This window comes from Amycolatopsis sp. NPDC021455, assembly GCF_040640995.1.
Classification (GTDB): domain Bacteria; phylum Actinomycetota; class Actinomycetes; order Mycobacteriales; family Pseudonocardiaceae; genus Amycolatopsis.
The window spans coordinates 339,450-450,643 of the sequence record NZ_JBFACT010000002.1 but is presented as its reverse complement, the minus strand read 5'-3'; the positions used below and the strand labels follow the sequence as shown (position 1 = coordinate 450,643).

Here is a 111,194-nt window from a genome sequence, read left to right as displayed (position 1 = left end):
GCGCCCGGCTCGACCGGCAGCAGCGAGCCCGAGACGACGCCGGGCGCGATGCGCAGCGGCACGCCGGCGAACGTCGTCGCCGCGCCGGTGTGCACGTGCCCGGCGAGCAGCGCCTTCACCCGCGGATGCCGCCGCAGCACCGACGCCAGCCGGTCCTCGCCGGACTGGCGGATCGCGTCCACCAGCGGGACGCCGACCTCGACCGGCGGGTGGTGGAACGCGACGAACGCCGGGCCGTCGCCGCCGGAAAGCACGCCGTCGAGCCAGTCCAGGGTTTCGTCCGCGAGGAATCCCGCGCCGCGGCCCGGGATCGTCGAGTCGCACAGGGCGAACAGCACGCCGTCGACCTCCTGCGCGAGGTCGATCGGGTCGTCCGAGGCCGGGAGATCGAGCAGTCCCGTTCGGAACTCCGCGCGGACGTCGTGGTTGCCCGGGCACATCAGCACCGGCGCCGGGTGCTTCAGCAGCGCGGCGGCGCGCGCGTACTCCTCGGCCGTTCCGTGGTCGGCGATGTCGCCGGTGACGACGACGGCGTCGACTGGTTCCGCCAGCCCGCCGAGGTACCCCATCACGGCGGCGACGCGTTCTTCCGCCCGCGAGCCGCCGTCGAGGTGCAGGTCGCTCAGGTGCGCGATGATCATTTCCCGTCCTTCCCCAGATACGCCAGTGCCTTGACCCAGTTCGCGACGAGCACCGCGGACGCGGTCGCCAGGTCGCCCTCGCGCAGTGCCGCGGCGATCCGGCGGTGCTCGCCGATGCTCTCCCCGGCGTGGCCGTCCCCGGCGAAGTAGGCCGACTCGTACCGCTTGAGCAGCGGCTTGGTCTGCTCGATCAGCCGCAGCAAGTGCGGGTTCGGGCAGCGGGACAGCAGCAGCGCGTGCCACCGGTCGTCCACTTCGGACAGATCCGCGCCCGTCGCGAGCGCCATTTCGTCGGCGACGGCGTCGAGCGCGTCCGGCAGGCCGGCCAGCTCCACCGGGGACGTCCAGCGCAGGGCGAGGGCCTCGAGCTCGGCCACCAGCGGGTAGAGCCGGCGCACCTCGTCCGGGTCGAACGGCGGCACCAGGAACCCGCGGCCGGGCGCGGAGACCAGCAGGCCGCGGTCGGCGAGCCCGATCAGCGCCTCCCGCAGCGGCGTCCGGCTGACGCCGAGCTCCTTCGCCAGGTGCACCTCGTTGACGCGCGCGCCGGCCGGGAGCCGCCCGTCGAGCACGCGCCCGGTGATCTGCTCCAGGAGGTCGCTGCGCAGCGGGGTCCGGGCCATGTCCGGCAGTATTGCATACAGAAGAGAGCTACTGTATTCAGTTGGTATGAGCTTCGACGTCGACCGCGCGCGCCGCGAGACCCCCGGCTGCGCCGAGGTGGTCCACTTCAACAACGCCGGCGCCGCGCTGCCCCCGGCCGTCGTGACCGACACCGTCGTCTCCTACCTCCGCCACGAGGCGCTGATCGGCGGGTACGAAGCGGCCGCGGAGGCGGCGGACCGCCTGGACGCCGTGTACGCGTCGGTGGCCCGGCTGCTCGGCGCCGGACCGGACGACATCGCGCTCACCGACAACGCCACGCGGTCGTGGCAGGCGGTGTTCTACGCGCTGCCGTTCCGCGCCGGGGACCGGATCCTGACCTCGCGGGCGGAGTACGCCAGCAACGCCATCGCGTTCCTGCAGGTCGCCCGGCGCACCGGCGCGGTCGTCGAGGTGGTCGGCGACGACGAGTCCGGGCAGCTGGACGTCGAAGAGCTGCGACGGCGGATCGACGGCGACGTCAAGCTGATCGCCGTCAGCCACGTCCCCACCCAGGGCGGGCTGGTCAACCCGGCCGAGGAGATCGGCGCGGTCGCCGAAGCGGCGGGCATCCCGTTCCTGCTGGACGCGTGCCAGTCGGCGGGCCAGCTCGACCTCGACGTCACGCGCCTCAAGTGCGACGCGCTGTCCGGCACCGGCCGCAAGTACCTGCGCGGCCCGCGCGGCACCGGGTTCCTCTACGTGCACCCGCGGCTGCGCGAACGGCTGGAGCCGGCGATGCTCGACCTGCACTCGGCGAGCTGGGAAGCGCCGGCGGAGTACGTCGTCGACCCGACCGCGAAGCGCTTCGAAGTGTGGGAGCGCGACTTCGCCGCCGTGCTCGGCCTCGGCGCGGCGATCGACTACGCGCTCGAGTGGGGTTTGCCCGCCATCGAAACGCGCGTGGCGTCCCTGGCCGCGACGCTGCGGAACCGGCTTGCCGAAGCCGGTGCCCGGGTGCACGACGTGGGCGCCCGCAAGTGCGGCATCGTCACCTTCAGCGTCGACGGCACACCGGCCGCGGCGATCAAGGCGCGGCTCGCCGAGGCGAACATCAACACGTCGCTGTCGACTCGCACGTCGGCGCAGTACGACTTCACCGCGCGGGCGTTGCCGGACCTGGTCCGGGCGTCGGTGCACTACTACAACACCGAGGACGAGATCGACCTGCTGGTGCGGCAGGTCGAAAAGCTCACCCCTTGAGCAGCTGCCGCGCGATCACGAGCTTCTGGATCTCGCTGGTGCCCTCGTAAATCCGGAACAGCCGCGCGTCCCGGTAGATCCGCTCGACCGTCACCCCGCGGACGTAGCCCATGCCGCCGTGCACCTGGACCGCGCGGTCGGCGACGCGGCCGAGCATCTCGGTGCAGAACAGCTTCGCCGACGACGGCCCGAGCTTGCGGTCCTCGCCCGAGTCGTACTTCACAGCGGCCTCGTGCACCATCGCGCGACCGGCCGCGAGTTCGGCGTGCGACTCCGCGAGCAGCGCCTGCACCAGCTGGTACTCGCCGATCACCCGGCCGCCCTGGCGCGCGGTCCGCGCGTACTCCACGGCCTCGGCCAGCGCCCGTTCGGCCATCCCGACGCACAACGCCGCGATGTGCAGCCTGCCGCGGGCGAGCGAGGCCATCGCGATGCCGAACCCCTTGCCCTCCTCGCCGACGAGCGCGTCGGCGGACAGCTCGACGTCGTCGAAGACCACCTCCGACGTCCACGCGCCGGCCTGGCCCATCTTGGCGTCGTGCGGGCCGACGGTGACGCCGGCCGCGCCCGCGGGCACCAGGAACGCCGAAATGCCGCGGCTGCCGGTGCTTTCCGGATCGGTGCGCGCGAAGGTGACGAACACTTCGGCGAGCGGCGCGTTGGTGATGAACCGCTTGGTGCCCGAGAGGCGGTAGCGCTCGCCGTCGCGGACCGCGCGGCTGGTCAGCCCGCCCGGGTCGGAGCCGGCTTCGGCTTCGGTGAGGGCGAACGACGCGATCGCCTGCCCCGCGGCCAGCCGCGGCAGCCAGCGGGTGCGCTGGTCCGGCGTCCCGTAGTGCACGATCGCCTGGCCGGCGATGCCGTTGTTGGTGCCGAACAGCGACCGGAACGCGGGCGTGGTGTGGCCCAGCTCGATGGCCAGCCGGACGTCTTCGGCCATGCCGAGGCCGAGCCCGCCGTACTCCTCCGGCAGCGCCCAGCCGAACAACCCGAGCCCGGCGGCCTTTTCCCGGATTTCGGCGGGGATCTCGTCGCGCTCGTCGATCTCCGCCTCGCGCGGCACGACCTCCTTGCGCACGAACTCCCGCACCGCGCCGAGCACCTGCCCGAAAAGCTCCGCGTCCATGGGCGCACGCTACCCGGAACACTGCCCCCAAGGGCATGTCCGGACGCGGTAGCTTGGGCCGATGCGCAAGCCGATCACCGTTGCCCTCGCCGCCCTCGCCGCGGCCCTGGTGCTGCCCTCCACCGCGTCCGCGACGCCCGGCAGCGGCGTCTCAGGCACGATCCTGGCCCAGCGGACGGTCGGGCACACCGACTTGACGCTGCGGGAGATCACCATCCAGCCCGGCGGCTACACCGGCTGGCACTTCCACGACGGCACCCTCTACGCCTACGTGAAGTCCGGCACGCTGACGCACAACGTGGCCGACTGCAGCGTCGACGGCGTCTACCACGCCGGGCGCGCGTTCACCGAGAAACCCGACCAGGTGCACATCGGCCGCAACCTCGGGTCGACGCCGCTGGTGCTCGAAGTCCTGTACGTGCTCCCGGCGGGCAGCCCGCTCTCGGAGGACGCCCCCAACCCCGGCTGCGGTTTCTAGCCCGACAGCCAGCCCGCGGCGTCCAGCCGGTACGCCGCGGGACCGACGACCCTGCGCAGGTCGGCTTCGAGCGCGCTGATCCGCTCGGGGCCGACCACGCGTGCCCACTCCGCGCGCAGGTCGTCGAAGATCTCCGCCGACTTCCTGAGCGCGTCGACGCCGTGCGCGGTGAGCCGCACGATCTTCCGGCGCGCGTCGGCGGGGTCGTCGGCCCGTTCGGCGTACCCGAGCGCCTCGAGCCGTTCGACGGTCTTGCCCGCCGCCTGCTTGGAGACGCCGAGGCGCCGCCCGATCTCCGACGCCGTCGCGCCCTGGACGCCGATGGCCTGCATGGCGAAGCCGTACGACGGCCGGACGTCCGGGTGGCCGCGGCGCGCGAGCTCGGCGTGGAGGCGGTCGATGAGCGTGCGGAAGCCGCCGAAGAGCAGGAAGGGCAGCTCGTAGCCGGGCGTGCTGGTCATGACCCCTTGCCAAACTCGACAACCAGGTTTACTGTTTCGACAACCAAGTTGTCGATTCTACCTCTGGAGACGCTTTGTTCCCCGATCACACCCCGGAGTCTGCACCTTCCGCCGCGCGCCCCGCGATGGCGGCCACCGCGAAGAAGTTCGGCCGCGTCCCGTCGGCGGTCGCCCGCCTGGCGACGTCGCCGGAGCTGCTCAACGGCTTCCTGAAGCTCAGCGCGATCTTCGAGTCCACGACCCTGACGGCGCTGGAACGCGAAGTGCTGATCATGACGGTGGCCGCGCGCAACGGCTGTCACCTCTGCGTGGCGATGCACACGGCCACGCTGACCCACCTGTCCGCCACCCCGGAGCTGGTGGCGGCACTGCGGGCGGAGTCCCCGCTGCCGGAGCCGCGGCTGGAGGCGCTGCGCGTCTTCGTCCACGCGGTCATGGACACCACAGGCGACGTCCCGGACGACGTGCTGGCGGCGTTCACCGGCGCCGGCTACACCGAACGGAACGCCTTGGAGGTGGTGCTGGGAATCGGGACGTACACGCTGTCGACGTTCGCGAACCGGCTCACCCGCGCCCCGCTGGACGAGGCCTTCGCCGAGCACGCCTGGCACCCGGCGCCGGTTTCGGCCTGAAAAACTTCGAGACCCCATGTCCGGTCCTCCCCGACGGCTCCGACCTCCTCGTGAACGAACCCACGATGAAGGAGCCGAAATGGAGAAGCCGGCCGGACGGCGGGAGTGGCTGGGGCTGACGGTGCTCGTGCTGCCCACCCTGCTCGTCGCGATGGACATGACCTCGCTGTTCCTCGCCCTGCCGCAGCTGAGCGCGGATCTCGGGGCGAGCGGCACCGAGCAGCTGTGGATCACCGACAGCTACGGCTTCGTCGTCGCCGGGTTCGTGATCACCATGGGCACGCTCGGCGACCGGATCGGGCGACGGCGGCTGCTGCTCGCCGGCGGGGGCGCCTTCGGGGTTCTCTCCGTGGTGGCCGCGTTCTCGACCAGCCCGGCGATGCTCATCGTCGTCCGCGGGGCGCTCGGGGTCGCGGGGGCGACGCTGATGCCCTCGACGCTCGCCCTGATCACGAACATGTTCCGCGACGCGAAGCAGCGCGGGAAGGCCATCTCGATCTGGGCCACCTGCCAATTCGCGGGCGGCGCGGCCGGCCCGGTGTTCGCCGGCTTCCTGCTGCAGCACTTCCGGTGGGGCTCGGTGTTCCTGGTCGCCGTCCCGGCCGTGGTCGTCCTGCTCGCCGCCGGCCCGTTCCTGCTGCCGGAGTTCCGCGCACCGGCGTCCGGGCGGCTGGACTTCGCCGGCGTCGGGCTGTCGCTGGCCGCCGTGCTGCTGATCGTGTTCGGCCTCAAGCAGCTGACCACCGGCTCGGTGACACTGCCTCTCGCGGCGATCGCCGCCGGCGCCGCGCTCGGCGCGGTCTTCGTCCGCCGCCAGCTGACGACGACGTCGCCGCTGCTGGACCTGCGGCTGTTCCGCAACCGGCCGTTCACCGCCGTGCTGGTGGCGCTGGTGGTCGCCGGCGTGGCGATGGCGGGCGTCGGCCTGCTGGTCACGCAGTACCTGCAGAGCGTCCTCGGCTACTCGCCGCTCGTCTCGGCGGTGCTGTTCGCCCCGATGGGCCTCGGCGTGGCGGTGGGCACGATGACGGCACCGGCGCTGACCCGGTTCGTCACTCCGGCCACGGCGATCGCGGGCGGGCTGGTGCTTTCCGCAGCCGGCAGCCTGCTGCTGGTCTTCGCCGGCGGGCCCGCGCTGGTCATGGTGGCCATCGCGGTGCTGACGCTGGGCACGGGCCCGCTGTTCGCGCTGGGCATCGGCCTGGTGATGGGCTCGGTCCCGCCGGAGCGGGCCGGCTCGGCGGCGTCGATGGCGGACACGGGCAACTACCTCGGCGGCTCCCTGGGCCTGGCCCTGATCGGCCTGACCGCGGCGGCGGTCTACCGAGGCGTGTTCCCGGCGGGCACGACGCTCGCCGTCGACGTCACCCGGCCGGCGGTGGCCGAGCAGGCGAAAGAGGCGTTCACGACGGCGCTGGACGTCACGGGCGTGATCGCCGCGGTGCTGTTCGCGGGGCTGGCCCTGCTGGTGACGACGATGCGCCAGGCTGTCGTCCCCGAACCGGCCATGGCGGCCTGACGATCACGCCTGACCGAGCGCCGGATCCCCTGGGCCGCCGCCGACGGGGACCAGGCGAGCCGGATCGTCCCACAGCAGGACGAGATCACGGGCGAAGGCGGCCTCGGTCCCGTACTCCCGTTGTCTGGCGGACCTGACGTGCCGGGGCAGGTCCGCCAGGCCGTCGGCGTGGGCGAGCGATTCGACGAGTTCCCGTACCGAGTCCGGTGACGCGCTCGGGTGCCAGAGCACGGCCGGCACCCCGGACCGGATCGTCGCCAGCAAGGGGTCCGGCACCTCCGGCCTGCCCGGCGCGGGTGCACCGGGCAGCACGACGGCGCCCCACCGATCATCACTCAGAATCGCTTCGAACCGCTGGGGCGCAGCCATGTCGTCCGGTCCGGCGAAGTAGATCCGGTCGGGTGAAGGGTCCGCGAGCAGCGACTTCCACCGGAGCCACCACCGCCGGTGCCACCGCCGCGCCACCATGCGCTCCAGCGAACGCAGGTGAACCGCGTAGTCGAGGGCCAGTGGCCGGCCCCCGCCCACCTCCGGTTCCTGCCTCCACCGCTGGACGGGCAGGTGCATGAGCGTGCGGGGCAGCAGCACCTCGAGGACCAGAGAGCCGGGCTGCTCGGCCCACGCGGCTTCGGCGGCCGTGGCGAAATCGGCGACGTGCCACTCGATCTCCCCGGCCGGGACCACGCGTGTCTCCCCGCGAGCCGGCCAATCTCCTGGTTCCGCCTCCCGCCAGCGGGAAACCACGACCTGCTCGGGGTCGATCGCGTCGGGCACCACCGCGACGAGGAGGTGCAGCCGGGCGTCCGCCCCACCGGACCCGAACGGCCAGGCCGGCGTGGTGAGCAGGTCGGTGGGGGTGGTGTCGAGCACATGAGCCAGCACCGCGATCTCCTCCGCGGTGACCGCCTTGCGGGCGCCCGACTCGATCTTCGCGATAGTGCCGCGGGAGAGCGCGGGCAAGCCCGCCTCGACGCATGCGTCGGCGAGCTGTTGAGCCGTCCACCCGCGGACCGATCGGGCCCGCTTGATGCGGTCGACCAGCAGCTCGGTGACCGTCTCCTCCGCCGCCATGGGCTCCACCCGATCTCGTGCCGCGGGAGCTCACCGCGGCTCCGTCCACGATAGCGGATGTTCCGATTCAGAACACGGTCTTGCTCTAATACCGAACACCGAGGATCCTGAAGCGGCGGACACCCGACCCGGCGAGGAGGTCCACGGTGGCGCCACTCCTGCTGCCCCGCCTCTCTCGCGGCACCGCGTTGACCCTTAGAGTGATCGTGGTTGCCGTGCCCGCGCTGGTGGCGGTGGCCGTGGCCGCGGTGATCCTGTTTCTCGCCCTCTTCATGAACGAGCGACGGCAGCGCTATGCCCTCCGCGCCGCGAACAGCGTGTTCGCTCTGGCTTCGGGGCTGATGAAGTGGCCGGACGAGGACACTGCCGCCACGGAGACGGAATCGGCACGGCCACGGCCGGGCGAACCGGACTGACACGCCGATGAGCATGCACGGAAACGGTGGGCGCAGCAGGGTTCGAACCTGCGACCGCTCGGGTGTAAACCGAGTGCTCTTCCGCTGAGCTATGCGCCCTCAGGCGGCGGCCCCGGCCGGGGAGCCGCCGCCCGGAAACCTCAGGCCAGTTCGGCCACGGCCTTCTTCCAGCTCTGCTGGTCGCGGGCCTCGCCGGGGGCGTTGACCTCGGCGAACCGGACCACGCCGGACGTGTCGATCAGGAACGTGCCGCGGACCGCCAGGCCCGCGTCCTCGTTGAACACGCCGTACGCACGCGCCACCTCGCCGTGAGGCCAGAAGTCCGACAGCAGCGGGAACTGGTAGCCCTCCTTCTCGGCCCACGCCTTGAGCGAGAACGGCGTGTCGACCGAGACGCCCAGCACCTGGACACCCTTGTTGTCGTAGTCCGCGAACTCGTCCCGGAGCTGGCAGAGCTCGCCGGTGCAGATGCCGCTGAACGCGAACGGGTAGAAGACCAGCAGCACCGGCTTGTCACCCCGGAACGACGACAGCTGGACCGGCTGCTTGTTGTAGTCGTTGAGCGTGAAGTCAGGGGCCTCAGAACCGACCTCGACGGTCATACCGCGTTTCCTCTCCCGTACGGACACGTGCCTGCGAGGACAACCCTATCGTGTCCGCCCGGCGGGGCCGGTCAGCGCTGCTTCGACTTCGACTTCGGCGACACCAGCCGGGTGCCGATCCAGTTCGGGCCGACGCTCATGTTGGCGGTCTGGGCCAGGCCGACGGCGGGTACCGCTTCGGCGATTTCGCTCGGCTCGACGTGCCCGGGCTGTCCCGTCTTGGGGGTGAGCACCCAGATCACGCCGCTCTCCTCCAGGGGGCCCCTGGCGTCGATGAGCGCGTCGCCCAGGTCGCCGTCGTCTTCGCGCCACCAGAGCAGCACCACGTCGATGACCTCGTCGGCGTCCTCGTCGAGGATGTCCCCGCCGATCTGCTCCTCGATCGCCGCACGGAGGTCGTCGTCGACGTCCTCGTCCCAGCCGATCTCCTGGACCACCATCTCGGGCTTGATGCCGAGCCTCTCGGCGACGCTGCTCTGATCAGCGTCTCCCGCGGCGACCACTGCTTTCACTCCTCCAACTACGACGGAGCGTGGCGCCGCCTCCCCTCGGAGAGGGTAGGGCTTCGCCACACTCGGCTACCCGGTTGCCGATAGCGAACACTGGTGCGGCTCCGCGCGCAACCGTCCACACCGGATCTTTGACAAGTCGTGTCGCAGGATACGGCCCGCGAGGGACCCGCCGCGACGGCGTTTCGGGTACCTGCGGGGACCGGTCTGCCACCCCGCCGGGGCCCGTCCCCTAGGGTGGGGGAGAAGAAAACGCGCGCGCGATACACCGCGCGCCGGGAGTGGCTCGACCGGGTCGGCCTATGTTACCGCCAAGTAGCGGTGCGGAAGCCGGGACGGAAGACGACGATGGAGAGTCGTACACCCCCGCGTACGAGCACCACCGGTTACAACTTTTCGCAAGGAGACCCCTTGGCCCCGCAGAACGACGGCGCCTCCGGCAAGGAGACCCCGGCACGCGTACGCGTCATCCGTGACGGACTGGCGGCGCACCTGCCCGACATCGACCCGGAGGAGACCGCCGAGTGGCTGGACTCCTTCGACGAGGCTCTGGCGAGGGGCGGTCAGCAGCGGGCCCGTTACCTGATGCTGCGCATCCTCGAGCGGGCCCGGGAGCGGAACGTCGGCGTCCCGGCCCTGACCTCGACGGACTACGTCAACACGATCCCCACCGAGAACGAGCCCTGGTTCCCCGGCGACGAGGAGATCGAGCGCCGCTACCGCGCCTACATCCGCTGGAACGCGGCGATCATGGTGCACCGGGCGCAGCGCCCGGGCGTCGGCGTCGGCGGGCACATCTCGACCTACGCCTCCTCGGCCGCGCTGTACGAGGTGGGCTTCAACCACTTCTTCCGCGGCAAGGACCACTCCGGCGGCGGCGACCAGATCTACATCCAGGGCCACGCCTCCCCCGGCATCTACGCCCGCGCGTTCCTCGAGGGCCGGCTGTCGGAGTCGCAGCTCGACGGCTTCCGCCAGGAGTACAGCCACGCCGGCGAGGGCGGCGGCCTGCCGTCGTACCCGCACCCGCGGCTGATGCCGGAGTTCTGGGAGAACCCGACGGTGTCCATGGGCCTCGGCCCGATGAACGCGATCTACCAGGCCCGGTTCAACCGCTACCTGCGCGACCGCGGCATCAAGAACACCGACGACCAGCACGTCTGGGCGTTCCTCGGTGACGGCGAGATGGACGAGGCCGAGTCGCGGGGCCTCATCCACGTCGCCGCCGGCGAGGGCCTCGACAACCTGACCTTCGTGATCAACTGCAACCTGCAGCGGCTCGACGGCCCGGTGCGCGGCAACGGCAAGATCATCCAGGAGCTGGAGTCGTACTTCCGCGGCGCCGGCTGGAACGTGATCAAGGTGATCTGGGGCCGCGAGTGGGACTCGCTGCTGCACGCCGACCGCGACGGCGCGCTGGTCAACCTGATGAACGTCACCCCGGACGGTGACTACCAGACGTACAAGGCCAACGACGGCGCCTTCGTCCGCGAGCACTTCTTCGGCCGCGACCCGCGGACGAAAGACCTGGTCAAGGACCTCTCCGACGCCGACATCTGGAACCTCAAGCGCGGCGGCCACGACTACCGCAAGGTGTACGCGGCGTACAAGGCGGCGCTGGAGCACCACGGCCAGCCGACGGTGATCCTGGCCCACACGATCAAGGGCTACGGCCTGGGCCCGGCGTTCGAGGGCCGCAACGCCACGCACCAGATGAAGAAGCTCACCCTCGACGACCTGAAGCTGTTCCGCGACTCGCAGCGGATCCCGATCAGCGACGCCGAGCTCGAGCGCGACCCGAAGCTGCCGCCGTACTACCACCCGGGCGCGAACTCGCCCGAGATCGAGTACATGATCGGCCGCCGCAAGGCGCTCGGCGGCTTCCTGCCGGAACGCCGTCCCAAGGCCGCCAAGGCCCTGGTCCTGCCCGGCGACAAGGTCTACGAGGGCATCCGGAAGGGCTCCGGCAAGCAGGAGGTCGCCACCACGATGGCGTTCGTCCGGCTGGTCCGCGAGCTGGCGAAGGACTCCGAGATCGGCAAGCGCGTCGTCCCGATCATCCCGGACGAGGCCCGCACCTTCGGCCTCGACTCGATGTTCCCGACGGCCAAGATCTACAACCCGCACGGCCAGACGTACACCTCGGTCGACGCGAGCCTGATGCTGGCCTACAAGGAGTCCGAGAAGGGCCAGCTGCTGCACGAGGGCATCAACGAGGCGGGCTCGACCGCGTCGTTCACCGCCGTCGGCACGTCGTACGCGACGCACGGCGAGCCGATGATCCCGATCTACATCTTCTACTCGATGTTCGGGTTCCAGCGGACCGGTGACGGCCTGTACGCCGCCGCCGACCAGATGGCCCGCGGGTTCGTCCTCGGCGCGACCGCCGGCCGCACCACCCTGACGGGTGAGGGCCTGCAGCACGCCGACGGGCACTCGCTGCTGCTGGCGGCGACCAACCCGGCCGCGGTGACCTACGACCCGGCGTGGTCGTTCGAGATCGCGCACATCGTCAAGGACGGCCTCCGCCGGATGTACGGCGAGACCGGCCCGGACGGCAACGGCGAGAACGTCTTCTACTACATGACGATCTACAACGAGCCGTACCAGCAGCCCGCCGAGCCGGAGAACCTCGACGTCGACGGCCTGCTCAAGGGCCTGTACAAGTACGCCGACGCGCCCGCGGGCGACGGCCCGGAGGTGCAGATCCTCGTCTCCGGCGTCACGATGCCGGACGCGCTGAAGGCGCAGAAGATGCTGGCCGGGGAATGGGGCGTGCGGGCCGCGGTGTGGTCGGCGACGTCGTGGACCGAGCTGCGGCGCGAAGCCGTCGAGATCGACCACGACAACCTGCTCTACCCGGGCAGTGAGCCGCGCGTGCCGTACGTCACCGAGGCGCTTTCGGGCACGAACGGGCCGGTCGTGGCGGTGTCGGACTGGATGCGCGCGGTGCCGGACCTGATCCGCCCGTACGTGCCGACCGACATGCTGACGCTGGGCACCGACGGGTTCGGCTTCTCCGACACCCGGCCGGCGGCCCGGCGGAAGTTCCTGGTCGACGCCGAGTCGATCACCGTCGGCGCGCTGTCGATCCTGGCCAAGCGCGGCGAGGTCGACCAGGCGAAGGTCCTCGATGCGGCCACGAAGTACCGGCTCGACGACATCACGGCCGCCGGGCCGCAGACGTCGGATTCCGGTAACGCCTGACCTGGTGCTAGGTTCGGGACCCGGCAGACATCCGATGTCTGCCGGGTCCCGGTGCGTGTAGGGAGTTGATGAAGGTGACGAAGCGCCGACTGCCGAAGCCGGCCGAGCTGAAGCAGATCCTGCGGCCGAAGCCGATCGTGCTGAACCCGACGGACCGGCGGCTCGCGAACGCGCACACCATCGGCGACCTGCGGATGATCGCCCGCAAGCGCACCCCGCGGGCGGCGTTCGACTACACCGACGGCGCGGCCGAGCTCGAAGACAGCCTCCTGCGCGCCCGGCAGGCCTACCGCCGCGTCGAGTTCCACCCGAACGTGCTGCGCGGCGTGTCCGATGTGGACACCACCCGCGAGATCCTCGGCAAGACCTCGGCGCTGCCGTTCGCCTTCGCCCCCACCGGATTCACGCGGATGATGCAGCACGAGGGCGAGCGCGCGGTCGCCCGCGTCGCCGAGCGCAACGGCATCCCGGTCGGGCTCTCGACGATGGCGACGACGTCGATCGAGGACCTGGCGGCGGCCGCGCCGGGCGCCCGCAAGTGGTTCCAGCTCTACGTCTGGCGCGACCACGGCGCCGGCGAAGATCTGATGAATCGGGCATGGGCCGCGGGCTACGACACACTCATGCTGACCGTGGACACGCCCGTCGGCGGCGCGCGGCTGCGGGACGTCCGCAACGGGCTGACGATCCCGCCGGCACTCACGCTGAAGACGTTCCTCGACGGGGCGACGCACCCGGCGTGGTGGTTCAACCTGCTCACCACCGAGCCGCTGCAGTTCGCTTCGCTGAGCCACTTCGACGGCACCGTCGCCGAGCTGCTGAACAAGCTGTTCGACCCGACGCTGAACTACGACGACCTCGACTGGGTGCGCCGCACCTGGCCGGGCAAGCTCGTGGTCAAGGGCGTGCAGAGCGTCGAAGACGCCCGTGACGTCGTCAAGCACGGTGCCGACGCGGTCCTGCTGTCCAACCACGGCGGCCGCCAGCTCGACCGCGCGCCGACTCCCCTGGAACTGCTCCCGGCGGTCCTGGACGAGATCCAGGGCGGCGCGGAGGTCTGGATCGACACGGGCATCCTGTCCGGCGGCGACATCGTGGCGGCGATCGCCCGCGGCGCGAACGCGGTCCTGGTCGGCCGCGCGTTCCTGTACGGCCTGATGGCCGGCGGGGAACGCGGCGTCCAGCGCTGCGTCGACATCCTGCGCACGGAGATGGTCCGCACGATGCAGCTGCTCGGCGTCCGAACCCTCGCCGACCTCAGGCCTTCCCACGCGACCTTGCGCTAGACCTGTGCCGCGCCGCCGTCGACGAAGAACTCGGTGCCGTTGACGAAGCTCGCCTCATCGGAGGCCAGGAACAGCGCGGCGGCCGCGATCTCCGCCGGGTCGCCGAGGCGACCCAGCGGGACCTGCGCCACGAGGCCGTCGACCAGACCCTGCTGTTCGTCGTCGGGCACCAGGCCCAGCATGCCCGGGGTGCGCGTCGGTCCGGGGCTCAGGACGTTGACCCGCGTGCCGGTGCCCTTGAGGTCGAGCGCCCAGCTCCGGGCGAGGTTGCGCACCGCCGCTTTCGTCGCCCCGTAGACGCCGAAGGCCGGGCCGGGGCGCGTCGACGCCGTCGAGCCGGTGAGGATGATCGACGCGTTCGCGTTCAGCAGTGGCAGCGCCTTCTGGACGGCGAAGACGACGCCCTTGACGTTCGTGCCGAACGTGGTGTCGAACTGCTCTTCGGTGATCTCGCCGAGCGGGGCGAAGCTCCCGCCGCCGGAGTTGGCCACCAGCACGTCCAGGCCGCGGCCGCGCTCGGCCACCGCGCGGTAGAGCGCGTCCAGGTCGGCCAGGTTCGCCGAGTCCGCCCGGACCGCCGTCACCCCGCCGCCGATCTCGGCGACCGCGTCGTCGAGAGCTTCCTTGCGGCGGCCGGTGATGAACACGTGCGCGCCTTCGGCCGCGAAGCGCTTGGCGATGGCGAGCCCGATGCCGGTGCTGCCGCCGGTCACGACCGCGGTCTTGTTCTCCAGGTCCACGAAGGTCCTCCAGTTCTTGACTGTCTCGTCCAGAACATACGCCGTTCTGGACGAGGCAGTCAAGAATGGGTAGCCTGACCCCATGGCGAGACCCCGGAGCTTCGACGAGGCGGCAGTCCTGCGCACGGCGAGGGACCAGTTCTGGACGACCGGCTACGCGGGCACGAAGATCGACGACATCGCCGCGGCGACCGGCCTCGGCAAAGGCAGCCTCTACGGCGCCTTCGGCGACAAGCACGCGCTGTTCCTGCGCGTCTACGACCACTACTGCACCGAAGCCACGGACGGCACGCGCCGGCAACTCGAAGGCCCCGACGACACCGCCTACCGGCGACTGCGCGACCACGTGCACGCGATCGCCGAATCGGTCGTCGCCGACCGGGAGCGGCGGGGCTGCCTGATCGCGAAGAGCACGGCCGAGTGCGCCGAGCACGACGAAGCGGTCGCGGCCCGCAGCCGGCGGGTGTTCCGGGACCTGCAGGACCAGTTGACGGCCTGCGTCGCGGGCGCCCAGCGCGCAGGCGACCTCGACCCCGGCCCCGACCCGGCCCACCTGGGCGGGCTCGTCCTGGCCGTCCTGCGCGGCCTCGAAGCACTCGGCAAGGGCGGGGTCGAGCCGGCAGACATCCGCGCGATCGCCGAAACCGCCCTCGCGGTGCTCCCGAGGCGGTGACTCGCGTGATGCCCCGCGGCGCTCAGCTGGAGGCTGGGGTGACCTCTCGGGCCTCGAGGCGGTGAGCCGAGCGGTTCCAGCTCCACCAGCCGTGCACGACGAGGCCGGCGAAGACGATGTAGACCGCGGCGGAGAAGTACAGGCCGGACGAGATCTGCAACGGCACGCCGATCGCGTCGACGACCAGCCAGACCAGCCAGAACTCGACGAGCCCCAGCCCTTGCGCGCCGAAGGCGACCAGGGTCCCGACGAAGATCGCCGCGTCCGGCCAGGGCGCCCAGGACGCGTTCAGGGCGTCGAGGACCAGGGCCATCACAGTGGTGCCGGCGACGAAGGCGCCCAGCATGGCCAGCCGTTCGGCGAGCCGGCCCTGCCGCACCACGACGCCGAACACCGGGTCCTTGCGGCGCGTCCAAGCCCACCAGCCGTAGAGCGAGATGGCGAGGATCGCGACCTGCCGGGCGGCCAGCCCGCCGAGGTGGGCGGAGACGTAGACGGCGAACAGCAGCACCGTGGCCCCGACCTGGACCGGCCACGTCCACAGGGTGCGACGCTGCGCGAGGAACACCACGGCCAGCGCGAACACCTGCCCGGCGAGCTCCGCGATCGAAATCCACTGGCCCAGCACGGTGATCCCGTGCTGCAGGAGGAAGTCCACGGCACGCCCCTTTCGTCCTACGGCTCCCAACATGCTCCGTGACGGACGCATTCCCCAGGGAGTGTGAGCGGCGGAACATCCCGGAGCATGGGACGGGCCCGGCGGCTTCCCCGTCCGCCGGGCCCGTCCTGGACGCCCCGCTCAGATCTGGGGACGCGGCGTCCCGACCGGCGGGGTCGGGGTGCCGTCCGCGCCGACGCTCGCGTGGTGCGCCGCCTGGGCGGTACCCATCTCGCCGGTGCGCTGGGCCGGGGTCTCCAGCTGGTGCTCCATGTTCGCCATCCAGCCGCGCCAGCGGTCCTGGGCCGGCTTGATCAGGCCGCCGCCGAAGCCGACCACGATCACGCCGCCGATCGTCGCCAGGACCGCGATCAGCACCGGGCCGGTGATCGCCGTCGCGATGTTCACCTGGCCGAGCGCCGCGATGATGCCGAACGCCATGATCAGCCAGTAGGCCGCCAGCGAAAGCGGACGCGCCGCCCCGCGGCCGGACAACGCGGACGCGACGACGTCCCGCACCACCTTCGCGATCGCCGCGGCCACCACCACGAGCACCAGCGCCACCACGATCCGCGGCAGGAACGCGATGATGTCGTTGAGCAGCTGGCTCACCGGGTTGGTCGGCCCGAACACGCCGAACGCCAGCTGCAGCGCGATCAGCAGAATGAAGTAGTAGACCAATTTGACGAGGATCCCGGTCGCGTCGATCTTCTGCTGGCCGACCTTTCCGCTCAGCCCGGTCCGCTCGACCAGTTTCCCGAAACCGGCTTTCCCGAGCACGAGCGCCAGCCCTTTCGAGACGGCTTTCGCGATCAACCAGCCGATCAGCAGGATGATCAGGAATCCCACGAGTTTCGGGACGAACGTGGCCACCATCGCCCACGCCTGCCCGAGCCCGTCCTTCAGTTGCTCGCCCATATCGGCTCCCTCCACGGATTTGCCCCGGATCGTCGATCAAGTACCCAGCTGCGGCAACTCGTGCGCCCCACGATCGAGTGAGACGACTGGCGCGCGAAGATCACCCGTGGCCATACTTGTTCTACCGGTGGGGACCGGGGAGACGAGGCCGTCCGGCGCAGCGTAAACCGCAAGCGCCGGGCGGCCTCGAGCATTCTCCCGGCATAGCGGCGGTGGCCCGGCCGGCCACCCCTCACCGCGGATGCCGCGAATGACTCATTCGGGACCTCGGAGGTCCCGAATGAGTCATTCGCGTCCGTCGGGCGGCGGGAAAACGTCAGGCGGCGCGCAGAGCGTCGCGGAGTTTCACCTTCGCGCCGGTGCGCATCACCGCATTCCGGTAGATCCGCGCGGCGAGCCAGATCAGCCCGGGAATCAGCAGCACCACGAGCCCCACCGACACCACCGCTTCCCAAACGGGCACTCCGCCCATCGCCAGCCGCATCGGCATCAGCGTCGGCGAGAACACCGGAATCACCGAAAGCACTTCGACGAACGTGTTGCCCGGATCCGACGGCAGCACGGAAATGCCGATCACGTACCCGGCGATCACGAACATCAGCGCGGGCATCACCGCGCCGCCGACGTCTTCCTGGCGCGAAACCAGCGCGCCGAGCGCGGCGAACACGATCGAGTACATGAAGAACCCGAGCAGGTACCACACGACCAGCCAGACGACGGTGCCCACGGCCGCCGAGACGGAAATGGTCAGCACGTCCGTGGCCAGCCCGGCGACGACCCCGCCGATCCCGATCACGAGCATCTGGATCAGCCCGACCACGCCGATGCCGAGCACCTTCCCGGCCATCAGCTGCCACGGCTTGATCGTCGACAGCAGCAGCTCGACCACCCGCGACGTCTTTTCCTCGACGACGCCCTGCGCCACGCTCTGGCCGTTGAGCAGCAACGACATGTAGATCAGGATGCCGGCGATGATGCCCAGCACGAGCTGCTGGCCGTTGTAGTCGTATGGCTGCTCCAGCGGCGGGTCTTCGACGAACTTCGCGGACGCGATCGCGGCCTGGAACCGGGCCGGGTCCCCGCCCAGCGCCGTGACCTGCTGGTTCACCGCAACCTGCTGGGACAGCAGCTGCAGGACCCGGGCGAGCTTGCCGTCGAGGTCCTTCTTCACCTGGACGTGCACGGTCTTGCCGTCGCCGGTGAGCAGCGCGTCGAGCGAGCCGTCGGCCAGCTTCGCGCGCCCGGCGGCCTCGTCGGCGACCTGCACCGTGTCGATCTTCTCGTCGACGGCCTGGCCGCCGGCCTTCAGCGGCGCGGCGAGCGGCGCGGTCGCCGAGGTGTAACCGACGGTCGAGTCGGGACCACCCCCACCGGTGATCAGCTTGATCACCACGATGCCGGCCACGATCAGCAGCAGCATGACCGCCGTGCCGACGCGGAAGGCCTTCGACTTCACGCGGGTGCTGATCTCGCGGGAGGCGACCAGGCCCACCGCCGCGGCGGGACTCATCCGGACGTCCGGGACCGGGGTACTCATGCGGCGACCTCCTCGGTCACGACGGAACGGAAGAGGTCGGTCAGCGACGGCTGCTCCCGGGCGAACTCGCGGACCGGCCCGGTGGCCAGCGCGGCCTTGAGCACGGCCTGGTCGTCGGCTCCCTCACCCAGCTCGAGCTCGGTCACCGGACCCGTCCGGCCGAGCACCTTCACCCCGGGCAGGCCGTCGGCCCACCCGCCGTCGGCCTCGGGGACGTCGACCCGCAGGCGCACGGCACCACCGGCGCGCAGCTCGCCGACGGTGCCCTTGGCCACCATCTGTCCACTGCGGACGATCCCGACCCGGTCGCAGAGCCGCTCCACCAGGTCGAGCTGGTGGCTGGAGAACACGACCGGCACGCCCTCGGCGGCCTTCTCCTTGAGCACCTGGCTCATCACGTCCACCGCGACCGGGTCGAGGCCGGAGAACGGCTCGTCGAGCACCAGGATCCGCGGCTCGTGCACCAGCGCCGCGGCCAGCTGGACGCGCTGCTGGTTGCCGAGGGACAGCTTCTGCACCTCGTCGTCGCGGCGGCCGGCGACGCCGAGCCGCTCGGTCCACTTGTCCGCCGACGACCGCGCGTCGCCCGCGGACATGCCGTGCAGCCGCGCGAGGTACGTCAGCTGCTCGGCCACCTTCATCTTCGGGTAGAGCCCGCGTTCTTCGGGCATGTACCCGATGTGGCGGCGCGTCTCGTGTGTCACCGGAACGCCGTCGTAACGGACTTCGCCGGCGTCGGCGGAGAGCACGCCGAGCGCGATCCGCATGGTCGTGGTCTTGCCGGCGCCGTTGCTGCCGACGAACCCGAACAACTCCCCCGGCCGGACGTCGAACGTCATTTCGCGCAAGGCGACGACGTCGCCGTAGCGTTTGGAGATCGCGTCGATCTCTAACCCGGTCATCCCCGTCCCCCGTTCTGTGTGGCCCCGATCGTAGGCAGTCCGTACACGCACTGCCTACCACCGCGCGTTGCCGCGAGGGGCTACTTAAGTTGCGGGCACGTAGGATCGCGTCCGCCATGGATGGAACCACCGCCCCGCGCCGGGTGCCGAAGCACCACGGACTGTCCGCGAAGACGCTCCGGCAGCTCGAACGCGCCTCCGGCAGCCTGGCCAGCGCGAGCATCGCGGTGATGGAGCGGCGGCTGCCGTGGTTCGCGCGGCTGCCCGCCGACCAGCGCGCGAGCGTCCTGCTGATCACCCAGGCCGGGGCCGCGGGCTTCGTCGACTGGCTGCGGGACTCGAAGGAGGCCCTGAAGCTGACGACCGAGGCGTTCCGCGACGCGCCGGCCGAGCTGTCCCGGTGGGTCAGCCTGCGCCAGGCGGTCGGCATGGTCCGCCTGGCCATCGAGGTGTTCGAGGAGCAGCTGCCCGAGTTCGCCGCGAACGAGGCGGAACGCGCGGCGCTGATCGAGGGAATCCTGCGCTACGGCCGGGAAATCGCGTTCGCGGCCGCGAACTCGTACGCCGCCGCGGCGGAGGCGCGCGGCGCGTGGGACGCCCGGCTCGAGGCGCTGGTCGTCGACGGCATCGTCCGCGGCGACGCCGAGGAGTCGGTCCTTTCGCGGGCCACGGCGCTGGGCTGGGAGCCCTCCGCGGCCGCCACGGTGCTGGTCGGCAACCCGCCGTCGGAGGACCCGCCGACGATCGTGTTCGAGGTCCGCAGCCGCGCCGCCCGCGTCGGCCGCCCGGTGCTGCTGTCGGTGCAGGGCTCGCGGCTGGTGGTCGTGGTCGGCGGGCCGACCGACGGCGGCGTGAAGGAGCGCGAGATCCTCGCCCGGATGTCGGTGGCCTTCGCCGACGGCCCGGTCGTGGCCGGCCCGACGGTGCCGAGCCTGGCGGAGGCCCACCACAGCGCGACGGAGGCGCTGTCGGGGCTGCGGGCGGTGGTCGGCTGGCCGGGCGCGCCCCGGCCGGTCCGGTCGGTGGACCTGCTGCCCGAGCGCGCGCTGTCCGGGGACGCGGAGGCGGAACGCCTGCTGGTGGACACGATCGCCCGCCCGCTCGAGGAGGCTGGCCCGACCCTGCAGCGCACGGTCGAGGCGTACCTCGAGAGCGGCGGGGTGCTCGAGACGTGCGCGAAGACGCTGTTCGTCCACCCGAACACCGTCCGGTACCGGCTGCGGAAGGCGGCGGAGCTGACGGGCTGCCAGGCGGCCGACCCGCGCGACGCCCTGGTGCTGCGGATCGCGCTGACCGTCGGACGGCTGGCGCGGGCCCGCGGGCTTTGGTGACCCGGGGATGTCGAGAACGCGCCGCCGGCTCCGTCCCCGGGGCAGGAGCGGCCGGCTCCGCTGAAACCCCGTTGAGAAAGGACCCACCATGGCTGTCGCCGACGACCTCGACCGCGCCACCGACACCACCGACTCGGAGTGGGACTGGGTCGCCGAGCAGACCCGCACGTACCTGGCCTCGGGCGGCACCGAGGGACACGAGTCGAACGGGCTGTACACCCTGATCCTCGCCACGACCGGCCGCCGGACCGGCGTGCCCCGGCGCACCTGCCTGATCTACGGCACCTCGGGGGACGACTTCGTCGTCGTCGCGTCCAAGGGCGGCGCCGACAAGGATCCGGAGTGGCTCAAGAACCTCCAGGCGGAACCGAACGTCGGCGTCCAGGTCGGCACCCGCCGGTTCACCGCCCGCGCCCGGGTCGCTTCGCCTGCCGAGCGCGAGTCCCTCTGGCCGAAGATGGTGGGCATCTTCCCGCTCTACGCGGAGTACGCGCGGAAGACGAGCCGCGTCATCCCGGTCGTGCTGCTGACCCCGGTGGGCTGAGCCTTGCCGAGACGGCCGTCACGTGATGGACTTAACAGCGAAAGGTGATTGAACCCGACAAGGCATCCGGGTTACGCGCGAGGTTCTGCGGCGTGCCTTTGGAGGGTTCCGACAAAGACGCCGCACAGACACTGTGAACGTCGGCATCCCGGGAAAGCCCTCTCGCCGTGTTCCCTTGAAGGGTGACAGTCGCAGTCCTCGCTCCCGGTCAGGGGTCCCAGGCCCCCGGTATGTTCACGCCCTGGCTCGACCTCGACGGCGCGCGCGAGCGCGTCGCCCAGTGGTCCGACCGCGCGGGGCTCGACCTGCTCCGCCTCGGCACCGAGGCGGACGCCGACGAGATCCAGGACACCGCGGTCGCCCAGCCGCTGATCGTCGCGCTGTCGCTGCTCACCTTCGAGCACCTCCAGGCCACCGCGCCGGTGCCCGCGGACGCGCCGGTCGCCGGCCACTCCGTCGGCGAGCTCGCCGCGGCCGCGATCGCCGGGGTGCTGAAGCCCGAAGACGCCGTCGCGCTCGCCGCCGTCCGCGGCGCCGAGATGGCGAAGGCGTGCGCGCTGGAACCGACGTCGATGGCCGCGGTCATGCTCGGGGATCCCGAGCAGGTCGTCGCGTGGCTCGAGGACCAGGGCCTGACCGCGGCGAACCGCAACGGAGCGGGGCAGATCGTCGCCTCCGGCGCCGCCGACGCGATCGCGAAGATCGTCGCCGAGCCCCTGGAAGGCACGAAGATCCGCGCCCTCAAGGTCGCCGGTGCGTTCCACACGGGATACATGGCGCCCGCCGAAGAGGCGATGCGCGCCCACGCCGCCGAGCTGACCCCGGCCGACCCGGTCCGCCCGCTGCTGTCCAACGCGGACGGCGCCGTCGTCACCAGCGGGGCCGAGTACCTCCGCCGGCTGGTTTCGCAGGTCACCCGGTCGGTCCGCTGGGACCTGACGATGGACGGCCTGGTCTCCCTCGGCGTCACCCGCACGATCGAACTCGCGCCCGCGGGCACCCTGACCGGCCTGGTCAAGCGGCAGCTCAAGGGCGTCGTCACCACTACCACCGCGCTGAAGACGCCGGCCGAACTGGCGGCGCTGCGCCAGGAGGACGCCTCGTGACCGACCGACCCGCCCTGAGCCTCAACACCGGCTCCCGCGGCAGCCGCGTGCTGGGCATCGGCAGCGCGCAGCCCGAGAAGATCGTCACCAACGACGACCTCTCGAAGATCATGGACACCAACGACGAGTGGATCCGGGCGCGCGTCGGCATCATCGAGCGCCGCTTCGCCGAGAAGGACGAGGAGCTCACCGACTTCGCCGTCGCCGCGGGCAAGGCCGCCCTCGAAGACGCCGGGGTCGAGCCGTCCGAAGTGGACACGGTCATCCTGCCGAACTGCACGATGCGGACGCTCATCCCGAACGCCGCCGCGCAGGTCGCCGCCCGGATCGGGATCCCGAGCCCCGGCGCGTTCGACCTCAACGCCGCCTGCGCCGGCTTCTGCTACGGCCTCGGCGTCGCCTCCGACCTGATCCGCGCCGGTTCGGCGAAGAAGGTCCTGGTCATCGGCGCCGAGAAGCTCACCGACTCGGTCGACCCGGTCGACCGGGCCAACGCGATCATCTTCGCCGACGGCGCGGGCGCCGCGGTCGTCGGCGCGTCCGACGAGCCGGGCATCGGCCCGGTGTCCTGGGGCAGCGCGGGCGACCTGGTCGACCTGATCTACATGCGCGACGAGAAGTACATCTACCAGGAGGGCCAGTCGGTCTTCCGGTGGGCGACGACCCAGATCGCGCCGATCGCGCTGGGCGCGCTGGAGGCGGCCGGGCTGAAGCCGTCCGATGTGGACGTGCTGATCCCGCACCAGGCGAACCTGCGCATCGTCGAGGCGATCGCGAAGAAGCTGCGGGCCAACGGCGCCCGCGACGACATGGTCGTCGCCGACGACATCAAGTACTCCGGCAACACGTCGTCGGCGTCCATCCCCCTCGCGCTGGACCACATGCGCAAGGCCGGGACGGCGAAGTCCGGCGACCTGGTGCTGGCGGTCGGGTTCGGCGCGGGCCTGTCCTACGCCGGGCAGGCGTTCGTCTGCCCCTGATCACCGTTACGCTCCCCGCGGGCACTCGCCCGAGGGAAACAGACCCCCAGATGGACCGAGAAGGGAACTACCCCATGGCTGACAACGCTGAGATCCTCGCCGGCCTCGCCGAGATCGTCGAAGAGGTCGCCGGTGTGGCTCAGGACGACGTCACCGCCGAGAAGTCGTTCGTGGACGACCTGGACATCGACTCGCTGTCGATGGTCGAGATCGCCGTGCAGGCCGAGGACAAGTTCGGCGTCAAGATCCCGGACGACGAGCTCGCCAACCTGAAGACCGTGGGCGACGCGGTGAACTACGTGTCGGCCAACTCGAAGTAAGTCCTCTTCCCTCCTTGAGGAGACTCCCATGAGCAACATCGACGTCGTGATCACCGGTCTCGGCGCCACCACACCGCTCGGCGGGGACGTCACGTCCACCTGGGACGGTCTGCTGGCCGGGGCGAGCGGGGTTCGCGCGATCGAGGCCGACTGGGTCGAGGAGCTGCAGCTGCCGGTCAAGATCGGCGGCCAGCTGGCCGTCGACCCGGCCGACGTCCTGCCCCGGGTCCAGGCCCGCCGGCTGGACCGCTGCGAGCAGGTCGCGCTGATCGCCGCCCGGCAGGCGTGGGCCGACGCCGGCTACACCGAGCCGACCGACGAGCACACCGACGTCGACCCCGACCGCCTCGGCGTGTCGATCGGCACCGGTATCGGCGGCCCGGTCACCCTGCTCACCCAGAACGACCTGTTGCACCAGCAGGGTCTCCGCAAGGTGTCGCCGCTGACCGTGCCGATGCTGATGCCGAACGGCCCGGCCGCGCACGTGGGCATCGACCTCAAGGCGCGGGCCGGGGTGCACTCCCCGGCCTCGGCCTGTGCCTCGGGTGCGGAGGGCATCGCCAACGGCGTGGAGATGATCCGCTCCGGGCGCGCCGACGTCGTGGTCGCCGGGGGCGCCGAGGCGTGCATCCACCCGATCACCCTGGCCGGGTTCGCCCAGGCCCGCACGGTGTCCACGCGCAACGACGACCCGGCGAGCGCGTCGCGGCCGTTCGACTCCAGCCGCGACGGCTTCGTCCTCGGCGAGGGCGCCGGCGTGGTCATCCTGGAGCGCGCGGACCTGGCGAAGGCGCGCGGGGCGCGCGTCTACGCGACGCTCGCGGGGCACGGCATCACCTCGGACGCCTACCACATCACCGGCAACCACCCCGAGGGCATCGGCCAGATCGCGGCGATGCGCGCGGCCATGAAGATGGCCGGGGTGACCGCCGCGGACGTCGGGCACGTGAACGCCCACGCGACGTCCACTGTGGTCGGTGACATCGGCGAGGCGGCGGCGATCCGCAACGCGGTCGGAGACCACGTGGTCGTGACGGCGCCGAAGGGCTCGCTCGGCCACCTCGTCGGCGGGGCCGGCGCGGTCGAGGGGATCATCACGATCCTGTCGCTCTACCACGGCCTCGTGCCGGCCACCCGGAACCTGACCGACCTGGACCCGCGGGTGCAGCTCGACGTCGTCGCGGGCGAACCGCGCAAGGTCGAGCTGACCGCCGCGATCAGCAACTCGTTCGGCTTCGGCGGGCACAACACCGCGCTGCTGTTCACCGCGGCTTGATGTGGGAAAGAAGGGGCCCGGCCGTGCGGCCGGGCCCCTTCTTCGCGTTCAGCACTTCTCGTGTTCGGGCTGCGGGCCCTTGTCGACGGCGTCGATCTTCAAGGAGCCGTCGACGATCATCGGGAGCACGAGCCGCCACTTGATGCACGCCTCCTGGAAGAACGGCGGCGCGTCCTCGGGCTTCTGGCGGCTGGTGAACCCGACGAGGACCCGCAGCGACTGGCCCGAGCCGCGTTCGATCCGGTAGACGAGGGCGTCGGTGTCCTTTGTGGAGTTCACGCCGTCGAGCCATACGGTGGGTGACTGCTCGGCCACGCGTTGCGCGCTGACCACGCTCGTCCACTGCCGGTAGTTCTTCGCGTTGATGGCGTCGAAGTAGGTCTGCAGGACCTTGCGGACGGCGTCGGCCTGCGGATGCGCCTTCGCGTCATCGGTCATCTTGACCTTGTTCGCCGCGCCCGGTTCGCCGCTGCTGGCCGAGGACGGCGTCGACGCGGCCGCGGAGGTGTCGCCGGCGGGCTGGTCCGGACGGCGGTAGAGCTCGCGCGCGAGCAGGCCGCCGCCGACGGTCACGGACAGCACCACGACCACGACGGGCACCAGCCAGCGCTGGCGAGAGCTGGGGGCGGGGGTGGTCACGCCGGAAAGCGTACCGGCCCCCGTCCCGCCGCTAGCCGACCTGGTGCAGCCAGGTCACCGGCGCGCCGTCGCCGGCGTGCCGGAAGGGCTCGAGCGCCTCGTCCCAGCTCGCGGCCAGGAGCTCGTCGAGCTTGTGCGCGAGGGACTCGCCCCCGCGGGTCATGCTGACGAGCGCGCGCAGCTGGTCTTCGCCCACCACGATGTCGCCGTTGGCGCTGGTCCGGCCGTGCCACAGGCCGAGGCCGGGCGCGAAGCAGAACCGCTCGCCGTCGACGCCCGCGCTGGGCTCTTCGGTGACCTCGAACCGAATCATCGGCCACGCCTTGAGCGCGGCCGCCAGTTTGGCGCCGGTGCCCGCGGGCGCGCGCCAGCCGCACTCGGCGCGAAGCTGACCCGGACTGGCCGGCTGCGCCGTCCACTTCAGGTCAACGCGGGCACCCAGGGTGCCCGAAATGGCCCACTCGACGTGCGGACACACCGCAGACGGCGACGAGTGGACGTACACCACACCTCGGGTGCTGCCACGGGTGCTCACTGCTACCTCCGCTTGCTCGACGAGGGACGTCTTCCCCTACGCCCTACTCCGAGCTGCAGCGCGGCCTCAGCGCGGCTCCCGAATGCCGCCTCCGATGCGTTGTAGCACATTCTGCACCCCAACCGTGCCGTTTGGCCACACGAACACCACAAGTCACCCGGTGCCCCACTTTCGGAGGGCACGCGGCCGCGTCGTCCCCGTGTCGCACGGTGGATACGCCCGCGGGCGCTAGCGTGATGACCCGGAACGACGAGCGGAAAGGGGTTTTCGGTGCGACTGGTGCGCCTGGAGCGGCAGCAGTCCCGGGTGGCCGACGACGTCCGGGCGGCACTGGCGTCCCTGGGCCGCGGCAGCACCGTCATCGGCGGCATCGCACTCGTGGGTGTCGGATCGGTGACCGAGCGCCCGATCGAGGCGGTGGTCCTGCTGCCCCACGGCGTGATCATCGTGATCGGCGTCGACCTCCCGGACCCGGCGCTGCGGCTGGAAGCCCCGCTGGGCGCGGAGTGGAAAGCGGACGGCTGGCCCCTGGTCGCGGACGACGACGCGGTCAACCCGGCCACCGAAGCCCTGGACATCTCCCAGGCGTGCGAACGGCGCATCGCGGCCCTGGTCCCGGGGACGGCCCCGGTGGGGACGATCATCGCGGTGGGCCCGTACGTGGAGACGGTGGACCAGCCGGCGGCCGACCTGGCGGGCCCGGTCCGGGTCCTGCACCCGACCCCGACGACGATGCTGGCGGCGACGGTCTCGCTGGCGACGGCCCACCGGCCGCGGTCGGTGGACCAGGTGCGGGCCCTGATCCGGGGGCTGGCGCCCTCGGCGCCGGAGTTCTCGGACGAGGTGCTGCTGGGCGAGGGTTTCAGCCGGTTGACCGACGACTCGCCACCGGAGTCCCTTTGGGACAGTCCACCCGTGGCGCCCTCAGCCCAGCCGGCGGCGCGGGCCGGTTCGGCGGCGGCCGCCTCGGCCGCGAGTGCTCCGGCGGCCGGCTCGGCCGCGGCGGATTCCGGTGGAGCTGCGGCATCCCCGGCTGCGGCGAACGAAACCGACCGGCGGACCGAGACCCCCGACCCCGCCGAGCCCGACACCACCGCGGCCCCGGAGCCCGAAACCACTTCCGCGGCAGCCGACCCGGCCGCCGCGGCTTCTGTCGCCGCGGAGCCGGCCGCGGTGGGCGAAACCGAGACCCCGGTCCCGGCGGACCTGCCGCCTGCCACCGCCCCAACCGTGCCCGCGGAGCCCGCCGCCGAACCGGAACCGGACCTTCCCTCCGCCACCACCCCTCCCCCGGCGGCCGAGGAGGAACCACTCGCCGAAGCTCTCCCCTTTCCTCTGCGGGGCGAGCCGGTCCGCCCCGCCGAAAACCCGGCACCGCCCGTGTTCCCCGGCGCCGAAACCCCGCCACCCCCGCTCCCCGGCTCAGCGCAGCCCGCTGACCGAGACACCGAGCGAACCGAATCCCCCGCCGCACCCAAGCCGCCGCTGCCCCATCCCCAACCGAGCCCCCGACCCAGACCCCAGCCGCAACCCCAGCCGCAACCCGCCGCCGCGACCTCGCGGACCGTGCGCTGGCTGCCGCTCGGGGCGATCGGGTTGCTGGTCGTCCTGGTCGTCGCCGCGATCGCCGTCGCCACCACCGGGGACGGGACCGCCGCCGCTCCGCCGCCCGCTTCGGTCACCGCGCCGCCGTCCACCGCGTCCAGCCGGCCCGCTCCCGTCAAGAGCCTGCAGTTCGCCCTGCGCGCCGCCGACGGGGACCAGCGGTGCGCGTCGCACGCCTTCGGCGATGCCCAAGCCAGCCTTCAGCAGACCAGTTGCTCGGGCGTGCGGCGGGCGAGCTACGCCGCGACCGTCGATGGCCGGCCCGGCGCCGTCACCGTCGGGATCGTCGATTTCCCCGACGCCGGCCACGCCGCCGCCTTCAAGGCCGTCGCCGACACCCCGGGCGGCGGCGGGATCCTCGACCTCGCCACCGAGACCGGCAAGTGGGGCGCCACCGCGCCGCGCTTCGAGAACGCCGCCTACGCCAGCAAGCTCGAAGGCACCGCCGTCCGGCTGGTGCAGGCCGTCTGGGTGCCGGGACCGTCCACTCCGGATGATCCCGGCCTGGTCCGGGCCGCCAAAGCCGCCCTGGACCTGCCCGCGCGGTGACTCAGAGCCCGTAGGCCTCGAGCAGCCGCAACCACACCTCGCTGATCGTCGGGAACGACGGCACCGCGTGCCACAGCCGGTCCAGGGGCACCTCGCCGACGATCGCGATCGTCGCCGAGTGCACCAGCTCCGCGACGTCCTGGCCGGCGAACGTCACGCCGAGCAGCACGTTCCGCTCGGTGTCGACGACCATCCGGGCCTTGCCGGTGTAGCCGTCCGCGTGCAGCGACGAGCCCGCCACCGCGATGTCGATGTCGACGACGCGGTCCGCCGATCCCGGCCGCGCGTCCGCCAGGCCGACCGCCGCGACCTCCGGGTCGGTGAACACCACCTGCGGCACCGCGTGGTGGTCGGCCGTCGCGGTGAAGCGGCTCCACGGCGCCGTCGACACCGGCGTCCCCGCGGCCAGCGCCGCCACCGTGTCGCCCGCCGCGCGGGCACCGTACTTGCCCTGGTGGGTCAGCGGCGCGCGGCCGGTGACGTCGCCGGCCGCGAACAGCCAGCCACCGTCCACTGCGGACACCCGGCCGGTGTCGTCGGTCTCCAGCGGCCGCCCGGGCTCGATGCCGAAACGCTCGAGCCCGGTGGTCGCCGGACGGCGGCCGGTCGCCACCAGGAACTCGTCGACGACGAGCGTCGAGCCGTCCTTCAGCGTCAGCTCGGTCCCGGAAGCCCCCGCGGCGACCTTCGAAACGCCCGACTCCGTGTGCACCTCGACACCGGCGTCACGCAGGCCTTGCAGCACGAGGTCGCCGGCGAACGACGCGTTGCGCGGCAGCGGCCGCGGGCCGGTGATCACCAGGTGGACCTCCGACCCGAGCGAAGCGAACGCTTGCGCCATCTCGACGCCGACCACGCCGCCGCCGAGCACGCCGAGCCGCGCCGGCACCGCCGACGCCGACGTCGCTTCCCGCGAGCCCCACGGCCGGATCGTGTCGAGCCCGGGGATCGACGGCAGGTGGGGCACGCTGCCGGTGCAGACGATCACGGCGTGCCGGGCGGTCAGCACGCGGTCGCCGCCGACGGTCACCTCCCGCTCACCGGTGATTTCCCCGTGCCCGCGAACCGGTTCGATACCCGCGCCGCGGGCCCAGTCGACCTGGCCCGAGTCGTCGCCCTTGCCGGTGAACCAGTCACGCCGCGCGAACACCGCGGCGGGGTCGAGCCGGTCGCCGACCGGCACGCCGGGGACGCGCTTGGCCGCGGCGAGGAGATTTCCCGGCCGCAGCAACGCCTTGCTCGGGATGCAGGCCCAGTAGGAGCACTCGCCGCCGAAGCGTTCGTGCTCGACGAGGGCGACCTTCAGGCCTCCGTGGGCCGCTCGTTCGGCGGCCACCTCCCCCACCGGTCCGGCGCCGATCACCACTACGTCAAAAGTCTGTCCAGACATGGCTTCAGGTCACACCACTACGCGGGATCGCGCAAGCGAACGGCTATCCTCGTCAGGAAGCTGCAAGTTATCTCGGCGGCACCGGGTGCCGTCGGGCCCGGTGCGCGCGAATACCACACGTTCGAGCACGGGAGGTTTGTCGTGGCCAAGAACACGGCTGTGCAGGTGCTGGATGATCTGACCGGCGAGCCCGCGGCGGAGACCGTCGGGTTCGGCCTGGACGGCATCGACTACGACATCGACCTCTCCTTCGCCAACGCCGAGGCGTTGCGCGGATTCCTGGGCCGCTACGCCGACGCCGGCCGCCGCACCGGTGGCCGCAAGAACCGCCCGCGGCTCGTCCCGGGCGCGAAGCTGCCGCGGGCCAAGGCCACGCCGAAACCGGTCGCCGGTCGCCGCGCGGCCGCCAAGAAGGCCGAGCCCGCCAAGACCCCGGCTCCGAAGCCCGCCGCGAAGGCCAAGGCCACCACGGCGAAGGCGGCCCCGGCGAAGACGACCACGGTCAAGGCCACCCGCGCGAAGACCACGGCTAAGGCGGAACCCGCGAAGACCACCAGAGCCCGGAAGGCGGCGGAGCCGAAGAAGTCCACCCCGGCGTCCACGCGCAAGGTACCCACCGTCACGTTCTCGGCGGCCGAATAGTCCACAGTAGGCACGAGGTCCGTGAAGGCCTCCTTCCCGGCCATAAAAGCCGGGAAGGAGGCCTTCACGGCTTTTCAGGCCGCGCGCTGGGCGCCGTCCGCGTGCCAGGACGGGTAGCGGTAGCGGGTGTGCAGCAACGCCCGCTGCCGCGCCAGTTCCGCCGCGGACGGCGGCCGCGGCACGAACGTCCCGAGCAGCTGCGACGCCGCCGCGCGCACCGCCGCCTCGACCGCCGGGAAGCCGGGCCGCAGGCCGTGCTCGGCCAGCGACGCCACCGGGCTGCGGTGGGAGTCGAGCGGACGCGGGTCCGGCGGTGCGCTCGTCAGGTAGCGGCCGACGAGCCCGGCGGACGTCTCGACCAGCAGCGTCGAGTGGGCCAGCAGCCCGGTCTTGGTGCGGAACACGGCGAAGCCGCACAGCTTGGCGTCGCCGACGAACAGGCCGCGGTCGCCGATCCGCGGGACCAGCCCGAGCTGGTCGACGGCGGCGCTCATCACCTGTCCGAGTGCCTCCAGGGGCCGGTCGGCCGGGCCGGGCAGGACCAGCGTCACGTTCAGGTTGCCGGGGTCGTGGAACACCGTGCCGCCGCCGCTGGCCCGGCGCAGCACCGGGACGCCGTCGCGGGCGCACTCGTCGACACGTACTTCGCGCGCGATCCGCTGCCCGCGCCCCACCACCACGCAAACCGGGTTGCGCCAGAGCCACAGCACCGGTGACCCGGGCGCAACCCGGAGGAGCGCTTCGTCGAAAGCGAGATTCTCGGCCGGATCCGTGAACGCCGCACGAACATCCGACCCGGTCGTCATAGCGCCTTGAGTTCCTCCACGATCTCGCCCACCGACGACTTGGCGTCCCCGAAGAGCATGCTGGTCTTCGGATCGTAGAACAGGTCGTTGTCGATGCCGGCGAACCCGGAGCTCATCCCGCGTTTCAAGACGATCACGGACCGGCTTTCGTTGACCTTGAGGATCGGCATCCCGTAGATCGGCGAGCTCGGATCGGTCTGCGCGGCCGGGTTCGTGACGTCGTTCGCGCCGATCACCAGCGCGACGTCGGTCTGGGCGAACTCGGAGTTGATCTCGTCCATCTCCTTGAGCTGCTCGTACGGCACGTCGGCCTCGGCGAGCAGCACGTTCATGTGCCCGGGCATCCGGCCGGCCACCGGGTGGATCGCGTACTCGACCGTGATGCCCTTCTTCTCCAGCAGTTTCGCCATCTCGCGGACGGTGTGCTGGGCCTGGGCGACGGCCATGCCGTACCCCGGAACGACGACGACCTTGCTGGCGTAGGCCATCTGGATCGCGGTGTCGGCCGCGCTCGTCGAGCGCACCGGCCGCGCTTCCTTCGCCCCGCCGCCGGCCGCGATCGCCGGGCCGCCGCCGAAGCCACCCGCGACGATCGCCGGGATGGACCGGTTCATCGCCTTGGCCATCAGGTTCGTCAGGATCGAGCCCGACGCGCCGACGATCATGCCGGCCACGATCAGCGCCGTGTTGTCCAGCGCCAGGCCCATGGCCGCGGCCGACAGCCCGGTGAAGGCGTTGAGCAGCGAGATGACCACCGGCATGTCCGCGCCGCCGATCGGCAGGACCACCGTGAGGCCGAGGACGCCCGCCGCGACGAGCAGCCCGATGATCAGCAGCTCGTTGTCGCCTCCGGCGATGATGATCACCGCGCAGGCGACCGCGACCGCCAGGAGCAGCGCGTTGACCGGCTGCTGCAGCTTGCCGAGGGTGATCGGGCGGCCGCTGATCAGCTCCTGCAGCTTGCCGAACGCGACGTTCGAGCCCCAGAACGAGATCGACCCGATGATCGCGGCGAACAGCGACGCGATCGCGATGTACACCGGCTCGTGCGCGTAGCCGTCGGTGGAGTTGAACTCGACCCAGGCGATGAGCGCGACCGCGCCGCCGCCGACGCCGTTGAACAGCGCCACCATCTGCGGCATCGCGGTCATCTTGACCTTGCGCGCGGACGGGACGCCGACGAGCACGCCGATCGCGACGCCGAGGACGATCAGCAGCCAGTTGCCCATGCCGGGGGTGAGCAGCGTGGCGATGACGGCGATGCCCATGCCGACCGCGGCGATCCAGTTGCCGCGGACCGCGGTGCGCGGGCCGGTCAGGCCCATCAGGCCGTAGATGAACAGGGCGAACGCGATGATGTAGAGGATCGCGATGAAGTCGGTCACTTCTCGTCCTCCTCGGCCGGCGCCTTCTTGGCCTTGAACATCGACAGCATCCGGTCGGTGACGAGGAACCCGCCGACGACGTTGATCGTGCCGAAGGCGATGGCGATCACCAGCAGGATCTTGTTGAAGACGCCGTCAACGCCGAGGCCGAGCACGACGAGCCCGCCGAGCAGCACGATGCCGTGGATGGCGTTCGTGCCGGACATCAGCGGTGTGTGCAGGGTGTTGGGCACCTTCGAGATGACGGCGAAGCCGACGAACCCGGCCAGCACGAGGACCGCCAGGTTCTGCACCAATGGACTCATGCCGGGCTCCCTTCGCGCCCGGCCACGCAGGCACCGGCGACGATCTCGTCCTCGAAGTTCAGCTCCAGCGCGCCTTCCTTCGTCACGAGCAACTCCAGCAGCTCGACGACGTTGCGCGCGTAGAGCTCGCTGGCGTGCGAAGGCATTTCGGCGGGCAGGTTCAGCGGGGACGAGATGGTGACGTCGTGCTCCACGACGTCCTCGCCCGGCTTGGTCAGCTCGCAGTTGCCGCCGGTTTCACCGGCGAGGTCGACGACGACCGAGCCGGCCGGCATGCCCTTGACGGCGTCGGCGGTGACCAGCGTCGGGGCCTTGCGGCCCGGCACCAGCGCGGTCGTGATCACGACGTCGAACTTCGTGATGGCCTCGGTGAGCCGCCGTTGCTGCTCCTCGCGCTCCTCCGGCGTCAGCTCGCGGGCGTACCCGCCTTCGCCGGCCGCCTCGATGCCGAGGTCGAGGAACTGCGCGCCCAGCGACTTGACCTGCTCGCCGACCTCGGGCCGCACGTCGTAGCCCGTGGTCTGCGCGCCGAGCCGTTTCGCCGTGGCGAGCGCCTGCAGGCCGGCGACGCCGGCGCCGAGCACCAGCACCTTGGCGGGCGGGACCGTGCCGGCCGCGGTGGTGAGCATCGGGAAGAACCGCGGGAGTTTCTGCGCTGCGAGCAGCACGGCGCGGTAGCCGCCGATGCTGGCCTGCGACGACAGCGCGTCCATCGCCTGGGCCCGGGAAATCCGCGGGATCGCCTCCATCGCGAAGGCGCGCAGGCCCGCTTCTTCGAGCTTCGCGAGCCCTTCCGGGTTGCCGCGGGGATCGAGGAAACCGACGAGCACGGTGCCCCGGCTCAGCTTCGCGATTTCCCCGGGCGAGGGCGGGTTGACCTTGACGACGATCGGCGCGCCCCACGCGTCGCCGAGTTCGGCGCCGGCCTGGGTGTACGCGTCGTCACTCAGGTGCGCCCCGGCCCCGGCGCCCGGCTCGACGAGGACGCGCAACCCGCGTTGCGCGAGCCTCCCGACGAGCTTGGGCACCATGGCCACCCGGCGCTCCCCGGGGCGTGACTCGGCCACCACACCCACGGTGAGCTGCTGACTCTGTTCGCTGTCCGTCACACGACCTCCTCATCGGCGAGGCACGATCCGAGGGTTGTACCACGCCGGACCGACAGTCCCCAGTGACGTGAGTCGCAAGTCTCCCGTTTGTCACAGAAGTACGGATGGTGTGCGTGAAACGTTCAGGCGCTTTTCCAGTGCGGCACCCCGAGCAGGACCAGACGCAGCCGTTTTTCCGCCGTTCCGGTGATTTTCTCGTCTTCACCTGGGCGGGCTTCCAGCAGTTCGACAATCGTCGTGAGCATCACGGAAACGATCAAGTCGGCCAGCATGTGCAGGTCTTCGGTGCTCCACGACCGCAGCGGCGCGAACCGGGCGAGGTCGATCGCGAGGTCGCCGGAAAACAGGCGGAGTTCGACGCCGATGGCCTTGGCGAGCGGGCCGCCGCCGTAGCGCTCGCGGGTCAGGAACCGGAAATGGTCCTCGTTCGCCCGGACGAACCGGTGCACGGTGACCACCGAGGCGCTGATCATCCCCTGGTAGGTGTCCGGGTCGGTGCGGGCCGAGCGCATCATGCCGCGCAGCGTCCGCGTCGCTTCTTCGACGAGCGCGACGCCCAGTTCCTCCATCGAGGCGAAGTGCCGGTAGAACGCCGTCGGCACGATGCCGGCGCCCTTCGCGACCTCGCGCAGGGAAAGCGTCGCGAACGGGCGGTCGGCCAGCAGGTCCAGCGCGGTGTCCAGCAACGCCTGGCGCGTGCGCAGCTTGCGCTCTTGACGGGTCACCGGCGCCGGCGGGTCTTCGGACACGTCCATCAGCGTACGGCTGTCCACCGCGTTGCTCACGTCACATCCTCGCCTTCCCGCGTTGACAGGGCGTCCACTCCTGCAGTGCACTATTCAGTGCACAGGCGTTCACTGTAACCGAGGAGGACCCGATGACGGCGCTCATCCCCCGGCGGGTGCGCGGTCTCGCCTCGCTGGCCGAGGCGCTGCTGACGCCGCACGGGATGGACCGGTACCTGGAGCTCGTCGACCCGATGCTGGTCCGCCGCGAGATCCGCGGGCTGGTCACGGCGGTGCGCAAGCAGACGCCCGACAGCGTCACGCTGACGGTCGAGCCCAGCCGCGCGTGGCCCGGCTTCACCGCCGGGCAGTACGTCCGCCTGCAGGTGGAGATCGACGGCGTCCGGCGCACGCGCTGCTATTCGCCGTGTGGTTCGCAGTACGACGGCGAGCTGGAGTTCACGGTCAAGGAGCAAGGCCTGGTGTCCGGGCACCTGAACCGCTCGATCGCCGTCGGCTCGGTGGTCGGTCTGTCCACTCCGGACGGCACGTTCACCCTCCCCGCCGTCCGGCCGGACCGCGTCCTGCTGATCGCGGGCGGCAGCGGGATCACGCCGGTGCTGGCCATGGCCCGGACGCTGGTCGACGAAGGGCACCCCGGCGAGATCGTGTTCCTGCAGTACTCGAACGGCCAGGCCGACGCGCTCTACCGCACCGAACTGGCCGATCTCGCCGCCCGGCACCCCGGGCTGCGGGTGGTGCACGCCCACACCCATTCGAAGGGCGGCGACCTGACCGGGTTCTTCTCGGTCGAGCACGTCGAGCCGCGGTTCCGCGACGCGGAGACGTTCGTCTGCGGCCCGAAGGCGCTCATGGACGCCGTGCGCGAGGAGTTGGGTGAACGCGTGCACACCGAGGAGTTCACGCCGCCGGCGTTGACCTTCGACACGGCGGCCGCCGAGGGCCAGGTGCGCTTCAAGCGCAGCGGCCGCGAGTGCGCCAACTCCGGCAAGCCGCTGCTGGAGCAGGCCGAGGACGCCGGGCTTTCGCCGGAGCACGGCTGCCGGATGGGCATCTGCTTCTCCTGCACCCAGCTCAAGACGGCCGGGCGCGTCCGCAACGCCCGCACCGGCGAGATTTCCGGCGAAGAAGACGAAGAAATCCAGCTCTGCATCTCCGTCCCGGTCGGGGACGTCGAGATCGACGCTTAGAGGAGACTGCCATGACCGGTCTGCAGGACCGCCTGACCCCGGAACAGGTCGAGGAGTTCGGCCGCGAGCTCGACGCGCTGCGGCAGCGGATCGTCGACGATCTCGGTCAGGAGGACGTCGACTACATCCACGACATCATCAAGACCCAGCGTGGCCTCGAGGTCGCCGGGCGGGCGCTGCTGTTCGCCGGGTTCTTCCCGCCCGCGTGGCTCGCCGGAGTCGGCGCGCTGTCGGTGGCCAAGATCCTGGACAACATGGAGATCGGCCACAACGTCATGCACGGCCAGTACGACTGGACGCGCGACCCGGCGCTGAGCTCGCAGCGCTTCGAGTGGGACACCGTGGCGCCGGCGGAGAACTGGCGGCATTCGCACAACTACATCCACCACACGTACACGAACATCCTCGACAAGGACCGCGACATCGGTTACGGCATCCTGCGGATGGACGACGCCCAGAAGTGGCACCCGTACTACCTCGGCAACCCGGTGTACGCGACGCTGCTGGCGATCTTCTTCCAATGGGGCGTCATGCTGCACGACCTCGAGATCGAGAACGTCGTCAAGGGCTCGCGGACCTGGGCCGAGAACGTTCCGGTGCTCCGCCGGATCCTGCGGAAGGCTTCGCGGCAGCTCGGCAAGGACTACGTCCTGTTCCCGCTGCTGACCGGCCCCCTCGCCCCGCTGACGTTCCTCGGCAACGCGACGGCGAACCTGACCCGCAACCTGTGGGCGTTCGCGATCATCTTCTGCGGCCACTTCCCGGCCGACGTCGAAAGCTTCACCGAGGACGAGACGGCTTCGGAGACGCGCGGCCAGTGGTACCTGCGGCAGATCCTCGGTTCGGCGAACATCAGCGGCGGCCCGCTGTTCCACATCATGAGCGGGAACCTGTCGCACCAGATCGAGCACCATTTGTTCCCGGACATCCCGGCGCGCCGGTACCCGCAGATCGCCGGCGAGGTGCGGGCGATCTGCGAGAAGTACGGCCTGCCGTACCACACGGGCCCCTTGCACCGGCAGCTCTGGTCGGTGGCGAAGAAGATCGTGAAGCTGGCTCTCCCGTTACCGCGGGCTTCGTCGGTTACCGTGGAACCCGACCGGCAGCTCCGAGCAGCGTGAGGGTGACATGGTGGGTCAGTTCGAGCGGGAAAAGGACACCCTGCAGGTGATCACCGAATCGGCCGCGACGCACGTCGGCAACATCGCGAGCATCATCACCGGGGCGATCCGCGACATCGCCCGCGAGACGGGCGACTGGCTCACGGACGTGATCGAGATGCGCGAGGCGGCGCAGAAGGCCCGGGACGACGACCCGGACACCCCCTGACGCGGCCGAAACTGTCGGTGCCCGCCGGTAAAGTGGAAAACGGGGGGCGCCCCCGCGGCGCACCCCCGTCCGGACGTCACCAGGGAACGACGCCCTCGTCGTCGAAGAAGCCGCCGCGCGGGCCGTCGTCCGGCAGGGTGGCGAGCCGGATCGCGATCGCGGCCCCCTGTTCGGGCGTCCTCGGCGCGTTGAAGCCGGTGAAGTCGGTCGCGACGAAGCCGGGGCAGGCGGCGTTGACGATGACGTTCGTGTCGGCGAGCCGCCGCGCGTACTGCGTCGTGATGCTGTTGAGCATCGACTTCGAGGGCGCGTAGGCGGCCAGGACCGGACCGGGCTGCAGTGCCAGCGAGCCCATGGTGCTGGACATGTTGACGATGCGGGGCGAGTCGGCGCGGCGCAGCAGCGGCAGCATCGCGTTCGTCACCCGGACGACCCCGAACACGTTGGTGTCGAGGACGGTCCGCACGACGTCGAGGTCGAGCGTCGTCGGGTCCTGCGCGTCACCGTCGAGGCGGCCGGCGATGCCGGCGTTGTTGACGAGGACGTCGAGCCGGCCCGCCGTCTGTTCGATGGTCTTCGCGGCAGCAGCGACGCTGTCGTCGGAGGTGACATCGAGGGCGACGCCGAACGCGTCGATACCCTCGGCCCGCAGCTTCTCGACGGCTTCCGCCCGCCGGACGTCGTCGCGCGCGCCCACCGCGACGGTGAAACCGGCCGTTCCGAGGCCCTGCGAGATGGCGAAGCCGATTCCCTTGTTCGCGCCGGTGACCAGCGCGGTCTTCTTGTCGTTCACCAGTCCATGTTCGCGGCGCCGCCCGCTTCGCGTCCAAGATCGTCCCGGTGCGCTGTGATACTCGTGCGGTATCAGGCGGTAGGCTTCACCGGTGCACGACCTCGAGACCCGCGAACTCCGTTACTTCGTCGCCGTCGCCGAGGAACTGCACTTCGGACGCGCCGCCGTCCGGCTGGGGATCGCCCAGCCACCACTCTCCCGCGCGATTCGGCAGCTGGAGAGCAGGCTCGGCGTCCGGCTATTCGATCGGGACCGTCGCGGCGTCGCGCTCACCGACGCCGGACGGGTGTTGCTCCGCGAGGCGGGCACGGCGCTCGACGCGGTCGCGGCGGCGGCCCGCCGGACACGGCGAGCGGGGGACCGGCGGCGCCCGCTGGTCCTCGCGACGAAGGCCGGGGCGGCCCACGACGTGCTGCGACGGCTCCTCGACGCCCAGGCGAGCGAACCCGGCGCGGCACCGATCGAAGTCCTCCTCTGCGAGGTCGGCGAGCAGGCAGGGCTGCTTCGCGACGGGCAGGCCGACGTCGCCCTGATGCTCCGCCCGTTCGACGACCTCGCCGACTTCGACACCGAGGACCTGCACACCGAGGGCCAGGTCGCGATCGTTCCCGCGGGACATCCGCTGGCCTCGCGCGACCACCTCACGCTGGCGGACGTCCGCGACCTGCCGGACCTGCCGATGGCCCGCTGGCCGCGGCCCGACGGGAGCTACCCGGACGGGCCCGGACCGGAGGTGCGCACCCAGGCCCAGCTCGCCCAGCTCGTGGCGCTCGGCAGGACGCTGATCCTCACTCCCGTGTCCAGCCGCGCCTGGCAGTGGCCCGAGCACGTCGCGGTGCCGGTCGTCGACGCCCCGGAGATCACGACGGTGATCGCGTGGCCGCCGAACAGCCGCTCACGGGCGGTCGCCGCCCTCGTCCGCTCGGCGGCCGCGCTGCGTGACGACCCCTCCGGAGGGGCTCTCCCGGACCGTTCGGCACCCGGAACTGTCGGTGCTCCCCGGTAGAGTGGAAGACGGGGGGCGCCCCGCGGGCGGCGGCCGGAAACCGCGTGACGCAGCCGGGACACGGAAGCTTCCCCGAGCCGCAGTAGGGGGAAAACCGGATGGGCGCGCCCGCCGAACCCGGCGAGACTGAACCCGTGACCAGCCTCGACCTGCCGCGACCCCGCCCGCTGCGCCGCGTGTTCGGCCCGCTCGCCTCGCGGGACTTCCTGGCCGAGTACCTCTGGCTTTGGCTCTCCGCGCCGCTGACCGTGTTCGCCCTGGTCAGCTTCCTGGTCGTCCTCGCCGCCGGCGTCTGGCTGACGCCGGTCCTGCTCGGCTTCCTCGTGCTCGGCGGGGCCCTGCGCTACGCCCGCGGCCTCGGCGCCGCGCACCGGACGCTGGCCAAGCGACTGCTCGGCGTCAGCGTGCCCGCCCCGGGCCGTCCCGAGCTCAAGCCGGGGCTGTGGAGCTGGGTCAGAGCCCGCGTCGGCGATCCGGCCGGCTGGCGCGCGGCCGGTTACCTGCTGCTACGCCTCCCCCTCACCTTCGCCGGGCTCTTCACCGTCTTCACCGCGACCCTCTACGGCTTCGCCGCCACCACCTACTCCTTCTTCTGGTTCCCGCTCGGCGAACGGCAGCTGCCCGTCTTCGACATCCGCGCCGAGCACTGGGCCGGCGCGCTGGCCTGGTCCGCGTCCGGCTTGCTGGTCCTCGTCGCCCTCCCGTGGGTGGTCCACGCCTTCACCGCGCTCGACCGGCTGATGGTCGTCGGCCTGCTCGGCGAGCGGGAGCTGTCCGAACGCGTCCGCGACCTCGAGGCGAGCCGCGCGACCGCGGTCGAGGACGCCGCCCTGCGCCTGCGGCGCATCGAACGCGACCTGCACGACGGCGCCCAGGCCCAGCTCGTGGCGCTGGCGATGAAACTCGGGCTGGCCAAGGACGAGCTGGCGGACGTCGACCTCCCCCAGGTCAAACGGCTGGTCACCGACGCGCACGCGAACGCGAAACAGGCACTGACCGAGCTGCGGGACCTCGCCCGCGGCATCCACCCGGCCGCCCTGGACGCCGGTCTCGACGTCGCCCTCGCCACGCTGGTCGCGACGTCGGGGATCGACGCGCGGGTCACCGTCGACCTGCCGCGCCGGCCGCCGCCGTCGCTGGAGACGATCGTCTACTTCAGTGCCGCCGAGCTGCTCACGAACGCGGCGAAGCACGGCGGGACGACGCTGGTCGAAGTCACCGAAGAGCGGGACGTCCTCTGGCTGCGGGTCCGCGACCACGGCCGCGGTGGCGCGCGGATCGTGCCGGGCGGCGGGCTGGCCGGCGTCGCCGACCGGCTGCGGACGGTCGACGGCGAACTGGCTGTCACGAGCCCGCCGGGCGGTCCGACCGAAGTGACCGCGCAGGTGCCGCTGCCCCGCTAGGGTCGCGGGATGCGGATCGTCATCGCGGAGGACTCCACCATCCTGCGGCAGGGCCTCGTCGAGCTGCTGACCTTCCGCGGCCACGAGGTCGTCGCCGCGGTGAAGGACGCCGACGCGCTGCGAGCCGCGGTCACCGGCCACGCCCCCGATGTGTCCATTGTGGACATCCGGATGCCGCCGTCCCACACCGACGAGGGCCTGCGGGCGGCGATCGCGCTGCGCCGCGAGCTGCCTGGTTGCGCGATCCTGCTGTTCTCCCAGTACGTCGAGACGAAGTACGCCGCCCAGCTGCTGGCCGATCGCGCGGGCGGAGTCGGGTACCTCCTGAAGGACCGCGTCGCCGAGGTGTCGGACTTCCTCGACGCGCTGCGCCGGGTCGCGGACGGCGAAACGGTGCTCGACCCCGAGGTCGTCAGCCAGCTGTTCTCGGCCACGCGCCGGACCGACGCCCTCGACGGGCTGACTCCGCGCGAGCGCGAAGTGCTGGGCCTGATGGCGGAAGGCCGGTCCAACTCCGCCATCGCCGCGAAGCTGTTCCTGTCCGCCGGTTCGATCGAGAAGTACGTGTCGTCGATCTTCGGCAAGCTCGCCCTGCCACCGTCCGAAGAGGACAATCGCCGGGTGCTCGCGGTGCTGCGCTACCTCGAGTCCTGAGCCTAGGCTGGGACGCATGTACTCCACCGAGATCGAGGTCCGCACCGGCTCCGACGCCGTCGTCCACGACCTCACCCACGAGGCCGAAGCCTTCCTGCGCGACGCCGACGCGGCCGACGGGCTGCTGCACGTCTGGGTCCCGCACGCCACCGCCGGGCTGGCGATCCTCGAAACCGGCGCCGGCAGCGACGAGGACCTGCTGACCGCGCTCGACGAGCTGCTCCCCCGCGACGGCCGCTGGCGGCACCGGCACGGGAGCCCGGGTCACGGCCGTGACCACGTGCTCCCGGCGCTGGTGCCGCCGTACGCGACGATCCCGGTGCTCGGCGGCGTCCTCGCGCTGGGGACCTGGCAGTCGATCTGCCTAGTGGACACCAACCTCGACAACCCGGTCCGCAAGGTGCGGTTCAGCCTCCTGGCGGGCTGAGGCACCCGGCCACAGCGTCACCAGCAGGCCCGCGGCCAGCAGCGCGCCGAGCACCCAGAGCCCGGTCGTGACGTCGGGCGCGCCCGGCACCCCCTGCAGCAGGCTGCGGAGACCTTCGGTGGAAAAGCGGAACGGCGTCCACGACCACAGCAGCGCGCGGTAGGCCGGGTTCAGCAGCTCCGGCACCTGCCCGGCCACCGCGGGCGCCACCAGGTACAGCGGGCCGAGGACGGCCATCGCGCGCAGGCCGAGCAGGCGCAGCAGCCCGGCCTGCAGGGCCGCGAACGCCGTGGCGGTGAGGAAGACGAACCCGAGGACGCCGGCGTCGAGCGGCAGCGCGGAGTCCCACAGCGCGAAGAAGCCGGCCACCACCGCCGTGACGAGCACGCCGATGCCGACGACCTGCAGGAACCGCTCACCGGCGCCGACCGTGCGGCCGGTGCGCTTCGCGAGCTGCGTCAGCGCCAGGCCCGCGACGAGCGCGCCGATCCAGGCCAGCGCGCTCGCGGCCAGCGGCGCGATCCGGCCGGCGAGGCTCACCGGGTGCAGCACCTCCTGCTTCGGCGCGCCGGCCAGCGCGGTCGCGGCGCCGGTCAGCGCCTGCTGCGCGACCTGGGTGCCCGCCGGGTTGACCGCACCCGACGTCACGACCGTCGCGGACGGCCCGGGCGCGAGTTCGAGCACGCCGTAGACCTTCTTGTCCTCCAGCAGTTTCCGCGCGTCCGCCGGGGTCGTGACGGTCCAGGCGAGCTGGCCGCCGCCGTGCGCGGCGATGCGCTGGGCGATCTCCGGCGGGGCGGCGACGGCGACCGGGACGCCGTCCGGCGCGACGGTGGCCTGCGCGCCGAAGGTGAGGAATCCGAGCACCACCGCCACCAGCGCGCCGGCCACGGCGGCGACCAGGGCGAGCACCCCGGCGGGGCGCCGGGCAGGACTGGTCATGAGAGCCTCCATTTATTCGTCGCTTGTTGAATTCCTGCTCAAGGTACGACCCGGTCCCGCGAAAGTCAACGCTTGTTGAATAATGCCCCCGGTAACCTCGACCCCGTGACGAAGACGCGCCTGGTGCTCTGGGACATCGACCACACGCTGGTGGACTTCACCGAACTCGGCTCCGCGTGGTACTCCGCCGCCTTCACCGCCGCGACCGGGGAGACCCTGCGCGTGCACCCGGTGTTCGGGGGCCGCACGGAGCTCGCCACGACGACCGACCTGCTCACCGCGAACGGCTTGGAGGCCGCGCAGGAGACGATCGACGCGCTGTTCAAGGCCTTGGTGGCGGAGTCGGAACGGGCGGCACACCGTTTCCCCGCCGAGGCCCGCGTGCTGCCCGGCGCGGCCGAAGCGCTGACCGCGTTCGCCGGGCACGGCGGCGTCGTCCAGACGCTCGTCACCGGCAACCTCCCCGAGATCTCGCGGCACAAGCTCGCGGCGTTCGGCCTGCACGAGTACCTGGACCTGGAGATCGGCGGCTACGGGACGCTTTCGGTGCACCGCCCGGACCTGGTCCCCCACGCGATGGAGCTGGCGTCGGCCAAGCACGGCACGGAGTTCGACGCCGGCGCGGTGGTCGTCATCGGCGACACCCCGAACGACGTCAAGGCGGCGCTGGACAACGGCGCGGTCTCCGTCGCGGTGGCCACCGGCCACTTCTCCGCCGACGAGCTGCGCGCGGCGGGGGCGCACGTCGTGCTGCCGGACCTGGCCGACACCGACGCCGTCCGGGCCGCGGTCCTCGGTTGAGCAGCGGCCGGCGACGATGAGCAAGAACAAGAAATACTGGCTGATCGCCGCTGCGGAGACCCTGGTGGGCGTGGCGGGTTTCTCCGCCGTGTTTTCCGATCCGCCGATCTGGTGGGCCGGGATCCTCGCCGCCGCCATCGTGCTCTTCCTGCTCCTGCTGATGCTCTGGATCGCCCTGCGTCCGGAGCGCGCAGAAGCCCGATCGCGCCGGTGAGCTGCGCACATCCTCCTTGGGAGGGGGATTACCCTCGGTCGAAAGGACGAGTCCCTTAGGGGAAATCTCGTTCCCCTGCCCGATGCCGCTCCCGGCGTGAAATCGCAAGACTCTTCCGCATGACCGAAACAGCGCCGGCGGTCGAGCCCGCCGCAGGGGGACGCGTCCGCGGCACCATCGCGGTGCTCAGGCGGCGGCTGCCGTTCACCAGCAGCGTCACGTTCGCCATGCTCGTACTGGCTGTCGCGAGTGGAGCGCTCTGGAACGCGGCCGAAGACCGGGCGGCCTACCCGTTCGTCGCCTACGGGCTGCCGTCGCTGGAGGCCGGCCGGTGGTGGACGATGCTCACCGGACCGTTCTTCGCCGTCATCCCGTGGTACTACCTCCCGATGGTCGGCAGTTTCGCGCTCTGCGCCGGCTTCGCCGAGTGGCAGCTGGGGACGCGGCGCGCGATGGCGGTGACCATCGGCGGCCAGCTCGCCTCGGTGCTCGTCGCGATCCAGTTCCTCGCCCTGTGCCGCGACTCCGGCTGGCTGTGGGCCGAGCGGGTCGCGGGCAGCCTCGACGTCGGGTTCTCCGGCGGCGCGCTCGCCGCGGTGGCGGTCGCCAGCGCGACGCTGCGGCCGCCGTGGGCGCTGCGGCTACGGGCCGGGTTGTGCGTGTACGCCGGAGTCGCGATCGTCTACGTCGGAACGCTGGCCGACCTCGTGCACTTCTTCGCGCTGCTGCTGGCGATCCCGCTCGGGCGGCGCCTGGTGGGCGACCGGCGGGCGGCCGACACCGCGGGCCCGAACCTGCGGGAATGGCGGCTGCTGACCGTCGCCGGCCTGCTGTTGCTCACCATCGCCGAGATCGTGATGTACCTGGTACCCGGCGACGGCCCGTTCGGCTCGACGGAAGGCGTTTCGCTGTCGGGGCCGGAGCTGGCGATCCTCGTCCTGCTGGTGGTCCCGATGCTCAACGGGCTGCGCAAGGGCGGCCGGGTGGCGTGGCGCTGGGCCGTCGCGCTGTCGGCTTTCGTGACGCTGCAAGGGCTCGCCGTCGCCACGGTCATCGGGCTGGCCGACGTCTTCGGCGGGGACTACGACGTCGAGGGCCTCCCGTTGTTCTTCGTGGACAATCTCTTGTGGACGGTCGAGCTGGTCGTCCTGATCGCCGCGCGGCACGCTTTCCGCGTGCCTTCGCGACGCCGGCTGCGGCGCCACGCGCAGGGTCCCGGGCCGGCGCTGGCCCGCACGCTGCTGGACCGCCACGGCGGCAGCACGCTGTCGTGGATGACGACCTGGCCGCGCAACACCTACTTCGTCCGCGAGGACGGCCGTTCGTACCTCGCCTACCGGCGGCACGCGGGGGTCGCGGTCGCACTCGGCGACCCGATCGCGCCGGACGGCACGGCGGCGGCCACCGTCACCGAGTTCACCGCGATGTGCGAGAACTCCGGCCTGGTGCCGTGCGTGTTCTCGGCGACCGAGGCCACCGTCGCGGCGACGCGCGAGCTGGGCTGGCGGCACGTCCAGGTGGCCGAGGACAACGTGCTCGACCTCGACGGCCTGGAGTTCCGCGGCAAGGCGTGGCAGGACGTCCGGTCGGCGCTGAACAAGGCCGCCAAGCAGGAGATCGACTTCCGGCTGGTCCGCTTGGCCGACCAGCCGGAACCCATCCTCGCCCAGGTCCGGGCGCTGTCGGAGGAGTGGATGTCCGGCAAGGCCATGCCCGAGATGGGCTTCACCCTCGGCGGTCTCGACGAGGCGATGGACCCGGCCACCCGGGTCGGCCTGGCGGTCGACGCGGAGGGCACGGTCCACGGCGTGACGTCGTGGCTGCCGGTGTACACCGGCGCGGGCAAGGTCGGCGGCTGGACGCTGGACGTCATGCGCCGCAGCGCGCACGGTTTCCGCCCGGTGATGGAGTTCCTGATCGCGTCGGCGTGCCTGGCCTTCCTCGAGGAGGGCGCGCGGTTCGTGTCGCTGTCGGGCGCCCCGCTGGCCCGCAGCGACTCCGGTGCCCCGGCGCGTTCGGTGGACCGGGTCCTGGAGTCGCTGGGCCGGCTCATGGAGCCGTACTACGGTTTCCGTTCGCTGCACGCGTTCAAGGCCAAGTTCCAGCCGCGGCGCGTCCCGCTGTACCTGGCCTTCCGCGACGAAGCCGACCTCCCGCGCATCGGGCTGGCGCTGAGCCGGGCCTACCTGCCCGACGTCCGGCTGCGGCAGCTGGCGAAGCTGGTCAGTAGCTCTCGGGCACGCTGATCCGCTGCGGGAAGCGGATCTTCCGCCTGCTGACGACGTTCTGGTCCTTCGGGATCAGCCGGCCGTCGGTCAGGCGGAGCCAGTGGCCGTTCCGCGAGTCGGTGAAGGCGAGCATCACCCCCGGTGTCATGTCCGGGCGCTGCCACTCCTCGCGGATCGGCATCCGCCACTTCCCGGGCGGGAGGATGGCGTAGAGGTATTCGTCGTCCTCGATGTCCGGCCCGCGGTGCAGGGTGGACCCGGTCATCGGCAGGTTGTGGACGAGGTCGAACGAGACGACGACGTGGTTGACCGCCTCGGCGTTCGCGTTGGACACGACCATGTACCCGGCGGCGTCGGAGCCGGGCTCGGCCAGCTCGATCCACGCGGTGACCTTCGCGGCCTGCTCCTGCCGCTCCCGCAGGTCCCGTTCCCGCCGGTCCGCCTGCGCGAGCCGCCCGTCCCGGATGGCGATCCACAGGGCCACGACGACGGCCGCGATCGTGCCGATGCCGCCGACCCACTGGCCCGAGGCGCCCCACCAGTTGGGATCCCGCGGCCGGACGAGCCATGTCCAGGCCTTGGCCAGCAACGGCCCGAAGAGCAGAAGCACCCCGGAAACGGCCAGCACTCCGAACGCGACGGCGCGGATCCGGCCGAGCCGTCTGTCCGCATCACCCCTCATGGGGACACAGCCTGCCGAATCCGGGCGCTCAGCGGAAGCGGCAAAACGCCCGGGACACCTCGAGCACGACGGCAAGAACCGGGACCGCCGTCGACCTCGATGCGCCTAGCGCAAGGGTGTCGGCGGCGGCGTGGTGGTGCTCCGGTCCTTCGCCGGGACGAACCGGTAGCTCCGCACGATCCGCACCAGGTCGTCGCGCACCGAAGGTCCCGGCCGGTCGGTGTCCGCGTACGCCACCATGACACCCGACGCGCCGGAGCCGTTCCCGAATCCCATCGCGACCACCTGTGCGTGCTTCGTCGCGCACCCGCCCATTTGCGTCGGCACCACTTCGGCGACGACGATCCACGCGGGAACCGTGGTCCCGTCGGCTTTCGTGACCCGTGCTTGCGCCGTCGGGCCCACCTGCGGTGTCACGCCGTACGCGCCCGCCGCCACGTCCGTCGCGGCCCTGCGCGCCGCCGCCTCGGGGTCTTCCAGGGGTTCCGTCGCGACGCCCGCGCCGCCCAGGACAGTGGTACCGCACGCGAACTTGCCCAGGAACGCGCTCGTGACCAGCTTGATCCCGGGCTCGCCCCAGCCCTGTTGCGTATCGGGGTCCGGTTGCCAGCTCGGCGGGACGTCGTAGGCGTACGCACCATCGCCGCCCGGCACGGACTGCCAGCCCGCGACCGCGGGCGGAACCACCACCCGCGGCGAAGGCGTCACCACCGGCGCCGACGGCGGTGACGACGACGCCGGGTGCGGTTTGCCGACACCCAGTGCGTTGAGCACGCCGGCGACCAAGGCGATGAACGCCAGGCCGAACCACGGCGCCCGCCGCCACTTCAGCGGCTTCGGCCGCGGGCGGATCCGCTTCGGCTGGGCGCGCGGCGCGTCCGCGGGTTCGTAACCGCCGAACCCGCGAAGCGCCGCGTTGTCCTCATACCCCGGCGTCGCGCCTTCGCGGCGCCGGGAGAACCGGGCCATCAGGACCGGACGAGCTTGACCAGGTGCTCGACGACGGCGTCGACCGCGATCTCCTCGCGGTCGCCGGACCGCCGGTCCTTGACCTCGACGACGCCGTTGGCCAGGCCGCGCCCGACCACCAGGATGGTCGGGACGCCGACCAGCTCGGCGTCGGCGAACTTGACGCCCGGCGTCGCCTTGCGGTCGTCGAGGATGACCTCGATACCCGCCGCGTCCAGCTCGGCGGCGATCTTCTCGGCGCCGGCCGCGACCGCCTCGTCCTTGCCCGCGATGACGATGTGCACGTCGAACGGCGACACCACGCGCGGCCAGATCAGGCCGAGGTCGTCGTGGTTCTGCTCGGCGAGCACGCCGACCAGCCGCGAGACGCCGACGCCGTAGGAGCCCATCGTGATCCGGATCGGCTTCGAGTCGGGGCCGAGCGCGTCGACCTCGAAGGCGTCGGTGTACTTGCGGCCGAGCTGGAAGATATGCCCGATCTCGATACCGCGCGCGGCGACCAGGGTGCCGTGCCCGTCCGGCGACGCGTCGCCCTCGCGGACCTCGGCGGCCTCGATGGTGCCGTCCGGGGTGAAGTCGCGCCCGGCGAGCAGGTCGACGACGTGGTGGTCGACCTTGTCGGCGCCGGTGACCCAGGCGGTGCCGGGGACGATCCGGGGGTCGGCGAGGTAGCGCACGCCGTTGTCCTGCAGGGCCTTCGGGCCGATGTAGCCCTTGACCAGGAACGGGTTCTTCGCGAAGTCGGCCTCGTCGAGCAGCGCGACCTCGGCGGGCTCCAGGGACGCTTCGAGGCGCTTCATGTCCACTTCGCGGTCGCCCGGGACGGCCACGCAGACGAGCTCCCACTCGTCCGAGCCCGGCTGACGCGACTTGAGCATGACGTTCTTCAGCGTGTCCGCGGCGGTGAACGTGCGGCCGAGGTCCGCCTTGTTCAGGAAGTCGACCAGGCTCTCGATGGTCGGCGTGTTCGGCGTGTGGTGCACCTGCGCCTCGGGACGGCCCTCGACGGGCTGCGCGGGCGGCGCGGGCGTGACGACGGCTTCGACGTTCGCCGCGTAGCCGGACTCGGTGCTGCGGACGTAGGTGTCCTCGCCCGTCTCGGCGACCGCGAGGAACTCCTCGGACGCCGAGCCGCCCATCGCCCCCGACGTCGCCTTCACGACGACGTACTCGAGGCCGAGGCGGTCGAACAGCTTGGTGTAGGCGTCGCGGTGGGCCTGGTAGGAGCGCGCCAGGCCGTCGTCGTCGAGGTCGAAGGAGTAGGAGTCCTTCATGACGAACTCGCGGCCGCGCAGGATGCCGGCGCGGGGACGCGCCTCGTCGCGGTACTTCGTCTGGATCTGGTACAGCGTGACCGGGTAGTCGCGGTACGAGCTGTACTCGCCCTTCACGGTCAGCGCGAACAGCTCCTCGTGCGTCGGGCCGAGGAGGTAGTCGGCGCCCTTGCGGTCCTTGAGCCGGAAGAGGCCGTCGCCGTACTCGGTCCAGCGGCCGGTGGCCTCGTAGGGCTCCTTCGGCAGCAGCGCGGGGAACTGGATCTCCTGCGCGCCGATGGCGTTCATCTCCTCGCGCACGACGGCCTCGATGCGGCGCAGCACCCGCAGGCCCAGCGGCAGCCAGGAGTACCCGCCCGGGGCGACCCGGCGGACATAGCCGGCGCGTACCAGGAGCCGGTGGCTCGGTACCTCGGCGTCCGCCGGATCCTCGCGCAACGTGCGAAGGAACAACGACGAAGTCCTGGTGATCACTGCGGGGCTCCCTGCGCCGGGCGGGTGTGAAAAGTCCCGCTCAGGGTAGTCAATCCCCCGGCCGTGACTCCAACGGGTTACTCGCGGCCCGGTTTTGTCGGTGGTGCCCGCTAGCTTCGGATCCATGGCGATCCACATGGGCATGATCACGATCGACTGCGCCGACCCGCAGGGCCTGGCGCGGTTCTGGACAGCGGCGCTGGGCACGAAGGTGGCGAACGACTACGGCGAGTTCGTGGTGCTCGCGGCGCCGGAGGGCGGGCTCCCGCTGGGGCTGCAGCGGGTTCCGGAACCCCGGGCCGGCAAGAACCGCGTCCACATCGACTTCGGCGGCGACGATCGCGCGGCGGAGGTGAAGCGGCTGGTCGGGCTGGGGGCCGAGGAGGTGGCCGAGCACGAGGTGCCGGGACTGGCGTGGACGGTGCTGACCGATCCGGAGGGGAACGAGTTCTGCGTGTCGGAGGGGGTGCACTAGGCGAAGGCGGACCGACTTTCGGCTACTGGCGACGCGCCAACGCAAGCCGTTAGCATCTGCGCGGCAAGGAACGGGGGGACCTTGGTCCGGGGATGACCGCGACGAGTCCCGTTCGCGACGAAATTCGATGTACAGGGGGGATCCATGTCGCCCGTCAAGGGTGTCTTCAGCGCGTCCGGAACCGGCGCGTCCAGAATCGGCGCGTCCAGAATCGGCAGAGCCGGGGCGGTGCTCGCCGCCGCCGCGGCGGTGAGTCTCGTGACCGCCGTGCCCGGTGCCGCCGTCACCGGCGGCAGTCCCGCCGCGGACGGGGCCTACGCCTTCGCCACCCAGGTCGAGGTCGGCGGTGTCCACGGCTGCAGTGGCGCCCTGGTCGCACCGCAGTGGGTCGTCACCGCCGCGAGCTGCTTCCCGGAGAACGCCGGGCAGGCCGGGCCGCCGAAGCTCGCCACCAAGGCCACCGTCGGGCGGCGGGGCACCGCGGGGGCCGAACGCGCCGTCGTCGACGTCCTGTTCCGGGCGGACCGCGACGTCGCGCTGGCGAAGCTGGCCGCGCCGGTCACCGACGTCACGCCGGTCGCCATCGGCACCACCGCCCCGGCGCAGTCCGAGGCCCTGCGCATCGCCGGCTACGGCCGCACCGCCACCGACTGGGTGCCCGACCGCCCGCACACCGCCCCGGTCACCGTGCAGAGCGTCACCGCCACCACCTTGGCGGTCGCCGGAGACCCGGCGGCCGCGACGACGTGCCAGGGTGACGCCGGCGGTCCCCTCCTGCGCGAACACGGCGGCGTCGTCGAGCTCGCCGGCATCCACCACGCGTCGTGGCAGGCCGGCTGCCTCGGCTCGACCGAAACCCGCCAGGGCACGGTCGAGACCCGCGTCGACGACATCGCCGCCTGGATCGGCCTCCGCCTCCGCGGCGACGCCTACACCGCACTGCCCACCGCGCAGCGCGTGCTCGACACCCGCACCGACCTGGGCGGCCACAAGAAGCCCGTGGCGGCGGGCGAATCCGTGTCCGTGGCCATCCCCGGCCTGCCGGTCAACGCCGGCGCCGTCGCGGTCAGCCTGGTCGGCGTCGGCGGCACCGCGAGTACCTTCCTGACCGCCTACGGCGACGCCCTGCCCTCGACCTCGAACCTCAACCTCGGTGCCGGCCGCGTCGCCGCCGGCATGGCCATCGTGCCGGTCGGCGCGGACGGCAAGATCAAGGTCCGCAACAACGCCGGCGCCATCGACGTCATCGTCGACTACCTCGGCTACTACAGCGCCTCCGGCGAGTCGACCTACCAGCCGAAGGACAAGCCCGAACTGGTCCTCGACACCCGCACCCCGCTCGGCGGGCACCCGGGCAAGCTGACCGCGGGCGAGGTCCTGACGGTGCCGGTCCGCGGCGTGGCGGGCGTCCCGGCCGACGCCGTCGCCGTGGCCGTCAACCTGACCGGGACCCAGAGCGACTCCGAGACCTTCTTCAGCGTCTACGCGCAGGGCACCCCCGGTTCGTCGACGCTGAACATCCGGCCGGAGGAGCACCGCGCGACCCAGTCGCTGGTGCGGATCGGCGACGACGGCGCCATCCGCGTCTTCCTCCACCACGGCCAGAGCCACGTCCTGCTCTCGGTGGCCGGCTCGTTCGTGCCCGGCGACGCGGGCAGCCGCTATGCGGCGCTGAGCACACCCGCCCGCCTGCTCGACACCCGCGCCGGTACGCCGACGCCGCTCGGCCCGGGCGGGATCCGCACGGTGCCGGTCACCGGGCTGCCGGCCGGGGCGACCGCCGCGGCGGTCAACTTCACCGGCGTCCAGCCGAGCGCCTCGACGTTCCTGGCCGCCTGGTCGCACGACCTGCCGTACAGCGGCAGCGTCCCTTCGACGGTGAACATCATGCAGGGCGAAAACACGTCCAACGCCGCGACGGTCCGGCTCGGCTCGGGGGCGCGGTTCGACGTCCGCAACGCGGACGGCTCGTTGGACCTGGTCGTCGACCTGCAGGGCTACTACACGCGGTAACGGGTAGAAAGGCGGCATGAGCGCTCGCGTACTGCTGCCCTGGACCGACATCGACGTGCCGGAGGGGCTCGACGCCGCCTACTACGACGGCGTCGAGCCCCCTCCGGCCGATCTCGGCGAGGTCGAGTTCTACGTGCTGCCGTACGACAGCGGGCCGGAGCCGCCGAAGCTGATCAAGGAACTGCCGTCGCTGCGGGTGGTGCAGTCGCTGTCGGCCGGGGTCGAGGCACTCGTGCCGCTGCTGCCGGCCGGCGTGCGGCTGGCCAACGGGCGCGGGCTGCACGACCTGAGCGTCGCCGAACACGCCCTCGCGCTGATCCACGCGTCGCAGCGGGACTTGCCCCGCTGGTTCGCGCAGCAGGCGAGGGGCGAATGGGCGCGCGAGCACACGCGCTCACTCGCCGACAGCCGGGTGCTCCTGGTCGGGTACGGCTCGATCGGGCAGGCGATCGAGCGCCAGCTCGTCGCCGCGGAGGCGCTGGTCACGAGGGTGGCGAGCCGTCCCCGCCCGGAGGAGGACGTCCACGGCGTCACCGAGCTGCGCGAACTGCTGCCCGAAGCGGACATCCTGGTGCTGATCTTGCCGGACACCCCCGCGACGCGAGGACTGATCGGCCGGGACGAGCTGGCCGCCCTCCCCGACGACGCCTTGGTCGTCAACGTCGGCCGCGGAACGGCGATCGACACGGACGCGCTCGTCGCGGAGACCCGCACCGGACGGCTGCGCGCGGGCCTCGACGTGACGGACCCGGAGCCCCTGCCCGCGGACCATCCACTGTGGACGGTCCCGGGCGTGATCATCACCCCGCACATCGCGGGCGGGTCGGCGTCGTTCTACCCGCGCGCGAAGAAACTCGCGGCGGAGCAGCTGCGGAGGTACGCGAAAGGCGAGGAGCTGCTCAACCTCGTGCAGCCCTGACGACCCCTGCTTTCAGGACAGCACGTACACGTGCCATTCGTCGTCGACGCGATAACCGCACCGTTCGTAAACACCCAGGGCCCGGTGCGCATTGTCGACGTCGACGTTGAGGGCCGACCGGTCGAATCCGGCGTCCTTCGCGGCCCGGAGCGTGTGACCCAGCAGTCCCGACGCGACGCCGCGGCCGCGCAGTGCCTCCCGCGTTCCCACCCAGGTGGCGTAGTGCTCGCGAATGCCCGTCGCCTCGGCTTCGGACGCGTAGAAGTGGCTCAGCACGAACGCGAGGACCTTGTCGCCGTCGAGGATGAGGAACGACAAGTCCGGGCGGAAGTCCTTCGAGCCGGTGACCAGGTGGCGCCAGGCGTCGGGCTGGTAGACCGTGCTGCCCCAGTGGTCGGCGAAGGTGTCGTTGCGGGCGTCGAGCACCGCGAGGTCGTACTTGAAGTCGAAGGGCACCGCTTCGAAGCCGTCCGGCAGCGCGGGCTGCGGCGGCAGGTCGGCGAGGCCGACGCGCATGTTGACCATCGTCCGGCCGTGCGTGTAGCCCCGCGCCGGCGAGGACACCGGCGATCCAGCGCTCGTTCTGGTGGAGACCGTGGTGCAGTTCGACCGGCGCGCCCGGGAAGGCCCGCTCGTGGACTTCGCGGCTCGTGCGCGCGAACCACTCGACGAGGTGAGCACCGACGGCGTCGTCCCGGTGTTCCGGGTGCACGACGGACTGGAGCCGGATCATGTGCACCGGCTCGGCGGCGTCGCGGCGGCGGACGAGGCCGTAGCCGACGAGCCGGTCACCCGAGAAGGCGCCGACGCTGGCGCGGACCAGGTCGATATTGGGACCTTCGAGCTCTTCACGGAGGTCGTCCTCGCTGAAGTGTTCACCCGTCCGATCGACTTCCTCGGCCGCCGCGTACAGCCTGGTGAGGGCCGGGACATCGCCGAGGGCCAACGGGCGCCAGGTCAGATCCATGCCGGGAGGCTAGGCCGGACGGTGACGTCCGCGCATCCCGATTTACGCTCGGGGCGTGCTGGTGCTCCTCCCCCCATCCGAGACCAAGGCCGACGGCGGCCGCGGCGGCCCGCTCGACCTGGGCGAGCTGTCGTTCCCCGAGCTGAACCCGACCCGGGCGAAGCTCGCCGACGCGCTGGCGGAACTGGCCGCCGACGTCCCGGCGAGCATCGCGGCCCTGGGCATCACCGAGCGCCAGGCGGGGGAGGTAACGCGCAACGCGCAGCTCTGGTCGTCACCGACGATGCCGGCACTGCGCCGCTACACGGGAGTCCTCTACGACGCGCTCGACGTGAAAAGCTTCACGAAGGCCGGTCTGGAGAAGGCACACCGCCGGCTGGCAGTGACGTCCTCGCTGTTCGGCGTGGTCTCGGCAACGGACCCGATCCCGGCATACCGGCTCTCGGGCGGCAACACGCTGCCCGCACTGGGGACGGTCCGCGGCCTGTGGAAGCCGGTCCTCGAGCCGGTGCTGCAGGCGGTCGAGGGCCTGGTGGTGGACCTGCGCTCAGGCACGTACTCGGCATTCGCCAAGCTCCGCCCGGACGCGGTGACGGTCCGGGTGGTCACGGAGAACGCCCGCGGCGAGCGCGTGACGGTAAGCCACTTCAACAAGGCCTACAAGGGCCGCCTGGCCCACGTACTGGCGGCGACGCGCGCCGACCCATCCACTGTGGACCAGCTGGTGAAGGTGATCACCAAGGCGGGCCTGGTGGTCGAGCGCACCGGCGAGCACGCACTGGAGCTGGTCACCGAGGGCTGAGCAAGCCGGCTACGGTCACGACGGACGGCATGCTTCCAAGTTGCCACGCACGGTTCCGGTCAGCGGATGGTCCTCACCCAGGACCCGGCCGGCATTGGCGAGCGTTTGTTCGTAGAGGAGGATCGCCCGGTCCAGCCGGCCTGCCGACCGGTAGGCGGCCGCCAGGTTGTTGGCCGAGGTCAACGTGTCCGGGTGATCTTCACCAAGCACGCGGCGCCGGTCGGCAAGGGTTCGCCCCAGAAGAGAGACAGCCTCGTCCAACCGCCCCACCGACTGGTAGGACATTGCCAGATTGTTGGCCGAGGTCAAAGTTTTCGGGTGCTCATCGCCCAGAACACGGCGAATATCAGCGAAAGTCTTCTCAAAGAGGGAAATTGCCTCGCCCGGCCGCCCCTTGGACCGGTAGACACCCGCCAGGTTGTTGGCCGAGGTCAACGTGTCCGGGTGATCTTCGCCAAGGACACGACGTCGATCGGCAAGGACCTTGCGGTAGATGGAGATGGCCTCGTCCAGATAGCCCGTCGATTCGTAGGCACCTGCCAGGTTGTTGGCCGAGGTCAACGTGTTCGGATGGTCTTCGCCGAGGACGCGACGTCGGTCTGCAAGGGTTCGCTCGAGGAGAGGAATGGCCTCGTCCAGCCGCTCCGCCGAAGTGTAAGCGCCCGCCAGATTGTTGGCCGACGACAACGTGTCCGGGTGATCTTCGCCAAGCACCCGGCGCCGATCGGCAAGAGTTTGCTCAAGAAGAGGAATGGCTTCATCCAGCCGCCAGGCCGACTCATAGGCGAATGCCAGGTTGTTGGCCGAGATCAACGTGATCGGATCGTCTTCCCCGAGGACGCGACGAATATCGGCAAAGTTCTGTTCATAGAGAGCAATGGCCTTGTCCAGCCGTCCCGCCGACCGGTAGGCGAATGCCAGCTCGTTGGCCGAGGTCAACGAGTGCAGATGATCCTCCCCAAGCACACTCCTCGCATCGTTGTACACAGCCTCTGCCAACGGTATCGCTCGAGCGAGCAAAGCAGTAACGGCGAGATGTTTGAAAGCCCAAATGCGTAGCTCGAGTATTTCCGCAACAACTTCGATATTCTCCGATTTATCCACGTTATCCCAGAGTGCCTCGATTTGACGAACCAGCTCATCACCCTCGGACCGCCAGGCCCAGGAGTACGTGGTATCGAAGGTCAATTGATCAAGACGCTCTGCCTCGCGCAGCATCACACGTTTGTAGGAACCGGTCGTCCGACATCGGTCACGAACGACCCGCTGAACCAGCCGATGCATGATCACGGCTTGCTCGCCAGGGCCCGCGAGTTCGACCACCGAGGCGTTGTGCAATCGCGCCAAAGCTTCGTCGACCGACGAGGCTTCCTGTTCGACGGCAAGTATTTCTCGGGATACGCCGTCCGGCGACAAGACCGCGAGGCCGTCGAGCAGCTCGGAGTCAGTCGTCGACTCAGCCGAGTAAAATGATTCGAGGGCCATCAGGATCACCGTTGCGACGCCGAGCGGATAGCTGTCGCCGTCGCGTCGTATCAGGTACTGATCCACCGGAAAGCGCCTGAACTGTGCCAAGTAGGAAGCATAACTTCGGGCGATCCGGATACGCGGAGCTGCCTGAGTGAGGGCCAGCGGCAGAAACCCGAGTTCATGCGCGACCTGACGAGCACCATCGATGTCATCGATTCCGGTTGCTTCCTGGAGGAAGTTCAGTGCGGTTTCCTCGGTGAACACGTCGACCGGCACAGCGCGGCCCACTCGTTCCGTGCCGCGGTCCGTGCTGGTTATCACGACCTGCACGGCTCCCGCGGCCGGAAGGTGTGGCTTCACCGCGTCCGGTGCGGCGAGGTTGTCGAAGACGAGCAATGCCGGCGCACGCCGCGTTTGGAGATAATCGCGCACTCGCGCCACCGTGGTATCCGCGTCATCTTCGGGGCTTCGCAGGCCCAGCCGGTCCGCGAGCTGAGTCATGCCTGCTTGCAGGAGATCAGCGGATTCCGCGCTGATCCAGGCGACCAGCCAGCCATCACGCACTCGGCGCCGAGCGTAGGCGGCTGCCACCTGCGTCTTTCCCACGCCTCGCTGCCCCGTTACAGCGCATACCACGCAGATCTCGCCGGACAAACCAGCCAGCGTTTCGACCTGCCAGGGTGGCTGGAAGTTGGGCGGTTCATGAGGGATGAGCCCCACCACGACCTGCCCGTCCGCCGCGGTCGGCGCCTTCTCCGCGTGCACGTGGACATCCCCGTGGATGTCACGGACCTGGACGACCGCGGAAGCATTCCCGCTCATCGTGTTGCGCACTTCGGAATTCGATCCGAGTGCTGGTGGGTGCGCGGCCCGTTCCCGGCCTGCCCACCATGCCAACGGCAGAGTCAGGAGAGCACTGGGAATGGCGGCCAGGCCGATGGCGTCCCCGGACGGATATCCCAGATACAAGCACAGCCAACATCCGCTAGCGAACACCCCGGCACCCGCCGCGATGGTGATGCACCATTTCAGCGCCCTCGACATCGAGCCCCTCCGGCCGTCGGCCACCCTCCGCTCCGCCTCAAACTCGGTCACGGAGTGTACAACCGATGCCGCTCCCGGAGCACTGACGTTGACCCATGGTCACGTGAGCGACATCCGGCTCAAAACCGGTCCGGGGAGAACGGGCTCAAGTCGAAGCCCGGGTCTTCGCCCAGCGCCACCGCCGCGACGAGCTTCCCCGCGAACGGCGCGTTCGTCAGCCCGCCCGCGCCGAAGCCCGTCGATACCGCCAGACCCGGGCGCACCAGGCCCAGGATCGGCAACCCGTCCGGCGTGCCCGGGCGGAAACCCACCCGTGTCTCCGTGAGAGTCGCGTCCGCGAGGCCGGGTGCCACCGCCAACGCGTTGTCCAGCACTTCACGCTGCCCCGCGACCGTGACGCGGTAGTCGAAGCCGGACTCCGCCTCGCGGGTCGCGCCCGCCACGACGCGGCCGCCGCCGAACGCCAGCAAGTAGTGGCTGCTGCTGCGGGGCAGGACGACCGGCCATGCCGCCGTGTCCGTGCCCGGCAGGTCGAAGTGGCTGATCTGGCCGCGGTGGGGCGTCACCGGCAGGTCGATGCCCAGCGGCGCCAGCAGTTCGCGGCTCCACGCGCCGGCCGCGACCACCACGCTGTCCGCTTCCAGAGGGCCTTCGGGGCTCGCCACCGTGCCGTCGGCCCGGAACGCGACCTCACCCTCCACGAACTTCGCGCCCCGGCGCTCGGCGGCGGACAACAGCGCGCGGCGCAGGAGGTGCCCGTCGACGCGGCCGGCGCCGGCCAGGTGCACCGCGCCCAGCCCGGGAGCCAACGCCGGGAACAGCTCACGGGCCTGCGCCGGGTCGAGCCGGCGCACCTCGCCGATCTCCGGTGCGTCCCCCGCCCGGGAGGTCAGCCGTTCCTGGGCCTCGGCCAGCTCCGCGTCGTCGGCCGACACGATCATTCCGCCGACGACCTCGAACGACGAATCCTCGAGCTCGGCCGTGAACTCGCGGTAGTACCGGCCGGCGGCCGCCGCGAGCGGGTACACCGCGTCTTCCCAGCGGGACGTCCACGGGCTGACGATGCCGGCACCCGCCTCCGTCGCCGTTCCCGGCCGTGCCGCGTCCGCCACGACCACTTCCGCGCCGCGGCCCGCCAGGTGCCAGGCCGTCGCCGCGCCGCCGATCCCGCTTCCGATCACGAGCACTCGCATGTTCCCCACCCTGCCCGAAAATGCCGCGCCGGGGCCAACGAGATGCGCCGCGCGCACAGCCGGGCGGCCGTATGCTGCGCGCCATGCCGAGCCGTGCCGAGCGGTATGTCGCCCATCTCGACACCCTGACCGGGACCACCGCGCCCCGCCTGCAGCCCATCCCGTCCACCCACGCCGGGCTCGACGACGTCATCGCGCTCGTCTACGCCGACGAGCCCGAACCGCGGTACCTGACCGGCGCGACCTACGGCCTTTCCCTGGCCGACCACCCGGACTGGCACGGCATGAAGCCGGAACTGTGGATCAGCGTCCGGTCCGACGACCCGGTGTGGGCCCTGGCGATCGGCTACCTCGCCGAGCAGTTGCGCGGCACCTGCCCGTTCGTCTGGGGCGACACGATCGACTTCGGGCAGCCGATCGCCCCGGAGTCCGCCATGACGGCGTTCGCCGTCTCGGCACCCGCCGGCCTCGACGCGCACCAGTACACGCTGATCGACGTCGGCGGCGCGCCGATCAGCATCGCCGGCTGTTACCCGGTGCACGACACCGAGCGGAAGTACATCCGCGAGCACGGCATCGACGCGTTCTGGCAGCTGGACTGGGACCTCTACGACGTCCGCCGCGCGCCGGTGGTCTAGACACGAGGCCGCACGAGTTCGCCGACAGCGGCCACGAACGCCTCGACGTCCAGGTCGTCGTCCCAGGATGCCTGCAGCAGCAGCCCCTGGTAGATGGCGACGAGCACGCGGATCAAGGCTTCCGGCGCGGCATTGCCGAACGCCTCGAGCTGGTCGTCCACGCCCTGGCGCGCGAGGGCACGGATCCGGGGTTCGCGGACGGTCTCGGCCCAGGCCTGCATCCCGAGGTTCCGCTGTTGCGCCGCTTCCGGGGCCGCGATGGCCCGCAAGAGACCGAGGTAGGCAGCGAGGGGATCGCTCGCGCTGTCGAGGCCGGCCGAGCGGGTCGTGTGCCATTCCCCGACGATCGCGAGGATCATGTCCTCCTTGCCGGTGAAGTACCGGTAGATCAGCCCGGCGGACAGACCGGACTCCTTGACGATGTCCTGCATCGAGGTGCGGTGGAAACCGTTGCGGGCGAAGCAGCCGGCCGCGGCGTCGAGGATCTGCCGACGGCGGTTCGTCAGGTGCTCCGCGCTGACCTTGGGCATCTACCGGACCACCGCCCACGCGATCCGGTAGAAGCCGGCGGCGGGCTCGTCGCGGTGATAGCGGGCAGCCGCGTCCTTCGCGGACAAGTCGCCCTTCAGGTCCAGGCCGCGCTCGGCCAGGTAGCCGGGAACATCGTCGGGGTGGAAACCGAACGTCCACGGCTCGCCGACCTTCTCGACCTTCTGGTGCCACGCGGTGCCGTCGCCGAGTGCCGCGCGGTCGACGTAGGTGAAGATCACGGTGCTCCCCGGCCCGACGATCGCGGTCAGATCGCGGAAGGTCGCGTCGACGGCCCGCTCGGTGAGGTAGTTGGTGACGCCCTCCCAGATGACTGCGGTGCGCTTGGCCGGGAAGCCGCCGAGAGCCGCGGCGAGGCTTTCGGCGTCGAGGTCGACGGGAACGTAGTGGACGTGCGGGCGGTCGGCAACGTGCTGCCGCTTCGCCCGTTGGGTGACCGGGTGGTCGACCTCGTAGGTCGGGGGCATCCCGGGGATGCGGTGGGCCCGGCTGTCGTAGCCCGCGCCCAGCAGCAGCACCTGTTCCGGTTCGGCTTCGCCGAGCAGGTCGTCGATCAGCCGGGTGCGGGCGACGGCGGATGTGCGCGGGCCACCCGGGTAGTGGTGGTCGATGAGCCGCGCGATGCCATGCCCGACGGGCCGGATCGCGGCGGCGCGCACCAGCCAGCGGTAGCGGGCGGGCAGGAACCGGATGGCGTGGTCGTCGGCGAAGAGCCGGTCGCGGCGGCAGGTCTCGAGGGCGCGGAACAAGGCGACGTGCCCGGCGGTCCGGCTGGCGTTGCGCATGCGGCCAGCATAGTGAATGAACGTTCGTTTTTCCATCGCCGCGCTTAGCTCCGGTACGCGGCCACCGCGAGCTGCGCGAACGACCGGACCAGCGGTCCGGTGTCCTTCCAGGCGACGACCACGGGGTTCGGCGCTAGGTCGGTGAGCGGCACCACGACCAGCTCACCGGGCGGCCGGTGGCCGAGCGGCATCAGCCCGACCGTGGCGTTCCAGAGCACGGCCTGCAGGCATTCCTGGACCGCGCGCACCACCGGCCCTTCACGGGGTTCGCCGCCGTGCCAGTAGGACTGCCAGAGCGGATCGGTGCCGTCCGGGAACCGGAACCAGCGCCGTCCGGCCAGGTCGGCCAGCTCCAGGTGGTCGCGGCCGGCCAGCGGGTCGTCGGCGCGCAGCACCGCGCCCACCGGGTCGGCGCGCAGCCGGTGCACCGTCAGGCCGGTCTCGTCGAACGGCCCGCGGGTCAGGGCGACGTCGACCAGGCCGGCACGCAGCCCGCACGTCGGGTCGGTCAGGTCAGCGTCTCGGACGCGGACTTCGACGTCCGGGTGCCGCCGGCGGTAGGCGTCGGCGAGCCGCGTCGCGCCGGGGTCGGCGCTGTCGCCCAGGATGCCGACGGTGAGGGTGGCCGCGCCCGCCGCCGCGGCCACGCGCACGCGGGCGCGGTCGGCCTGGTCCAGCAGCGTCCGCGCCTCTTCCAGCAGCGCCGCCCCGGCCGGGGTCAGCGTGACGCCCGCGGCCGAGCGGAGCAGCAGCTCGGCACCGACGTCGGTCTCCAGCTGCTTGATCGCCCGGCTCAGCGGCGGCTGGCTCATGTGCAGCCGCGCGGCGGCCCGGCCGAAGTGGAGTTCTTCGGCGACGGCGACGAAGTACCGAAGCGTGCGCAGCTCCATGACCGGCGACGATATTCGCCCGGTATCGGCACCACCGAACCGGTCTTGGACGGCCGCGGCCGGACGGCGGTGGAATCGGGTCATGACCGAACTGACCGATCCCGCCGTGCGTGTCGGCGGCGCCCGCGAGATCGCCCCGGACCTGCTGGTGATCCCGAACGACCACGTCGACCTGGTGCCCAACATCGGGGTGGTCGCCGGCACCGAGGCCGTCCTGGTCGTCGACACGGGCATCGGCACCGCGAACGCGTCCCAGGTGCTCGCCTTCGCGGCGGAGGTGGCGAAGGGCCGTCGCCTGTACCTGACCACGACGCACTTCCACCCGGAGCACGCCTTCGGCGCCCAGGTGTTCGCCGGCGAGGCCACCTACCTGGTCAACCGCGCGCAGGCCGACGACCTCGTCACCAAGGGCCCGGGCTACCTGGACATGTTCCGCGGCTTGGGCGAGGTGATCGCCAGCCGGCTCGACGGCGTCCGGGTGCCCGCTCCCGACGTGGTCTACGACGGCGAGTACGCCCTCGACCTCGGCGGCCGGACCGTCCGGCTGCGCCCTACCGGCCGTGGCCACACGAAGGGCGACCAGGTCGTCGAGGTCCCGGACGCCGGCGTGCTGTTCACCGGCGACCTGGCCGAGACCGGGCAGTTCGCGATCTTCCCGTGGTTCCCGCCGCATGACATGGACGTCTCCGGGGTGGGCTGGCTGGCGGTCCTCGACCGGCTGGCCGCCGCCGGGCACCGGGTGGTGGTCCCCGGGCACGGAGAGGTCGGTGGTGGGGCGGTGCTCACCGACGTCCGTGACTACCTGCGGGAATTGCGGGACGAGACCTGGCACCGGCGGGACTCGGCGATGGGCGTGGACGAAATCACCGCCGAGGTCCGTTCGCTGCTCCTCGATCGCCACCCGGAATGGGCCGGACGGGAGTGGATCGAGCCGGGCGTCGCGTGTCTGTGCACCGAACACGACGCCTGACCCGGATCACCCCGCGCCGAGGACCGCCATCGCCGCGTTGTGGCCGGGAATGCCGCTGACACCACCTCCTCTCGCAGCTCCCGCGCCACAGAGCAGGATGCGCTCGTGCGCTGTCTCCACACCCCAGCGGCCGGCCTGGGCCGGGTCCTCCGCGAAGGGCCAGGAGAGGTCCCGGTGGAAGATGTGGCCCCCCGGCAGACCCAGCTCGGCTTCCAGGTCCACCGGGGTTTTGGCTTCCACGCAGGGTTTTCCGTCCGGCCCGGACAACAGGCAGTCCTCGATCGGCTCGGCCAGCACGCTGTTCAGCGAAGCGAGCGTCGCGCGTAACGCCGCTTCGCGTGCCTCTTCGTTGCGCCCCTCGAAGAGACGGGCCGGCATGTGCAGGCCGAACAGGGTGAGCGTGTGCGTGCCGGCCGCGCGTTCGGCCGGGCCGAGGATCGACGGATCCGTCAACGAGTGGCAATAGATTTCGCACGGCGGCAGCGTGGGGATCCTTCCCGCCGCCGCTTCGCGATACGCCGCCTCCAGCTGGGTGAAGCTCTCGTTGACGTGGAAGGTGCCCCCGAACGCCTCGGCCGGGTCGACGTCCGGGTCACGCAGCCTCGGCAGCCGCGTGAGCACCATGTTCACCTTCAGTTGCGCACCTTCCGGGGTTTCCGCCGGTTCCTCGCCCAGCAGTCGCGCCAGCGTGGACGGCGCGACGTTGGCGAGGACGTGGCCGCCCCGGACGACGAGCTCGGCGTCGCCACGCCGGTAACGCACCTCGCCGTCCGGGTCGACCGACAGCACCTCCGCACCGGTGACCAGGCGCGCGCCCGCCGCGGCGGCCGCCGCCGCGAGCGAACGGGTGACCGCGCCCATACCGCCGACCGGGACGTCCCAGTCGCCGGTGCCGTTGCCGATCACGTGGTAGAGGAGGCACCGGTTCTGCCGCAGGTCCTCGCCGTCCGCCGGGGCGAACGTGCCGATCAGCGCGTCGGTGAGCACCACGCCGCGCACCGTGTCGTGGCCGAACCACGACGTGAGCGTTTCGCCGATCGGCCGTTCGAACAGCAGGGACCACGCCTCGGCGTCGCCGAGGCGCTCGCGGAAGTCCACTTCGGACAGGAGTGGTTCGGTGAGCGTCCCGAACGCGCGCCCGGCGACGCGCCCGGTCAGCTCGTAGAACCGCTGCCAGGCCGAGAAGTCCGCTGTGGACCCGGTGACCGCCCGGAACGACGACACCGTCCGGACGGCGTCGTCGTTGTCGACAAGGAGACCGGAGCCGCCCGACGGGGTGTAGGACGACATCCGGCGCCGTCGCAGCTCCACGTCGAGGCCGAGGTCGGCCACGATCTTCTTCGGCAGCAGGCTGACCAGGTACGAGTAGCGCGAAAGCCGGACGTCCACGCCCTCGAACGCGCGGAACGAGACGGCGGCGCCACCGGTCTCACCCCGCCGTTCGAGCACGAGCACGGACCGGCCCGCCCGCGCCAGGTACGCGGCCGCCACCAGGCCGTTGTGCCCACCGCCGACGATCACCACGTCGTAGCTGTTCATCCGCCCCTCCTCAGGTTCTGCCTGCCCGTTCATCGTGACCAGGCCGCCCGGCCGAATTCAAGAAAACGTCACGAATGGACCGTTCGCGCTATTCGGTTGCGCGGTCCCGGACCGGTCCGGCAAGCTGGGCTCGTCCGGCAGGGAGCCGGTGCGTGCGACAGCAGGGAGGTGCCTGACGTGATGACTGTCCGGGCCTTTCCGCGCCCGCACCCACTCGCCCCCCGGCGCTGACCACGCGCCCGGTGGGGCATCCCTGACCAAGGAGAAACCCACCAGTGCGCCAGCACGACTTCGAAGACTACGACCTGTTCGACGAACAACCGTCCCGCCGCCGCGAAGCGCGTTCGCGTCGGCGAGGACGGTTCGACGAACCCGAACCCACGCGCAGCGGCCGGCTGACCGAAGGCGAACGCGTCCGCCTCGCGAAGCTGCGCGACGACGCCTACACGGAAAACCAGCTACCCGACGGCGCCGACCGCTGGTCCACCTGGGACGACGCCGAGCACGGCCCGCTCCCCCGGCCGGACTGGGTCGTCACCGAGCTCGCCGCGGTCGACACCGACCTCGGCGTCCTCAAGACCGGCAAGGAGGCGGATGTCCACCTGCTGCGGCGCGGGTTGCCAGGCACCCCCGGCACCCTGCTCGCCGCGAAGCGCTACCGCAGCGACGAGCACAAGCTGTTCCACCGCGACGCGGGCTACCTCGAGGGACGGCGGATGCGCCGGTCCCGCGAGATGCGCGCGATCGAGCACCGCACGGCGTTCGGCCGCAACCTGATCGCCGAACAGTGGGCCGTCGCGGAGTTCGCCGCACTGAGTCGTTTGTGGACGCTCGGCGCGCCTGTGCCGTACCCGGTGCAGCGCGAGGGGACGGAACTGCTGCTCGAGTTCCTCGGCGAGGACGACGGCACCGCCGCGCCCCGGCTGGCCCAGGTCCGCCCGGACCCGGACGAGCTGAAGGACCTGTGGTTCCAGGCCACCGCGGCACTCGAACTGCTCGCGTCCGAAGGGCTCGCGCACGGCGACCTCTCCGCGTACAACCTGCTGGTGCACCGGGGCAGGCTGATGGTGATCGACCTGCCCCAGGTCGTCGACGTCGTCGCCAACCCCGGCGGCGTCGAGTTCCTGGCGCGGGACGTGCGCAACCTGGCCGGCTGGTTCCACGGGCGCGGTCTCGGAGAGCACCTCACGAACACCGGAGAACTGCTGGCGGAGCTCGTTTCCGCGGCTGGGCTCGAGTGAACCCGGGGCGGCGTCGCGACTGTGGTGTGGAACACGTCTGCGACGCCGCCCACAACCGGTGACCTCGATGCGTAGTCCCAGCTCCGGCTCGGGTACAGTGAACACAGACCGCAACCGGCGGCGTGGATGAGTTGGTGTCCGTCGCCTCCAGAGTCGTTAAAAGGCAGAGTCGTTAAAGGCACAGCCACCGAATGGCTCGCGGTGATCCGAAGTAACCCAAGCGGCGCGCAGTGTCGGCAAGCGATGACACGGTGTGCCGGGTCCGTCCCTGTGAACGCCCATCGCACACCATCTTGCCCTGCCTGCGCGCGGGCAGCCCGGGCCTCCCTTGCGACGAACCACGTCCGAGAGGCATTTGTGACAGTCACGTTCAACTCCGGCCACTCCTCGGCGTCCGCTCGCGCGGGCCGTCCCGACCGCAAGCCGCGGCAGCGGCCGTCGGGCGGCGACATGCTGCGCGACGACGCGGTCGAGACCGTGGTCACCAAGACGTTCGCCCAGCTGGGCCTGCCGGAGCCGCTGCTCCGCGCGCTCGCCGAGGCGGGCATCGACCAGCCCTTCCCGATCCAGTCCGCGACCATCCCGGACGCCCTGGCCGGCCGGGACGTCCTGGGCCGCGCCCAGACCGGCTCCGGCAAGACGCTCGCCTTCGGCCTGGCCATGCTGGCCCGGCTCGACGGCGGCAAGGCCCGCCCGAAGCGCCCCCGCGCGCTGATCCTCGTCCCGACCCGCGAGCTGGCCATGCAGGTCGCCGACTCGCTGACCCCGCTGGCCAAGGCGCTCGGCCTGTGGTGCCGCACCGCCGTCGGCGGCATGGCCTTCGCCCGCCAGGCGGACGCGCTGTCCCGAGGCGTCGACCTGCTGATCGCCACGCCGGGCCGGCTGTCCGACCACGTCCGCCAGGGCACGGCGGCGCTGGGCGACTGCAACTTCATCGCCCTCGACGAGGCCGACCAGATGGCGGACATGGGCTTCATGCCGCAGGTCCGCGAGATCCTCGACCTGACCCCGCCGGGCGGGCAGCGACTGCTGTTCTCCGCGACGCTCGACGGTGACGTCAACCGCCTGGTCAAGCAGTACCTGACCGACCCGGTGACGCACTCGGTCGCCCCGTCGACCGCGAGCGTCACGACCATGGACCACCACGTTCTGCAGGTCTCGCACCAGGACAAGCAGGACGTCATCACGCAGATCGGCGCCCGCGAAGGCCGCACGATCATGTTCGTGCGCACCAAGCACCACGTCGACCGGCTCACCGAGCGGCTGCGCGAGCAGGGCGTGCACGCGGCGGCGCTGCACGGCGGCAAGACCCAGGGGCAGCGCAACCGCGTCCTCGCCGACTTCAAGGACGGCCTCACCCCGGTGCTGGTCGCCACGGACGTCGCCGCCCGCGGCATCCACGTCGACGACATCTCGCTGGTGCTGCACGTCGACCCGGCGGCCGACCACAAGGACTACCTGCACCGCGCCGGCCGCACGGCCCGCGCCGGGGCGTCCGGCGTGGTCGTCACGCTGGCGACGCACGACCAGCGCCGGATGGTCCGCCGCCTGACCGACCGCGCCGGCGTGCGCGCGGAGTCGACGACGGTCCGCCCGGGCGACGCCGAGCTGTCCCGCATCACCGGTGCCAAGGAGCCCAGTGGCGAGCCGGTCGTCGAGCGGCGGCGCGAGAACCCGCGTCGCGGCGGTGGCTTCCGCGGCGACCGTGGGTTCGGCGGCTCGAACCGTGGTGGCGAGCGCGGCTACGGCGATCGCGGTGGCTACGGCGACCGTGACCGCGGTGGCGACCGTGGCGGTTACCGCGGCGGCGACCGTGAAGGCCGTCCCGGCGGCTTCGGCGGCCGTGGCCGTCAGCCCCGCTCGGGCAACGGCGGTGGTTACGGCCGCCCGAGCCGTGGCCCGCGTCGCGGCTACGACAGCTGATTTCCCTTCGGAAGCCCCGGACCGGTGGTCCGGGGCTTCCGGCGTTTCCGGGCCCGCTTCGCGGCCGCGCGAAGTCCGGATGGGAGACTGCGGGACGTGACTACGCCGCCCACGCCCCCGCCCGACGAGGTTTTCGACTGGCTCGACATCGAGGCGGAGAAGCGCGCGAACGCGGGACTCGTGCGGCAGCTGCGGCCGCGTCCCGCGCGGGCCGACGAGCTGGACCTGGCGGGCAACGACTACCTCGGGCTGGCCCGCGACAAGCGCGTCGCCGGGGCCGCCGCGGCCGCCGCGCTGCGCTGGGGCGCCGGCGCGACCGGGTCGCGGCTGGTCACCGGATCCACCGAGCTGCACACCGAGCTCGAGCTGGAGCTCGCCCGGTTCTGCGCCGCGCAGGCGGCGCTCGTGTTCTCCTCCGGGTTCGCCGCGAACCTCGGCGCGGTGACCGCGCTGTCCGGGGCCGAATCCGCGATCGTCACCGACAAGTACATCCACGCGTCGCTGATCGAGGGGTGCCGGCTGTCGCGGGCCGACGTCGCCGCGGTCGCGCACTCGACGCCGTCGGCGATCAAGCACGCGCTGGCGACCCGGCGCAAGCCGCGGGCGCTCGTGGTGACCGACTCGGTGTTCTCGGTCGACGGCGACCTCGCCCCGCTCGGCGAGCTGGCCGGGATCTGCCGTTCGCACGGCGCGGCGCTGCTGGTGGACGACGCCCACGGCTTCGGCGTCCTCGGCGAGGGCGGCCGGGGCGCGGTCCACGCGGCCGGGCTGTCGGGCGCGCCCGACGTCGTCACGACGTTGACACTGTCGAAGTCCCTCGGTGCCCAGGGCGGGGCGGTGGTGGGCCCGCGTCGCGTGATCAAGCACCTCGTGGACACGGCTCGCAGCTTCATCTTCGACACCGCTTTGGCGCCTGCGAGCGCCGCTGCCGCCTTGGCCGCGTTGCACGCGCTGAAGGAGGAGCCGGGACTGGCGGAAAAGGTGGTCGAGAACGCGGGCAACCTGGCGATGTCGCTGAAGGCGGCCGGGCTGAAGGCGAGCCTGCCCGACGCCGCCGTCATCTCGGTTCAGGCGCCGTCCGCGGAGACGGCGGTCGCGTGGGCCGCGGCTTGTGCCGAGCAGGGCATCCGCGTCGGGTGCTTCCGGCCGCCGTCGGTGCCGGACGGGATTTCCCGGCTGCGGCTGACGGCGCGGGCCGACCTCACGGAGTCCGATGTGGACCGTGCGGTGAAGGTGATCACCGCGACCGCGCCGCGGGGTGCGCTCGCCTGAGCCCTCCGCGGCGGGTCGGCTCGCGTGATCCTGCGCCGTTCTCGCGTGATTGAGGAGGCATCACGTGTGATTGGAGGGGCATCGCTGCGGTCAGTTCGGGAGGCGGCGCATTTTTATGTGGGGAATTCCGTCTTCGTCGATGTACTCCGGGCCTTCCGCGACGAAGCCGTAGCGGGCGTAGAAGCCTTGGACGTAGGTCTGGGCTTCCAGGACGTACTCGGCCGGGGTCGTCAGGGCCGCTTCCATCAGGCGGGCCGCCAGGCCGGCGCCGCGGGCGGGGGCGGCCGTGACCACGCGGCCGATGCGGCGGACGCCGTCCGGGTCCAGGAGGACCCGCAGGTACGCCGTGACGCCGCTTTCCTCCTCGAACCACAGGTGCCGGGTGTCCGGCCGCAGGTCGTGGCCGTCGACGTCGAGGTACGCGGCTTTCTGCTCCACGACGAAGACTTCGGCGCGCAAGCGGAGGATGTCGTGCAGCTGGGCAGCGGTCAGCTCGGGACCGGTCACGTCGTGCAGAGTCGGCATACCCCTGCCTAGCACGCTCAGCCGAGGAGGCGCGGGGTGGCCTGGGTTTTGATGTCGTCCGCATACGTCGAGACGCGCGTGTAGACGCCCGGTTTGCCCGCCTTGGCGCAGCCGTCGCCGAAGGAGACGATCCCGATCAGCGTGTCGCCCACGACGAGCGGGCCGCCGGAGTCGCCCTGGCAGGCGTCGATGCCGCCCTCGGGGTACCCCGCGCACACCATGCTCCGCTGGTCGTAGACCGTGTAGTCGGCGCGGCATTCGCTGTCCGAGACCAGCGGGACCTGGGCACTGCGCAGGTAGTCGGAGCGGGCGCCGCCGTCGGCGATGCGGCCCCAGCCGAGCACCGTCGCCTGCGTGCCCTTGTTGTACAGCCCCGCGTCACCGCTGCCGGGCAGCTTCGCGGGCCGGTAGTCGAGCTGGCCGCGGACCGTCAGCACCGCGATGTCGCCGCCCTGGGTCGGGTCGCGGTAGTCCTGGTCGACCCAGACCTTCGAGACGCCCAGGACCTCGCCGTCGCTGGTGCGCTTGTCCTCGCGGCCGGCCACCACGCGCATCTCCTGCTTCGCCACCGCCTTGGCGCAGTGCGCCGCCGTCGCGACCGCCGTGGAGCTGACGATCACCGCGCCGCAGAACTGGTTGCCGCCCGAGTCGGTCAGGTACACCGCGTACGGGTAGTTGGCGAGGGACGCCTGGTTGCCGCCGACGATCCGGGGCTGGTTGGCCGACGCCTGGTCCGCCGACGCCGTGCCGACCACGACCGGGACGGCCACCGCCGCGACCGCCAGGAGCGCGCCGCACGCGAGCAGCAGGGATCGGCGGGACTTCACGGACATGGGTTTTCCCCTTTTCGATGCGCGGCACAGGGCAGAGCACTCGGCAGTCAGACGACTCCGATGCGTGAACGAGTGGCCCTGAATACCCTAATCCGAGTAGGCCCGAAACGGTGTCACTGGAACGGGTGGACTCCGCGCTCACCCACCGCTTCTGCCAAGCTGGCCGGATGCGGCGGAGAGCGACGGCGGCGGCGTGGGCACTCCTGTCCTTCGCCCTGACCGCGTGCTCTTCGGAAGTCCCGTCGACGCCGCAACCGGCCCCTTCGGTCACGACCACGACGAGTACCGCCGCCACGCCGGCCGCCGTCTGGCAGGTGGGCGCGCGTCTTCTCCCCCGCCGTCCCGACGGCTTCGGCGAGGTCGAGCCGACGCCACCCGAACTGGTGAACCGGGCACTTCCGACAAAAGACCTCCTCCCGCCCCCGGCCGGCGACCGCTACGCGGCGACGATCGGCGCCGTGCCCGCCGACGTCCTCGCGCGCAGCACGTGGCAGCCCGCCTGCCCGGTCAAGGCCACCGACCTCCGCTACCTGACGCTGGCCTTCTGGGGCTTCGACGGCCGCGCGCACACCGGCGAAATGCTGGTCAACGCCTCCGGCGCCGACGGGATCGCCAAGGTTTTCGGGGTGCTCTTCGCGGACCGGTTCCCGCTGGAAGAGATGCGCGTGACCAGCGCGAGCGACCTCGATGCGCCGCCGACCGGCGACGGCAACACCACCAGCGCGTTCGTCTGCCGGCCGGCACGTGGCCAGACGACGTGGTCGGCGCACGCGTACGGGCTCGCCGTGGACGTCAACCCGTTCTGCAACCCCTACACCCAGGGCGACCTCGTGCTGCCCGAGCTGGCCTCGGCCTACGTCGACCGCTCGCGCGTCCGGCCGGGCATGGTCCTGGCCGGCGACGCGACCGTGCGCGCGTTCGCGGCCATCGGGTGGAGCTGGGGCGGGAACTGGCGCAGCCCGACCGACCTGATGCATTTCACCGCCACCGGGCACTGACCGCGTAATACGACGTTAAACACAATGAGGAACACTCACCCTTCCGGCGAGGTTGGCTAGGGTGAAACGACCGGACCCGGACCCGCGGAGGATGCAGTGCCCCACTACGACCTGGTGATCGTCGGGACGGGATCGGGAAACTCCATCCTCGGCCCGGGCTTCGCCGGCCAGAAGACGGCGATCGTGGAAAAGGGCACCTTCGGCGGGACCTGCCTCAACGTCGGGTGCATCCCGACGAAGATGTTCGTGTACGCCGCCGATGTCGCGTACACGCCTTCGCACAGTTCGAAGTACGGCGTCGACGAAGAGCTGAAGGGCGTGCGCTGGCGCGACATCCGCGACCGGATCTTCGGCCGGATCGACCCGATCGCCGCGGGCGGCGCCGAGTACCGCCGCAGCCACGAAGACAACGCGAACGTCGACGTCTATGAAGGCACCGGGCGCTTCACCGGGCACAAGGAGCTGCGTGTCAGCTTCGCCGACGGACGCCCCGACGAGGTGCTGACCGCCGACAAGTTCGTGCTCGCCGCGGGCGGGCGTCCGGTGATCCCCGACATCCCCGGTCTGGACACCGTCGACTACCACACCTCCGACACCGTGATGCGGCTCGACGAGCTGCCCGAGCGGATCGTCGTCCTCGGCGGCGGGTACATCGCCGCGGAGTTCGCGCACGTCTTCGCCTCCTTCGGCGTGCAGGTCACGCTGGTCAACCGGTCCGGACGGCTGCTGCGCTCGGAGGACGACGACGTCAGCGAGCGGTTCACCGAGCTGGCCGCCGAGCGGTTCGACGTCCGGCTGGACCGCAAGACCGTGCGGGCGTACGGGACCGATGGCGGTGTCGCGCTCGATCTCGAAGGGCCGCACGGCGTCGAGACCGTCGAGGGCGACCTGCTGCTGATCGCGACCGGCCGCAGGCCGAACTCGGATCTGCTGGACGTCGCCGCCACCGGTGTGACCACAAAGGACAGTGGGCACGTCGTGGTCGACGACTACCAGGAGACCACCGTCGAGGGCATCTACGCGCTCGGCGACCTTTCGTCGCCGCACGAGCTGAAGCACGTCGCGAACCACGAAGCACGCGTGGTGCAGCACAACCTCCTGCACCCGGACGAGCGGATCACCGCCGACCACCGGTTCGTGCCGCACGCGGTCTTCACCCACCCGCAGGTGGCGTCCGTCGGGCTCACCGAGCGGAAGGCCCGCGAGCTGGGTGTGTCCTATGTGGTCTCGAAGCAGGACTACGCGGGGATCGCCTACGGCTGGGCGATGGAGGACACCACGGGCTTCGCGAAGCTCCTGGCCGACCCGGCGACCGGGCAGCTGCTCGGCGCGCACATCATCGGGCCGCAGGCGTCGTCGGTGATCCAGCCGCTCATCCAGGCGATGAGCTTCGGCCTCGACGCGCGGAGCATGGCGCGCGGCCAGTACTGGATCCACCCCGCGATGCCGGAGCTGGTCGAGAACGCCCTGCTCAGCTTGCCCCTGGACTGACGCAGGCTCAGACGAAGCGGGCGCGGCCGGCCAGGACGCCGAACGCGACCTGGACCAGCAGCAGGCCGAGGAGCATCGCCAGCGGGACGGTCCAGCCGCCCGCGACGTCGTGCAGCAGGCCGAACAGGAACGGCCCGAGCGCGGCGAAGAGGTAGCCGAAGCCCTGGGCCATGCCGGACAGGCGGGCCGTGTCCGCGCCGGTTCGCGCGCGCAGCGCGATCACGGTCAGGGCCAGCGAGAACACACTCATCCCGAGCCCGACGAGGATGCTCCAGAGCAGCGGCGACCATGCCGGGGCCAGCATCAGCCCGGCCGTCCCGGCGAAGCCGAACACGCCCAGCGCCACGATCCAGGGGCCCTGCCCGCCGCGAGCGCGAGCCGCCATCGGCGCGATGACGAGGCTGATCGGCACCGCGATCAGCGAGACCAGGCCGAACAGCAGCCCGGCGTCGCCGCGTGACACGCCGGCGTCCATCAGCACCTGCGGGAACCAGCCCATCGCCGCGTAGGCGTAGAACGCCTGCAGGCCGAAGAAGACGGTGACGACCCAGGCCAGCCGGTTGCGCAGCAGCGACCGTCCGGCCTCGGCGGCGCCGGCGTGACGCGGTGCCCGTCCGGTGCCTCGGGCTGCGAGAATCCACGCCAGCAGCGCGACGACGGCCAGGACCGCCCAGCTCCCCAGCGCCGGGCGCCAGCCGCCGAACGCGTCGCCGAGCGGCGGGGTCACCGCCGACCCGAGCGCGCCGCCGCCCTGCAGCCCGGCGGTGTAGACGCCGGTCAGCACGCCGATCCGGGCGGGGAAGGAGTCCTTGATGACCACCGGGACGAGCACGTTGATCAGGGCGATCCCGGCGGTGGCCACCAGCGTCCCGCCGAGCACCACGACCGGGCCGTCGAGCACGCGCAGCACGAGGCCGGCCGCCAGCGCGGCGAGCGCGATCGCGATGGCGGCGCCGATCCCGGCCCGGCGGGCGAGCAGCGGCGCGGCCAGGCCGGCACCGGCGAAGCAGAGCGTGGGCAACGTCGTGAGCACGCCCGCCCAGAGCACGGACGCGCCCAGGTCCGCGCGCATTTCGGCCAGCATCGGGCCGACCCCGGTGATGGCCGGGCGCAGGTTGAGGGCGGTCAGGACCACGGCGACGGCGAGCAGCGTTCCGGCCGCGACCACGCCCGGGGTCCGCGTCGCGGCGACGCCGTCCAGTTCGGGTTCCCGGTGTTCGACGCGCATGGCCGCTACTATCGCATACGTAGGATGATTGGATGAAGGGATAAATCCTGTGCCTCTGGCCACCCCCCGGCGAGCAGGCCTCGTCGACCAGGTCATCGAGCAGCTGCGGACCGCGGTCACGCAGGGCGAATGGCCGATCGGCGAACGCATCCCCACCGAGGCCGAGCTCGTCGAGCAGCTCGGCGTCGGGCGCAACACCGTCCGAGAGGCCGTGCGCGCGCTCGCGCACACCGGAATCCTCGAGGTGCGGCAGGGCGACGGCACCTACGTGCGCGCCACGAGCGAGGTCTCCGGCGCGATCCGCCGGCTCTGCGGCTCGGAACTGCGCGAAGTCCTGCAGGTCCGCCGCACCCTGGAGGTCGAAGGCGCGCGGCTCGCCGCCGTCGAGCGGACCGAGGACGAAGTCGCCGCGCTGTGGTCGCTGCTCGCCCGCCGCGAAGTCGAGCTGCGCGAAGGACATTGGCAGGACTTCGCCCGCATCGACGCCGAGTTCCACTGCGCGGTCGTCGCCGCCGGCCACAACCGGCTGCTGACCGAGCTCTACCGCGGCCTGACGGAGGTCATCGCGGCCAGCATCGCGACGACGTCGACCATCGCGCCGGGAGCGGACCACGCGCCGGAGATCGGCCACGAAGGCCTCGCGCAGGCCATTGCCGACCGGGATCCGGACCGCGCTGCCGCCGAGGCCTGCGGCTTCCTCGACGAGCTCCTGGAGCGCATCGAACGCGCCTGACCTGCGCGTTCTACTCGTGTGGCACCACCATTGACCCCTAAGGGTGCCATTTCAGGGTTGTCGTGGTGCCACGATGGCGCCATAGTTGTGCCATGGACCTGACGCCCTTCGTAGACGAACTCCGCCGGGAGCTCGCGGTCGCCGCCGAGGCGGCGGGCGAGGACGCCGTCGCCCTCGCCGAGCGGCTCACCGCGCCGCTCGAATCGGCGATCCGGCTCACCCTGCTCGACGCCCTCTCGGCCGCGGCCGACGAGATCACCCGCGACCTCGCGCCCGGCTCCGTCGAAGTCCGCCTCCGCCGCCGTGACGCCGAATTCGCGGTAACGCTCCCCACGACGGCCGAGCCGGCCGCCCAGGAAGAAGAGCCGCCGCCCCCGCCCGAGGCCGACGACGGCGCCGTGGCGCGGATCAACCTGCGGCTGCCCGAGCAGCTCAAGCAGCGCGTCGAGGAGGCCGCGAGCCGCGACCGGCTCTCGATCAACGCCTGGCTCGTCCGGGCCGCGAACTCCGCACTCGGCCCCGACAAGAGCACCACCCGCCGCCGCTCGCTCTACGGCGACAAGTACACCGGCTGGGTCCGCTAGACCCGCCGCTCTCACCAGCGAAATCACACCCAAGCAGCCCAGGAGGGCACAGCCATGCCATTTTTCGCCACCCCCGAGCCGATCACCGCCACCCTCGACTTCAGCGTCGCCGACGTCCGGATCGTCGCCGGCGACCGCGCCGAAACCACCGTCGAGGTCGAGCCGGCCGACCCGGGCGACACCGAGGACGTCAAGGCCGCCGCCAAGACCCGCGTCGAGTTCACCGACGGCGAGCTCCTGGTCAAGGGCCCGAAGTACACCCACAAGCTGTGGGGCAAGGGCGGCGCGCTGCACGTCGTCGTCGAGCTGCCCGCCGGTTCGCGGCTCAAGGGCACCTCCGCGATGGGCGACTTCCGCGTCAGCGGCCGCATCGGCGAAAGCCGCTTCAAGACGTCCATGGGCAACATCGACCTCGGCGAGACCGCCCGGCTCGAGGCGACCACGGCGATGGGCGACGTCACCGTCGGCCGGGCCACCGGCCACGCCGAAGTCGGCACCGGCTCCGGCGAACTGCGGATCCGCGAGATCGACGGGACCGCCGTGCTCAAGAACTCCAACGGCGAGACCCGCGTCGGCGAGGTGACCGGCGACCTGCGGGTCAGCACGGCCAACGGCGACATCGTGGTCGACGTCGCCCACGCGGGCGTCGACGCGAGGTCGGCCGCCGGCGACATCCGGATCGGCCAGGTCATGCGCGACGCGGTCGTCCTCGAAACCGCCGTCGGCGAGATCGAGGTCGGCATCCGCGAGGGCAGCGCCGCGTGGCTGGTCCTCAACACCGTCACCGGCACCGTCCACAACACGCTCACCGCGGCCGACGGTCCCGGTGGGACCGACGAGACCGTCGAGGTCAAGGCCCGCTCCACCACCGGCGACATCGTCATCCGCCGCGCCTGAAGCTCCACCGGACAAAAGGGGAAGATCCATGACAGACGCCATCGTGGCCGAGGGGCTCGTCAAGAAGTACGGCAGCGTCACCGCGCTCGACGGGATGTCGCTGAGCGTGCCCGAAGGCACCGTGCTCGGCGTGCTCGGACCGAACGGCGCCGGGAAGACCACCACCGTCCAGATCCTCACGACGCTGCAGAAGCCGGACGCGGGCCGGGCGACCGTCGCCGGGTTCGACGTCGTGAAGGACGCGCACGAGCTGCGTTCGCACATCGGCGCTTCGGGGCAGTACGCCGCCGTCGACCCGGAGCTGACCGGGGCCGAAAACCTCGAGATGGTCGGCAGGCTCTACCACCTGGGCACCAAGCGCGCCAAGGCCCGCGGCCGGGAGCTGCTGGCCCGGTTCAGCCTGGGCGACGCCGCCGACCGGCCGGTCAAGGGCTACTCCGGCGGCATGCGGCGCCGGCTCGACCTGGCCGGCGCGCTCGTCGCCAACCCGCCGGTGCTGTTCCTCGACGAGCCCACCACCGGGCTCGACCCGCGGGCCCGCACCGAGCTGTGGGACGTCATCACCGAGCTGGTCGCGGGCGGCACCACGCTGCTGCTGACCACGCAGTACCTCGAAGAAGCCGACCGGCTGGCCGACAGCATCGCCGTCGTCGACCACGGCCGCGTGATCGCCCGCGGCACCGCCGACGAGCTCAAGGACCTCGTGGGCGGCGAGCGGATCGAGCTGACCGTCGGCACGCACGCCGACGTCGGCGTCGCGCAGCAGGCGCTGGCCCGGCTGGCCAGCGGCGAACCGCAGGCCGAGGGCTTCCGGCTCACCGTGCCCGTGACCCACGGCGCGAAAGCGCTTACCGAAGCGCTGGCTCTGCTCGCCGCGGAAGGCGTGGACGTCCGCGACGTCGGCGTCCGGCGCCCCACCCTCGACGACGTTTTCCTCACTCTCACCGGCCACGAGACGGCCGAACCCGCGAAGGAGGCCGTGTGATGAACGCGGTGCAGATGGCCGTCACCGACGGCGTGACCGTCGCCAAGCGCAACTCGATCAAGATCCTCCGGTCGCTGGACCTGCTCGGGTCCATCGTGTTCATGCCGGTGATGTTCGTGCTGCTCTTCGGTTTCGTGTTCGGCAGCGTGATCGACATCCCCGGCATGTCCTACCGCGAGTTCATGCTGCCGGGGATCTTCACCCTCGCCGTGGCGATGGGCAGCATCGTCACCGGCTACGGGCTGACCGACGACCTGCAGAAGGGCCTCATCGACCGGTTCAGGTCCCTGCCGATGTCCCCGGCCGCGGTGCTGATCGGGCGGACCACCGCGGACCTGATCCTCAACGTGACGAGCCTGCTCATCATGGGTCTGGTGGGGTTGCTGGTCGGCTGGCGCATCCACACCGGCGTCTTCGAGGCGCTCGGCGGCGTGCTCCTGCTGCTCGCCTTCGCCTACGCGCTGTCGTGGGTGATGGGGACGCTCGGCCTGGCCGTGCGCAAGCCCGAGGTGTTCAACAACGTCTCGAGCGTGGCGATCTTCCCGCTCACCTTCCTGGCCAACACGTTCGTCGACAGCGCACGGCTGCCCACGCCGCTGCGGGTGATCGCGGACTGGAACCCGGTCTCGGCGATCACGCAGGCTTCGCGGGAGCTGTTCGGCAACACGAGCACGGCCATGCCGGCGCACGATGCCTGGCCGATGCAGCACGCCGTGCTCGCGTCGGTGCTGTGGATCGCGCTGCTGCTGGCGATCTTCGTGCCGCTCTCGGTGCGCTGCTACAAGAAGGCCACCAGCCACTGACTCGCAGATCTTCGACGGCGGGTTCGCCATAAGGCGGCCCGCCGCCGGGCACGCGACGCAAACCACCCTCCGCATGCGCTTTACATCACCCAAAGTGGCTGGTATAAAATCCGGCATGAAATCGCACCCAGAACCACAGGTGGTGCTAGACGAGCTTGGCGACAAGGTCGTCCATGCTGTGAGTCGCGGCGTTGCCCATGCCAAAGAGCAGCTTGACGTGTACCGAGAGTCACACCCAGCGTGGCTCAATGGGAACGCGCCGCGGACAATCGCGTGCTTGATTCACGACTGGATGTGGTCCTCGCTGATCGACGACGTTCGCGACTTCAGCCACGTCGTGACGTCCGACAACGGCACTACGCGGGAACTTGTCGTTCAAGTGGACTCCAGGGAACGACTCACCTACCGCATCCGCGTGAAGCGACACCACCTCGATGGGCGCACCAGCAGCTACCCGACGCAGACGGTCCTGGATTTCGAAGCTCAGGGTCTCAATCAGACGTTCCCTGGCTTCGGCGAGTGTCGCCTGGAAGTCGGGTACGAGTGGGACACCGCCACACGGACGATGGGCCCTGCTGTCATCACTCTTCGGGACGGTCAGGAGAACGTCCTTTGGACAGTGCAGTTGCCCGCTCCACCCGCGTCCGGTGGCGCTACAGTCACTCGTCCGACAACTCCTGGCCCCACTCAGCCGTTCATCGACGTGGCAGGCTCGGAGACCCACGACAGCACAGGATCGGATTGGTAATGACGGCGATCGGTGGTGCACTTGCCACCCTGCGCCTCGCTCGTGGCTACACCCAGGAACAGCTCGCGACGATGGTCGGCGTGTCCCAGCCGGCCATCAATCGGTACGAGCAGGATCTTCGCGAACCGGACCCAGACATCCACCGGCGACTCGCGGACGCGCTGGGAGTCACCGAGGACTTTCTGCAACACGCAGGCTCTCTCAAGGGAGCCATGGCCGTCGATGCACACATGCGCCGACGGGCATCTGCCAAAGCGACAGACTGGCGGCGACTTGAAGCCAAGCTGAACGAGCATCGCATGCACGTCAGCAAGCTCTTCGAACAAGTATCGCTACACGCGAACCAGATCATCCCCACGTTCGATCCGGAAGGCATGCCTGCGGCCGATGCAGCACGACTCACCCGGATGCAGTGGCGTATGCCTGTCGGCCCAGTCAAGGATCTTGTCGGATGGCTCGAGGCGGCAGGCTGCGTGATAGTCGCAGAGGACTTCGAAACGGCACGTGTCGACGGCCTGTCGCAATGGATCAATGATCACCCGGTTGTGATGATCAACCAGTCATTTCCAACCGATCGCCGCCGATGGACGCTCGCCCACGAGCTCGGGCACCTCTGCCTACACTCGGAGTACATCAGCTCAGACCCCGAAACGGACGCGAACGCATTTGCAGCAGAGTTCCTCATGCCAGAAGAGGTCATTCGACCTCAGCTGCGCGATCTCACAACCGGGAAACTCGCGGATCTGAAGCGCCAGTGGGGAGTCTCGATGCAAGCCCTCGTCGAGCGGGCTCATCAACTTCGAATCATGTCGGCCGCCGACCGAACCGCGATGTACAAGAAATTCAGCCGCCTCGGCTGGCGAGTGCGCGAACCTGTAAGTGAAGAACTCAAACCGGAAATACCTCGCTTGACCCACTCGATTGCCGAGACTCTGCTGTCCAAAGGGTTCTCAGCTGAGGAAGTGGCGACGACGGCCGGTTACGCGGACGAGACGAGGAACGAGGTCTTCGTACCGGCCGCCCACAGGTTGCGTGTTGTCTGACGCTGTCTGTGGGCAGCCACTGACTCAGGGCAGCGTGAGGATCTCGCTGCCGTCGGCCGTCACCACGAGGGTGTGCTCGAACTGGGCCGTCCACTTCTTGTCCTTCGTGGTGACGGTCCAGTCGTCGGCCCAGATGTCGTAGTCGATGGTGCCCAGGGTGATCATCGGCTCGATCGTGAAGGTCATGCCCTCCTCGATGATCGTGTCGACGGAGGGCTCTTCGTAGTGCAGGATCGTCGGCGGCGTGTGGAACGCGGGGCCGACGCCGTGGCCGGTGAAGTCGCGGACCACGCCGTAGCCGAAGCGCTTCGCGTAGGACTCGATGACCCGGCCGATGACGTTGAGCTGCCGGCCCGGCCGGACCGCCTTGATCGCCCGCATCGTGGCCTCGCGGGTGCGCTCCACCAGCAGGCGGGCCTCCTCGGAGACGTCGCCGGCCAGGAACGTCGCGTTCGTGTCGCCGTGCACGCCGCCGATGTAGGCGGTGACGTCGATGTTGCAGATGTCGCCGTCTTCGATCACCGTCGAGTCCGGGATGCCGTGGCAGATCACCTCGTTGAGCGAGGTGCAGCACGACTTCGGGAACCGGCGGTAGCCCAGCGTCGAGGGGTAGGCGTGGTGGTCGAGCAGGAACTCGTGCACCACCTTGTCGATGTCGTCCGTGGTGGCGCCCGGCTTGACGGCCTTGCCGCCCTCCTCCAGGGCCTGGGCCGCGATGCGGCCGGCGACCCGCATCGCCTCGATCACCTCGGGCGTGCGCACGCCGTTGCCGGTGTCCCGTTTCGGCGCCGGCTTGTCCACGTACTCGGGACGGGCGATGGAACTGGGGACGTCACGGCGCGGCGTCTGGACGCCGGGAACGAGCGGGGCACGAACGGACATGCCTCCACCTTACGACGGCCCGCTCAGCCGATCCCCGCCAGGAACCGGTGCGCGGCCTGCACCGCCGGTTTGGAGGAGCCGGCGTCGGTCAGCAGCACGGCGAACGCCAGGTCGCCGCGGTAGCCGGCGAACCAGCCGTGCGCGCGGGAGCCGTCGCCGAACTGGGCGGTCCCGGTCTTGCCCGCGACGTCGGGCAGGTCCCGCAGGCCGGTCGCGGTGCCCGCCGTGACGACGTCCCGCATCATGCCGCGCAGCGCGTCGAGGACCTGCTGGGACGGCGCGTCGCCGACCTTGTCGGCAGTCGCGGGCATCCCCTTGACGATCGACGGCGTCGGCACCTTCCCGGCCTGCACGACCGCTGCGACCAGGGCCATGCCGAACGGGCTGGCCACCACCGTGCCCTGGCCGAAGCCGTCCTCCGCGCGCTGCACGGCCGAGTCGCTGGCCGGGACGTCGCCGGTGACCGTGGTCAGGCCGGGCACCACGAAGTCGGCGCCGAGCCCGAGGGACCGGGCGGCGTCGGTGAGCGCCGACGCCGGGAGACCGGCGGCGAGCCGGGCGAAGGTCGTGTTGCAGGACCGCGCGAACGCCGTCTTCAGCGGCACCCGGCCGAGGTCGAACCGGCCCTCGTTCGGCACGACACGGTTCTCGATCACCGTGGTGCCGGGGCAGTCCACCGGGCTGCCGGGCTCGACGTCCCCCGCCGACAGCGCGGCCGCCGCCGTGACGATCTTGAACGTCGACCCCGGTGGGAAGCGCCCGGACAGCGCGATCGGGCCTTCGTCGTCGGCGGCGTCGTTTTGCGCCACGGCGAGGATGTCCCCGCTCGACGGCTGGATCGCGACCAGCGCGGCCGGATGCGTCTCGGTGTCCAGGGCCTTTTCGGCGGCGGCCTGGATCCGCGCGCTGAGCGTGCTCGTGATGGCCGGCCCGGGCCGCGGCGGTTCGGCCCGCAGCTCCGACACCTCGCCACCGGTGACGTCCCGGGTGACGATCCGCCAGCCCGCCGCCCCGGCCAGCTCCTGCTCGACCAGCGCGCGGATGGCCGGCAGGACCTGCCGCCCGGACCCGCGGGTCACCGGCAGCAGCCGCTCCTGGCTGGCGAACCGGACGCCGGGCAGGTCGTAGATCGCCGGCTTGACCTGGTGGTAGTCGCCGGCCCGCAGGGTGATCACCGGGTAGGCGTCGCCGGGCTTGGTCTTGTTCATCCCCTCGAGCACCGACCGGCCGGTGACCGACGGTTCGAACCGGTGCAGTGCCTTGGCCAGCGACCCGGCGACCGCGCTCGGGTTGCCGGTCTTCTGCGGGTCGACGACCACGCCGATCACGGTCTGCGGGCGCATCAGCGGCACGCCGTCGCGGTCGAGCACCGGCGCCGTCTCCGGCAGCTGCGGCAGCAGGCCGATGGTCTGGCCGACGGTCAGCTGCGGGTGCACGACCGTCGGCTGCCAGTGCACCTGCCAGCCGTGCTCGGCCGCCCGCAGCTGGACGTCGGCGCGGTAGGACCAGGTGCGGTCGTGCGACAGGTGCCAGGTGAGCCGGTAGCCCGCGGTGACGACGTCGCCGTCCGGCTGCTTCACCTCTTCTTCGTCCGCTTCGAGGGATTCGGGGTCGAGCGCCCCGCGGACCTGCGAAAGCACGATCTTGGCCGCGTCGGGCGAGTCGGTGGCCGCCGCCGCGGCGGCGACGTCCCCGGACGCGAAGGCGTCGAGGAAGGCGGAAAGGGCGTCCTCGGGCCCGTCGCCCGAGCACCCGGCCGTGGTCGCGGCGGCGAGCAGCAGCACCGCGAGCGCACTGCGGCGTCGACGTGCACTCATGGCGGGATCGTGCCTGGTCAGCGAGTTACCCTCGGGCTGAAACGCCGCCACGGAAGAGTGGCTGGAACAGCCGTTTAGAACAGCACCGTGGCGTACTGGCCGACCTGCTTGAAGCCGATCTTGCGGTAGGCCGCGAGGGCGGGGGTGTTGAAGGCGTTGACGTAGAGGCTCGCGGTCCGGCCGAGACCGCGGACGAGCCGGTGCGCGACCGCGGCCGTGCCGGCGGTGCCGAGCCCGTCGCCCCGGCGTTCCGGGTGCACCCAGACGCCCTGGATCTGCCCGACGGTCGCCGACATCGCGCCGATCTCGGCCTTGAAGACGACCTCGCCGTTTTCGAACCGGGCGAACGCGCGCCCGGCGCCGATCAGCTCCGTGACGCGGGCGCGGTAGCTCGCGCCGCCGTCGCCGCTGCGCGGGTCGACGCCGACCTCTTCGATGAACATGGCGACGGCCGCGGGCAGGTACCGCTCGAGCTCGTCCGGCCGGACCGCGCGCACCAGCGGATCGGCGGCGACCAGCGGCATCGCGTCGAGGGCCATCAGCGGCTGGTCGTCGCGGACCTCCCGGGCCGGGCCCCACTCGTCCTCGAGCTCGTCCCAGAGCCCGAGGACCTGCTCGGCCGGGCCGACCAGGGACGAACACGTGCGCTGCCGCCGCAGCGCACGGTCGGCGAAGGAACGGAGGGCGGGCGCGTTGCCGCGCAGCGGGATGAGGTTGGGCCCGGAAAAGCACAGCCCTTGGAGCCGCCCGGCACGAACCGGGCGGCTGTCGGCGGCCCAGAGCTCACCACCGAGCCGCCACGGATCAAGGCCCGCAGCCTCGACCCGGGCGCTGACCATGCAGCTGCCCACCGGGTCGGCGGCGAGCGCGGCACGGACCGCCGGATAGTCCCGATCATCGAGCAGCCGTGCACCTGCAAGCCGCAACACGGGCTCCAGGGTGCCAGATCCGGGCCCTAAACGGAACGCGAGGCTCTCGACACGCTGAGATGAAGCGCCCAGGTCGGGCTTCCGCGCGCAGCGCTCGGTGGTCCGTGAGCCGTCAGGGCGCGCCGCGGTAGGTCCCGATCGTCCAGGAGTTGCCCTCCGGGTCGCGGAGGCTGAACGTGTGCGAGCCGTAGTCCGTGTCCGTCAGCTCTGCCGTGATCTCCGCGCCTGCCTGCCGGACCCTCGCATGAATTTCGTCCACTTTGTCCGATACGACGTAGACCGCGCCGGTGCCGGGCTTCATCGCGTCGTGGACGCCGTCCGGCGGGCGGACGCTGCCCAGCATCACCGCGCCGCCTTCGGGCCAGCGCAGCTCCGCGTGCGCGACGAGGTCGCCTTCGGGCACCACCAGCGTCTCGGTGAAGCCCAGGACGTCGACCAGGAATCGGATCGCCGCCGGGGCGTCGTCGTAGCGGAGGGCGGGCCATACGTTCGGTTCAGGAGTCATGCCCGGAAGTCTTGCTCCGCCGCCACCTCCTCGTCTTGGAGGAACGGGAGCTCCTCGGCGATCCACCGCCCGGGCGTGCACCCCGCCAGCGCACGCCACTCGTTGCTCAGGTGCGCCTGGTCGTAGAACCCGCAGTCGGCGGCCACCGACGCCAGGTCGCGCCGGCCACCGCGCAGCAACCGGCCCGCCCGCTCGAACCGCAGGACCCGCGCCGCCTGCTTCGGGGCCAGGCCCAGCTCCGCCCGGAACCGCTCCCCCAGGTGCCGACGGCTCCAGCCGACCTCGCCCGCCAGGTCCGTGACGCGCACCCGCCCGTCCGCGCCCCGCATCCGGCGCCACGCCTCCCCCAGCTCGGGCGGCGGCACCACCGGCTCGACGGCCCGGGCGGCCAGGACGTCGTCCAGCAGCGCGAACCGCTCGCGCCAAGGCAGCTCCCGCAGCCGGTCCGGCAGCGAGCCGAGGCCGAACTCCGCCAGGTCGGCCACCTCACCGCTCAGCTCCGCCGCCGTGACGCCGAACAGCGTCCGCACGCCCAGCGGGTCCAGCTCCAGCTGCAGCCCTTCCTGCACGCGGTCCTGCCGGATCAGGACCGCGCTCGTGTGCAGGCCGCCGACGAGCCCCTGCAGGCTGCGCCCGGCCATCCGCACAGGGCCGGCCAGGCTGATGACGAGCGTCACATGCCGGGACGGCAGCCCGCGGTGGACGGCCAGCGTGACTTCGTCCTGCGCGTAGCCGACATAGCGCGCGACCAGGGGCCGCACCACGGGGTGCGGCTGCCGGACGGCCCAGGTCACGCTCACGAATGCGAGCGTAATCGTCACCACCGACAGTTCCCGCGTCTGCTAACACGGAAGGTGCGTCCCCACCGCGGAAGGAACCACCCGATGACGATCCAGGAGCAGGCGCAGCAGCTGGAGCTGCTCGCCGACCAGGTGCCCACCGGCATCGCGCTCGCCACGAAGAGCGACCTCGAAGACCTGCAGGCCCAGGTGCTGGGCCTGCTCGGGGAGACGTCCACCGCGACCTCGATCCAGGGCGCCATCCAGCTGGCGGCGCAGCAGATCGACGAGGTCGCGGCCGCGCTGGAGAACGTCCGCCTGCAGATCCGCGACGCCGCCCAGCACCACCTCCAGGGCTGAAACGCCGTGAAGGCCTCCTTACCGGCCATAAGAGCCGGTAAGGAGGCCTTCACGGACTTCCGGAAACTCAGCCGGCGGTGACCACCGGGGCGCCCTCGCCGAGGGATTCGCCCGCTTCTTCGGCGATGCGCATCGCCTCTTCGATCAAGGTCTCGACGATCGCGTGCTCGGGCACGGTCTTGATGACCTCGCCCTTGACGAAGATCTGGCCCTTGCCGTTGCCCGACGCGACACCGAGGTCGGCCTCGCGGGCCTCGCCCGGACCGTTCACGACGCAGCCCATCACGGCCACGCGCAGCGGGATCTCCATGCCCTCGAGCCCGGCGGTGACCTGCTCGGCGAGGGTGTAGACGTCGACCTGCGCCCGCCCGCACGACGGGCAGGACACGATCTCCAGCTTCCGCGGCCGCAGGTTCAGCGACTGCAGGATCTGGATGCCGACCTTGACCTCTTCCACCGGCGGCGCGGACAGCGACACGCGGATCGTGTCGCCGATGCCCTGGCGCAGCAGCGCCCCGAAGGCCACCGCCGACTTGATCGTGCCCTGGAACGCCGGACCCGCCTCGGTGACACCCAGGTGCAGCGGGTAGTCGCACTGCTCGGCCAGGATCTCGTAGGCGCGCACCATGACCACCGGGTCGTTGTGCTTCACCGAGATCTTGATGTCGTGGAAGTCGTGCTCGGCGAACAGCGACGCCTCCCACAACGCCGACTCGGCGAGGGCCTCCGGCGTCGCCTTGCCGTACTTGTCCATGATCCGCTTGTCCAGCGAACCCGCGTTGACGCCGATGCGGATCGGCGTGCCGTGGTCCTTGGCGGCCTGCGCGATCTCCTTGACCTGGTCGTCGAACTTCCGGATGTTGCCCGGGTTCACCCGCACCGCCGCGCAGCCGGCCTCGATCGCGGCGAAGACGTACTTGGGCTGGAAGTGGATGTCGGCGATCACCGGGATCTGCGACTTCTTCGCGATCGCCGGCAACGCCTCCGCGTCATCGGCCGACGGGCACGCGACCCGAACGATGTCGCAGCCGGCCGCGGTCAGCTCGGCGATCTGCTGCAGGGTCGCGTTGACGTCGGAAGTGAGCGTCGTCGTCATCGACTGGACGGAGATCGGGAAGTCACTGCCGACGCCGACCGAACCCACCTGGAGCTGGCGGGTCTTGCGACGCTCGGACAGGACGGGCGGGGGCAGGGCGGGCATACCGAGTGCGACGGTCACGGCTTCCAGCGTACCTACCCCTACTGGGCCGCCTTCACCATGTCAACCGTCACGGTGAGCAGCATTACGGCCCCGGTGAACCGCCGCGGAGGGGCCGGAACCCCTCCGGGGCGGCTCATTGCTACAGACGGATCGGGTTGACGATGTCCGCGGTCACCGTCAGTAGCGTGACCGCACCGCCGATGAGGACCAGCACCATCGTGATCCCGGACAGCTTCGTGTAGTCGACCGGGCCACCGGCCGCCTTGCCGCGCAGCCCGCGGATCCAGTCCCGGACGCGCTCGTACCAGACCACCGCGATGTGCCCGCCGTCGAGCGGCAGCAGCGGCAGCAGGTTGAACACGCCGATGAAGAAGTTCAGGCTGGCCAGCAGCAGGAAGAACAGCACCCAGACACCCTGCTCGACCGCTTCGCCGCCGAGCCGGCTCGCGCCGACGACGCTGACCGGGGTGTCCTTGTCGCGCTCGCCGCCGAAGATCGCGGAGACCACGGCCGGGATCCGCTCGGGGAACTGGACGAGCCGCTGCGCGGTCTCGGCGAACATCGAGCCGGTGAAACCGAACGTGGCGCCGATCGCGGAAACCGGGCCGTACTGGACGGTCAACGGCAGCTGTTTCGGCGAGGCGCCGATCATGCCGACCTCCTTGGTCCCGGACGGGGACCAGCGCTTCACCTTCGGCACGTCGACGACGAGCCGCAGCCGCTCGGTGCCGCGCTGGACCTCGAACGGCGTCGGGCCGCTGGTGGCCTGCACGGCGGCGAGCATGTCATCCCAGCTCGAGACCGGCTTCCCGCCGACGGCGAGCACCTTGTCGCCGGCTCGCAGCCCGGCCGTCGCCGCCGGGGTCGGTGCGCCCGGCGGGCAGGGGGAATTGGACTGGGCCTGGACTTCTTCCTTCGTCGCGGCCGAGCGGGCGCACGAGGTCTCCGCCAGCACCGGCTCGGTCGGGGCGGCGGCCGCCGGGTTCGGCAGGCCCATGGTCACGGCCATCAGGTAGAGCACCACGAAACCCAGGATGAAGTGGGTGATCGACCCGGCCGACATCACGACGGTGCGCTTCCAGGTCTTGAACCGCCACATCGCGCGCGGCGCCTCGTCCGGGGTCACCTCGTCGAGGGCGGTCATGCCGGCGATGTCGCAGAACCCGCCGAGCGGGATCCACTTCAGGCCGTATTCGGTCTCGCCGCGGCGCCAGGAGAACACCGTGGGCCCGAAGCCCACGAAGTACCGGCGGACCTTCATGCCGAAGGCCTTCGCGGTGACCATGTGCCCGGCCTCGTGCAACGCCACGGAGACGCAGATCCCCAGTGCGAAAAGCACGATGCCGATGATGTAGGCGAGCACCCGCTACTTCCCCTCGATGATCGACCCTGCCCGGGCGCGAGCCCAGCGCTCGGCCGCGAGTACGTCTTCGACGTCGCGTGGTTCGCGACGCCATTCGTCGGCGGCTCCCACCACCTCGGAAACAGTGTCCACTATCGACGTGAAGCCGGTGTTCTGCGCGAGGAAGGCGGAGACGAGCTCCTCGTTCGCGGCGTTGTACACCGCGGGCAGGCAGCCGCCGGCGGTACCGCAGTGCCGGGCCAGCTCGACGGCCGGGAAAGCTTCGTCGTCCAGTGGCTCGAACGTCCAGGTGGCGGCCTTGTCCCAGGTGCACGCGGGGGCGGCGTCGGGCACGCGGTCGGGCCAGTGCAGTGCGAGCGCGATCGGCAGCCGCATGTCGGGCGGGCTCGCCTGGGCGATGGTGGAGCCGTCGGTGAAGGTCACCATCGAGTGCACGATCGACTGCGGGTGCACGGTGACGTCGATCTTGTCCGGCTCGACGTCGAACAGCAGCGCCGCCTCGATCAGCTCCAGGCCCTTGTTGACCAGGGTGGCGGAGTTGATCGTGATGAGCGGGCCCATGGACCAGGTCGGGTGCGCCATGGCCTGCTCGACGGTGACCCCGGCCAGCTCGGCGCGCTTGCGGCCGCGGAACGGGCCGCCGGAGGCGGTGAGCACGAGCCGGGCGACCTCGCCGCGGTGCCCGGCGCGCAGGGCCTGCGCGATGGCGGAGTGCTCGGAGTCGACGGGCACGAGCTGGCCCGGCTTGGCCGCGGCGAGGACCAGCGGCCCGCCGGCGATGAGCGACTCCTTGTTGGCGAGGGCGAGGGTGGCGCCGGTGGCGAGCGCTTTGAGGGTGGGTTCGAGCCCGCGGGAGCCCGGGAGCGCGTTGAGGACGGTGTCGACCTGCACGGCGTCGATCAGCTCGGTGACGGCGTCCGAGCCGGCGAACAGCCGCGGGAGCTTGAACTCGCCCTGGGCGTAGCCGCGCTTCTGCGCCTCGGCGTACAGCGCGAGCTGCACGTCTTCGGCGGCCGTGGCCTTGGTCACGGCGACGGCCTCGACGCCGTGGGCGAGCGCCTGCGCGGCCAGCGCGGCCGGATCGGCCCCGCCCGCGGCGATCCCGGCCACCCGGAAGAGGTGCGGATTGCGCGCGGCGACGTCGAGGGCCTGCACGCCGATGGACCCGGTCGAGCCGAGCACGAGAACGCTTCGCGAGGTAGTCATCGCCGGTCATTGTCGCGCGGGGCGTCTCCGCGGCGCACCCGGAGGTGTGGGATCATCGGCGGGTCCGAGGTTCACGGGGTTTGAGGAGTTCATCGTGGCAGGCAAGGCGGTCGAGAAGAGGCGGCCCGAGGTCGACCCGCGCGACGAGCCGTCCGCGGCCTGGGGCTGGCACGGCTCGTTCCCGAAGGCCACCCGCATCGCCGGCTGGGTCAGCGCGATCATCCTGCTGGTGATGATCAAGGGCAACCACGAGAACAACACCGAGAACGTCTGGCTGGTCGGCCTGTCGCTGTTCCTCGTCCTGCTGCTCGTGCTGGACATCCGCAAGCAGCGCACGGCCTGGCGCAAGTAGTCGGTTTTTCGCTAACGTCCCCGGCATGAAGCTGCGCTGGGGACTGGCTCTTGTGGGTGTACTGGGTGCCCTGGTGGTGCCTGCCGCTCCGGCATCGGCGGTCTCCGCGCCGGTGGTCCGGTGCACGTTCACGCCGACGCCCTCGAATCCCGCCGCGCGGCCGGTGGTGCGTCCGTTGCCGGTGGCTTCGACGCGCGGGACCGTGGACGTGACGTTCCGGTTCAACTACGGGCCGGTGACGGTGCGGCTCGACCGCGCGGGAGCGGCGCCTTGTGCGGTGCACAACATGGTTTCGCTGATTCTCCAGCGGTTCTACGACCATTCGCGGTGCTGGCGGCTGACGAACTCCGCCCGCCTCGGTGTCCTGCAGTGCGGGGACATCTACGAGGTCGAAAAGGGCGGGCCGGGGTATGCCTTCCCGGACGAGGTGACCGGGGCGGAGACCTATCCGCGCGGGACCGTGGCCATGGGGAACCAGGGGCCGGGGACCAACGGGTCGGAGTTCTTCATCGTGCACTCGTTCGCGAACATCCCGGCGAAGTATTCGGTGCTGGGCCGCGTGATCCGGGGGATGTCCGCGATTGATCGGATGGTCGCGGACGGGATCATTCCCAGCGATCCCAACGGGCCGCTCGATGGCGCGCCGGCGCATCCGGTGAAGATCCGGCGGGCGTCAGCAGGCTGGTGACGCACTGAAGCCGGTGAACCGCTGAATCGAGCACGTCCACCTCGATTGTTCTACCTGCAGGATCCTTCCTGTTCGCCGGTTGCTTCGCAGCCGAACCGCCCGTAGCGACTGCGGCGGTACCCTGAACGCGAAGCGAACAGGAGGCGTTCGATGCGCGACGCTGTGCATACAGACGAGTACGAAGTCAGCATAGTTTCGTGCGATATCCTGGGGCATTCCGCCACCTCGGGCGAAGATCAGATCATGCGAGTGGCCGCGATCAACGAAATCGTCGCCGACGCGATCACCTCAGCCCCTCCGGATGAGGTCATTTGGGCGTCCGGGGGCGACGGTGGCCACGTGGCGTTTCGCCAAGCCGCCTGGCAGAAGCCCGCCTTGCGACTGATCACCCAGCTTTACACCTGGGCAGCCGGGGTCGACGTTCCGTTACGCATCACCGGCCACCGTGGGCCCGCGAGCCCCCTCCTGGGCGCGGATGGAAGAACCCAGCTGGTCGGCGTCGGAATGAATTATGCCGGCTGGCTCCTACGGCAGGTGACCCGCGAAGGTGTGGTCGTTTCCGACGCATTCCGACGCGGTGTCGAGCACACACGGGATGCACTGGCCATAGAGTTCCACCACCCTCGCCTTTTGCCCAACATCGAATTCGAGCCACAGTTGCTCTACTTGATGTCCACCGACTCCATCACGTCAGAGTGGCTACACCCGGAGCCCGGCGATCGCAACGCGTTGCTCAGCTTGGACACCACCGAAGAGTTCGACTGGGACACGCTCTACTACGTGCAGCGGATCTGGCAAGTCAACTCCAACGACGAACTGGCCGAACGCGTCATGCAGCGCGCCAAGTCCCACAAGCTCTCATATCGTGACCACAAGTCATCCAAGGACGAGCCGAATCCCTTCCTCGAGAACCTGGACACCGGCGAGCTGAATGAGATTCTCCGACTGGGCCAGCTCGTCGAACGCCAACGCGGAGAGCTCATCTGCCGCTACGACGACCCGGGTGACGCGATGTTCATCATCCTGCGCGGAAAAGTCGGCGTCTTCAACTCGGAAGGCGGCGGCTTCAACGGCGATCCCGAACCAAAACACGTCCAAGGACCTGGCGAAATCGTCGGAGAGCTCGCTTACGCGTTGTCGCGAAACAGAACCGCAGACTTGACAGCATTGACCGACGTCGCCCTTCTGGCATTCAACAGCGCAGCCCTCCACTCCAGACTGCCCGACACCCCCACGGGAAGATCCGCCGCCACCCGGGTGGACAATTTCTTCAGCTTCCGCGTCTTGCAACACGTTTGCGACAATGCAACCTACTTACTCGGGCAAAGACGCACCGGGCCGCTCGGATTCGGCCCCCTCCCCTGGCACGAGAGCGTGACAAAGCTGCGCAATCACTGCGAATTGATAAATCTCGCCAAACCGGGCATCGAACTGACGAAGAACGCCGTGACCGACGGACAATCAGACCTGGACGGAATTTACATTCTCGTCGCCGGCCGCCTACGCGAAGGCGAAGAAGAGAAGCTGTTGGACGGAAAGGATTTTCCGCTCCTATGGGTACACCTACCCAAACTTCTCGCCCAGCCGCCCAGGACCTACCGAATCGACGTCGAGCCGATCACCATCTTGAGGATCGCCACTTCTGGAATAACCGAGCTCGTCGTCGGAAAACGCAAAGAGCTCATCGAAGCACTTCCTCGGGCGCTTCGAAGAATGGATGACGACTACGAATTCGATGTTTTCATCTCCTACACTTCCGCCGACTGGAACATCGTATCGGAGCTCTGCGACCGCCTGAGCCAGAATGACATCAAGTACTGGCTGGACAGGAAACAGAAGTACCGAGGGGTCGGGCAAGTGACTGCCAAGACGATCGAGCGAGGTCTTCGCAGCAGCCGATACTTTCTCGCCTGCCTCAGCACGAATTACAGAAGATCCCACTGGGGCCAGTTCGAGATGGACATCTCGATATACCGCAGCGTGAACGAATCCAATGATGTCGAATCCATCATTCCACTCGTACTCGATGAGCGAGATGACGGAGAAGACGTGGTGCCATTCACCCTGCAGCACCTCATCAGACTCACCTACTCACAACCAGGCGACATCGAGACCCTGATCGACCTTCTGAGGACGAAGACCCGAACGCCCCGGCGGACCGGCCGAGCCGAAGCGTAAGGGCCTGTTCCATGCCGCACCGGATGCGCCCCGGCCTCTGTTGAGCGACCGCACCCATACCCGGTGGAGGCCATCCCGGAACTTCGAACCCGCGCGCCCGGTGCGAACGAGGCTCAGTCCTCGACCAGCCGATCGAGGTGCGCGACAGTCATCGCCGTCCAGCCTGGGCCGGCACATCAGCTCCGCGCCTTGGCGCACGGTGCCCCGCAAGCGCGGGACATCCTCTACCACCCGGCTTCAACCTGACGTCAGCGTTCGCGGGTCGGCGACACCAATTCGCTCGGCCCGCCGCCCGACTCGCCGGCGACCGCCGCCAGCTCTTCGCCCACCGACTCGCCGTTCTCCGAGCGGGTGTCCTTCGTCAGCAGGGATGCCACCGCGCCGATCAAGCACACCACGATCGCGAAGCCGAACGCCACCGCCAAGCCCGACTGGAACGGGCCCGAGATCAGGTTCGGGAAGAAGCTGCGGCCCGTCAGGAACGACGCCTGGTCCGGCGGGAGCGCCGACAGCTGGCCGCCCAGCAGCTGCTGGATCGGGTTGTAGCCCAGGAATGCCGCGAACAGGACCGCCACCGCCGGGAGGTTCGCGATCTGCGCCGCCGACGCCGCCGGGACGCCGTGTTCCGTCAGGCCCGCGCTCATCGTCGACGGCAGGCTCGAAGACAGGCCCGCGATGATCAGGCTGAAGAAGAAGCCGATCGACAGGACCATCGCCGCGTTCTGGAACGTCGTCATCATGCCCGCGCCGGAGCCGCGCGCGTCCGCCGGGAGGCTGTTCATCACCTCGGCGCGGTTGGGCGAGGAGAACATGCCCATGCCGATGCCGTTGATCAGCAGGATCGCCGCGAACGCCCAGTAGTCGAAGTTCACCGGCAGGATGATCAGCAGCAGGAACGTGATCGCCGTGATGAGGAGGCCACCGGAGGCGAGCAGGCGGCTGCCGATGCGGTCGGCGAGGATGCCCGACGTCGGCGCGGCCAGGAGGAAGCCGACCGTCATCGGCAGCATGTAGATGCCCGCCCACAACGGCGTCTGCTCGAACGTGTAGCCGTGCTGCGGCAGCCAGATGCCCTGCAGCCAGATGATCAGGATGAACTGGAGCCCGCCGCGGCCGAGGGATGCCGTCAGGTTCGCGACGTTGCCCCAGGTGAACGACCGGATCCGGAACAGCGACAACCGGAACAGCGGGTTGTCGACCTTCGACTCGATGACCACGAACGCGACCAGCACCGCGAGGCCGCCGATCAGGCAGCTGAGCACGAACGGGCTGCCCCAGCCGGTCGGCGACGAGCCGTACGGCTGGATGCCGTAGGTGATGCCGATCAGGACGGCGATGAGGCCGACGGCGAAGGTGATGTTGCCCCACCAGTCCATCCGCGCGTGCTTGCGGACGCCGGTGTCGTGCAGCTTGAGGTAGGCCCAGACCGTGCCGATCACGCCGAACGGCACGGACACCAGGAAGATCAGGTTCCAGTCGACCGGGGCGAGCACCCCGCCGACGACCAGGCCGAGGAAGGAGCCGGCGATCGCCGCGACGCCGTTCATGCCGAGCGCGAGGCCGCGCTGGTTGGCCGGGAAGGCGTCGGTCAGGATCGCCGAGGAGTTCGCCATCAGGAAGGCGCCGCCGACGCCCTGGACGATCCGCCAGCCGATCAGCCACAACGCGGCCGCGTCGCCGTCGAACCAGGTGATGGCCAGCATGATGGAAGAAACGGTGAAGACGGCGAACCCGAGGTTGTACATCCTCGCGCGGCCGTACATGTCGCCGAGCCTGCCGAAGCTCACTACCAGCACCGCGGTGACCACGAGGAAGCCCATGATCATCCACAGCAGGTAGCTGGTGTTGGCCGGTTCGAGGGGGTTGATGCCGATGCCCTTGAAGATGTCGGGCAGCGCGATCAGCACGATCGAGGAGTTGATCGTGGCGATCAGCATGCCCAGCGTCGTGTTGGACAGCGCGATCCACTTGTACCGCGGCCCCAGTTCCGCGATCGAATACGTCCGGCGTTCCGCCACTGTGCAACCCTTCTTCTCGCCAGTCCCTTAGCTAGGCTAAGCAACTTGCTTGCGGATGGCAACCAATGACGCGAACGGCTTGGGAGAGCATGATCACAGTCGCTTGACTGTCCTTTGAGGACTGTTTACCGACGGACTCGGAGGCGCCGCGGCTGTGGACACTTCGCCGGCCTGTGGACAACTCGGCCGCCCGGGGTGCGCTGTGGACAACTCGAGCGCGTGCGGGCGGAACTGTCGGTGGCCGCCGGTAACGTTGAAACCGGGGGTCCCCCTCACGGCCCCGGGGTTCCGGCGAAGTCGATCGCTGCCGCGGTGCTCCGTGGTGCAAGTGGCACTGTGCGCTGCCGGCCGGGTGTCGCGAATGACTCATTCGGGACGTGCGAGGTCCCCAATGACTCATTCGCGACCTTCGGCAGCGTGGCAAGCCTCGGCAACCAGCGTCGCAGCGGTCAAGGAGGGCGACTCGGGCGGCGGGCGAACAGTCCGGGCGCGCCTTGGCCGGAGCCCTGCCTCACGGCCCGGGGTGGCTGAGGCGGCCGTCGCCCACCTCACCGCAGGAGCTTCCCCAGCACGGCCACCCCCTCGGCGATCTCCGTCCCCGTCCGAGCCGCATAGCCGAGCACCAAACCCGGCCGTCCCGGCCGCTGGCGGTGCCACGACAACGGCTGCACCTTCACCCCCGCCTCCAGCGCGGCCGCCGCCAAGGCGACATCGTCCACGCCGTCGCCGAACGTGACCGTCAAGTGCAACCCCGCCGCCGCGCCATGGACGAACGCGGACGGCAGCGCATCCGACAGCGCACGGATCATCGCGTCGCGGCGACGGCGGTGGCGGGCCCGCACCACCCGCAGCTGCCGCTCCAGCTCCCCCGTCTCCATGAGCCTGGCCAGCACCAGCTGCGGCAGCACCCCGTTGCCGAGGTCCGCGAACCGCTTCGCCGCCACGAGGTCGTCACGGAACCGGGGCGGCGCCAGCAGCCAGCCGATGCGCAACGCCGGCGCCAGCAGCTTCGAAACGCTGCCCAGGTAACACACTTCCGGCACCATCGACCGGACCGCGGGCACCGGTGCGCGGTCGTAGCGGTGCTCCGCGTCGTAATCGTCCTCGACGACGATTCCGCCTTCGGCCGCCCAGCGCATCAAGTCGCGGCGGCGCTCGCCGCCCAGGACCACTCCCATCGGGAACTGGTGGGCCGGGGTCAGCAGCACAGCCGGCGCGCTCAGCTCGGCGACGCGCAGGCCGTCGTCGTCCACCGGTACCGGCGGTGTCGCCAGGCCGCAGTGGTGCAGGTGCTGCCGGGCGCCGAGCGAACTCGGGTCCTCCACCGCCATTTCGGTGATGCCGTGCCGCCTCAGCACGTCGCCGAGCAGGGTCAGCGCCTGCGCCACCCCGGCCACGACGATGATCTCGCCCGGGTCGGCCCTGATCCCGCGGCTGCGGGCCAGCCAGTGCGACACCGCCCGCCGCATCGCCGGCGCCCCGCGCGGGTCGCCGTACCCGAACTGGGCCGGCTCGAGCTCGTCCAGCACCGACCGTTCCGCCCGCAGCCAGGCCGCCCGCGGGAACGCCGTCAGGTCCGGGACGCCGGGGGTGAGGTCGATCCGGGCCGGGGCCGCGCGCATCGCGTCGAAGATCTCCGGACCGGGCGAGGACGTGATCACCTTCGCCGTCGACGAAACTGGGACCGGCTCGGGCGGCACCACGGGCGCGGCCACCACGACGGTGCCCGCGCGGCCGCGGCCCACGGCATGGCCGTCGTCGACCAGCCGCTGGTAGGCGTCGGTCACCACACCCCGCGACACGCGCAGCTCGGCGGCCAGCACCCGGGACGCGGGCAGCCGGCCGCCGACCGGGAGCCTGCCGTCGGCGATCGCCGCGCGCAGCCGGCCGGCCAGCCAGTCCGCGAGCCCGCCCGGCGGCGCCTCGCGGATGTCCAGCTGCAGGAAGTCCGAGCCTATGGACCCCTCGGCAAGCATGGTTTTGGCTCTGTCCATCAGACCATTATCGCAGCACGCTGGGCTCATGGACACCGCTTACGTGCACGGATACGCCGAACCCGAAGCCCGCCGCCTCGGCGACCAGGCCGACACCCTCGCCGAGCTGCTGCACGCGGGGACGGCCTACCCGGCCGGGAGCCGCGTGCTGGAGGCCGGCTGCGGCGTCGGCGCCCAGACCGTCCACCTCGTGGCCCGCAGCCCCGGCGCGCACCTGACCGCGGTCGACGTTTCCGCCGCCTCCCTCGCCCAGGCGCGGCAGCGGGCCGGGAACGTCGAATTCCGGCAGGCCGACCTCTTCGACCTCGACGGCGAGTACGACCACGTCTTCGTCTGCTTCGTGCTGGAACACCTGCCCGAGCCGGAGAAAGCCCTGGCGCACCTGCGGACCCTGCTGCGGCCGGGCGGCACGATCACGGTGATCGAAGGCGACCACGGATCCGCGTTCTTCCACCCGCGCAGCGACTACGCCCAGGCCGCCATCGACTGCCTCGTCCGCCTGCAGGCCGACGCCGGCGGCGACGCGCTCATCGGACGGCGCCTGTACCCACTGCTCACCGGCGCCGGGTTCGACGACGTGACCGTCGAGCCCCGGACCGTCTACGCCGCCCCGTCCCGGCCCCACCTCGTCACCGGGTTCACCCGCGACACCTTCACCGCGATGGTCGAAGGTGTCGGCGAAACCGCCGTCGCCCGCGGGCTCGCCACCGCGGACGGCTGGGCGCGCGGGGTCGCCGACCTCCACCGCACCGGCACCGGGGACGGGACCTTCCACTACACGTTCTTCAAGGCCACCGGGAGGACAGCATGATCACCTGGCGCCCGCGGCCGCGGCTCGCCGGCTGCACCGACATCGTCGACCGCGACCTCCAGCGGGTCGAAAGCGATATCGCCGCCCTCGAACGCCCCTACCCCACGACGCGGTCCAAGGCCGTCAGGTGGTTCCGGACCCGGGTCGCGCCGGGCACGCATTCCCCGGCGTAGCAGGCCAGCGCGCGTTCCCAGTGCTCGCGCGCGGCCTCCGGGTCGCCGAGTCCACAGTGGACTTCGCCGAGCCCGCAGTGGGCACGTCCCTGCTCGGGGAGGCAGCCCGTCTTCTTCGCCACCGCAAGGGCTTCGCGGTGATACCTCAGCGCGTCCGCCGCAGCGCCGCGCGCGGTGGAGAGGGCACCGAGGCTGTTGAGCACGCGGGATTCCACGCCCCGGTCGCCGCATTCGCGGGCCAGGCTCAGCGCCTCTTCGAGGTGCCGGGCCGCTTCCGCGTGCCGGCCCTGGGCCAGCCGGACGTCGCCGAGGTGCTTCAGCGCGACACTGCGGTTCGTCGGGCTGCCCGTCTCCCGCGCGATTTCCAGCGCCCGCTCCAGGTGCGCCGCGGCTTCCGCGTGCCGGCCGCGGGCGTGCTCGACGTCGCCGAGGATGCCCAAGGCGTATCCCTCGCTCACCCGGACGCCCATCGCGCGGAGGTGCTCCAGCCCCTCTTCCAGAGCCTGGACCGCCTCGTCGTGGCGTCCCAGTGCCGACAACGCGTCGCCCATGTTGACCAGCGCGTAGCCCTCGCTGGTGCGGTCGGCGATGTCGCGCGCCAGAGCGAGGGCCGCTTCGAAGTGGCCGATCGCTTCGCCGTACCGGCCGATGCCGCGACACGAACAGCCGAGCACCACCAGGACCAGGCCTTCGCTGGTGCGGTCGCCCGTCCGCCGGGCCAGCTCGAGCGCCTCCGCCGAGTAGCCGATCCCTTCGGCGAACCGGCCCAGCGCGCGGCAGACCAGGCCGAGGGTGTTGACCGCGTGGATCTCGGTCCGCCAGTCGCCGGTCTCGCGGGCGAGGACGAGCGCCTCCTCCAGGTATCGCCGCGCTTCCCGCGACCGCCCGACGCGCCAGTGGCCGAGCGCGATGAGGATCAGCGGCTCGGCTTCGGCGGCCCGGTCGCCGGCGTGGTGGGCCAGCGCCGACGCGTGCGTGTGCAGGACCAGCGCTTCCTCGTGGTAGCCGCCGACGTCGAGGTAGTGCCACAGGATCCCGGACAGCAGCCGCAGGTGCTCCGGCCACCCGTGGCGCGTCGCGTGCGCGGCCACCGCGAGGAGGTTGCGGCGCTCGGCCTCCAGCCACGCCTGCGCGTCGATCACCTTGACGTCCGGGTCCGGCACCCGCGGGCGCAGGTGCCGCTCCTGCGGCAGGACGACGTCCATGGCCTGCGCCGCCGACCGGACGTAGAAGTCGAACAGCCGCTCCTGCGCTTCACGGCTTTCGCCCGGATCGGCGGCCGCCAGCTCGGCGGCGTAGACGCGCAGCAGGTCGTGCAGCTGGACGCGGTCGTCGCCGGTCTGCTGCGCGAGGTGAGCCCGTACCAGCGTGCCGGCCAGCCGTTCCGCCTCGGGCAGGGGAACGCCGGCGAGCGCGGCGAGCGCGGCCGGCGTCAGGTCGCGGCCCGGGTGCAGGCCGCAGAGCCGGAACACGCGCGCGGCGTCGGGCGCCAGGTGGTGGTACGACCACGAGAACACCGCGCGGACCGCGGTCAGCGGGTCGCCGCCGCCGTCGAGCAGGTCGAGCCGCCGCCGTTCGTCGGCCAGCTCCGCCGCGAGTTCGGCGAGGCGCTCCCCCGGGCGGCCGATCGCCAGCTCCGCGACCAGCCGCAGGGCCAGCGGCAGCCGGGCGGAGTACCCGATCAGCGCCGCGGTGGCGTCGGGTTCGTCGTCGACGCGCCGGCCGAGCAGTGCGCGCAGCAGGTCACGGGCTTCGGTCTCGGTGAGCAGGTCGACGAGCACGCGGCGGGCGCCGTGGCGGGCGACCAGGCCCGGCAGCGCGTCCCGGCTGGTCACCAGCACCAGGCACGACGCCGAACCCGGCAGCAGCGGGCGGACCTGCCCGACCGAACCGGCGTTGTCCAGCACCAGCAGCATCCGGCGGCCGGTGAGCACGGTGCGGAACTTCGCGGCCCGCTCGTCCGGCTCGGCGGGGATGTCGGCGCCGCCGACGCCGAGGGCGCGGAGGAACCCGGACAGCGCGTCACCCGGCTCCACCGGCCGGACCGTGCCGTAGCCGTGCAGGTCGAGGTAGAGCTGCCCGTCCGGGAACGCGCCGGGCGAGCGCTGCGCCCAGTGCACGGCGAGCGCGGTCTTGCCGACGCCACCGGTGCCGGACAGGACGGCGATCCGCGCGCCGGTATCGCCGTCGGGGCGGTGCAGCAAGGCGTCCAGCTCGGCCAGCTGCGCCGCACGGCCGCGGAACCCGAGAACGTCCGCGGGCAGCTGCGCGGGCACCCGGGACGGCGGCTCCGGGGCGGCGAAGTCCTGCCGCAGCACCTGCCGCCGGGCCGTGCGCAGCTCGGGCCCGGGTTCGATGCCCAGCTCGCCGGCCAGCCGGCCGCGCACGTCCTCGAACACGTCCAGCGCGGCGGCCTGGCGCCCGGACGCGGCGAGCGCCAGCATCAGCTTCGCGTGCGCGGCCTCGTCGAGCGGCTCCTGGGCGATCAGTGCCCGCAGCCGCAGCGCCGCGTCTTCGGGGTCCGCGATGTCGGCGTAGGCCAGGACCGTCTTGGCGTGCCGCATCGCCAGCGCCAGCCGGACGGGGTGCTGCCGGAGCCGTTCGACGTCGGCGAGCACGGGCCCGCGCCACAGGTCCAGGGCTTCGCGGTAGGCCGGCGGCTCCTGGCTCAGCAGGGCCTCGAACTCCAGGAGGTCGAGCTCGGCTTCGCCGGCGGAAAGCCGGTAGCCGCCCTTGTCGGTGGCGATGAGGCCGGCGGGCCGCAGCGCCCGCCGCAGCCGCGCGACATAGGTGTGGAGCAGCTCCAGGCACGACGGCGGCGGCTCGTCCCAGATGACGTCGACGAGGTCCTCGCGCCGGACCGTCCGGTTCGGCTGCAGAGCCAGCAACGCCAGCAGCAGGCGCTGTTTCTCCGCGCCGATCTCGACCGGCTCGGCCCCGCGCGTCACGGTGAGCGGTCCCAGGACACCGATCCGCACCGGCTCGGGCGGGGCTTCGGCAAGCGCTTCCCGCAACCGCCGCTCGGTCTCCGGGCGGGGCCGCCGGACGCTGCCGAGCTCGGCGTTGCGGACCGCGCGCAGGCTCAGTCCGGCGCGTTCGGCGAGCTGGGCCTGGGTGAGGCCGGCGAGCCCACGCCGCTCTCGCAGCCAGCCGGCGAACGACGCGCCTTCCTCCACAGACGTCCTCTCGCCCATACCCCCGCGGAACGTACCCCTCAAGCATCGCGATCGTGCCGCCGCGGATGTACCACCGAACGGCGAAGATAACCGTTTCCGCAGGTGCGGACGGTGACGACGGCGGGGGACGGCGGTACAGGCGCTCGTCCACCCCCGTTTCTTAGGCTTTCCCGCGTCCGGTAGTGGTGGCGAGGGGACAGAGGACGCAGCCGTCGCCTGGGGTACGACGGCTGCGCCCGACTTTCAGACGCCGAAGCGCTTCAGCAGCGCGCGGACCGCGGCCGGGTCCTCGACGTGGGCGTTGTGGCCGAGACCGGCGAGCGTGACCGCGTCCGGGTCGAGCGCCCGCAACTGGTCCGGACGGCTCATCGGGTCGTTTTCGCCGGCCGCCAGCACGACGGGGCACTGCGCCTCGGCCAGCAGCGCGGGCATGTCCGGCGCGCCGACGCCGAACGCGGCGGGGTCCATCGCGAGACGCCAGCCGTCCTCGGTCTCGCGCAGCCCGGCCGGGTCGGCGGGCGCGATCCCCAGCAACCCGGACACCTTCAGGTAGGCCTGCTCGGCGTCTTCCCGCGTCTCGAACACCCGGGCCGGCCGGGCCGCGAAGGACGCCGCGCGGCCCAGGTCGTCCTGGCTCCACTCGACCTTCACGCCGAGCGCCAGCACGCCTTCGACCTCGACGTCGTACCGGCCGGAGGCCAGTTCCAGCGCGAGCACCCCGCCGAGCGAGTGCCCGGCGACGACGAACGGGCCCGTCCCGGGCAGTGCCCTGGCGACCGCCGCCGCGAGCGTCGCGAAGCTGTAGTGCGGCAGGGGCGAGGACAAGCCGTGGCCGGGGAGGTCGGGCACCAGGACGCGCCGGTCGAACGCCACGGAGAAGTGGGCCCAGACGGCGCCGGTCGCACCCAGGCCGTGCAGGAGGAGGACGGCCGGTTCGCCCCGGCCGCCGGTGCGCATGTTGAGCGTGTCCATCGCAGCAGCCTCCCCTACGACGGCCGCGCGCGGCTAGGGCGGAGGCCGTCGACGACGACCGTCACGACCGTGGGCGCGCGCTTGTCCCACTCCGGCTCGGGAATCCGCGACAACGCGCCCAGGAGCAGGATGACGTCGGCGGCGTCGACCTCTTCGCGCACTTCGCCGGCGGCCTTTCCCCGGTCGAGCAACAGCTGCAGCGCTTCGTCGAGCCGGTGGTGCTGGCCGGCGTAGAGGTCCTGCCAGGCGGATGCCTCGATCGCCGCCATGACACCGCGTTTGACGCGCGCGTACTCGACCAGCCGCTCCAGCCACCCGGTGAGCGCGCGGAGCGGAGGATGCTCCGCCAGCAGCGGCGCGACGGCGTCGACCAGCTCGGTCAGCTCGTGGCGGTACACCTCGGCCAGCAGGTGCTCCCGGGTCGGGAAGTGCCGGTAGAGCGTGCCCTGGCCGACCCCGGCCGCCTTGGCGACCAGGTGCAGCTTCAGGTCGTCCACCGCGCCGTTGGACCTGCTCAGTTCGGCTCGCGCCGCCTCCACGATGCGGTCGCGGTTGGCGACGGCGTCGGACCGGGTCACGACGGCACCTCCTGGCTAAGTGGACAACTGTCCGGTACGTTGGGATTAACCGGACAGTTGTCAACTTACCCGAGGAGAGACTCATGAGCAGCCTGGACAAGGTCGTCGCGATCACCGGAGCCAGCAGCGGGATCGGCGCGGCCACCGCACGGGAGCTGGCGGCCCGCGGCGCGGCCGTCGTGCTCGGCGCGCGCCGGACCGACCGGCTCGACGCGCTCGTGGCGGGCATCCGGTCCGGCGGCGGGCGCGCCGAGCTGGTGGAAGCCGACGTCACCCGGCGCGCCGACCTCGAGCGGCTGGTGGCGCTGGCCGTGGACCGGTTCGGCCGGCTCGACGTGCTGGTGGGCAACGCCGGCGTCGCCCGGATCGCGCCCGTGGCGGCGCTCGACGTCGACGACTGGGACGCGATGATCGACGTCAACCTGCGCGGGGTCCTGCACGGCATCGCCGCCGCGCTGCCGGTGTTCCGCGAGCAGGGGCGCGGGCACTTCGTGACCACCGTGTCGACGTCGGGGCTCAAGATCGTCCCCGGCCAAGCCGTCTACGCCGGGACCAAGAACGCCGTCCGCACGCTGCTGGAGGCACTGCGCCAGGAATCCACCGACGGCGTGCTCCGGACGACGGCCATCTCCCCCGGGTACGTCCGCACCGAGCTCGTCGACTACGTCGCCGACCCCGAGCAGCGTGAGCAGGCCCAGCAGGCCATGGCCGACCTGGGCATCAGCCCGGACGCCGTCGCGCGCGCCATCGCCTTCGCGATCGAGCAGCCCGACGACGTCGAGATCGGCGAGCTCACCATCCGGCCCACCCGGCAGGGCTGAGCGGCTAGGGTCGGTTCGTGGGGATCACCGATCCGGACACCTACGTGCGGGGCGTCCCGCACGAAGAGCTGGCGCGGCTGCGGCGCGAGTCGCCGGTGGTGCGCGTCGACGACTTCTGGGCCGTGCTGCGCCACGCCGACGTGCGGCGGGTGCTGCGCGACCCCGGGACGTTCTCCTCGCAGCTCGGCGGGACGCAGATCCGCGACGCCGCCGACCTCGCGTACGTGCGCCGCATGATGCTCAACATGGACCCGCCGGAGCACGGGAGGCTGCGCGGGCTGCTCACCAAGGCGTTCACCCCGCGGGCGGTCGCGAAGCTGACCTCGCAGATCGAGAGCTGGGCGCGTGACCTCGTCGCCGCGGTCGCCGACCGGGGCGAGTGCGACTTCGCCCAGGTGGCCGCCGATCTGCCGCTGCTCACCCTGGCCGCGGTGTTCGGCGTGCCGGAGCAGGACCGGCGGCTGATGTACGACTGGAGCAACCGCGTGATCGGCTACCAGGACGCCGAATACGCGGTCAGTGCGACCGTCTCCCCCGCCGAGGTGACCGAGCTGGCCCGGGCCGCGCTCGCCGTCCGGCCGTCCCCCGGCCCGGACGGATCGATGCCCGACCCGCGCACGCGCGCCGGGATGCCGGACCTCTACGCGTACGCGAACGCCCTCGGGGGGTACAAGCGTTCGCACCCCGGCGACGACGTGATGAGCAACCTGATGCGGCACGTCGGCGACGACGGCGCCCGCGTCTCGCTCGCCGAGTTCGAGAACCTGTTCTGGCTGTTTTCCGTGGCGGGCAACGAAACCCTGCGCAACGGCCTGCCCGGCGGGATGCTCGCGCTGCTGTCGCACCCCGCGGAATACCGGCGGTTGCTGGCGGATCGGTCGCTGCTGCCGTCGGCGGTGGAAGAGATGTTGAGGTGGTGGACGCCGGTGATGCACTTCCGGCGCACGGCCGTTTCCGACGTCCGGCTGTCCGATGTGGACATCGCCGCCGGGGACAAGGTCGTGGTCTGGTTCTCCTCGGCCAACCGCGATCCGGAGGTGTTCGAGGACCCGGACGTCTTCGACATCGCCCGGACGCCGAACGACCACCTGACCTTCGGTCACGGCCCGCACTTCTGCCTCGGCGCGCAGCTGGCGCGGGTCCAGATGCGGGCCATGTTCGACGCGGTGCTCGACCAGCTCGGCTTCGTGGAGCTCGCCGGCGAGCCCGTGCGACTGCGGTCGAACTTCCAGAACGGCCTCAAGTCGCTGCCGATCCGGTGGAGCGGCTGATGGAGATCCGGGAGTTGCGGGCGTTCGTCGCGGTGGTCGAGGCGGGCGCGATGTCGAAGGCGGCCCGGCAGCTGCACGTGAGCCAGCCCGCGCTGTCCCAGACGATCACCGCCCTCGAACGGCGGCTCGGCGTCCGGCTGCTGGTGCGCACGAGCACGGGTGTCCAGGTCACGGACGCCGGGACGACGCTGCTCGGCGAGGCCCGCGCCGTGCTGGCCCGCCACGACCAGGCGCTCGCGGCCATGGCCCGGCACACCGCGGACGGTGGCGGGGTGCTGCGCGTCGGCGTCCCCCTGGAACTGCCGCCGGAGCTGCTGCCCTCGGCGCTCGCGCGGCTGCCGGACACGCGGGTGCAGGCCCGGCACCTGTCGTCGGTGGCGCAGGTGGCCGCGCTGCGGGCGGGCGAGCTGGACGTCGGGCTGGTCCGCGAACGCCCGGCCGGCCCCGACCTGGACGCGGCGCTCGTCGTCGAGGAGGACGTCGGCGTCCTGCTCGCCACGGACCTCGCGGAGAAGCTCGGCTCGCCGGTCCGGCTGGAGGACCTCGCCGGGCTGGAGTGGTTCGCCTTCCCGCGCGCGGGCAGCCCGGCGTGGTACGACGAGCTGGCGGCGATCCTGCGCAGCCACGGCCTCGACGTCGGCCCGGAGGTCCCGGAGGAGCAGCGGCTGATCGTCGAGCTCAAGATCCCGGCGGTCAGCGCGGGCGGGGCGTACGCGTTCGCGCCGCCCGAGTGGCCGTACCCGCTGCCGGACACCGTGCGGTGGGTGCCGCTGGCGGGGCGCCCGATCGTGCGGCGGACCTGGGCCGTCTGGCCGGCGGCGTCGCGGCGGCGGGACGTGGCGGACTTCGTCGCGGCGCTGGAAGACCATCGGCGAACCGGATCGGGGGCATAAGGAGGGCCGAACTCGTTTCCGGAAGCCCGTTCCCGGTGATCGCGCTTGAACCCTTCGACCGAGGATGCGAAGGAGCAGAGCGATGAGTGCAGAACTGTCCGGGTCGACGGCGCTGGTGACCGGCGGGACGAGGGGCATCGGCCGCGCGACGGCGGTGGCCCTGGCCGGGCTCGGCGCCCATGTGGTGCTGTCCGGCCGGGACGCCGGACGCGGTGCCGAGGTCGTCGGGGCGATCCGCGCGGACGGCGGCAAGGCCGACTTCGTGGCGGTGGAGCTGACGGACGCCGCGTCCGCGCGTGCCCTGGCCGACCGGGCGCGCGAGGTGGGCGGGCCGATCGACGTGCTGGTCAACAACGCCGGGATCTTCCCGACCGGACCGACCGCGGACTTCTCGGAGGCGGACTTCGACGCGGTGTTCGCGACGAACGTGAAGGTGCCGTTCTACCTCGTCGCGGCGTTGGCGCCGGAGATGGCCGCCCGCGGGCGCGGCGCGATCGTCAACGTCTCCACGATCGTCGCTGCCAGGGGCATGGCGGGCATGGCGCTCTACGGCTCGTCGAAGGCAGCCATCGAGCTGATGACGAAGGCGTGGGCGGCGGAGTACGGGCCGTCCGGGGTGCGGGTCAACGCGGTCAGCCCGGGCCCGACGCGCACGGAAGGCACGGCAGTCTTCGGCGACGGCCTGGACGAGCTGGCCGCGGCGGGCCCGGCCGGCCGGGTGGCCTCGCCGGAGGAGATCGCTTCGGCGATCGCGTTCCTGGTGGCGGACGGTTCGAGCTTCGTCCACGGCGCGATCCTCCCGGTGGACGGCGGCCGCGCGGCCGTCTGAGCCCGCGCCGGCGGTCGTGAGTGGTAAGGCGGGTCAGAACCCGCCTTACCACTCACGACAAGGTGACCACAGTCATCCGCGGACCGGCCATGGCACCACCGCCGACGTCCGCCGCTGGTAGTCGGCGTACTCCGGGTACCGGGACTTCGTGATGCTCTCCGTGAACCGCGTCGAACCGACGAACAGCAGTGTCAGCAGGACCGCGCCGACGACCGTCCACTGCGGACCGCCGGCGACGACGCCGAACGCGGCGACCGCCCACCACTGCGCCTGCTCGAAGAAGAAGTTCGGGTGCCGCGAGTAGCGGAACAACCCGGTCTGCAGGAACCGGGTCGGCGCGCGGCCCGCGTGCTTCTCCCGGTGGAACGCCCACTGCTGCTGGTCCGCGACCGTCTCCCCGGCCAGGAACGCGGCGAAGACCACCGCGACGACGACGTCCCCGGCGCCGAACGACCCCTGGTGCTGCAACGCCGTGTACGCGGGCAGCGTGATCAGCAGGAGGATCACGTTCTGGTACAGCGAGATGAAGAAGAAGTTGAACAGCTGGAACTGCCACGGCGCCATCCGCTCGCGCAGGACCGCCCACCGGTAGTCCTCGCCGCCGGGCGCGTAGCCGCCCTTCCTCGCGAAGTTGAAGGTCAGCCGGATGCCCCACAGCGTGACCAGCGCGAACAGCACGTCGAGCCGCGTGTCGGCGAACCCGGCGGCGCCGGCGAAGATGCCCACGTAGGCGACCGGGACGATCGACCAGATCCGGTCCACCCAGGAATACTCCCTGGTCAGCACCGACAGCAGCCAGGTGCCGAGGGTGACCCCGGCGAAGACGTACAGGCACACCCGCAGCGCGTCCATGACGACACTTTAGGACCTAGGATCGGCGCCGTGCCGTATTCGTTCCTGAGCCACCTCGACTGCTCCCGGACCGGCGAGCGGTTCGACGCCGACGCCGTCCAAGGGCTCTCCCCGGCCGGCGCGCCGCTGCTGGCGCGGTACGACCTCGACGGCGTCCGCGAAGCCGTGACGCCGAAGGAGATCGCCGGGCGGGAACCGACGCTGTGGCGCTACCACGAGGTGCTGCCGGTGCGCTCGCCCGAGAACGTCGTGAGCCTCGGCGAAGGCATGACGCCGTTGCTGCGGCTGCCGCGCTACGGCCGTGAGCTGGGCCTGTCCCGGCTGTGGATGAAGGACGAAGGCCTGATCCCGACCGGCACGTTCAAGGCCCGCGGCGCCGCGGTCGGCGTCTCGCGGGCGGCCGAGCTGGGCGTGCGCGGGATCGCGATGCCGACGAACGGCAACGCGGGTGCGGCGTGGGCGTTGTACGCGGCCCGCGCGGGACTGACGAGCCTGATCGCGATGCCGGACGGCGCGCCGCCGATCACCATGCGCGAGTGCGTCGCCGCCGGCGCGGAGCTGTACCGGGTGGACGGTCTCATCGGCGACGCGGGCAAGCTCGTCGCTTCGGCGCTTTCGGGGCGCGAAGGCGTCCAGGACGTCTCGACGCTGAAGGAGCCGTACCGCATCGAGGGCAAGAAGACGATGGGGTACGAGATCGCCGAGCAGTTCGGCTGGCGGCTGCCCGACGTCATCCTCTACCCCACCGGCGGCGGGGTCGGCATCATCGGGATCCACAAGGCCCTGCTGGAAATGCGGGAGCTGGGCTGGGTTTCCGGCCCGCTGCCGCGGCTGGTGGCGGTGCAGGCCACCGGGTGCGCGCCGATCGTCACGGCGTTTTCGCGCGGTGAGCGGGAAAGCACGCCGTTCCCGGACGCCCGGACGGTCGCCTTCGGCATCACCGTGCCCAAGGCTTTGGGCGACTTCCTGGTGCTCGACGCGGTGTACGCGACCGGCGGCACCGCGGTCGCCGTCACCGACGAGGAACTGCTTGCCGCGCAACGGGAACTCGCCGAGCGCGAAGGCACCTTCGTCTGCCCGGAGGGTGGAGCGTGCTTCGCCGCTGTGAGGCACCTTCGCGAGTCCGGGTGGCTCGAAGGCGACGAGGACGTCGTCGTGCTCAACACCGGCGCCGGGATCAAGTACCCGGAGACGGTGCCACTTCCTTAAAAGAGCCAGCCTTAAAGGACCGAGCGAACCGTCTCGGGGTCGCGGGCGACGACCGCGGTGCCGTCGTCGGCCGTGATGATCGGGCGCTGGATCAGTTTCGGGTACTCGGCCAGGGCGTCGATCCAGCGGGAGCGGTCTTCGGGCGTGCGTCCCCACGTCTTCAGGCCGAGGTCCTTCGCGATCGGCTCGCCGGTGCGCGCGATGTCCCACGGCTCGAGGCCGAGGCGCTTCAGGACGTCTTCGAGCTCCGCCGCGGTCGGCGGGGCCTCGAGGTAGCGGCGGACGGTGTACTCCGCGCCCGCCTCGTCCAGTATCGACACCGCGGACCGGCACTTCGAGCACGCCGGGTTGATCCAGATCTCCACGGGCGGCAGCTTACCGCGATGGTTTTGGAGCACGTGTTCTGTTACCGTCGCGGCATGCCCCGTCCCCGCGTCCACGACCTCGACGCGCTGCTCGACGTCGCCGAGCGGCTCGTCGCCTCCTCGACGGATGTCACGGTGCGTGGCTTGGCGGCGGCCGCAGGCGTTCCGAACGGGACCATTTATCACGCGTTCGGGTCGCTGAGCGCGTTGCTGGCCCAGGTCTGGCTGCGCGCGGCGACCGCGTTCCTCGACCTGCAGACAGCGTTGGTGGATCAGGCCGCGTCGCCGGTGGAAGCCGTCGTCGCGGCGGCGGACACGCCCGCGGTGTTCGCCTCCCTGCGTCCCGACGGGGCGCGGATGCTGCTGGCCGTGAAGGGCGATCGGCTCTTCGGGCCCGAGCTGCCCGAAGAGCTGGCGGACGCGCTGCACGCGGTGGACAAGCGGCTGGTCGCGCTGCTGGTCCGGCTCGCCCGGCAGCTGTGGGACCGCGGCGACGGCCTGGCCGTCGAGGTGATCACGACGTGCGTCGTCGACCTGCCGACCGCGTTCTTCCGGCGCGACCTCACCGACCCCCTGGTGCGGGAAAGGCTGGCCGCCGCCGTGCGGGCCGTGCTGACCGTGCCCCCGCGAGAAAAGGACCGGCCGTGACCGTACTTCACCTGGGCGACGACGAGAACCGCTTCTCGCCGGCGTGGCTGCAGCGCGTGCACTCCACTTTGGACGGAGTGGACGACGTGCTGGTGACCACCGGCGGCGGCAAGTTCTATTCGAACGGCCTGGACCTCGAATGGCTGACGGCCCACGGCGACCGGGCGCCGGAGTACGTGGCGGACGTGCAGGAGCTGTTCGCGCGGGTGCTGACGCTGCCGGTCCCGACGGTCGCGGCGATCAACGGCCACGCGTTCGGCGCGGGCGCGATGCTGGCGATGGCGCACGACTTCCGCGTGATGCGGTCCGACCGCGGTTACTTCTGCTTCCCGGAGGCGGACATCAACATCCCGTTCACGCCGGGGATGGCGGCGCTGATCCAGGGCAAGCTGACACCGTCCGCGGCGATCGCGTCGATGACCACGGGACGGCGTTTCGGCGGTCCGGACGCGCTGGCGATCGGGCTGGTGGACGAGATCGCGGCCGAGGGCGAAGTGGTCGAGGTGGCTCGCGGGCGGGCACAGGCGCTGGCGGGCAAGGACCGCGGCACGCTGGGCGCGATCAAGGCGACCATGTTCGCCCCGGCCGTGGCGGCACTGCGGGCGGGGTAGGCGTCGATCAGCATCGGCTCTTTCACGGAGGACATCCGGCGGGCAAGGTCGTGCTCACGCCCTGAAGCCGCGCTCCTTCAGCCGCTTGATCCGGTCGATGTGGGCCGGGTGGCCGGCCAGCAGCCGCGCCCACAGCCGCCGCTCGTCGCCGCGGTTCGCCCTGATCCACTCCTTGAGCAGCGCGATCAGCTCCGGGCCGTAGCCGAGCCGCGCGGCCATCAGGTCGGCCCGGTACTCGCCGAGCCGTTTCGACCAGGCCAGCACCGGGCCGAGCAGCGGGGCCAGCAGCAGCCACGGGTCGAGGAAGGCCAGGGCGGTGAGGATGCCCAGCGTCAGCAGCACGGTCACGAGCACGGCCACCGACCGCCCGAAGGAGGCGAACGCGCGGCCGACGTAGGGCACGGCCAGCGCCAGCCACCGGACGAGCCGGGCGAGGATCCGCGCCGGCAGCTCCAGCCACCAGAAGAACAGCGAAAACCGGGTGTGGCCGGCGAGGTGGTGGCCGAGTTCGTGCGCCAGGATCGCCGCCAGCCCCGGCGGCGGGAGGTCGAGCGCGGTCCGCGTCACCGCGACCGTCCGGCCGCCCGCCGCGAACGCGTTCAGCTCGCGCGACCGGTCCACCCACAGCCGGTAGCGGCCGCCGTCCACGCCCGCCGCCTCGCACACGTCCTGCCAGCAGGGGGTGAGCCGCGCCAGCTCCCGCGTGGTCGGCGACCGCATGCCGAACAGCAGCGGCAACAGGAAGTGCTCGAAGGCGGGCACGAAGGTGATCCCGCCGGCCACCACCCAGCCGGCCGGCACCACCCAGAACCACGCGGGCCAGACGAGCTTCCCCAGCAGGGCGAGCACCAGCAGGCCGCCGGCGACGACGGGAACCGCGAGCACGACGGCCAGCACGGCGGAGACGTCGGGCCACGACCGCCGCCGCTCGACCTCGCCCACGTCCGCTCCCCCGCACCCGGTGCCCGACAGCAGAACCACCTTGGCCCGCGGCGAACCGGAGCACAACGCCCCTCAACCGAACGGCGGCGCCTCAGCGGAAGGCGCCGGCGTGCGCCTCGGCCCACTCGGCGAAGGTGCGGGCGGGGCGCCCGGTCACTTCGGGGACCGCGGGGTACACCGTCGCCTCGTCGAGGGTCCCCTCGACGTAGAAGTTCCAAAACGCGTCGACGTACTCGCGCGGCATGCTCGCCTCGAGCTCCGCGCGCGTCTCGTCGTTCGACAGTTCCGCTGCCCGGAGGTCCCGGCCCAGCACGGAAGCCAGCACGGCGACCTGCTCCGCGGGCCGCATCGCGACCGGCCCGGTCAGTTCGTGGATCCGTCCCTCGTGGCCGCCGGCCAGGGCGAGAGCCGCCACCGCCGCGATGTCGGCCGGGTCCACGCAGGCGGCCGCGACGGTGGGGAACTGCACGCGGACGGTGTCGCCCTCACGCAGTTGCGGCAGCCAGCGCAGGGCGTTCGACATGAACGCCCGCGGCCGCAGGAACGTCCAGTCCAGCCCCGACTCGCGCACCGCCCGTTCGGCCAGCGTCATGTACCGCGAGACCGCGTTGTCCAGGTTCTCGAGGGCGGCGGAACCGCCGGACAGCAGCACGATCCGCCGCACGCCCGCGTCTCGCGCCCTGGCCAGCATGCCCGGCATGTCCTCGTAGCCGGGCAGCAGGAAGACCCCTTCGACGCCCTTGAGCGCGTCGTCGAGGGTGCCGTGATCGTTGAGGTCGCCCACGGCGGCCTCGGCGCCTTGCGGCAGTTCGGCGTCCGGCCGGCGCACCAGCGCCCGGACCGGCGCCCCCGCCCCGGCGAGCGCCGAAACCACTTCCGCGCCGACGTTGCCGGTGGCGCCGGTGACCAGGAACATCGCTCCACCCCCAGAGTGTCGTTCCGGGCCAGCCTAGCGCCACCGGCCGCCGTCACGCCTGGGCCTGAGCCTCGATGTCTTCGAACTCGACGACCTGGCGCACCTCGACCTCGATCTCCATGTCGAACAGCTCGACGTACCGCTTGGCGAACTCGACGGCCTCGGCCCGGTCCGCCGCGTTGATCAGCGCGAACCCGCCGATGACCTCCTTGGCCTCGGCGAACGGGCCGTCGGTGACGCGGATCGCCGCGCCGCGGGGCTTGCGGACCAGCGAGCCCTTGTCCGTCTTGTGCACGCCCTCCGCGGTGATCAGGATCCCCTTCTCCGCCGACTCCTGGATGAACCCGCCCATCTTCTCGATGAACTCCGGGCTCGGGTTCCACGCCTCGGGGTCGTTCTCGTCGATCCGGTGCATCATGAGGAAACGCATGGTCTGCTCCCTGGTTTTCCGACCGGGGTCCGGTTCTGTTCCGGACGCGGTGACCGGCCTTCACCCCCGCGTCGATCGGCCGCGCGCGGCTCTCGACATTTCTCCGGGACATTTTCCCGAGCGGAGTATTGTGACGCGCGTCACCTCGAAGGGAAGGTTCCGGAATGGCTGTCCTGCTCGCTATCGGCACGCGCAAGGGTCTGTGGCTGGCGACCGGCACGGACGACCGGACGAGCTGGGAGGTGACCGGCCCGCACCACCCCATGACCGACGTCTACGCGGTCGGCATCGACACGCGCCGCGCCACGCCCCGGGTGCTGGCCGGGATCACCAGCGAGCACTTCGGGCCGGGCGTGGCCACCAGCGACGACCTGGGCGCGACCTGGGCCGAACCCGACCACGCCCCGATCGCGTTCCCCGCGGACACCGGCGAATCGCTCGTCCGGGCGTGGCAGCTCGTCCCCGGCCCGGCGAGCGAGCCGGACGTCGTCTACGCGGGCACCGAGCCGTCCGCGCTGTTCCGTTCGACCGACGGCGGCCGCACCTACGAGCTGGTCCGTGGCCTGTGGGACCACCCGCACCGGGAGCACTGGACGCCCGGGGGCGGCGGCAAGGCCATCCACACCGTGCTCCCCCACCCGAGCGAGCCCGGCCGGATCACCGTGGCGATGTCGACCGGCGGCGTCTACCGCTCCGAAGACGGCGGTGAGTCCTGGCAGGCGAGCAACACCGGCATCAAGGCCGTCCACGTGCCCGACCCGTACCCCGAATACGGCCAGTGCGTGCACAAGGTCGCCCGCCACCCGGCCGAGCCGGACCGCCTGTTCGCGCAGGTCCACCACGGCGTCTACCGCAGCGACGACGCCGGCGCGACCTGGCAGTCCATCGCCGACGGCCTGCCCAGCGACTTCGGCTTCCCGATGGTCGTCCACCCCCACCGGCCCGAGGTGATCTACACGTTCCCGCTGGTCGCGGACGCGATGCGGTTCCCG

The 111,194-nt window shown here is 71.2% G+C and carries 109 protein-coding genes and 1 tRNA gene (2 of these 110 cut by a window edge); 56 read left to right on the top strand and 54 right to left on the bottom strand.

The window, feature by feature from the left end; genetic code table 11:
* Positions 1-641 carry the 5' portion of a metallophosphoesterase gene (locus tag AB0G28_RS05165; protein WP_361083102.1) on the bottom strand. It extends 118 nt beyond the left edge of the window, so the window shows 641 of its 759 coding nt (coding positions 1-641); it begins with the start codon at positions 639-641; its stop codon lies off the left edge, out of view.
* Complete coding sequence (locus AB0G28_RS05160) at positions 638-1,264, bottom strand: GntR family transcriptional regulator (protein WP_361083100.1); 627 nt, start codon at positions 1,262-1,264, stop codon at positions 638-640. Before AB0G28_RS05160 ends, AB0G28_RS05165 begins: the two co-directional genes overlap by 4 nt.
* A gap of 46 nt (positions 1,265-1,310) precedes the next feature.
* Between AB0G28_RS05160 and AB0G28_RS05155 the strand changes: the two genes are divergently transcribed.
* Positions 1,311-2,486 carry an aminotransferase class V-fold PLP-dependent enzyme gene (locus tag AB0G28_RS05155; RefSeq protein WP_361083098.1) on the top strand — a complete coding sequence of 392 codons (1,176 nt, stop codon included), beginning with the start codon at positions 1,311-1,313 and terminating at the stop codon, positions 2,484-2,486.
* Here the strand turns inward: AB0G28_RS05155 and AB0G28_RS05150 are convergent.
* A complete protein-coding gene (locus AB0G28_RS05150) occupies positions 2,476-3,612 on the bottom strand; it encodes an acyl-CoA dehydrogenase family protein (protein ID WP_361083097.1) in 1,137 nt (378 codons plus the stop codon). The genes AB0G28_RS05155 and AB0G28_RS05150 overlap by 11 nt on opposite strands.
* Positions 3,613-3,673: 61 nt before the next feature.
* On the opposite strand from AB0G28_RS05150, the gene AB0G28_RS05145 reads away from it, so the two are divergent.
* Positions 3,674-4,090, top strand: coding sequence for a cupin domain-containing protein (locus AB0G28_RS05145; protein WP_361083095.1), 417 nt, complete (start codon positions 3,674-3,676; stop codon positions 4,088-4,090).
* Here AB0G28_RS05145 and AB0G28_RS05140 read toward each other — a convergent pair.
* Positions 4,087-4,551, bottom strand: coding sequence for a MarR family winged helix-turn-helix transcriptional regulator (locus AB0G28_RS05140; protein WP_361083093.1), 465 nt, complete (start codon positions 4,549-4,551; stop codon positions 4,087-4,089). The two genes, AB0G28_RS05145 and AB0G28_RS05140, sit on opposite strands and share 4 nt — an antisense overlap.
* Before the next feature lie 125 nt (positions 4,552-4,676).
* Here AB0G28_RS05140 and AB0G28_RS05135 point away from each other — a divergent pair, with 125 nt between their 5' ends.
* A complete protein-coding gene (locus AB0G28_RS05135) occupies positions 4,677-5,183 on the top strand; it encodes a carboxymuconolactone decarboxylase family protein (RefSeq protein ID WP_361083091.1) in 507 nt (168 codons plus the stop codon).
* 79 nt (positions 5,184-5,262) lie between these two features.
* On the top strand, positions 5,263-6,702 hold the full coding sequence (locus AB0G28_RS05130) for an MFS transporter (protein ID WP_361083089.1): 1,440 nt from the start codon (positions 5,263-5,265) through the stop codon (positions 6,700-6,702).
* 3 nt (positions 6,703-6,705) lie between these two features.
* Here AB0G28_RS05130 and AB0G28_RS05125 read toward each other — a convergent pair whose 3' ends face one another.
* Positions 6,706-7,773, bottom strand: coding sequence for a helix-turn-helix domain-containing protein (locus AB0G28_RS05125; RefSeq protein WP_361083087.1), 1,068 nt, complete (start codon positions 7,771-7,773; stop codon positions 6,706-6,708).
* Positions 7,774-7,919: 146 nt separating this feature from the next.
* Here AB0G28_RS05125 and AB0G28_RS05120 point away from each other — a divergent pair, with 146 nt between their 5' ends.
* Entirely contained in the window at positions 7,920-8,189 is a 270-nt protein-coding gene (locus tag AB0G28_RS05120; RefSeq protein WP_361083085.1) for a hypothetical protein, read from the top strand.
* Positions 8,190-8,216: 27 nt separating this feature from the next.
* On the opposite strand, the gene AB0G28_RS05115 is transcribed toward AB0G28_RS05120, so the two are convergent.
* The 3 genes from AB0G28_RS05115 to AB0G28_RS05105 form a co-directional block, all read right to left on the bottom strand.
* A tRNA-Val gene (locus tag AB0G28_RS05115) sits at positions 8,217-8,288 on the bottom strand.
* A gap of 41 nt (positions 8,289-8,329) precedes the next feature.
* Positions 8,330-8,791 carry a peroxiredoxin gene (locus AB0G28_RS05110; RefSeq protein ID WP_361083084.1) on the bottom strand — a complete coding sequence of 154 codons (462 nt, stop codon included), beginning with the start codon at positions 8,789-8,791 and terminating at the stop codon, positions 8,330-8,332.
* A gap of 71 nt (positions 8,792-8,862) precedes the next feature.
* On the bottom strand, positions 8,863-9,294 hold the full coding sequence (locus AB0G28_RS05105) for a DUF3052 domain-containing protein (RefSeq protein WP_093952132.1): 432 nt from the start codon (positions 9,292-9,294) through the stop codon (positions 8,863-8,865).
* Positions 9,295-9,711: 417 nt separating this feature from the next.
* Between AB0G28_RS05105 and aceE the strand changes: the two genes are divergently transcribed.
* On the top strand, positions 9,712-12,507 hold the full coding sequence (aceE, locus tag AB0G28_RS05100; protein ID WP_361083082.1) for a pyruvate dehydrogenase (acetyl-transferring), homodimeric type: 2,796 nt from the start codon (positions 9,712-9,714) through the stop codon (positions 12,505-12,507).
* Positions 12,508-12,581: 74 nt separating this feature from the next.
* Positions 12,582-13,793 carry an alpha-hydroxy acid oxidase gene (locus AB0G28_RS05095; RefSeq protein WP_361083080.1) on the top strand — a complete coding sequence of 404 codons (1,212 nt, stop codon included), beginning with the start codon at positions 12,582-12,584 and terminating at the stop codon, positions 13,791-13,793.
* On the opposite strand, the gene AB0G28_RS05090 is transcribed toward AB0G28_RS05095, so the two are convergent.
* Positions 13,790-14,533: an SDR family oxidoreductase gene (locus AB0G28_RS05090; RefSeq protein WP_361083078.1), complete on the bottom strand. Its 744-nt coding sequence runs from the start codon at positions 14,531-14,533 to the stop codon at positions 13,790-13,792. The two genes, AB0G28_RS05095 and AB0G28_RS05090, sit on opposite strands and share 4 nt — an antisense overlap.
* Positions 14,534-14,615: 82 nt before the next feature.
* Between AB0G28_RS05090 and AB0G28_RS05085 the strand changes: the two genes are divergently transcribed.
* Positions 14,616-15,206: a TetR/AcrR family transcriptional regulator gene (locus tag AB0G28_RS05085; protein WP_361083076.1), complete on the top strand. Its 591-nt coding sequence runs from the start codon at positions 14,616-14,618 to the stop codon at positions 15,204-15,206.
* 22 nt (positions 15,207-15,228) lie between these two features.
* On the opposite strand, the gene AB0G28_RS05080 is transcribed toward AB0G28_RS05085, so the two are convergent.
* The 4 genes from AB0G28_RS05080 to AB0G28_RS05065 all read right to left on the bottom strand — a co-directional run bounded on the left by AB0G28_RS05080 (position 15,229) and on the right by AB0G28_RS05065 (position 19,221).
* Positions 15,229-15,864: a nicotinamide mononucleotide transporter family protein gene (locus AB0G28_RS05080; RefSeq protein WP_361083074.1), complete on the bottom strand. Its 636-nt coding sequence runs from the start codon at positions 15,862-15,864 to the stop codon at positions 15,229-15,231.
* Between the two features lie 141 nt (positions 15,865-16,005).
* Positions 16,006-16,782: a hypothetical protein gene (locus AB0G28_RS05075; protein WP_361083072.1), complete on the bottom strand. Its 777-nt coding sequence runs from the start codon at positions 16,780-16,782 to the stop codon at positions 16,006-16,008.
* A 316-nt stretch (positions 16,783-17,098) separates the two neighbouring features.
* Positions 17,099-18,319 (bottom strand): ABC transporter permease, encoded by a 1,221-nt coding sequence (locus AB0G28_RS05070; protein ID WP_361083070.1) that lies wholly within the window; start codon positions 18,317-18,319, stop codon positions 17,099-17,101.
* Positions 18,316-19,221, bottom strand: a complete 906-nt coding sequence (locus AB0G28_RS05065) for an ATP-binding cassette domain-containing protein (protein ID WP_361083068.1) — start codon at positions 19,219-19,221, stop codon at positions 18,316-18,318. The genes AB0G28_RS05070 and AB0G28_RS05065 overlap by 4 nt, the downstream gene beginning before the upstream one ends.
* A 116-nt stretch (positions 19,222-19,337) precedes the next feature.
* Here AB0G28_RS05065 and AB0G28_RS05060 point away from each other — a divergent pair, with 116 nt between their 5' ends.
* From AB0G28_RS05060 to AB0G28_RS05035, 6 genes are all read left to right on the top strand, one after another.
* On the top strand, positions 19,338-20,552 hold the full coding sequence (locus tag AB0G28_RS05060; protein WP_361083066.1) for a helix-turn-helix domain-containing protein: 1,215 nt from the start codon (positions 19,338-19,340) through the stop codon (positions 20,550-20,552).
* Between the two features lie 88 nt (positions 20,553-20,640).
* Positions 20,641-21,096, top strand: coding sequence for a nitroreductase family deazaflavin-dependent oxidoreductase (locus AB0G28_RS05055; protein ID WP_361083064.1), 456 nt, complete (start codon positions 20,641-20,643; stop codon positions 21,094-21,096).
* A 182-nt stretch (positions 21,097-21,278) separates the two neighbouring features.
* On the top strand, positions 21,279-22,202 hold the full coding sequence (locus tag AB0G28_RS05050; protein ID WP_361083062.1) for an ACP S-malonyltransferase: 924 nt from the start codon (positions 21,279-21,281) through the stop codon (positions 22,200-22,202).
* The gene (locus tag AB0G28_RS05045) at positions 22,199-23,182 is read left to right on the top strand and encodes a beta-ketoacyl-ACP synthase III (protein ID WP_361083060.1); all 984 of its coding nucleotides are present in this window, start codon (positions 22,199-22,201) and stop codon (positions 23,180-23,182) included. Before AB0G28_RS05050 ends, AB0G28_RS05045 begins: the two co-directional genes overlap by 4 nt.
* 74 nt (positions 23,183-23,256) lie before the next feature.
* Positions 23,257-23,502 carry an acyl carrier protein gene (locus AB0G28_RS05040; RefSeq protein ID WP_004559006.1) on the top strand — a complete coding sequence of 82 codons (246 nt, stop codon included), beginning with the start codon at positions 23,257-23,259 and terminating at the stop codon, positions 23,500-23,502.
* Between the two features lie 28 nt (positions 23,503-23,530).
* Complete coding sequence (locus AB0G28_RS05035) at positions 23,531-24,778, top strand: beta-ketoacyl-[acyl-carrier-protein] synthase family protein (RefSeq protein ID WP_361083058.1); 1,248 nt, start codon at positions 23,531-23,533, stop codon at positions 24,776-24,778.
* A gap of 48 nt (positions 24,779-24,826) precedes the next feature.
* Here the strand turns inward: AB0G28_RS05035 and AB0G28_RS05030 are convergent, their stop codons facing one another.
* Both AB0G28_RS05030 and AB0G28_RS05025 read right to left on the bottom strand, forming a co-directional pair.
* A complete protein-coding gene (locus tag AB0G28_RS05030) occupies positions 24,827-25,417 on the bottom strand; it encodes a hypothetical protein (RefSeq protein ID WP_361083056.1) in 591 nt (196 codons plus the stop codon).
* A gap of 31 nt (positions 25,418-25,448) precedes the next feature.
* Complete coding sequence (locus AB0G28_RS05025; RefSeq protein ID WP_026469134.1) at positions 25,449-25,952, bottom strand: DUF3145 domain-containing protein; 504 nt, start codon at positions 25,950-25,952, stop codon at positions 25,449-25,451.
* A gap of 270 nt (positions 25,953-26,222) precedes the next feature.
* Between AB0G28_RS05025 and AB0G28_RS05020 the strand changes: the two genes are divergently transcribed.
* On the top strand, positions 26,223-28,106 hold the full coding sequence (locus AB0G28_RS05020; protein ID WP_361083054.1) for a hypothetical protein: 1,884 nt from the start codon (positions 26,223-26,225) through the stop codon (positions 28,104-28,106).
* A 1-nt stretch (position 28,107) separates the two neighbouring features.
* Here AB0G28_RS05020 and AB0G28_RS05015 read toward each other — a convergent pair whose 3' ends face one another.
* Entirely contained in the window at positions 28,108-29,496 is a 1,389-nt protein-coding gene (locus tag AB0G28_RS05015; protein ID WP_361083052.1) for an NAD(P)/FAD-dependent oxidoreductase, read from the bottom strand.
* A gap of 141 nt (positions 29,497-29,637) precedes the next feature.
* Here AB0G28_RS05015 and AB0G28_RS05010 point away from each other — a divergent pair, with 141 nt between their 5' ends.
* Positions 29,638-30,138: a histone-like nucleoid-structuring protein Lsr2 gene (locus AB0G28_RS05010; RefSeq protein ID WP_361083050.1), complete on the top strand. Its 501-nt coding sequence runs from the start codon at positions 29,638-29,640 to the stop codon at positions 30,136-30,138.
* A gap of 74 nt (positions 30,139-30,212) precedes the next feature.
* On the opposite strand, the gene AB0G28_RS05005 is transcribed toward AB0G28_RS05010, so the two are convergent.
* The 5 genes from AB0G28_RS05005 to AB0G28_RS04985 all read right to left on the bottom strand — a co-directional run bounded on the left by AB0G28_RS05005 (position 30,213) and on the right by AB0G28_RS04985 (position 34,528).
* On the bottom strand, positions 30,213-30,944 hold the full coding sequence (locus AB0G28_RS05005) for a lipoate--protein ligase family protein (protein ID WP_361083048.1): 732 nt from the start codon (positions 30,942-30,944) through the stop codon (positions 30,213-30,215).
* Positions 30,941-32,329, bottom strand: coding sequence for an NAD(P)(+) transhydrogenase (Re/Si-specific) subunit beta (locus AB0G28_RS05000; protein WP_361083046.1), 1,389 nt, complete (start codon positions 32,327-32,329; stop codon positions 30,941-30,943). The genes AB0G28_RS05005 and AB0G28_RS05000 overlap by 4 nt, the downstream gene beginning before the upstream one ends.
* Positions 32,326-32,634 (bottom strand): NAD(P) transhydrogenase subunit alpha, encoded by a 309-nt coding sequence (locus AB0G28_RS04995; RefSeq protein WP_361083044.1) that lies wholly within the window; start codon positions 32,632-32,634, stop codon positions 32,326-32,328. The genes AB0G28_RS05000 and AB0G28_RS04995 overlap by 4 nt, the downstream gene beginning before the upstream one ends.
* Positions 32,631-33,743 carry a Re/Si-specific NAD(P)(+) transhydrogenase subunit alpha gene (locus AB0G28_RS04990; RefSeq protein ID WP_361083042.1) on the bottom strand — a complete coding sequence of 371 codons (1,113 nt, stop codon included), beginning with the start codon at positions 33,741-33,743 and terminating at the stop codon, positions 32,631-32,633. The genes AB0G28_RS04995 and AB0G28_RS04990 overlap by 4 nt, the downstream gene beginning before the upstream one ends.
* A 122-nt stretch (positions 33,744-33,865) precedes the next feature.
* Complete coding sequence (locus AB0G28_RS04985; RefSeq protein WP_361083040.1) at positions 33,866-34,528, bottom strand: TetR family transcriptional regulator; 663 nt, start codon at positions 34,526-34,528, stop codon at positions 33,866-33,868.
* 92 nt (positions 34,529-34,620) lie between these two features.
* Between AB0G28_RS04985 and AB0G28_RS04980 the strand changes: the two genes are divergently transcribed.
* Genes AB0G28_RS04980 through AB0G28_RS04970 form a run of 3 tightly spaced genes read left to right on the top strand, consistent with a single transcriptional unit; the run spans position 34,621 to position 37,008 of the window.
* Entirely contained in the window at positions 34,621-35,679 is a 1,059-nt protein-coding gene (locus tag AB0G28_RS04980) for an FAD-binding oxidoreductase (RefSeq protein WP_361083038.1), read from the top strand.
* A gap of 11 nt (positions 35,680-35,690) precedes the next feature.
* Positions 35,691-36,800: an acyl-CoA desaturase gene (locus tag AB0G28_RS04975; protein WP_361083037.1), complete on the top strand. Its 1,110-nt coding sequence runs from the start codon at positions 35,691-35,693 to the stop codon at positions 36,798-36,800.
* 7 nt (positions 36,801-36,807) lie between these two features.
* Positions 36,808-37,008: a hypothetical protein gene (locus tag AB0G28_RS04970; RefSeq protein ID WP_361083035.1), complete on the top strand. Its 201-nt coding sequence runs from the start codon at positions 36,808-36,810 to the stop codon at positions 37,006-37,008.
* Between the two features lie 76 nt (positions 37,009-37,084).
* Here AB0G28_RS04970 and AB0G28_RS04965 read toward each other — a convergent pair whose 3' ends face one another.
* Complete coding sequence (locus tag AB0G28_RS04965) at positions 37,085-37,801, bottom strand: SDR family oxidoreductase (protein ID WP_361083033.1); 717 nt, start codon at positions 37,799-37,801, stop codon at positions 37,085-37,087.
* Positions 37,802-37,892: 91 nt separating this feature from the next.
* Here AB0G28_RS04965 and AB0G28_RS04960 point away from each other — a divergent pair, with 91 nt between their 5' ends.
* The 4 genes from AB0G28_RS04960 to AB0G28_RS04945 all read left to right on the top strand — a co-directional run bounded on the left by AB0G28_RS04960 (position 37,893) and on the right by AB0G28_RS04945 (position 41,291).
* Positions 37,893-38,807: a LysR family transcriptional regulator gene (locus AB0G28_RS04960; protein WP_361083031.1), complete on the top strand. Its 915-nt coding sequence runs from the start codon at positions 37,893-37,895 to the stop codon at positions 38,805-38,807.
* 98 nt (positions 38,808-38,905) lie between these two features.
* Positions 38,906-40,210 carry a sensor domain-containing protein gene (locus tag AB0G28_RS04955; RefSeq protein WP_361083029.1) on the top strand — a complete coding sequence of 435 codons (1,305 nt, stop codon included), beginning with the start codon at positions 38,906-38,908 and terminating at the stop codon, positions 40,208-40,210.
* A 9-nt stretch (positions 40,211-40,219) separates the two neighbouring features.
* Complete coding sequence (locus AB0G28_RS04950) at positions 40,220-40,864, top strand: response regulator transcription factor (protein ID WP_361083027.1); 645 nt, start codon at positions 40,220-40,222, stop codon at positions 40,862-40,864.
* Between the two features lie 16 nt (positions 40,865-40,880).
* Positions 40,881-41,291: a secondary thiamine-phosphate synthase enzyme YjbQ gene (locus AB0G28_RS04945; protein ID WP_361083025.1), complete on the top strand. Its 411-nt coding sequence runs from the start codon at positions 40,881-40,883 to the stop codon at positions 41,289-41,291.
* Here AB0G28_RS04945 and AB0G28_RS04940 read toward each other — a convergent pair.
* Complete coding sequence (locus AB0G28_RS04940; RefSeq protein WP_361083023.1) at positions 41,229-42,233, bottom strand: ABC transporter permease; 1,005 nt, start codon at positions 42,231-42,233, stop codon at positions 41,229-41,231. The genes AB0G28_RS04945 and AB0G28_RS04940 overlap by 63 nt on opposite strands.
* 105 nt (positions 42,234-42,338) lie before the next feature.
* Here AB0G28_RS04940 and AB0G28_RS04935 point away from each other — a divergent pair, with 105 nt between their 5' ends.
* The 3 genes from AB0G28_RS04935 to AB0G28_RS04925 all read left to right on the top strand — a co-directional run bounded on the left by AB0G28_RS04935 (position 42,339) and on the right by AB0G28_RS04925 (position 45,494).
* The gene (locus AB0G28_RS04935; RefSeq protein WP_361083021.1) at positions 42,339-43,034 is read left to right on the top strand and encodes a haloacid dehalogenase-like hydrolase; all 696 of its coding nucleotides are present in this window, start codon (positions 42,339-42,341) and stop codon (positions 43,032-43,034) included.
* 16 nt (positions 43,035-43,050) lie between these two features.
* Complete coding sequence (locus AB0G28_RS04930) at positions 43,051-43,248, top strand: hypothetical protein (RefSeq protein WP_361083019.1); 198 nt, start codon at positions 43,051-43,053, stop codon at positions 43,246-43,248.
* Between the two features lie 119 nt (positions 43,249-43,367).
* Positions 43,368-45,494, top strand: a complete 2,127-nt coding sequence (locus tag AB0G28_RS04925; RefSeq protein WP_361083017.1) for a DUF2156 domain-containing protein — start codon at positions 43,368-43,370, stop codon at positions 45,492-45,494.
* Here AB0G28_RS04925 and AB0G28_RS04920 read toward each other — a convergent pair.
* The 3 genes from AB0G28_RS04920 to AB0G28_RS04910 all read right to left on the bottom strand — a co-directional run bounded on the left by AB0G28_RS04920 (position 45,472) and on the right by AB0G28_RS04910 (position 48,875).
* Positions 45,472-46,158 (bottom strand): hypothetical protein, encoded by a 687-nt coding sequence (locus tag AB0G28_RS04920; RefSeq protein WP_361083015.1) that lies wholly within the window; start codon positions 46,156-46,158, stop codon positions 45,472-45,474. The genes AB0G28_RS04925 and AB0G28_RS04920 overlap by 23 nt on opposite strands.
* Positions 46,159-46,263: 105 nt before the next feature.
* Positions 46,264-47,127 carry a hypothetical protein gene (locus AB0G28_RS04915; protein WP_361083013.1) on the bottom strand — a complete coding sequence of 288 codons (864 nt, stop codon included), beginning with the start codon at positions 47,125-47,127 and terminating at the stop codon, positions 46,264-46,266.
* Positions 47,127-48,875 carry a proline--tRNA ligase gene (locus AB0G28_RS04910; protein ID WP_361083011.1) on the bottom strand — a complete coding sequence of 583 codons (1,749 nt, stop codon included), beginning with the start codon at positions 48,873-48,875 and terminating at the stop codon, positions 47,127-47,129. Before AB0G28_RS04910 ends, AB0G28_RS04915 begins: the two co-directional genes overlap by 1 nt.
* Positions 48,876-48,999: 124 nt before the next feature.
* Here AB0G28_RS04910 and AB0G28_RS04905 point away from each other — a divergent pair, with 124 nt between their 5' ends.
* The 3 genes from AB0G28_RS04905 (at position 49,000) to AB0G28_RS04895 (ending at position 52,282) form a co-directional block, all read left to right on the top strand.
* Positions 49,000-49,350: a VOC family protein gene (locus tag AB0G28_RS04905; protein WP_361083009.1), complete on the top strand. Its 351-nt coding sequence runs from the start codon at positions 49,000-49,002 to the stop codon at positions 49,348-49,350.
* Positions 49,351-49,494: 144 nt separating this feature from the next.
* On the top strand, positions 49,495-51,363 hold the full coding sequence (locus AB0G28_RS04900) for a S1 family peptidase (protein ID WP_361083007.1): 1,869 nt from the start codon (positions 49,495-49,497) through the stop codon (positions 51,361-51,363).
* A 16-nt stretch (positions 51,364-51,379) separates the two neighbouring features.
* Entirely contained in the window at positions 51,380-52,282 is a 903-nt protein-coding gene (locus AB0G28_RS04895) for a 2-hydroxyacid dehydrogenase (protein WP_361083005.1), read from the top strand.
* Between the two features lie 12 nt (positions 52,283-52,294).
* On the opposite strand, the gene AB0G28_RS04890 is transcribed toward AB0G28_RS04895, so the two are convergent.
* Positions 52,295-52,846, bottom strand: coding sequence for a GNAT family N-acetyltransferase (locus AB0G28_RS04890; protein WP_361083003.1), 552 nt, complete (start codon positions 52,844-52,846; stop codon positions 52,295-52,297).
* Positions 52,847-53,304: 458 nt separating this feature from the next.
* Between AB0G28_RS04890 and yaaA the strand changes: the two genes are divergently transcribed.
* On the top strand, positions 53,305-54,051 hold the full coding sequence (yaaA, locus tag AB0G28_RS04885; RefSeq protein WP_361083001.1) for a peroxide stress protein YaaA: 747 nt from the start codon (positions 53,305-53,307) through the stop codon (positions 54,049-54,051).
* A gap of 15 nt (positions 54,052-54,066) precedes the next feature.
* Here the strand turns inward: yaaA and AB0G28_RS04880 are convergent, their stop codons facing one another.
* Together AB0G28_RS04880 and AB0G28_RS04875 are read right to left on the bottom strand one after the other, a co-directional pair.
* A complete protein-coding gene (locus AB0G28_RS04880; RefSeq protein WP_361082999.1) occupies positions 54,067-56,565 on the bottom strand; it encodes a tetratricopeptide repeat protein in 2,499 nt (832 codons plus the stop codon).
* 119 nt (positions 56,566-56,684) lie between these two features.
* On the bottom strand, positions 56,685-57,758 hold the full coding sequence (locus AB0G28_RS04875; protein ID WP_361082997.1) for an FAD-dependent oxidoreductase: 1,074 nt from the start codon (positions 57,756-57,758) through the stop codon (positions 56,685-56,687).
* An 83-nt stretch (positions 57,759-57,841) separates the two neighbouring features.
* Here AB0G28_RS04875 and AB0G28_RS04870 point away from each other — a divergent pair, with 83 nt between their 5' ends.
* Complete coding sequence (locus AB0G28_RS04870) at positions 57,842-58,396, top strand: suppressor of fused domain protein (RefSeq protein ID WP_361082995.1); 555 nt, start codon at positions 57,842-57,844, stop codon at positions 58,394-58,396.
* Here AB0G28_RS04870 and AB0G28_RS04865 read toward each other — a convergent pair.
* Genes AB0G28_RS04865 through AB0G28_RS04855 form a run of 3 tightly spaced genes read right to left on the bottom strand, consistent with a single transcriptional unit; the run spans position 58,393 to position 60,620 of the window.
* Complete coding sequence (locus AB0G28_RS04865) at positions 58,393-58,926, bottom strand: TetR/AcrR family transcriptional regulator (protein ID WP_361082993.1); 534 nt, start codon at positions 58,924-58,926, stop codon at positions 58,393-58,395. The two genes, AB0G28_RS04870 and AB0G28_RS04865, sit on opposite strands and share 4 nt — an antisense overlap.
* Entirely contained in the window at positions 58,927-59,730 is an 804-nt protein-coding gene (locus AB0G28_RS04860) for an SAM-dependent methyltransferase (RefSeq protein ID WP_361082991.1), read from the bottom strand.
* 44 nt (positions 59,731-59,774) lie between these two features.
* Positions 59,775-60,620: a LysR substrate-binding domain-containing protein gene (locus AB0G28_RS04855; protein WP_361083153.1), complete on the bottom strand. Its 846-nt coding sequence runs from the start codon at positions 60,618-60,620 to the stop codon at positions 59,775-59,777.
* Positions 60,621-60,702: 82 nt separating this feature from the next.
* Here AB0G28_RS04855 and AB0G28_RS04850 point away from each other — a divergent pair, with 82 nt between their 5' ends.
* Positions 60,703-61,590: an MBL fold metallo-hydrolase gene (locus AB0G28_RS04850; RefSeq protein ID WP_361082990.1), complete on the top strand. Its 888-nt coding sequence runs from the start codon at positions 60,703-60,705 to the stop codon at positions 61,588-61,590.
* 6 nt (positions 61,591-61,596) lie between these two features.
* Here AB0G28_RS04850 and AB0G28_RS04845 read toward each other — a convergent pair whose 3' ends face one another.
* Positions 61,597-63,129 (bottom strand): NAD(P)/FAD-dependent oxidoreductase, encoded by a 1,533-nt coding sequence (locus AB0G28_RS04845; protein ID WP_361082988.1) that lies wholly within the window; start codon positions 63,127-63,129, stop codon positions 61,597-61,599.
* Between the two features lie 275 nt (positions 63,130-63,404).
* Here AB0G28_RS04845 and AB0G28_RS04840 point away from each other — a divergent pair, with 275 nt between their 5' ends.
* The 3 genes from AB0G28_RS04840 (at position 63,405) to AB0G28_RS04830 (ending at position 67,565) form a co-directional block, all read left to right on the top strand.
* On the top strand, positions 63,405-64,370 hold the full coding sequence (locus AB0G28_RS04840; RefSeq protein ID WP_361082986.1) for an RIO1 family regulatory kinase/ATPase: 966 nt from the start codon (positions 63,405-63,407) through the stop codon (positions 64,368-64,370).
* Between the two features lie 357 nt (positions 64,371-64,727).
* Positions 64,728-66,293: a DEAD/DEAH box helicase gene (locus AB0G28_RS04835; protein WP_361082984.1), complete on the top strand. Its 1,566-nt coding sequence runs from the start codon at positions 64,728-64,730 to the stop codon at positions 66,291-66,293.
* Between the two features lie 96 nt (positions 66,294-66,389).
* On the top strand, positions 66,390-67,565 hold the full coding sequence (locus AB0G28_RS04830; protein ID WP_361082982.1) for an 8-amino-7-oxononanoate synthase: 1,176 nt from the start codon (positions 66,390-66,392) through the stop codon (positions 67,563-67,565).
* A gap of 90 nt (positions 67,566-67,655) precedes the next feature.
* Here the strand turns inward: AB0G28_RS04830 and AB0G28_RS04825 are convergent, their stop codons facing one another.
* Together AB0G28_RS04825 and AB0G28_RS04820 are read right to left on the bottom strand one after the other, a co-directional pair.
* Positions 67,656-68,090, bottom strand: coding sequence for a GNAT family N-acetyltransferase (locus tag AB0G28_RS04825; RefSeq protein ID WP_361082980.1), 435 nt, complete (start codon positions 68,088-68,090; stop codon positions 67,656-67,658).
* A 17-nt stretch (positions 68,091-68,107) separates the two neighbouring features.
* On the bottom strand, positions 68,108-68,923 hold the full coding sequence (locus AB0G28_RS04820; RefSeq protein ID WP_361082978.1) for a serine protease: 816 nt from the start codon (positions 68,921-68,923) through the stop codon (positions 68,108-68,110).
* Positions 68,924-69,090: 167 nt separating this feature from the next.
* Here AB0G28_RS04820 and AB0G28_RS04815 point away from each other — a divergent pair, with 167 nt between their 5' ends.
* Together AB0G28_RS04815 and AB0G28_RS04810 are read left to right on the top strand one after the other, a co-directional pair.
* Complete coding sequence (locus AB0G28_RS04815) at positions 69,091-69,921, top strand: M15 family metallopeptidase (protein ID WP_361082976.1); 831 nt, start codon at positions 69,091-69,093, stop codon at positions 69,919-69,921.
* Positions 69,922-70,017: 96 nt separating this feature from the next.
* Positions 70,018-71,412: a mycothione reductase gene (locus AB0G28_RS04810; protein WP_361082975.1), complete on the top strand. Its 1,395-nt coding sequence runs from the start codon at positions 70,018-70,020 to the stop codon at positions 71,410-71,412.
* Between the two features lie 7 nt (positions 71,413-71,419).
* Here the strand turns inward: AB0G28_RS04810 and AB0G28_RS04805 are convergent, their stop codons facing one another.
* On the bottom strand, positions 71,420-72,640 hold the full coding sequence (locus AB0G28_RS04805; protein ID WP_361082973.1) for an MFS transporter: 1,221 nt from the start codon (positions 72,638-72,640) through the stop codon (positions 71,420-71,422).
* Positions 72,641-72,689: 49 nt separating this feature from the next.
* Between AB0G28_RS04805 and AB0G28_RS04800 the strand changes: the two genes are divergently transcribed.
* The 6 genes from AB0G28_RS04800 (at position 72,690) to AB0G28_RS04775 (ending at position 78,433) form a co-directional block, all read left to right on the top strand.
* Positions 72,690-73,373, top strand: a complete 684-nt coding sequence (locus tag AB0G28_RS04800) for a FadR/GntR family transcriptional regulator (RefSeq protein ID WP_361082971.1) — start codon at positions 72,690-72,692, stop codon at positions 73,371-73,373.
* A gap of 92 nt (positions 73,374-73,465) precedes the next feature.
* Positions 73,466-73,957: a toxin-antitoxin system HicB family antitoxin gene (locus tag AB0G28_RS04795; protein ID WP_361082969.1), complete on the top strand. Its 492-nt coding sequence runs from the start codon at positions 73,466-73,468 to the stop codon at positions 73,955-73,957.
* Positions 73,958-74,011: 54 nt separating this feature from the next.
* A complete protein-coding gene (locus AB0G28_RS04790; RefSeq protein ID WP_361082967.1) occupies positions 74,012-74,854 on the top strand; it encodes a DUF4097 family beta strand repeat-containing protein in 843 nt (280 codons plus the stop codon).
* Positions 74,855-74,882: 28 nt separating this feature from the next.
* On the top strand, positions 74,883-75,839 hold the full coding sequence (locus AB0G28_RS04785) for an ATP-binding cassette domain-containing protein (RefSeq protein ID WP_361082965.1): 957 nt from the start codon (positions 74,883-74,885) through the stop codon (positions 75,837-75,839).
* Positions 75,839-76,642 (top strand): ABC transporter permease, encoded by an 804-nt coding sequence (locus AB0G28_RS04780; RefSeq protein WP_361082963.1) that lies wholly within the window; start codon positions 75,839-75,841, stop codon positions 76,640-76,642. Before AB0G28_RS04785 ends, AB0G28_RS04780 begins: the two co-directional genes overlap by 1 nt.
* Positions 76,643-77,389: 747 nt before the next feature.
* Positions 77,390-78,433, top strand: a complete 1,044-nt coding sequence (locus AB0G28_RS04775; RefSeq protein ID WP_361082962.1) for an ImmA/IrrE family metallo-endopeptidase — start codon at positions 77,390-77,392, stop codon at positions 78,431-78,433.
* Between the two features lie 24 nt (positions 78,434-78,457).
* Here AB0G28_RS04775 and map read toward each other — a convergent pair whose 3' ends face one another.
* The 5 genes from map to AB0G28_RS04750 form a co-directional block, all read right to left on the bottom strand.
* A complete protein-coding gene (gene map / locus AB0G28_RS04770) occupies positions 78,458-79,315 on the bottom strand; it encodes a type I methionyl aminopeptidase (protein WP_361082960.1) in 858 nt (285 codons plus the stop codon).
* Between the two features lie 23 nt (positions 79,316-79,338).
* Positions 79,339-81,132 carry a penicillin-binding transpeptidase domain-containing protein gene (locus AB0G28_RS04765; RefSeq protein ID WP_361082958.1) on the bottom strand — a complete coding sequence of 598 codons (1,794 nt, stop codon included), beginning with the start codon at positions 81,130-81,132 and terminating at the stop codon, positions 79,339-79,341.
* Positions 81,133-81,206: 74 nt separating this feature from the next.
* On the bottom strand, positions 81,207-82,061 hold the full coding sequence (locus AB0G28_RS04760; RefSeq protein WP_361082956.1) for a GNAT family N-acetyltransferase: 855 nt from the start codon (positions 82,059-82,061) through the stop codon (positions 81,207-81,209).
* A gap of 112 nt (positions 82,062-82,173) precedes the next feature.
* On the bottom strand, positions 82,174-82,566 hold the full coding sequence (locus AB0G28_RS04755; protein ID WP_361082954.1) for a VOC family protein: 393 nt from the start codon (positions 82,564-82,566) through the stop codon (positions 82,174-82,176).
* The gene (locus tag AB0G28_RS04750; RefSeq protein ID WP_361082952.1) at positions 82,563-83,366 is read right to left on the bottom strand and encodes an AraC family transcriptional regulator; all 804 of its coding nucleotides are present in this window, start codon (positions 83,364-83,366) and stop codon (positions 82,563-82,565) included. Before AB0G28_RS04750 ends, AB0G28_RS04755 begins: the two co-directional genes overlap by 4 nt.
* Positions 83,367-83,450: 84 nt before the next feature.
* Between AB0G28_RS04750 and AB0G28_RS04745 the strand changes: the two genes are divergently transcribed.
* Positions 83,451-83,705: a hypothetical protein gene (locus tag AB0G28_RS04745; RefSeq protein ID WP_093952192.1), complete on the top strand. Its 255-nt coding sequence runs from the start codon at positions 83,451-83,453 to the stop codon at positions 83,703-83,705.
* Positions 83,706-83,772: 67 nt separating this feature from the next.
* Here the strand turns inward: AB0G28_RS04745 and ispG are convergent, their stop codons facing one another.
* The 3 genes from ispG to dxr all read right to left on the bottom strand — a co-directional run bounded on the left by ispG (position 83,773) and on the right by dxr (position 87,475).
* Positions 83,773-84,924: a flavodoxin-dependent (E)-4-hydroxy-3-methylbut-2-enyl-diphosphate synthase gene (ispG, locus tag AB0G28_RS04740; RefSeq protein WP_361082950.1), complete on the bottom strand. Its 1,152-nt coding sequence runs from the start codon at positions 84,922-84,924 to the stop codon at positions 83,773-83,775.
* A gap of 121 nt (positions 84,925-85,045) precedes the next feature.
* Positions 85,046-86,269, bottom strand: a complete 1,224-nt coding sequence (locus AB0G28_RS04735; RefSeq protein WP_361082948.1) for a site-2 protease family protein — start codon at positions 86,267-86,269, stop codon at positions 85,046-85,048.
* 3 nt (positions 86,270-86,272) lie between these two features.
* On the bottom strand, positions 86,273-87,475 hold the full coding sequence (gene dxr / locus AB0G28_RS04730) for a 1-deoxy-D-xylulose-5-phosphate reductoisomerase (protein WP_361082946.1): 1,203 nt from the start codon (positions 87,473-87,475) through the stop codon (positions 86,273-86,275).
* A gap of 94 nt (positions 87,476-87,569) precedes the next feature.
* Here dxr and AB0G28_RS04725 point away from each other — a divergent pair, with 94 nt between their 5' ends.
* The 3 genes from AB0G28_RS04725 to AB0G28_RS04715 all read left to right on the top strand — a co-directional run bounded on the left by AB0G28_RS04725 (position 87,570) and on the right by AB0G28_RS04715 (position 90,693).
* The gene (locus tag AB0G28_RS04725; RefSeq protein ID WP_176172087.1) at positions 87,570-87,827 is read left to right on the top strand and encodes a DUF2631 domain-containing protein; all 258 of its coding nucleotides are present in this window, start codon (positions 87,570-87,572) and stop codon (positions 87,825-87,827) included.
* A 25-nt stretch (positions 87,828-87,852) separates the two neighbouring features.
* Positions 87,853-88,515 (top strand): peptidylprolyl isomerase, encoded by a 663-nt coding sequence (locus tag AB0G28_RS04720; protein WP_361082944.1) that lies wholly within the window; start codon positions 87,853-87,855, stop codon positions 88,513-88,515.
* 150 nt (positions 88,516-88,665) lie between these two features.
* Positions 88,666-90,693 (top strand): TIR domain-containing protein, encoded by a 2,028-nt coding sequence (locus AB0G28_RS04715; protein ID WP_361082943.1) that lies wholly within the window; start codon positions 88,666-88,668, stop codon positions 90,691-90,693.
* Between the two features lie 248 nt (positions 90,694-90,941).
* Here the strand turns inward: AB0G28_RS04715 and AB0G28_RS04710 are convergent, their stop codons facing one another.
* Positions 90,942-92,711 carry an MFS transporter gene (locus AB0G28_RS04710; protein ID WP_361082941.1) on the bottom strand — a complete coding sequence of 590 codons (1,770 nt, stop codon included), beginning with the start codon at positions 92,709-92,711 and terminating at the stop codon, positions 90,942-90,944.
* Between the two features lie 548 nt (positions 92,712-93,259).
* On the bottom strand, positions 93,260-94,705 hold the full coding sequence (locus tag AB0G28_RS04705; protein ID WP_361082939.1) for a PLP-dependent aminotransferase family protein: 1,446 nt from the start codon (positions 94,703-94,705) through the stop codon (positions 93,260-93,262).
* Between the two features lie 28 nt (positions 94,706-94,733).
* Here AB0G28_RS04705 and AB0G28_RS04700 point away from each other — a divergent pair, with 28 nt between their 5' ends.
* On the top strand, positions 94,734-95,516 hold the full coding sequence (locus tag AB0G28_RS04700; protein ID WP_361082937.1) for a methyltransferase: 783 nt from the start codon (positions 94,734-94,736) through the stop codon (positions 95,514-95,516).
* Between the two features lie 97 nt (positions 95,517-95,613).
* Here AB0G28_RS04700 and AB0G28_RS04695 read toward each other — a convergent pair whose 3' ends face one another.
* From AB0G28_RS04695 to AB0G28_RS04685, 3 genes are all read right to left on the bottom strand, one after another.
* Entirely contained in the window at positions 95,614-98,883 is a 3,270-nt protein-coding gene (locus tag AB0G28_RS04695) for a tetratricopeptide repeat protein (RefSeq protein ID WP_361082935.1), read from the bottom strand.
* Between the two features lie 225 nt (positions 98,884-99,108).
* Positions 99,109-99,837, bottom strand: a complete 729-nt coding sequence (locus tag AB0G28_RS04690) for an alpha/beta hydrolase (RefSeq protein ID WP_361082933.1) — start codon at positions 99,835-99,837, stop codon at positions 99,109-99,111.
* Between the two features lie 14 nt (positions 99,838-99,851).
* Positions 99,852-100,415, bottom strand: a complete 564-nt coding sequence (locus AB0G28_RS04685) for a TetR/AcrR family transcriptional regulator (protein WP_361082931.1) — start codon at positions 100,413-100,415, stop codon at positions 99,852-99,854.
* 83 nt (positions 100,416-100,498) lie between these two features.
* Between AB0G28_RS04685 and AB0G28_RS04680 the strand changes: the two genes are divergently transcribed.
* From AB0G28_RS04680 to AB0G28_RS04665, 4 genes are all read left to right on the top strand, one after another.
* Positions 100,499-101,236 carry an SDR family oxidoreductase gene (locus AB0G28_RS04680; protein WP_361082929.1) on the top strand — a complete coding sequence of 246 codons (738 nt, stop codon included), beginning with the start codon at positions 100,499-100,501 and terminating at the stop codon, positions 101,234-101,236.
* Between the two features lie 17 nt (positions 101,237-101,253).
* The gene (locus AB0G28_RS04675; RefSeq protein WP_361082927.1) at positions 101,254-102,507 is read left to right on the top strand and encodes a cytochrome P450; all 1,254 of its coding nucleotides are present in this window, start codon (positions 101,254-101,256) and stop codon (positions 102,505-102,507) included.
* On the top strand, positions 102,507-103,400 hold the full coding sequence (locus AB0G28_RS04670; RefSeq protein ID WP_361082925.1) for a LysR family transcriptional regulator: 894 nt from the start codon (positions 102,507-102,509) through the stop codon (positions 103,398-103,400). Before AB0G28_RS04675 ends, AB0G28_RS04670 begins: the two co-directional genes overlap by 1 nt.
* A gap of 82 nt (positions 103,401-103,482) precedes the next feature.
* A complete protein-coding gene (locus AB0G28_RS04665) occupies positions 103,483-104,229 on the top strand; it encodes an SDR family NAD(P)-dependent oxidoreductase (RefSeq protein ID WP_361082923.1) in 747 nt (248 codons plus the stop codon).
* 72 nt (positions 104,230-104,301) lie between these two features.
* On the opposite strand, the gene AB0G28_RS04660 is transcribed toward AB0G28_RS04665, so the two are convergent.
* Positions 104,302-105,081 (bottom strand): DUF1295 domain-containing protein, encoded by a 780-nt coding sequence (locus tag AB0G28_RS04660; protein ID WP_361082922.1) that lies wholly within the window; start codon positions 105,079-105,081, stop codon positions 104,302-104,304.
* Positions 105,082-105,111: 30 nt separating this feature from the next.
* On the opposite strand from AB0G28_RS04660, the gene AB0G28_RS04655 reads away from it, so the two are divergent.
* Complete coding sequence (locus AB0G28_RS04655; RefSeq protein ID WP_361082920.1) at positions 105,112-106,290, top strand: threonine synthase; 1,179 nt, start codon at positions 105,112-105,114, stop codon at positions 106,288-106,290.
* An 11-nt stretch (positions 106,291-106,301) separates the two neighbouring features.
* On the opposite strand, the gene AB0G28_RS04650 is transcribed toward AB0G28_RS04655, so the two are convergent.
* Entirely contained in the window at positions 106,302-106,655 is a 354-nt protein-coding gene (locus tag AB0G28_RS04650; RefSeq protein WP_361082919.1) for an arsenate reductase family protein, read from the bottom strand.
* A 54-nt stretch (positions 106,656-106,709) separates the two neighbouring features.
* On the opposite strand from AB0G28_RS04650, the gene AB0G28_RS04645 reads away from it, so the two are divergent.
* The gene (locus AB0G28_RS04645) at positions 106,710-107,303 is read left to right on the top strand and encodes a TetR/AcrR family transcriptional regulator (RefSeq protein ID WP_361082917.1); all 594 of its coding nucleotides are present in this window, start codon (positions 106,710-106,712) and stop codon (positions 107,301-107,303) included.
* Complete coding sequence (locus AB0G28_RS04640; RefSeq protein WP_361082915.1) at positions 107,300-107,914, top strand: enoyl-CoA hydratase/isomerase family protein; 615 nt, start codon at positions 107,300-107,302, stop codon at positions 107,912-107,914. The genes AB0G28_RS04645 and AB0G28_RS04640 overlap by 4 nt, the downstream gene beginning before the upstream one ends.
* Before the next feature lie 54 nt (positions 107,915-107,968).
* On the opposite strand, the gene AB0G28_RS04635 is transcribed toward AB0G28_RS04640, so the two are convergent.
* From AB0G28_RS04635 to AB0G28_RS04625, 3 genes are all read right to left on the bottom strand, one after another.
* Positions 107,969-108,856: a M48 family metalloprotease gene (locus tag AB0G28_RS04635; protein WP_361082913.1), complete on the bottom strand. Its 888-nt coding sequence runs from the start codon at positions 108,854-108,856 to the stop codon at positions 107,969-107,971.
* Positions 108,857-108,947: 91 nt separating this feature from the next.
* On the bottom strand, positions 108,948-109,772 hold the full coding sequence (locus tag AB0G28_RS04630) for an NAD(P)H-binding protein (RefSeq protein WP_361082911.1): 825 nt from the start codon (positions 109,770-109,772) through the stop codon (positions 108,948-108,950).
* 52 nt (positions 109,773-109,824) lie between these two features.
* The gene (locus AB0G28_RS04625; RefSeq protein ID WP_361082910.1) at positions 109,825-110,202 is read right to left on the bottom strand and encodes a YciI family protein; all 378 of its coding nucleotides are present in this window, start codon (positions 110,200-110,202) and stop codon (positions 109,825-109,827) included.
* A 164-nt stretch (positions 110,203-110,366) separates the two neighbouring features.
* Between AB0G28_RS04625 and AB0G28_RS04620 the strand changes: the two genes are divergently transcribed.
* A protein-coding gene (locus AB0G28_RS04620) for an exo-alpha-sialidase (RefSeq protein ID WP_361082909.1) crosses the window boundary here: on the top strand, positions 110,367-111,194 show its 5' portion. 255 nt of this gene lie beyond the right edge of the window; 828 of the gene's 1,083 nt are visible here — the first part of the coding sequence; its start codon is at positions 110,367-110,369; its stop codon lies off the right edge, out of view.

Coding starts and splice junctions, on each gene's coding strand:
- AB0G28_RS05160 (WP_361083100.1), bottom strand. CDS start 1,264: ATGGCCCGGACCCCGCTGCGCAGCGACCTCCTGGAGCAGATCACCGGG.
- AB0G28_RS05155 (WP_361083098.1), top strand. CDS start 1,311: ATGAGCTTCGACGTCGACCGCGCGCGCCGCGAGACCCCCGGCTGCGCC.
- AB0G28_RS05150 (WP_361083097.1), bottom strand. CDS start 3,612: ATGGACGCGGAGCTTTTCGGGCAGGTGCTCGGCGCGGTGCGGGAGTTC.
- AB0G28_RS05145 (WP_361083095.1), top strand. CDS start 3,674: ATGCGCAAGCCGATCACCGTTGCCCTCGCCGCCCTCGCCGCGGCCCTG.
- AB0G28_RS05140 (WP_361083093.1), bottom strand. CDS start 4,551: ATGACCAGCACGCCCGGCTACGAGCTGCCCTTCCTGCTCTTCGGCGGC.
- AB0G28_RS05135 (WP_361083091.1), top strand. CDS start 4,677: ATGGCGGCCACCGCGAAGAAGTTCGGCCGCGTCCCGTCGGCGGTCGCC.
- AB0G28_RS05130 (WP_361083089.1), top strand. CDS start 5,263: ATGGAGAAGCCGGCCGGACGGCGGGAGTGGCTGGGGCTGACGGTGCTC.
- AB0G28_RS05125 (WP_361083087.1), bottom strand. CDS start 7,773: ATGGCGGCGGAGGAGACGGTCACCGAGCTGCTGGTCGACCGCATCAAG.
- AB0G28_RS05110 (WP_361083084.1), bottom strand. CDS start 8,791: ATGACCGTCGAGGTCGGTTCTGAGGCCCCTGACTTCACGCTCAACGAC.
- AB0G28_RS05085 (WP_361083076.1), top strand. CDS start 14,616: ATGGCGAGACCCCGGAGCTTCGACGAGGCGGCAGTCCTGCGCACGGCG.
- AB0G28_RS05075 (WP_361083072.1), bottom strand. CDS start 16,782: ATGGGCGAGCAACTGAAGGACGGGCTCGGGCAGGCGTGGGCGATGGTG.
- AB0G28_RS05070 (WP_361083070.1), bottom strand. CDS start 18,319: ATGAGTACCCCGGTCCCGGACGTCCGGATGAGTCCCGCCGCGGCGGTG.
- AB0G28_RS05065 (WP_361083068.1), bottom strand. CDS start 19,221: ATGACCGGGTTAGAGATCGACGCGATCTCCAAACGCTACGGCGACGTC.
- AB0G28_RS05060 (WP_361083066.1), top strand. CDS start 19,338: ATGGATGGAACCACCGCCCCGCGCCGGGTGCCGAAGCACCACGGACTG.
- AB0G28_RS05055 (WP_361083064.1), top strand. CDS start 20,641: ATGGCTGTCGCCGACGACCTCGACCGCGCCACCGACACCACCGACTCG.
- AB0G28_RS05040 (WP_004559006.1), top strand. CDS start 23,257: ATGGCTGACAACGCTGAGATCCTCGCCGGCCTCGCCGAGATCGTCGAA.
- AB0G28_RS05035 (WP_361083058.1), top strand. CDS start 23,531: ATGAGCAACATCGACGTCGTGATCACCGGTCTCGGCGCCACCACACCG.
- AB0G28_RS05015 (WP_361083052.1), bottom strand. CDS start 29,496: ATGTCTGGACAGACTTTTGACGTAGTGGTGATCGGCGCCGGACCGGTG.
- AB0G28_RS05005 (WP_361083048.1), bottom strand. CDS start 30,944: ATGACGACCGGGTCGGATGTTCGTGCGGCGTTCACGGATCCGGCCGAG.
- AB0G28_RS04995 (WP_361083044.1), bottom strand. CDS start 32,634: ATGAGTCCATTGGTGCAGAACCTGGCGGTCCTCGTGCTGGCCGGGTTC.
- AB0G28_RS04980 (WP_361083038.1), top strand. CDS start 34,621: ATGACGGCGCTCATCCCCCGGCGGGTGCGCGGTCTCGCCTCGCTGGCC.
- AB0G28_RS04975 (WP_361083037.1), top strand. CDS start 35,691: ATGACCGGTCTGCAGGACCGCCTGACCCCGGAACAGGTCGAGGAGTTC.
- AB0G28_RS04970 (WP_361083035.1), top strand. CDS start 36,808: ATGGTGGGTCAGTTCGAGCGGGAAAAGGACACCCTGCAGGTGATCACC.
- AB0G28_RS04955 (WP_361083029.1), top strand. CDS start 38,906: ATGGGCGCGCCCGCCGAACCCGGCGAGACTGAACCCGTGACCAGCCTC.
- AB0G28_RS04950 (WP_361083027.1), top strand. CDS start 40,220: ATGCGGATCGTCATCGCGGAGGACTCCACCATCCTGCGGCAGGGCCTC.
- AB0G28_RS04945 (WP_361083025.1), top strand. CDS start 40,881: ATGTACTCCACCGAGATCGAGGTCCGCACCGGCTCCGACGCCGTCGTC.
- AB0G28_RS04940 (WP_361083023.1), bottom strand. CDS start 42,233: ATGACCAGTCCTGCCCGGCGCCCCGCCGGGGTGCTCGCCCTGGTCGCC.
- AB0G28_RS04930 (WP_361083019.1), top strand. CDS start 43,051: ATGAGCAAGAACAAGAAATACTGGCTGATCGCCGCTGCGGAGACCCTG.
- AB0G28_RS04925 (WP_361083017.1), top strand. CDS start 43,368: ATGACCGAAACAGCGCCGGCGGTCGAGCCCGCCGCAGGGGGACGCGTC.
- AB0G28_RS04920 (WP_361083015.1), bottom strand. CDS start 46,158: ATGAGGGGTGATGCGGACAGACGGCTCGGCCGGATCCGCGCCGTCGCG.
- AB0G28_RS04915 (WP_361083013.1), bottom strand. CDS start 47,127: ATGGCCCGGTTCTCCCGGCGCCGCGAAGGCGCGACGCCGGGGTATGAG.
- AB0G28_RS04905 (WP_361083009.1), top strand. CDS start 49,000: ATGGCGATCCACATGGGCATGATCACGATCGACTGCGCCGACCCGCAG.
- AB0G28_RS04900 (WP_361083007.1), top strand. CDS start 49,495: ATGTCGCCCGTCAAGGGTGTCTTCAGCGCGTCCGGAACCGGCGCGTCC.
- AB0G28_RS04895 (WP_361083005.1), top strand. CDS start 51,380: ATGAGCGCTCGCGTACTGCTGCCCTGGACCGACATCGACGTGCCGGAG.
- AB0G28_RS04880 (WP_361082999.1), bottom strand. CDS start 56,565: ATGTCGAGGGCGCTGAAATGGTGCATCACCATCGCGGCGGGTGCCGGG.
- AB0G28_RS04875 (WP_361082997.1), bottom strand. CDS start 57,758: ATGCGAGTGCTCGTGATCGGAAGCGGGATCGGCGGCGCGGCGACGGCC.
- AB0G28_RS04870 (WP_361082995.1), top strand. CDS start 57,842: ATGCCGAGCCGTGCCGAGCGGTATGTCGCCCATCTCGACACCCTGACC.
- AB0G28_RS04865 (WP_361082993.1), bottom strand. CDS start 58,926: ATGCCCAAGGTCAGCGCGGAGCACCTGACGAACCGCCGTCGGCAGATC.
- AB0G28_RS04860 (WP_361082991.1), bottom strand. CDS start 59,730: ATGCGCAACGCCAGCCGGACCGCCGGGCACGTCGCCTTGTTCCGCGCC.
- AB0G28_RS04855 (WP_361083153.1), bottom strand. CDS start 60,620: ATGGAGCTGCGCACGCTTCGGTACTTCGTCGCCGTCGCCGAAGAACTC.
- AB0G28_RS04850 (WP_361082990.1), top strand. CDS start 60,703: ATGACCGAACTGACCGATCCCGCCGTGCGTGTCGGCGGCGCCCGCGAG.
- AB0G28_RS04845 (WP_361082988.1), bottom strand. CDS start 63,129: ATGAACAGCTACGACGTGGTGATCGTCGGCGGTGGGCACAACGGCCTG.
- AB0G28_RS04825 (WP_361082980.1), bottom strand. CDS start 68,090: ATGCCGACTCTGCACGACGTGACCGGTCCCGAGCTGACCGCTGCCCAG.
- AB0G28_RS04820 (WP_361082978.1), bottom strand. CDS start 68,923: ATGTCCGTGAAGTCCCGCCGATCCCTGCTGCTCGCGTGCGGCGCGCTC.
- AB0G28_RS04815 (WP_361082976.1), top strand. CDS start 69,091: ATGCGGCGGAGAGCGACGGCGGCGGCGTGGGCACTCCTGTCCTTCGCC.
- AB0G28_RS04805 (WP_361082973.1), bottom strand. CDS start 72,640: ATGCGCGTCGAACACCGGGAACCCGAACTGGACGGCGTCGCCGCGACG.
- AB0G28_RS04795 (WP_361082969.1), top strand. CDS start 73,466: ATGGACCTGACGCCCTTCGTAGACGAACTCCGCCGGGAGCTCGCGGTC.
- AB0G28_RS04790 (WP_361082967.1), top strand. CDS start 74,012: ATGCCATTTTTCGCCACCCCCGAGCCGATCACCGCCACCCTCGACTTC.
- AB0G28_RS04785 (WP_361082965.1), top strand. CDS start 74,883: ATGACAGACGCCATCGTGGCCGAGGGGCTCGTCAAGAAGTACGGCAGC.
- AB0G28_RS04780 (WP_361082963.1), top strand. CDS start 75,839: ATGAACGCGGTGCAGATGGCCGTCACCGACGGCGTGACCGTCGCCAAG.
- AB0G28_RS04775 (WP_361082962.1), top strand. CDS start 77,390: ATGACGGCGATCGGTGGTGCACTTGCCACCCTGCGCCTCGCTCGTGGC.
- map (WP_361082960.1), bottom strand. CDS start 79,315: ATGTCCGTTCGTGCCCCGCTCGTTCCCGGCGTCCAGACGCCGCGCCGT.
- AB0G28_RS04765 (WP_361082958.1), bottom strand. CDS start 81,132: ATGAGTGCACGTCGACGCCGCAGTGCGCTCGCGGTGCTGCTGCTCGCC.
- AB0G28_RS04755 (WP_361082954.1), bottom strand. CDS start 82,566: ATGACTCCTGAACCGAACGTATGGCCCGCCCTCCGCTACGACGACGCC.
- AB0G28_RS04745 (WP_093952192.1), top strand. CDS start 83,451: ATGACGATCCAGGAGCAGGCGCAGCAGCTGGAGCTGCTCGCCGACCAG.
- dxr (WP_361082946.1), bottom strand. CDS start 87,475: ATGACTACCTCGCGAAGCGTTCTCGTGCTCGGCTCGACCGGGTCCATC.
- AB0G28_RS04720 (WP_361082944.1), top strand. CDS start 87,853: ATGAAGCTGCGCTGGGGACTGGCTCTTGTGGGTGTACTGGGTGCCCTG.
- AB0G28_RS04715 (WP_361082943.1), top strand. CDS start 88,666: ATGCGCGACGCTGTGCATACAGACGAGTACGAAGTCAGCATAGTTTCG.
- AB0G28_RS04705 (WP_361082939.1), bottom strand. CDS start 94,705: ATGGACAGAGCCAAAACCATGCTTGCCGAGGGGTCCATAGGCTCGGAC.
- AB0G28_RS04700 (WP_361082937.1), top strand. CDS start 94,734: ATGGACACCGCTTACGTGCACGGATACGCCGAACCCGAAGCCCGCCGC.
- AB0G28_RS04695 (WP_361082935.1), bottom strand. CDS start 98,883: ATGGGCGAGAGGACGTCTGTGGAGGAAGGCGCGTCGTTCGCCGGCTGG.
- AB0G28_RS04690 (WP_361082933.1), bottom strand. CDS start 99,837: ATGGACACGCTCAACATGCGCACCGGCGGCCGGGGCGAACCGGCCGTC.
- AB0G28_RS04680 (WP_361082929.1), top strand. CDS start 100,499: ATGAGCAGCCTGGACAAGGTCGTCGCGATCACCGGAGCCAGCAGCGGG.
- AB0G28_RS04670 (WP_361082925.1), top strand. CDS start 102,507: ATGGAGATCCGGGAGTTGCGGGCGTTCGTCGCGGTGGTCGAGGCGGGC.
- AB0G28_RS04665 (WP_361082923.1), top strand. CDS start 103,483: ATGAGTGCAGAACTGTCCGGGTCGACGGCGCTGGTGACCGGCGGGACG.
- AB0G28_RS04660 (WP_361082922.1), bottom strand. CDS start 105,081: ATGGACGCGCTGCGGGTGTGCCTGTACGTCTTCGCCGGGGTCACCCTC.
- AB0G28_RS04645 (WP_361082917.1), top strand. CDS start 106,710: ATGCCCCGTCCCCGCGTCCACGACCTCGACGCGCTGCTCGACGTCGCC.
- AB0G28_RS04630 (WP_361082911.1), bottom strand. CDS start 109,772: ATGTTCCTGGTCACCGGCGCCACCGGCAACGTCGGCGCGGAAGTGGTT.
- AB0G28_RS04625 (WP_361082910.1), bottom strand. CDS start 110,202: ATGCGTTTCCTCATGATGCACCGGATCGACGAGAACGACCCCGAGGCG.